Below are 115,343 nucleotides of genomic sequence, written 5' to 3'. Positions count from 1 at the left end.
TTCTTCATCCGTCTTAATTTCCCGCAAACTAGTCATATAGCGAGAAATAGAACTGTCGTCTAAATTCTGCTTTTTAGTAGTAACAGTACTTTTGAAACCAATTTGGTTTTTGAAAGAGTCTATCAACTTATATAAATCAGCTTTTTCTCTTCTTGAGGACTCTCCATTGTCGTCTTTAAATTCTTTAAATAAAACATGATCAAATTTGGTGAAATCAATGCCCGATTTTAAAAAGGCAGAACCATTATATGCTTTTGAAAACCCTAATTCCTTTTTAGCGCCTTCAGTACCTAATCGTACGCCCGTCCATTGCTCTTGACTTGCATTTTTTTCTTGTACGTATAGTATCTCCTTGTAGGTCTTGCCTTCACTATCTTGTTGCTCATTAGAAAAAAGCATTAAAACGCAATTAGGCTCCGTATATCCTGTTAGGTAATAAAAATCAGGATCTTGATGGTAGACATAATCTACATCATTGGCACGGTTTCGCACGGGATTTCCAAAAAAAACTGCAACACTATTCGCAGGCATTTTTGCTCGGAAAGCATCTCGGCGTTCTTTATGAAATTGTGCTGATAAATAATCTGTAGGATTTCCGCTTTGGCAAAAAGCCAAATTCACAAAAAAAGAAAACAGCACTATAAAAGAAAGTCTGGTTTTAAACATATTAAGAATGAATTATAAATTAATTTTATAGTAAATATACTATTTTTATAACTGCTTACCGTTTCTATTTTAGACTCCTAAAATTTAGTTGCTAATTGAATAACAGAAGTATCTTAGATTTAAAACGACCAACGAATAGAAAATTAGTTCATATCCTCATACATCTTGAATAATTGAGTCACAGTATTCCAATTTCGGATAGTTGCGGTGACGCTTAATTTTTTTTCAATGTATTTTTGATCTAATCTTGTTTTACCAGCACCAACGGCATATTTAATAAAAATTTTATTTGCATCGATTGTGGCTTCATCTGGTTTAAACTGACTTATTTTTAAATCATTGATGTTTTCAGGGCGAAGTTCTTTTGAAATAAAGGCTACATACAATTTCTTATGATCGACCTCTTTTTCTTTTAAAAATGGATTATTGTTGAAGCAATTTTCAAGGTCTTTTTTACCAATTACAATAGTTGGAACATCATAACCAAAAACTTTAAAAATTTCCTGCTTAATTTTAAATCCAACGGTAGCTGCATTTTCCTCCTCAGTTGTAACAAATACATTACCTGATTGGATGTAGGTGGTAACGTTGGTAAATTCCATATTTTCCAACATTTTTTGCAATGCATCCATTTTGATCATATTATGACCAGATACATTAATTCCTCTTAATAAAGCCAAGTGAGTTGTCATGAAATTGTGTTTTATACTTTAACACGACAAAGATATTGTCTTTATTAGCAGAATCATAATTAAAATCTCACTGTCTTGTCTCCAATGAATTAAGTCGGAAGAATAGTCAACGTTACTACAATAAAACTTTAACAACAATCTTTTTTACTTTGGTTTCATTACCTGATTGGATACAAGGACGATGTAAATCATCAGGGAAAAACAACGTAAACATTCCCGCTTCTAACTTAATATAGGATGTTTCGCCTTCATAAAAAGTATAGTCTTTATCCACATCAAATGATTGTATTTTTTGATCTCTTTTCGAAGCGATTCCAATTAATTCTTCACCTTGCAGCATATACTGAATATCAATATACTTCGTATGTCCCTCTAAAAAACAATCTTTTTCTTCTTTTGTATCATACTCTTGGACAATTGCAAAAATATTTCTTCCGTCAATTTCGTAGACACCTTCGGGAATAGTTGTTAAATCGGTTGACGTAATAAAGTTAAATCCTGCCGCTAGTCGATCTGTGATAGAGGCATACAGTCCATAATTTTTAATTGAATCCAATACCATTTGTAAAGTACCTTAAGTTAGGCCGCAAATATCAAAAATAAGATCCATAGTTTTAGGCCTACCTCCTACTTTATTCGAAATTCCTGTATTTTTGAATTTTCTAATTTCCTATTTTAAAACTATCTTCGTTTTTTTGTTTTTAGAACCGAAAAGCTATCCAAATTATTTAAAATGTCTAACAACTTGCTGCTTACTCCTATTGAATACTTGAAAGGTGTTGGACCTAACAGAGGAACCTTGCTCCGCAAAGAATTAGGGATTCATAAGTATGGTGATTTACTTAATTTGTACCCGAATAGATATATAGATCGAACACGCTACTATAAAATTAACGAAATACAAAACAATATTGCCGAGGTTCAAATTATTGGAAAAATAATCAACATAAAAACAGTTGAGTTTGGAAAAGGCAGAAAACGATTGGTAGCTACCTTTGTTGATGATACGGGCCAAATGGAGTTGGTTTGGTTTCAAGGTCATAAATGGGTCCGCGAATCATTAAAATTAAATGAAGTCCTTGTCATTTTTGGAAAATGCACATCGTTTAACGGAATGTACAATATGGCGCATCCTGAAATCGAATTGTGGAGCGAACATGAAAAAAGTTTGCGTTCAGCCATGCAAGCCGTTTATCCCTCTACTGAAACGCTAACCAATAGAGGTATTACAAATCGGGGTATTAACAAAATGATGCAACAGTTGTTTATTGAAACGCAAGCCTTATTTGTTGAAACCTTACCAGACTATCTACTGCAAGAATTAAAGCTCATCCCTAAAAATGCCGCTTTATTCAACATTCATTTTCCTAAAAGCGCTGAAGCTTTGGCGAAAGCCCAATTCCGACTGAAATTTGAAGAATTGTTTTTCATTCAGTTGCAATTGATCATGAAAAATAAAATTCAGAAACATAAAATAAAAGGACATCCATTTGCAAAAGTAGGAGAATATTTTACTGACTTTTATCAAAACCATTTACCCTTTGAACTTACAGGTGCTCAAAAAAGAGTAATAAAAGAGATAAGAACAGATATGGGCAGCAACGCTCAAATGAACCGCTTATTGCAAGGAGATGTAGGTTCAGGAAAAACAATAGTAGCCTTTATGAGTATTCTTTTGGCTATTGATAATGGCTTTCAAGCTTGCTTAATGGCTCCGACAGAAATCTTAGCCAATCAGCATTTTATTGGACTATCTGAACTAGCTAGCAAATCCAATATTACTATAAAAATACTAACCGGTTCTACGAAAACGGCCGCCAGAAAAATACTCCACGAAGAATTAGAAAACGGAAGCCTACAAATTTTAATAGGCACCCATGCTTTACTTGAAGACAAGGTTAAGTTTCAAAATCTAGGATTAGCCGTAATCGATGAGCAACATCGCTTTGGCGTAGAACAACGCTCTAAATTGTGGAAAAAGAATACTATTCCGCCTCACGTCCTCGTGATGACCGCTACCCCTATTCCGCGTACACTAGCCATGAGTTTGTATGGTGATTTAGACATATCAGTGATAGATGAATTACCTCCGGGAAGGAAACCAATCCAAACCGTCCACCGATTTGACAGCAACAGACTTAAGGTGTGGAAATTTATTCGTGATGAAATAGCCATTGGCAGACAAATATATATTGTTTACCCTTTGATTCAAGAATCAGAAAAAATGGATTTCAAGGACTTAATGGATGGTTATGAAAGTATTTCTCGTGATTTTCCATTACCGCAGTATGCCATATCTATTTTACACGGTAAGATGAAACCAGCCGAAAAAGATGCGGAGATGAAACGGTTCTCCGATGGTAAAACCAATATCATGGTGGCAACTACCGTTATCGAAGTTGGTGTGAACGTTCCCAATGCCTCTGTAATGATTATTGAAAGTGCTGAACGTTTTGGCTTATCGCAACTGCATCAGTTGCGTGGTCGTGTGGGTCGTGGCGCTGATCAAAGTTATTGTATCCTAATGACTAGCCATAAATTAAGTGCTGACAGTAAAACACGAATGGAAACTATGGTAAGCACCAATGATGGATTTGAAATTGCCGAAGTCGACCTTAAATTACGTGGCCCAGGCAATCTTATGGGTACGCAGCAAAGTGGTGTTTTGAACCTGCAAATTGCAGATATCGTTAAGGACCGAGATATTTTAGCACTTGCCAGGCATCATGCTCTTAAAATTTTACAAGTAGATACCGCCATGGAAAAGCCGGAACATGCTGCTATGCGCGCCGTTTACATCGAACTAACTAAGAAAAAGAATATCTGGAATTACATCAGTTAATTTTTTTTCTAATCCCATTAAACCTTTAACTATTTTTAACGTCTAACGGTCATCTTTGACTATTAACTAGTCGAAAACAGGTCGCTGTTGTATTTATTGAATTCTTAGTTTTATTTAAAAATAGACGTAAAAGTAGTTGTGAAACTATTTTTTTTTGAGAAAACACAATATTTGTATGTACAAGTGTTAAATAAAGACTAACGTTATCTACTTTACTAAATGGAAAACCTAAATTTGCTTTTAACATAAATTTATAATAAAATATTATCTCTCTTTAGACCTATATTATGAAATTAAAAAATATCATTTACGCTTTCTTACTCATTGGATTTGGTGCTTTTATTACCTACCGAATTGTTCAAAATAATAGCAAATCAGGTGATCAAAATGGAAAATCAGATAAAAAAAGTTCCTTAAACGTTAGCGGAATAGTTGTAAAAACAGAAACGTTTGATAATACCTTATCGTTATCGGGATCAATAGAAGCTAATGAGCAAGTTGAAATTCGATCAGAGGTATCGGGTATCGTGGAAAGCATTAATTTTAAAGAAGGTAGTAACGTGTCAGCAGGTCAACTACTTTTTAAAGTAAATGATATAGAATTAAGAGCACAATTAAGTCAAGCCAACACGAGAGAGAATTTGGCTGCTGAAAATGCACGACGAGCACAACTTTTGTTAAAAAAAGAAGCCATCAGTCAAGAAGAATATGATGTAGCTAAAGCAGAATATGCTTCGACCAAAGCACAAAGCCAAATCATTAAGGCTCAAATTGCTAAAACTTCCGTTCGTGCGCCCTTTTCAGGAAAAATTGGATTGCGATCTATCTCTAAAGGAGCATATGTGAATCCAACTATGCTAGTAGCGAACTTAGTCAATACAGCTAAACTTAAAATTACTTTTTCTATTCCTGAAAAATACGCTAATCAAGTAAAAACTAATACTGTACTTAAATTTACTGTTTCAGGTTCTACTGAAACTTACACAGCAACCGTATACGCTATCGAGCCAGCGGTGGAAGTTGCCACGCGTACACTTCAAGTTAGAGCCATTGCTGATAACCAACAAGGAAAATTATTACCGGGAACTTTTGCTAATGTAGTACTTCCCTTGGATGTGATTCAAGACGCGATCGTGGTTCCAACACAAGCGGTAATTCCGGTTCAAAACGGTAAAAAAATATTTATTTCTGATTTTGGCAAAGCCAAAGAAGTTATGGTAGAAACGGCAACAAGAACTGATGCTTCGCTTTTAATTTTGTCCGGACTTAAAGCAGGTGATACGGTTATAACAACTGGTGTCATGTCCTTAAAAAATGACACTCCCGTGAAAGTATCGGTTAAGAAATAACCTCTCCTACTAATTAATTATCTCATCATTAAACTACTAAAATGAGTTTATCCACATTAAGCATAAAAAGACCTGTAATGACTATCGTAATGAACCTTACGATAGTTTTATTTGGAATCATAGGATATACCTATCTTGGTGTTCGTGAATTCCCTTCGATCGATCCAGCGCAGGTTTCGATAAGAACCAATTATACTGGAGCCAACGCAGATATTATTGAATCGCAAATTACAGAGCCACTCGAAAAAGCGATCAACTCCATAGATGGAATTCGGAATATCACCTCCTCAAGTGCACAAGGAAGTAGCAGCATTACAGTCGAATTTAACTTAGATAAAGATTTAGAGGAGGCAGCAAATGATGTACGTGATAAAGTATCGCAAGCAATTCGTAGTTTACCTCAAGATATTGATGCACCTCCAGTTGTTTCAAAAGCCGATGCCAATAGTGATGCGATAATTTCCATGACGGTTCAAAGTGATACAAGAAGCCAATTGGAGCTAAGTGATTATGCCGAAAATGTAATCTCTCAGCGACTAGAAACTATTCCGGGTGTCAGCGGAGTACAAATATGGGGACAAAAAAGGTATGCCATGCGTTTATGGATTGACCCTGTAAAACTAGCTTCCTACGGATGCACAGTTGCAGAAGTTCGAGCAGCTTTAAACCAGCAAAATGTGGAACTACCTTCGGGTAAACTTACTGGAAACAATACGGAGCTTACCGTAAAAACAGTTGGTAATTTAGCAACAGCTGAAGAATTTAGTAACATCATTATCAGAACTGATGGAGCGAAAACCGTTCGTTTAAGCGACATTGGAAGAGCCGAACTAGGTCCTGAAAATATTGAAACCAAATTAAGCCAGTCTGGACTTCCTTTGATAGGTCTTGCCATTGTTCCTCGTCCGGGCGCCAATTATCTTGATATTTCAAAATCATTCTACGAGCAATACGAAGCGTTGAAAAAAGATTTACCTAAGGATATCAAACTAAATATCGCACTAGACAATACCATTTTTGTAAAAAAATCAGTTTTAGAAGTTGCTGAAACCCTAGGTATCTCGATCTTATTGGTAATTTTAATTATCTACCTATTCTTTAGAGACTGGGCTATCGCTTTTAGACCCTTAATCGATATACCGGTATCCCTAATTGCCACCTTCTTTATCATGTGGCTTTTTGGATTCTCCATAAATGTATTAACATTATTAGCCATCGTACTTGCAACAGGACTTGTCGTAGATGACGGTATTGTGGTTACCGAAAATATATTCAAAAAAGTAGAAGAAGGTATGACACCTATCGAAGCGGCAATAAAAGGATCCAACGAAATATTCTTTGCTGTCATATCGATATCGGTGACACTTGCAGCGGTATTTTTGCCCGTTATTTTCTTGGAAGGTTTCGTAGGAAGGCTATTTCGAGAATTTGGAGTCGTCATAGGTGCTGCTGTATTAATCTCTGCTTTTGTATCCTTAACCCTTACACCGATGCTTAATGCGTATTTAATGAAAGGTGGAGAACAAAAAAAATCAAAATTCTATATTGCTACAGAGCCCTATTTCCAAAAGTTAAATGCCAATTACGCCAGTTCTTTGGCTAATTTCATGAAACGAAAATGGTTAAGTTTCCCTATTCTGATTGCTTGTTTTGGCTTAATTTATGTGTTTTATAATCTAATTCAAAAAGAAACAGCTCCTTATGATGACCGTAGTTCATTGGTATTAAGAATGACAGCTCCTGAGGGCGCAAGTTATGAATACATGGATCGCTTCATGCAAGAAGTATCACAACTTGTTGATGATTCTATATCCGAAAAGAAGGTTGCTTTAACGATTACTTCTCCAGGATTTGGTTCGTCATCAGTAAATAGTGGGTTCATGAGACTTTCTTTAAAAGAGCCCGGTGAACGCAAATTATCACAACATGATATCGCTGATAAATTAACCAAATGGACAAAAGGCTATGTCGATGCTAAGACTTCGGTTACGGAGCAGCCAACCATTGCTGTTAACCGCCGTGGAGGATTACCAATACAGTACATTATTCAAACACAGAATTTCGCAAAGTTAGAGCAAAAGATTCCCGAGTTTATGGAGGAAGCTGCTAACAATCCTACTTTTGCTATGACTGATGTAAATCTAAAGTTCAATAAACCCGAAATAAACGTTTCAATTGACCGCGAAAAAGCAGAGAGTCTTGGCGTATCCGTGATAGATATTGCTCAAACATTACAACTTTCGTTAAGTGGACAGCGCTTTGGTTATTTCATGAAAAAAGGAAAACAGTACCAAGTCATTGGTCAATTTGATCAAAAAGACCGTTCGAAACCATTGGATTTAACCTCGATGTATGTTAAAAATAATAAAGGCGAATTGATTCAGATGGACAATATAGTGAGTACAGAAGAGCAAAGTAAACCACCTCAGTTATACCATAACAATAGATTCATGTCGGCAACCGTTTCTGCTGCTTTAGCTCCAGGCAAAAGTATTAGCGATGGAATTGAAGCCATGGAAGAAATTCGTGCTAAAGTTTTAGATGACACCTTCACAACAGATTTAGGAGGAGAATCAAGAGACTTTGTTGAAAGTAGTTCAAATACTTCTTTTGCATTTGGCTTAGCGTTGTTACTTATCTTTTTAATTTTAGCTGCTCAGTTTGAAAGCTTCATCGATCCTTTCATCATAATCTTAACGGTGCCAATGGCGGTAGCTGGAGCTCTATTCTCACTATGGTTATTCAATCAAACTTGGAATATTTTCAGCCAAATCGGAACCGTAATGCTAATTGGTTTGGTGACGAAGAACGGTATTTTAATCGTTGAATTTGCTAATCAATTACGAGAACAAGGAAAACCAAAACTAGAAGCTATTTTAGAAGCTTCAGAAGCGCGATTAAGACCCATTTTAATGACGAGTTTGGCTATTTCATTGGGCGCTTTGCCAATTGCAATGTCACTTGGCGCTGCCTCGACTAGTAGAATTGGAATGGGAGTTGTTATCGTTGGAGGTACAATATTTTCGTTGGTACTTACACTTTTTGTAATTCCAGCACTTTATTTCATGTGGTCACGAGCTAAAAAGCATTACCCTGAATTTGAACACATTGAAGAATATGAAAAAGAAGTAAAATAGGATGAAAATAGTAAATCATAAAATAAAATTTTTGTTAATGGGTCTGTTTCTTTGCCTGCAAGCTCAGGCACAAGAAATTTTAACAATTGAAGATGCTGTAAAAATAGCATTAGAAAATAATTACGATATCAAAATTGCCAAGAATGATCTTAAAATTGATGAAACAAATGTTTCGTCAGGTAATGCAGGAATGTTGCCTCGAGCGACAGCATCTATTACAGATAACAACAATGTTCAAAATTTGAATCAAACCCGTATCGATGGAACTGAAAACAGTTTAAATAACGCCAAAAACAATAGTTTAAGTTATGGTGTATTATTAGACTGGACCATTTTTGACGGTTTGAGAATGTTTGCTCGAAAAGAACAGTTGAAGGAATTACAGAAATTAGGGACTGCAGAATTACAATTTGCAATTCTTACTAAAATCAGTGATGTAAATGCCACTTATTTTAACTTGGTGCAACAACAGCAACAGCTAAAGGCATTAGACTCCACTCTGGTGATATCGAATCAAAGACTTGATTTAGCTAAAAATCGCTTTTCGATTGGTAAGGCGTCGAAACTAGAAGTATTAAACGCCCAAGTTGATTTGAATACAGACAAAGTAAATTTATTGCGTCAACAGGAGTTGTATACCAATACTAAAACGGCTTTAAATGAAATTTTGGCAAGAGATGCAACAACGCCTTTTACGGTTGCAAACGACCTTATTATTGATAATCAACTGAATTTATCGGACTTAATGAATTTAGCCGAGCAGCAAAATCCGTTGCTGCAAGCACAAATAATCAATAAGCGCGTAGCTGAATTACAACTAAAGCAAGTAAAAGCAGGTCGGTATCCAACAATTAGAGTAAGTACAGGGTACAACTTTGGCCAAAGCCAATCCAGCCTAGGCTTTATAACACAGTCGACTTCGAGGGGTTTGAACTACGGATTTAATGCTTCCTTAAACTTATTTGACGGTTTAGCACAAAATAGAAACGAAAAAATTGCTGCCATTCAAATTGAAACAGCAACAGCCCAAATTGAGCAGCAAAGCATGCAACTGAAAACGCAATTAACAACGGCATACCAAACCTATTTAACCAATTTGCAATTAATTGAATTAGAAGAGAAGAATGAGGCCATTGCGAAGCAAAATTTAGACATTACTTTGGATAAATTACGAATTGGAACCATCACTACTTTAGAATTTAGAACGGCTCAACTGAACTATGTAACTGCTACCGTAAGATTTACCAATGCGCAGTATCAAGCTAAACTATCAGAGATTGCACTAAGAGAAATTGCTGGTAACTTGACTTTCTAGGACTATTGTAGATTGTAACAATTAGTATAAACTCTCGTTTTAAATTACTGTATTTAATTTAAAACGAGAGTTTTTTTTATCAATACTGGCATAATAAATATAAATTTGCAGAAACCATCGTTACTATGATTTCATACAACCCTAAAGACTGGATTACTTTTATATTTAGGTTCCATAAAGCGGATACTTTACGTAAGTTACTACCATTAATGGTACTTATTGCAACCTATGCTGGTGTAGTGGCCTATCTCGAAATCGAATATTGGCACTTACCTGATACTAGTCATGTCAAAAACATTTCAATGATGCACGGTATGCTTGGCTTTGTAATATCCCTTTTATTAGTTTTCAGGACCAACACCGCCTATGACCGTTGGTGGGAAGGACGAAAATCATGGGGCGCTTTAGTCAATAATAGCCGAAATCTAGCTATTAAATTGCATGCCATTTTAAAAGATGAAAAAGATATAACTTATTTCAAAAAAATGATTCCTAGTTATGCGTCGATTTTAAACAAGCATTTGAAGGATGAAGAAACAGGCAAGCAGCTATCTGAAGAAATTGCTATTAATGAGGATCATCACACCCATCGTCCCAATCAAGTTGCAAAAATGATGTTCCTGAAAATAAATGATTTGTATGAAAATAAAAAAATCACAGGTGATCAATTAATCATTATCAACAGCGAACTACAGTCCTTTACGGATATTTGCGGAGCATGTGAACGTATTAAAAACACTCCTATACCCTACTCCTATAGCGTATTTTTGAAAAAATTTATCTTTTTTTATGTGATGACCTTACCCTTTGGTTATGTTTTTAATCTAGGATATTATGTAATTCCGGTTGTTGTTTTTATATTTTATGTCTTAGCTAGTTTGGAGTTAATCGCTGAAGAGATTGAAGAGCCTTTTGGTAATGACGATAACGATCTTCCAACAAGAAAAATAGCTGAAAATATTAAAAAACATGTCGAAGAAATACTTTAGAATTATAACAGTTTTTTAATACGTAACAACATTAAATTTCATTAAATTTAATCTTTACCAAAAAAGACTTAATTTATGAATACGAATCGTGCTTTAATAAAACCACCTAACTTATCTAACGAACGATCTTTAAAAACATTGGTAGAAAACAGGACCGTTTATAATTTAAATCATTGTGAATTAAATTTATTCGAAACGTACGAGGCTTCAGCTTTAGTTCCTCTAAAATTTAACGATTTAGTTGTTACCAGTATGTTACGTGGCAAAAAGATAATGCACCTTTTTGATGATCCTAGTTTTGAATACCTGCCTGGTGAAACAGTGATGATTCCCTCGAATGTTGAAATGAAAATTGATTTTCCTGAAGCTTCAAAAAAAAATCCAACACAATGCTTGGCTTTGGCTATTGATCAGCATAAGATCAATGCCACTTTGGATTTTTTAAATGAACGCTACCCCAAAGAAGGCAAAAAACAATTTTGGCATTTAAATTTTCAGAACTACTATTTTTATAATAATGTTGAATTAGCCACTACAATCAATAAACTAATCAAAGAATGCATGAGTACATCTATTACTAAAGATGTCTTGGCAGATCTCACTTTGCAAGAGTTACTAATTCGAATTATTCAAACACAAACCGCAAAATCTATCGAAGATGGTTTACATACTGATCCGCACTCTCCAATAACACAAGTATTGGATTACATTCGATTAAATATCAGAGAAAATATTAGTCTTAAAAACCTTAGTGATAAAGCATGTATGAGTACAACATCATTTTACCGCTATTTCAAAAAAGAATTAGGGATGAGTCCCATAGAATTTGTAATTCAAGAAAAAATAAGACATGCTAAGCAATTACTAAAAAACCCGACGATCCAAATTAACGAAGTGTGTTATATGGCCGGATTTGATAACAGTAATTACTTTATTCGATTGTTTAAAAAACATGAAGGCATAACGCCTAAACAATACCAGCTGCTTTACATTAATTAAAATTATTCGATAATTGTTACGGGATCTAGTTCCAATTCTTCTGCAGCTGTAAAAATCCGATATTCAATTTGAAACGTTTTTTTGAAAGGCGTTTCTAAGGAAAATCCACCAGCTCCAAAAGCATCAATTACTTTTAACGTAAAATGTGCGTGTTTCCAATATTCAAACAAATCTTTATCAACCCAAAACTCGACTTCTTCGATTGTGCCTATACAAACGTCTCCCATTCGCTGGTAAAAACCTCCTTTTTCAAAACATTGAGGCTGCGTGCCCTCGCAACAGCCACCTGCTTGATAAAACATTAATTCACCGTGCTTTTCTTTTAAAATCGCTATTAATTCTATTGCCTCCTTTGTAGCATCGATCCTTTTCATTTTATATTATTTAGTAATTACTTTTTTCCTTTTAATAAAAAAGGTAAGTTAAAAACTTACCTTTTTAGATTAACAACTATATATTAAAAGAAACCTAATTTATTTTTGTCGTACGAAATAAGCATGTTCTTTGTTTGACGATAATGTCCTAACATCATTTTGTGATTTTCACGTCCAATACCTGATTGCTTATAGCCTCCAAATGGAGCTCCTGCAGGATAGGAATGATACTGATTGACCCATACCCTTCCTGCTTGAACGGCTCTTGGTACTTGATAAATTTCATGAGCATCACGCGTCCAAACACCCGCGCCTAAACCATAGATCGTATCATTTGCAATAGCAATTGCTTCTTCAGTCGTTTTAAAAGTAGTTACCGCCAAAACCGGTCCGAATATTTCCTCTTGAAAAATTCGCATCTTGTTGTGTCCCTTAAAAATCGTTGGTTTGATGTAATATCCTCCAGCGTGATCTCCTTCAAAAACATTTTCGTCACCACCAGTTAATACTTCTGCGCCTTCTTCTTTCCCTAGTTTTATATAGGACATAATTTTTTCTTTTTGAACTAAAGAGGCTTGAGCTCCAATCATCGTTGCCATGTCCAATGGATTTCCAGCAACAATAGCCTCCGTTCTCTCGATAACTTTAGACATGAATTTATCGTAAATATCTTCATGAACTAATAATCTGGATGGACAAGTACAAATTTCACCTTGGTTCAAAGCAAACATAACAGCACCTTCGATTGCTTTGTCAAAAAAATCATCATCATGATCAGCAACTGATTTCATGAAAATATTTGGAGATTTCCCGCCCAATTCTAAGGTAACGGGGATAATATTTTCGGTAGCATATTGCATTACTAATCGACCAGTTGTAGTCGAACCTGTAAACGCAGCTTTGGCTACTTTTTTATTAGTCACCAAGGAGCGACCCAGCTCTGCACCAAAACCGTTAACAATATTTACTACTCCTGGAGGCAAAATATTACCAATCAGTTCCATCATAACCATAATAGAAATTGGAGTGCTTTCGGCTGGTTTTAAAACTACAGTATTTCCTGCTGCTAATGCTGGAGCTAATTTCCAAACAGCCATTAGTATTGGGAAATTCCATGGAATAATTTGAGCAATAACTCCTAATGGTTCACTTAAAGCAATAGAAACTGTATTGGAATCAAGTTCAGCGATAGAACTCTCTTCAGCACGAATAACACCAGCAAAATATCTGAAATGGTCTATTGCCAATGGCATATCTGCATAAGTTGTTTCGCGTATCGGTTTTCCGTTATCAATTGCCTCAACAGCCGCTAAATAACTCAAATTATCTTCTAAAACTTGCGCTATTTTATTCAATAAGATACTTCGTTCTGTTGGCGATGTTTTTCCCCATGTTTGAAAAGCTTCGTGTGCATGATCTACAGCTAATTCTAAATCTTCTTTTGTAGAATGTGCGGCTTGTGTAAAAACCTTTCCATCGATAGGTGAAAACACATCAAAATAAGCCCCTTTTACAGGAGCTACAAATTTTCCACCAATATAATTATCATATTTTGCCTTAAATTCAGGTCTTTCTGCTAGGTTGCTCATACTGTTTTGATTTTAATTTATTCAAACTTACTTTTAAATTCTCACTATAAACAGCACAATGTGTTCAAATTGTAGCACAAAATTTCCATATGTGTTTTTTTAACACAAAAAAATTAAGCTATTAACAATATTTTAGCAAATAATTAGTGAATTCAAAAAATCAAGCAACAAACAACAGCACAATTACCACGCTAAAAAACAAAAAAAATAGTTTCTTACTACAATCTGCAATCCTTATATTTGCAACCTTATAAAATTGACAAATGAAAATATCATATAACTGGTTAAAACAGTTCATCAAAATCGATTGGAATTCCGAAGAAACGTCGGCATTATTAACAGATCTAGGTCTTGAAGTTGAAATGGTTGAAAAATACCAATCGGTAAAAGGTGGGCTTGAAGGAATAGTTGTTGGTCACGTTCTTACTTGTGAACAACACCCCGATGCAGATCGATTAAAAGTGACTACAGTTGATTTAGGGACGGGTACTCCGGTACAAATTGTTTGTGGTGCTGCAAATGTGGCAGCAGGTCAAAAAGTACCTGTTGCAACCATAGGAACTGTATTATATGATAAAGAAGGTGTTGCTTTTACCATTAAAAAAGGAAAAATACGAGGTCAAGAAAGCCACGGAATGATTTGCGCTGAAGATGAATTAGGTCTAGGAGAAAGTCATGATGGGATCATGGTTTTAGACGAGGCTCTTGTTCCTGGAACTTCAGCAGCACAAGTGTTTAAAATCGAAAATGATGAGGTATTCGAAATTGGTTTAACTCCCAATCGTGCCGATGCTATGAGTCACCTAGGCACTGCACGTGACCTACGTGCTGGAATGATACAAAGTGGTGTTAATGTAGAACTAATAACGCCCTCCGTTAGTAATTTTAGAGTAGACATGCGTACTTTAAAAATTGATGTTGCTGTAGAGGATACTACTCTTGCGCCACGATATTGTGGCGTAACCATATCGGGAATTACTGTAAAACCTTCTCCTAATTGGCTACAAAATAGATTAAAAGCTATTGGATTAAATCCAAAAAACAATATCGTTGATGTCACTAATTATGTTTTACATGAACTAGGACAACCATTACATGCTTTTGACACTGCTAAAATTAATGGTAAAATAATCGTTAAAACGGCTGCAGCCGGAACTAAATTCACTACGCTTGACGATGTAGAACGTACTTTACACGAAGAAGATTTGATGATTTGTGATGAAAAAGGTCCGTTGTGTATCGCAGGAGTTTTTGGAGGTAAAAACTCAGGTGTTAGTGAAAACACGAATTCTATTTTCTTAGAAAGTGCTTATTTCAATCCAGTTAGTGTTCGTAAAACTGCGAAAAGACACCAACTAAATACCGACGCCTCTTTCCGATTTGAAAGAGGAATAGATCCAAGTATTACTGCTTACGCCTTAAAACGCGCAGCTTTGTTAATCCAAGAGGTAGCAGGTGGAGAAATCACTTCTGAAATCGTTGATATTTACAACAAGAAGATCGAAGACTTCTCAGTATTTTTAAACTTTGCTAATGTGGCAAAAATAATAGGACAAGAAATACCAAAAGATACAATCAAGCAAATATTGGTTTCACTAGATATTAAAGTAAATAGTGTATCTGAGGCTGGTCTTGGATTAACGATACCATCTTATCGTGTAGATGTACAACGAGAAATTGATGTAATTGAAGAAATCCTTAGAGTATATGGATATAACAATATTAGTTTTTCTAAAAAATTAAATGCTACCGTAACGAACTCACCACGAAATGAAGATTATAAACTTCAAAACATCATAGCTACACAATTAAACTCACAAGGTTTTAATGAAATGATGGCTAACTCGCTAACAACTGCTTCTTATGTTCAGCTTTCATCTACTTTAAAAGAAGAGCATAATGTGACAATGTTAAATCCTTTAAGTAATGATTTAGCAACTTTACGCCAGTCGTTATTGTTTTCAGGTTTAGAAGCACTATCCTATAATATAAATCGTAAGAATGCTGATTTAAAGTTTTTCGAATTCGGTAAATCATACCATAAATTACTTTCTGGTTTTGAAGAACGAAAACATCTAACACTTTTTTTAACTGGAAACAGAAATAGTGAAACTTGGACTACCACTCAAAGGCCATCTGATTTTTTCTTATTTAAAGGTTATGTAGATGCCGTTTTAGCACGATTTGGAATCCAAAAAACACAAAATAGCCCAGCAACATCGGATGTGTTCTCAGAAGGAGTAGCTATCGGAATGGGACATAATGCACTGGTGGAATTTGGAGTTGTAAAAAAATCAATCCTTAAACATTTTGGAATCAAGCAAGAAGTATTTTATGCTGATTTTAATTGGGATGCTATTATCAAGTCTATTTCATTAAAAATTAAATTTACTGACATACCCAAATATCCGGAAGTACGACGCGATTTAGCTTTACTAGTTGATCAAAGTGTAAGCTACGATGCAATTTACGCAGTAGCAAGACAAACAGAAAAGTCATTACTAAAAGAAATTAATTTGTTTGATGTTTACGAAGGTAGCAACTTAGGCGAAGGAAAAAAATCCTATGCTATTAGCTTTATAATTCAAGACATTACAAAAACCTTGACTGATGCGCAAATTGATAAATTAATGGGGAAACTGCAAAAGAATTTTGAAACTGAGCTAGGAGCGAGTTTACGCTAAGTTTAAAAATCGAATAAGTAATGCCAATTCATCTTTTGAATTGGCATTTTTTTAATAAAAAAAATCCCGTCTAGTAAATAGACGGGACTTTCAAACAAAACCAATTGTAAAAAAAACCTAACTTTTTGGTAACAATACAGCGTCAACTACATGGATTACACCATTTGATTGATTAACATCTGCGATTGTAACCTGCGACATACCACCTTTTTCATCAGTAATATATAATTTTTTTCCTTTCATCCAAGCTGTCAATGTTCCACCGCTAACAGTTTTCATCGTTGCTTTTCCTTTTCCTTTTTTAATTGCCATAGCAATATCTGAAGCATTCATTTTTCCAGCTACTACATGGTAAGTTAAAATAGTTTGTAACATTTTTTTATTCTCTGGTTTCAATAAAGTGGCAACAGTACCTGCTGGTAATTTATCAAAAGCCGCATTTGTTGGGGCAAAAACGGTGAATGGTCCTTTACTTTGTAAAGTAGCTACCAAGTCAGCAGCAGTTACAGCAGCAACTAATGTTGTGTGGTCTTTAGAATTTACCGCATTTTCAACAATGTTTTTAGTAGGATACATTGCTGCTCCACCAACCATAACTGTTTTTTGTGCAAATGAAGTGGCTCCAAATACTAAAGCGAAAAACGCTACTGATAAAAATTTTCTAGTTTTCATAATTTATTTTTTGTTGTTATACATAGTCATTTACGCAGCAACTATGGATATGGATTTAAAAAATAGAATTTAATTTTAAATAAATCATAAAGCACTATATATCAGACACTTTTACAACTTATTATACTCTATCATTTGTTTTAAAATATCAAAACTAATCTCGAAAACAGCAAAAAAAGCGTAAAGAAAATATAACTAAGGCAGAAAAATGGTTAAGTCACAGCCTACTGTATCATTTTTTTAGCTACTTTTAAGATTGAAGCTACAAATAAATTAAGATAGATGATAAATACAACCTCCAAAATTCGATCTAAAAAATTAAATAATAGAGTTGATTTAACCGCTATGGTTAGCGTCTCTTTTTTGTTGATGATCTTTTTTATGGTAGCAGCTGAAATGCGAAAGGCAAATAGTATGCACCTATCATTACCCTACTATGATGAATCTGTTGAAGGATGGGTTTGTAACATGCCTGATGAGAATCGTTCCTACACCATATTAATTGGAGAAAATGATAACGTAGTTTGTTATCAAGGATTAATATACTTTCCAATAGATATTCCAAAGGCATTTAATTTAAAAGAAAATAAACTAACAACAGAAATAGGAATTAAAAATAAAGAAGTACTTACATATTCAGCTAGTAAAGGTAGGCCAGATCGAGGAATGAATATAATCATTAAACCAAGTGAAAAATCAAATTACGGCAATCTCGTGGCTGTTTTAGATCAAATGCAAATTAATAACATCCAGTCTTACGCTGTAATCAATACTTTTACTCATGAGGAGCAGTTGCTTTTGAAAAAAAGTAAAAGCTAGAAGTTATCATAAAATATAAAAGTGCTTTTATACTGCCTTAATTAAAGCAGTATATAAAGCACTTTTTAAATTATTTTTAATTAAATAAAGCTATTGCACCTGCTAGTATAGAAAATAAAATTATCAGTACATATAGCACAACAAACACAAGTGATACAATACCTATAAATTTGTAATGTGATTTTAAGTGTTCAAAAGATGAATTGATTAAATCATTATCATTTACTTTGAAAGCCTTTTTCATTTTAGAAGAAAACTGGAATAAATAATAAATTGGAAAAAAATAAACCAAAGCAATTACTAAGTACATTCCTGAAATAATACCGGTTTCAAGAATCCCCATAGAATTTACATTTCGACTCATACTACCAATCGCTGAAAAAATCGTACCAATAAACAAAGCAAGTACAACCATAAATCCAATTCCAATAAATCCTAAGATAGACATGAAGTATGCCCATTTGGCTGTTTCTTTAAGAAAACCTTGTGCCTCTTGGCTTAAATACATTTTTTCATTCTCCTGAAAAGTAGTTTCTTCCATTTTAATTATTTTTAAATATTAGTTCCAAATATATAAAATTTATCAGAAATTACAACATAAAAAAAAGCCTCACATTGCTGTGAGGCTTTTGATATTTAGATTATCTGAGAATTATTTTTTCTCTGATTTTTCCATTTTAGCTTTCAATGCAGCCAATACATCGTTACTATCTCCAAGAGTAGCAGCTGGTGCATTAGTGTTTGAAGCTGAAGAAGTATTTTCAGTAGCAGCTTTCACATTTTTCTCTTCTTCTTCACGGAAGATAGCAGTGTGAGAGGCAACAACTCTTTTGAATTCTTTGTTAAATTCGATTACTTTGAAATCAGCAGAATCTCCTTTTTTCAATTTCTTACCATCTTCTTTTTCAAGGTGACGAGTAGGAATGAAAGCAACGATATCTTCTCCAAATTCTACAGTAGCTCCTTTATCAACGATTTCAGAGATTTCTCCGTTGTGGATAGTTCCAACAGCGAATGAATCTTCGTACTGATCCCATGGATTAGCAGTAGTTTGTTTGTGACCTAAAGATAATTTACGTCCATCAACATCTAATTCTAATACAACAACGTCAAGTTTTTCACCAACGTTTACGAATTCAGATGGGTGTTTGATTTTCTTAGTCCAAGATAAGTCAGAGATGTAAATTAATCCATCAATTCCTTCTTCAAGTTCTACGAAGATACCAAAGTTTGTAAAGTTTCTAACGATACCTGAATGCTTAGAACCTACAGGGTATTTAGAAGTAATATCAGTCCAAGGGTCTTGAGACAATTGTTTGATACCTAATGACATTTTACGATCGTCTCTATCTAATGTTAAGATTTGAGCTTCAACAATATCACCAACTTTTACGAAATCTTGAGCTGAACGCAAGTGCGTAGACCAAGACATTTCAGAAACGTGGATTAAACCTTCAACACCTTCAGCAACTTCGATGAAAGCTCCGTAATCAGCAATAACAACTACTTTTCCTTTAACTTTATCTCCAATAGCCAAGTTAGCATCTAATGCATCCCATGGGTGAGCGTTTAATTGTTTCAATCCTAATTGAATTCTTGTTTTCTCATCATCGAAATCAAGGATTACAACATTTAATTTTTGATCTAATTCAAGAACTTCAGATGGGTGGTTGATTCTTGACCAAGAAAGGTCAGTAATGTGGATTAATCCGTCAACTCCACCTAAGTCAATAAACACACCATAAGAAGTAATGTTTTTAACAACACCTTCTAATACTTGTCCTTTTTGTAATTGACCAATGATTTCTTTTTTCTGTACTTCAATATCCGCTTCAATAAGCGCTTTATGAGATACAACAACGTTTTTAAATTCGTGGTTGATTTTCACAACTTTGAATTCCATTGTTTTGTTTACGTAAACATCGTAATCTCTAATTGGCTTAACATCAATTTGAGATCCTGGTAAGAACGCTTCGATTCCGAAAACATCAACGATCATACCACCTTTAGTTCTGCATTTTACAAAACCATTAACGATTTCACCTGTTTCGTTTGCAGCAATAACTCTATCCCATGATTTGATAGTACGTGCTTTTCTGTGAGATAAAACTAGTTGTCCAGTTTTGTCTTCACGAATATCGATTAATACTTCAACAGTATCACCTACTTTTAATGCTGGGTTGTAACGGAATTCGTTTAATGAAATAACACCTTCCGATTTTGCGTTGATATCAACGATAACGTCTCTATCTGTAATTCTAACAACAGTACCATCTACTACTTCTTCTTGGTCAGTAGCGATAAAAGTTTTTGATACTAATTCTTCGAATTCTAATAAGTTTTTTTCATCAACTACATCAATTCCTTCTTCGAAATTGTGCCAGTTAAAATTTGCTAAAAACTCTTCTTGTGATTGGATTTGTTCAGACATGCTGATTAAAAATTTGTATTCTGCATTTCCTCGAGTTTCTTAAAGTAGTAGAAAACAACAGAAGTTGTTTATGTAATTTGTTGATACCTAATGGAAACTCTTATCCACCAAAAGGTGCGCAAAATTAATACTTTTTTATGTAACTGCAAAATAATTACCTCATAGATACTAAATTAGATAGAAAAACCATGCCTTATGTATCTAATACCATACTAATCAGTCTTTTTTCGGGAGCAGGCACATTGTACATCTCAACAACATCCCTCCTGCTATCGCCTTTATCTCTCCATTTCATTACGAGGATATCGGCTCTATCAGGGCTATACTTGACGATTCAATTTCATAACAATAAAAAACCCGATGCTATTAACATCGGGCTAGTATAAAAAATATCTAAAGTACTTAGTGATTCAAACTATCAGCAATCTTTGGATCGTGCTTGTATTTGAATAAAAAAGCAAAGGCAATCATAATAACAAAGGCATACCCTGCAAACGAAAACCAAACACTTGGCCATTCGACCTTGCTCTCTACCGTAAAGTAACTAACCGTTCTTCCCGCTAGTTCTCCTCCTACAATTGCTCCAATACCATTGGTCATCAACATAAATAAACCTTGAGCACTAGATCTAATTTTACTATCTGTCTCTTTTTCTACAAACAGAGATCCTGAAATATTAAAGAAATCAAACGCCATACCGTAAACAATCATCGATAAGATCAAGAATATCACACCCGAACCTGGATTCCCTATGCCGAATAATGCAAATCGCAATACCCAAGCAATCATACTAAATATCATCACCTGTTTGATACCAAATTTCCTTAAAAAAAACGGAATGGTTAAGATAAACAACGTTTCTGAAATTTGCGAAAGCGAAATAATTAATACCGAATGCTCTACTCCAAAAGTCCCTTGGTACTCTGGATTGGATCCAAAATCTCTTATAAAAGTATCTCCAAACATGTTTGTTATTTGCAAAGCAGCACCAAGTAGCATTGCAAATACAAAAAAGATAGCCATTTTTTTCTGCTTGAAAAGCACGAAACTATCTAAACCAAACTTACTTGTTAATGTTTGATTACTATTCTTGTTCTCCGCTGGAACATTAGGCAACGTAAAGCAAAACAATCCCGTAATGATCATTGCGATAGATGCAAATACAAACTGATTGGTATTCGATTTCCAATCAGTTAAATCCGTTGTCCACATAGCGAATATAAATCCTACCGTTCCCCACACACGAATAGGTGTAAATGTTTTTTGAACATCAAAATCATATTTATTCAATACCGCGTAACTTACTGAATTGTTCAATGCAATAGTTGGCATATAGAAACAACTAGTTGCGAATATTACCCAATACATCTCAGTAGAATTAGTGGCTTGAGTTGCAAAAAAAATAGCAATACCAGCTACAATATGAGCAAATCCCAAAACTTTTTGAGCACTAAAATATTTATCGGCTATAATACCCAATAAAGCAGGCATGAATAAACTCGCCCAACCCATAGATCCATACGTTCTACCAATCGACAAACCAATGCTTCCTCCTTCGATAGGACCAAAAGTTTGTCCCATATAACCTCCCAATGAAATTAACCAAATCCCCCAAACAAAAAATTGGAAGAAATTCATAATCGTAAGTCTTAATTTTATATTCATATCGCTGCTGCTGTGGTTAAATTTATTCAGGCCGTAAATCTAATATTAAAAATGAGATCTACAAAAAATTATACTTTTTTTACTACTTCATTTACCAATGCGACCACCATGTCAAATTGTTCCGCTCTGTTTAAATTAGAATTATCAATCTCTACAGCACCTTCAGCTTGAACTAATGGAGAGTTAGCACGATGACTATCAATATAATCCCGTTCTACTACATTTTTTAAAACGTCATCGTAAGTTACCTGATCGCCTTTGGCAATTAATTCATCAAAACGTCTTTGTGCTCTCGTAGCAGCACTAGCTGACATGAATATTTTTAGCTCAGCATCCGGAAAAACCACGGTTCCAATATCGCGTCCATCCATTACGATGCCTTTGTTTTTTCCCATTTCCTGCTGTTGCTCAACAAGTTTAGTGCGTACTTGATCAATCTCGGCTACTTTACTAACAAATCCCGAAACTTCGATTGTTCGAATCTCCTTTTCGACATTGGTATCATTTAAATACATTTCGGCAAAACCAGCTGCTGCATTAAATTTAAATTCTAGCGTAATAAAAGGTAGGCATTGAATTAGTGTTTCCTTATCAAAATAATCAGCAGTAATGTAGCCATTTTGCATAGCAAAAAAAGTAATTGCTCGGTACATCGCCCCAGTATCTACATAAACATAGGATAAATGGTTCGCTAGTTGTTTAGCAAGCGTACTTTTTCCTGTTGAAGAAAAGCCATCAATGGCAATGGTAATTTTTTTATCCAAAATAATATTATTGAAAGTTAATAGTTAATCCAAACAGACTTGTATTACCCGCTAAGGTATATCTTGAGTAGGAATAATTGAATTTTAATTTGTTTAATTTGAGTCCAAAACCAGCTGAAATACCAGAAAAATTGCGTTGATCCACAATACGTAATTCTTCGGCTCTTCTAAAATTATATCCCACTCTAAAATTAATTGCTTTTTTTGGAAATAATTCTACACCCACAATTAAATGACGTAAAGCATTATTTATAGCAGATATTTTTTCTTGGTCGCTACTTCCATTTAAATTAGTTTGTGCTCTATTGGGATTAGAAAAAGCAAGATTCCACTGCTGTAAATTCTCTAAGGTCAGATGCCACCTAATGGGAACATTTTCTAATTCTTGTGAAACGCCAAACATAATTTCTAAGGGCAACTTTTCACTATTACCAGAATAAGTCGTGAATTGCGTTCCTATATTCCGAATCACTAAGGCCCAATTTACATCATTTTTTTCATCAATGTAAATTGCTCCTAAATCAATCGCACCACCAAGAGAATTATAGGTTTCTAAGCTAGAGCTAATCAGTTTTGCATTCGCACCAATATGTAAATCAGTGTACGGAATATTATAAGAGTACCCAAAGGAAAGTGCTACTTCACTTCCTGAAAAACTAGCTGTAGACTGCCCGTTTTCATCATAGCCTTCAAAGCTACCATAATTAACGTAGTTTACTCCTGCTTGAAACGTTTGCAAATGCCTATCGTAGGTATAAGCATAAGATGCTGTTCCATAAGTCACTGCACCAAAATAACTACCGTAATTCAGAGCTAAATGGTTGTCCATCTCTGCATTGATGGTTGCTGGATTAAAATTAGCTTGATTGACATCGTCATCATAAATAGTGATGGTTTTCCCGCCCAAAGCTGCCTGTCGTGGCGAAGTAACTAAATTTAAAAATTGGTATACATATTTACCTCCAATTTGACTGTAGGATACAGAACAAAATGATAGCAATAAATAATATACAACTCTTTTGAACATGTGGAAAGCTCTTTTAGGAGAATAAAACGCAAATGCGAAGATAAAATTATAAAAATAGTAATACTCCTTTTCCTGCTGCTATTTACTAACAAATAAAATTCCAAAACCAACTCTTACAAAAATAAGTTTTGGTTTTGGAATTAGTTTTTAAACGACAAATAGCGCTAGTTAAAGTGTCTTCGCGTTTTTTACATTTTGATCGGTGATAGCAATTTTAAGTACCTCACTCATTTCTTTAACATAATGAAAAGTAAGACCTTGTACATACTCGGGCTTGATTTCATCAATATCGCTTTTATTATCCTGACATAAAATAATTTCCTTAATATTAGCGCGTTTGGCTGCTAATATTTTCTCTTTTATTCCTCCTACAGGCAGTACTTTTCCTCTAAGTGTAATTTCACCCGTCATGGCTATATTTTTCTTGATTCTCTTTTGCGTAAGCAACGAAACTAGAGAAGTAAGCATGGCTATTCCTGCACTTGGACCATCTTTAGGAGTAGCTCCCTCAGGTACATGCAAGTGAATGTTGTGTTTTGTTAATGCCTCTGGATTAATACCAACAAGCTGGGCATTCGCTTTTATATATTCTAAAGCAATCGTCGCCGACTCCTTCATGACGTTTCCTAAATTACCCGTGATGGTCATTGTCCCTTTTCCAGGGGAAAGTAGCGACTCTATAAATAAAATATCACCTCCAACACTTGTCCAAGCTAAGCCTGTAACCACTCCCGCCACGTCGTTAGATTCGTATTTATCTCTTTCTAATCTTGGTACACCAAGCACTTTCAGCACATCTTCTTCGGTCACTTTCTTATTGTATTCCTCCTCCATCGCTACTGATTTTGCAGCATTACGAATGACTTGAGCAATTTTAGCTTCTAGACCACGAACACCTGATTCTCTTGTGTAGCCTTCAACAATTTTTTCCAATTGTTTTTTACCAATAGTTAGGTCTTTTGGCCCTAATCCGTGCTCTTTTAATTGTCTAGGGAATAAATGCTGCTTTGCGATTTCTACTTTCTCTTCGATTGTATAACCAGACATTTTGATAATTTCCATACGATCCCTCAAGGCAGGCTGAATCGCAGCCATATTGTTAGACGTAGCAATGAACATTACTTTAGATAAGTCATAACCCAACTCAACAAAATTATCGTAGAAAGCACTATTTTGCTCTGGATCTAATACCTCCAACAATGCTGAAGACGGATCTCCTTGATTGCTACTAGATAATTTATCAATTTCATCTAAAACAAAAACAGGATTAGAGGTCCCCGCTTTTTTCAAGCTTTGAATAATTCTACCCGGCATTGCGCCAATGTACGTTTTTCTGTGCCCACGAATCTCCGCTTCATCACGCAAACCACCCAAAGAAATACGAACATACTCACGCCCCAACGCTTCCGCTACTGAACGACCAATCGAGGTTTTCCCAACTCCTGGAGGTCCTGTCAAACAAATAATTGGAGACTTCATGTCGTTTCTTAGCTTTAATACAGCTAGGTGTTCGATCATTCTCTTTTTTACTTCTTCTAACCCAAAATGGTCACGATCTAGTATTTTTTGTGCTCTTTTTAAATCAAAATTATCTTTAGAATATTCATTCCAAGGCAATTCTAATAAAAGTTCTAGGTAGTTTCTTTGAATTCCAAAATCGGGAGCCTGCGGATTCATGCGACGCATTTTCGAAAGTTCTTTCTCGAAATTTTTCTGCGTTTTTTCATCCCACTTTTTGGTTCTTGATTTGACAAGCATTTCTTCTAACTCTTCCTCTTGTGAAACGCCACCCAATTCTTCTTGAATGGTTTTCATTTGCTGATGCAAGAAATATTCGCGTTGCTGTTGGTCTAAGTCAAAACGAACTTTAGACTGAATATCATTTTTTAATTCTAATTTTTGCAACTCAATATTCATGAAACGCAAAGTTTCTAATGCTCTATCTTTCAAATTATTAATTCGCAATAAATCTTGCTTTTCTTTAACAGAAAGGTTCATATTTGAAGTAACAAAATTGATCAAAAACGATTGGCTTTCAATGTTTTTAATTGCAAATGTAGCTTCACTAGGAATGTTTGGGCTTTCCTTGATAATTTGTATGGCTAGTTCCTTTACAGAATCTAAAATAGCAAGAAACTCCGTATCCTTACTATCAGGTCTATCTTCTACAAAATTTTTAATCGTAGCAGTGATATAAGGTTCTTCAGAAGTGACAGTGTCAATTTCAAATCGTTTCTTTCCTTGTAATATAACGGTTGTAGTTCCATCAGGCATTTTTAAAACGCGCAAAATACGAGCTACAGTTCCTACCGAGTGAATATCATCCTTGGTTGGGTCTTCATCTTCTTCGTTTATTTGTGCTACAACACCAATAATTTTTCCTGCAGCATTAGCATCATCAATTAATTTTATTGATTTATCTCTTCCTGCCGTAATTGGAATCACTACTCCAGGAAACAAAACCATGTTACGCAAGGGTAAAATAGCCAAAGATTCCGGTAATTCCTCGTTTATCATTTCCTCCTCGTCTTCGGGAGTTAATAATGGTATTAATTCAGCATCTGAATCAAATTCTTGAAGTGACAGATTGTCAATAGTGCGTATTTTATGATTTGACATAGTATATATAAGTCTTTTTGTCAGTGAAAAATTTCGTTACGTAAACAAATGAGCCTGTAAATTAAACCTTTTTTACAAGAAATATAGGAATTGACTCTTTATTTAATGAGCCTATAAAAGAGACAATCATTATGCCAAAAGAAAGGGATCAATTTAATTAGTAATGGTATTTGCCTCACATTTAAGTACTATTTTTAGTATCAACCTATTATAATGAGCTAAAAAAGGATTAAAATTCTTTATTACTGTAACATTTTAAAAGTAACGCAGTCTATAGTATAAACCAGTACTCTTACACTTGACCGGAACCAACCAAAATACTGAAGAGCTCATTTTACTTTGTAAACAGAAAAATGAAAAAGCACAGTTTGAAATTTATAATCGATACAGCAAAGCGATGTACAACGTGGCGTATCGAATCGTAAAAGACGAGCACTATGCTGAAGATGTTATGCAAGAAGGTTTTTTAAAAGCATTTACCAAAATCGATGCCTACCAAAACGAAGTCGCTTTTGGAGCTTGGCTAAAAAAAATAATTATCAATTGCAGTATTGATTTCTACAAAAAGAAAGTCAAATTCACAGTTAGTGATTTTAGCGATAATCTATATAAAATTGAGGATCTCGAAAAATCGCATATGGATGCACTAGACTTAACCACTTTAAAAGTACAGCAAGTCTTGGAAGTAATGAACACTTTAAAGGATAGCTACAGAATGATTTTGACGCTATTTTATATTGAAGGTTACGATCAAGAAGAAATCAGTGAAATATTGAAGATAAGTTATACCAACTGCCGCACCACACTAAGCAGAGCTAAAGATTGTTTGAGAATTAAATTAATGAAATTATGAAAAATGAAAATGAAGAGTTAGATCAAATGTTTATCAATTTGACTAATCAATGGGATATTCAGGAACCAAAAGAAAAACATGAACTTAGATTTTTAAAAAAACAAAAGCAAACACCTTTTAAGCTTAAACTATTTTTACCCCTTGCAATAGCAGCGTCAATAATGCTATTCTTGTTTTTAAATAGTAACGCTGATCCTATAGAAAGTCCCAAAGATTTCAAGTTTGCCTCCAAAGAAACCAAACAAACAGACTCTATTTTTACCGTACTGATCGAGAGAGAGCTAGAAAAAATAAAAGATAAAAAGTCACCTGAAAACGAAAAAATAATTTCAGATGCTTTAAAACAAATGAAGATTTTAGACAAGGATTACGCTAAAATATTAAAGGAACTAGAGTTAAATGGAGAAAGTAAGCCAATAATAAATGCTTTAATAAGTAATCTTCAAATTAGGATTTCATTCCTTCAAGAAGTATTACAGCATATTGAAAATACTGAAAAATTAAAAAATATTCCCCATGAAAATACTATATAGCACCCTCCTGCTCTTATTCTTGCTTCCGATATTGTCCTTAGCAAATGAATTTGACGCGGCCTATGTGAAAACTAAAATCATAAAAAAAGCGTATTACGTTAATCCTGATGCGGGCTTAAATATTGATAATTCATACGGTAATATAACTGTTACTACTTGGGATGAAGACAAAATTGATCTCGACATTATTATTAAAGTAAGTGGCAGCAATGAAGGTTGGGTTAATCAGCGTTTGAACGAAATCGACATTGATATTAATGCGTTAAAGCACTTAATTTCGGCCAAAACAATTTTAGGAAATACCAATTATAAAACCAAAGGGAATAACAATAGCTTTGAAATCAATTATGTAATAAAAATTCCAAAAAAAGGAAGCATTCAGTTACGCAATAAATATGGAAATATTACTGTGGCCGACCTTTGGGCACCATCTGACATAAATTGTAAATACGGCAATGTAACTACCGGCAAACTGTATAGCGGTAAAAACGCGATCCAAATAGAATATTGTCCAAATTCCTCAATAGAATATTTAAATAATGGAACCATCACCGCCCGCTATTCTGGATTAAAAATAAATTCACTATCAAAAATTGACTTATTATCTGACTATACCGAAACAACAATCCAAGAAGCAGAAGCTGTTCAATATACTAGTAAATATGGGACATTAAATGTTGAGAAAGTAAAATCAATTGCAGGAACTGCAAATTATATGGAGCTCCAATTTGGAGAAATAAACGGCGATTTTAACTTAACCGCCAAATATTGTCAAATAGCCATTGATTACCTTAGCGCTAAAGCAAAAGATTGCATCATTACTGCTGGTTATTCAAATATGAAAATTGGGTATAGCAGCAGTTATGATTTTGATTTCACAATCAATGTTCGCTATGCCAACTTAAAATCTGATACTGACTTACTATTTTCCAATAAAGAAGAAACCAATTCGAGCAAATCATATCGCGGATATTTTAGTAAAAAAGGAATAAATAATCTAAATATAAAATCAGATTACGGAAACATACTATTATCAAAAAAATAACAAACTTAAAATCAGACTTCCAATGAAAAACACAATTAAATCGCTAGTTTTTTGCGCGCTATTAAGCGCAATGAGTGCCAATGCACAATGGTCAAACAGCTCTAAAGTTAAAGGAAATGGCAAAGTCGTTAGCGAGAAACGAACTACTGCTTCCTATGATGAAATTAAAATAGGTGGGGCATTTGATGTTGAACTAATTGCAGGAAAAGAAGGTGAAATTAGTTTAAAAGGAGAAGAAAACTTACTCCCTTTAATAATTGTCGAAGTCGAAGGAAATGTTCTAAAAATTTATCCAAAGAAGAATATTAATATAAGTTCCACTTCTGGAAAAGCTATCGTTGTAACAGTACCTTTTGAGAGTATTTCAGATGTTTCTTTAGGTGGATCAGGTAGTATAATTGGAAAAAGCATCATTAAAGCTGATCGTTTTAATGCTAAATTATCTGGATCGGGAGACATCGTGTTACTAATAGATGCTCAAGATACTATGGCAGCTATTAGTGGCTCAGGAGATATTACCTTAAAAGGAAAGGCATCTAATTATGAATGTAAATTATCTGGATCAGGAGACATTAATTCCTATGAATTAGAGACAGTTAATTGTAATGCAGCCATGTCAGGATCAGGAAATATTAGAGTTAACTGTACTGATACTTTAACGGCAAGAATCTCAGGTTCTGGGGATATTGAATATAAAGGCAATCCAAAAACGAAAGACACTAAAGTAAGTGGTTCAGGCCGAATTTCTAAGAAATAAAGCTGTTGCGTTATCAAATAAAAAAGCTGTTTTTAAGAATTCTTAAAAACAGCTTTTTTAGTATTCTTCTATTTCTTTTTTTCTTTAATCATACTAAGTACTATAAATCCTAGTAAGAAAAAAACCGCCAAAATAAAGAAAGAATTTCGCATGGAATTGGTAATCGCTCCAACAAAACCAAAAATAAAGGTTCCAAATACGATAGCTACCTTTTCAGTGACATCAAAAAAACTAAAGTAGGTAGCATGATCCTCAGTCTCCGGTAATAATTTAGAATAAGTGGAACGGGACAAGGATTGAATAGCGCCAAGGACCATTCCAATCGATCCGCCTAAAGCATAAAACTGAAGATCAATATATTCACTTTTAGCATCTAAAAGATAAGCAGCAACGCAAATTCCGCCCCAAATAATTATCGTAATTTTCAATGTCTTGATATTTCCAATTTTTTCAGACAACCTAGAGAACGCAAAAGCACCAAAAATAGCCACTAAATTAATTAATAAAATAATTGTAATTAATTTACTAGTGTCTATCCCTAACTCCTTTTTACCATACAAACCCGCTAACAAAATAACGGTTTGAACACCAATGCTGTACAGAAAAAAAGCCGTTAAGAATTGCTTTAAAACTTTTAACTCTGTCAAACTTTTAAAAACAATTACAAGTTCTTTAAACCCTTTAAAAATATAATCTTTTTCAGGTTTTTTATGAAAAACATTGTTTGGCAAATAATAAAAAGTAATTTGAGCGAAACCTATCCACCAAATTCCTACCGCTAAAAAGGATATTCTTGCCGGTAAGGAGCTATCAGTGATCCCAAATAAATCGGGTTTCATTACCATAGCTAGACTGAAAACTAACAAAATTAAAGATCCAAAATAACCGTACATAAATCCTTTGGCACTTACTCGATCGTGCTGCTCAGGAGGAGCTACTTCAGGCAAATAAGAATTATAAAATACAATACTTCCCCAAAAACCAATACTAGCCATAATAGTTCCTACAATCCCTATCCATAATGTTTCTTGACCCGTAAAAAAGAATAAAGCCATTACAGACAAAGAACCTAGATAGCAAAAAAACTGCAGAAACTTTTTCTTATTTCCAGTATAATCGGCTATTCCAGAGAGAATAGGAGATAATATTGCTACAATTAAAAAGGAGAAAGACAAAGAATAGGATAATAAAGTAGAATTATTAAAATCGACTCCTAAAAACCGTACTATACCGTTGTTGTCACTAGTGACAGCATCATAATATATTGGAAAAACTGCTGTGGCGATCACTAGACTATAGACAGAGTTTGCCCAATCGTAAAAAGCCCAAGCATTTATTAATTTTGAATCACCTTTTTGTAAAGCTTTCATAAAATATTTTTTAACGAATTTATCTCTTTTATTTTAGGAAAGTACGTTTTTTGAAAAAATTAAATTTTGGACATAAAAAAAGCCATTTCTACTTTAGAAATGGCTTGATACTACTTTACTACATATTATTTAAATACAACACCGAATTTAGCAGCTGTTGCTTTTGCTTCAGGAATCATAGCTTTTATATTTGCAATTCTGGTTGCATCTGAAGGGTGCGTACTCATAAATTCTGGTTGCGCAGCTCCCCCTGAATTAGCCGACATTCTTGTCCAAAATGAAATCGCTTCCTCAGGATTATAACCCGCAATAGCCATTAAAGTTAAACCTATTTTATCAGCCTCACTCTCATTGCTTCTGCTAAAAGGTAACATAACTCCATATTGAGAAGTTAAACCATAAGCAGTACTAAATGCTTGTTGTGTACTTTGACTTTTCCCCGCTGTAGCAGCAGAAACCCCTAATCCAATGTATTCTTGAAGTTGAGCATAACTCATACGTTGCGCACCATGATTGGCTAGAGCATGAGAAACTTCATGTCCCATTACTGTTGCTAATCCTGCATCATCTTTTGTGATGGGTAATATACCTGAGTAAACAACAATTTTACCACCTGGCATACACCAAGCATTAACGTCGGGACTTTGTACTAACTTATATTCCCATTGGTATCCTTTCAAATATTCTGTTTGTCCTATAGAAGCTAAATAGCGTTCAGCAGCAGCTTTAATTTTAATACCTACAGACTCTACTCTTTTCGCATCAGTAGTACCTGAAATAACTTTGTTTTCCTGTAAAAAAGTACCGTACTGTTGAAATGAAGTTGGGAAAAGTTCATCGTTTGATACTAGATTTAAAGCTTTCTTTCCTGTTAGTGGATTCACCGCGCAAGAGGCTAAAAGTCCTAAGGCACATACTCCTGCTAGAATTGTATAATTTTTCATGATATTTATTTTATATTTTAACAAAAATACGATTATTATTATTTTGAGAATTATAAAATTAGGAGTATTTGTTATGACATTTGGGGAAGCTGTAGTTCAAGCACTTAAAAAGCGAAATGACAAATAACAAAATAATTTGCAATTTCAGCAAAAAACCCTTCATTTATTAACTCAAAACCTCATTTGAACTAACCTAATTTTCGGTTTTCTTGGATCTATTTACTGTATTTGAGTACTATAACTGCCAAAGGAGGAAGTTCTAATGCTATCGAAAAATCGCGACCATCATAAGGTGAGGCTTCTGCTTTCAATTTTTTTCCGTTTTCCACATTACTACCTTCATATGACTTACCATCACTATTAAATATTTCTTGTAGTTTTCCTTTGCGAGGCAAGCCAATTTTGTAATTTGAACGAACCACTTGTGTAAAATTGCAAATAACTATTAAGTCATTTTCTGTTTTTACTCCTTTTCGTATGTATGCAAGGACTGCATTTTGATGGTCAGAGTAGTTGATCCACTCAAATCCTTCAGAACTAAATTGGTTTTCATATAATGCGGGTTGTTTTTTATAGAGTGCATTCAAATCTGTTATAACTTTCTTTACGCCCTGATGATATGGGTTTTCTAATAAATGCCAATCTAAACTTTCCTGAAAATTCCATTCCTTTATTTGACCAAATTCACTACCCATAAAAAGCAACTTTGTTCCCGGATGTGTAAACATATAAGAGTACAAAAGTCTGAGATTAGCAAATTTTTGCCATTCATCTCCTGGCATTTTATCAGCAAGCGATTTTTTACCGTAAACTACCTCGTCATGAGAAAGCGGTAACATGAAATTTTCTGCATAAGTATAAGTCATCGAAAAAGTCAAATCATTTTGATGGTACTTTCTATATACAGTCTCTTTTTGAAAATATTGCAAAGTATCGTGCATCCATCCCATCATCCATTTCATTCCAAAACCCAAACCTCCTATTGAAGTCGGTCGGGAAACCATTGGAAATGAAGTACTTTCTTCTGCAATAGTTTGAACGCCCTCATAATTGGAATAGACAGCTTCATTAAATTCTTTTAAGAAACTAATGGTGTCTAAATTTTCTTTACCTCCATAAATATTAGGTTCCCATTCTCCATCATTTCTAGAATAGTCTAAATATAACATCGAAGCTACTGCATCCACTCTTAAACCGTCTGCATGATAATGGTGCAACCAAAACAATGCATTACTAATTAAAAAAGAACGTACCTCGTTTCGACCGTAATTAAACACCAAACTTTTCCAATCAGGATGGTACCCTTTTCTTCGATCCGGATGTTCATATAAACTAGATCCATCAAAATAACCCAATCCATGCGCATCATCAGGAAAATGAGAAGGCACCCAATCTAAAATTACGCCAATTCCCGCTTGATGCAGTTTATCGACTAAAAACATAAAATCTTGCGGAGTTCCAAATCGGGATGTAGGGGCAAAATAACCAACTAATTGGTAACCCCATGAAGGATCATAAGGATACTCCATGATAGGCATAAACTCTACATGGGTAAAACCGGTTTCTACAACATAGTTAACCAAATCATCAGCAAATTCTTTGTAAGACAAAAAACTATTGTCACTACTGTGTCTCTTCCACGAACCTATATGTACTTCATAAACAGAGTATGGTTTATCAAGTCCATTGAAGTCTTTACGTGATTTCATCCATTTCGCATCTTTCCACTTGTGGTCTAAGTCCCAAACAACAGAAGCTGTATTGGGCGGTTGTTCGCAATAAAAGGCAAAAGGATCGGCCTTTTCAGTACTTACACCCGCAATTGTTGATTGAATTTTATATTTGTACACCGTTCCTTTTTCTAAATTCGGAATAAAACCTTCCCAAATTCCTGAAGAATCCCAACGTACTTCAAGCTGATGTTCTCCTTGGTTCCAAAAATTAAAATCACCAATAACAGAAACCGAATGAGCAGTAGGTGCCCATACAGCAAAGTATACACCATGCACTCCATTCACTTCAATCAAATGTGCCCCTAGCTTTTCATACAGTCTAAAATGTTTTCCTGCTTTGAATAAATCGATATCAAAATCAGTAAAAAGGGAATGCGAAATAACTTTGGTCATAATATAATTGTGTAATTCTAAAGCTGAGTTTAGAACATTAGTTGATCGTTCACAGGAAATGGTTTTATCCTATTTGATAATTATTTGGTACAATTGCTCCTTTTTTAATCACTACAATACCATCTTTGATAGAATAGAGATCAGTGGAAGCGTCCTCAAGATGCTTGCCTCCATTTATATGAACATCATTACCTATACGGCAGTTTTTATCTACTAGTGCATTGCTAATAAAACATCTTTCGCCAATTCCTACTAGTATTTGCCCACTCTTGCAGTCGGTTTCCATATCATCTAAACTTTGATAATAATCATTACCCATGACATAGGAGTTCTGAATTACAGTACCCTCGCCTATTCTTGCTCGAATACCAATTACAGATCCTTTAATTTCTTTAGCGTTTATGATACAACCTTCAGACAGTATGGACTTATCTACAATTGTTTTATTAAATTTAGAAGGAGGAAGTAACCTTGGTCTTGTAAAAATTTTATTATCGTTATCAAACAAATTAAATTTTGGGACGTCATCTGTTAAACCAATATTTGCTTCGAAAAAAGAGTCAATATTTCCTATATCTGTCCAATAGCCTTCATACTGATAACTTAGAATTTTTTTGTTTCCAACTGCTTGTGGAATAATTTCTTTCCCAAAATCTTTTGTCTTTGGATTAGACATTAAGTCAACCAAAAGCTTTCTGTTGAAAATATAAATTCCCATCGAGGCTAGGTAATGTTTACCCTCTGCTTTCATTTGGTCACTTACATCTGATTCCCATTCCGGTAATAATTCTTTGGCTGGTTTCTCAATGAATGACTCGATATAATTTTCACTATTTGTTTTTAAAATTCCAAATTCAGGAGCATCCTTCGCATTAACAGGCAAAGTTGCAATTGAAATATCAGCATTGCTTTTGATGTGTTCTTCAAGCATGTGGTTAAAATCCATTTGATACAACTGATCGCCTGATAAAATCAATGCGTATTCAAAATCATGATTTAAAAAATGAGGCATACACTGTCTAACAGCATCAGCGGTTCCTTGAAACCAAGTAGGATTATCAGGAGTTTGCTCAGCAGCTAAAATATCAACAAAAGCTTGACTAAAAGCATTAAAAGTATAAGTGTTCTTTATGTGTGCATTTAGAGAAGCAGAGTTAAATTGCGTCAATACAAATATTCTTTTGATATCAGAATTCATGCAATTAGAAATAGGAATATCTACCAATCTATATTTTCCTGCTATGGGAACGGCCGGTTTTGATCGAGTAGCTGTTAATGGATACAAACGGGAACCTTGACCCCCACCTAGAATAATTGAAATTATGTTGTTCTTATTTGATTTCATATTTTACTTATTATTAAATTGTACATCTCTAAATATTCTTGGCAAACGCGCTCCCAGGAATGATCTATATTCATCCCAAATTTTCTAATTTTATTTAAATTCGTTTTATCATTGTATAGACTGACTGCGCGACCAATGGAATAACAAATATCGCCAACAGATGATTGATCATGACAAATTCCGTTTCCATTATCTCCAAAATCTATAACCGTATCCTGAAGTCCTCCGGTTCGCCTAACGATAGGAACAGTGCCATATCGAAGTGAATACATTTGATTTAATCCACAAGGTTCAACCCGTGAAGGCATTAGTAAAAAATCAGCACCAGCATAAATTAAATGAGCCAGCTCTTCGTTGTAACCTATAAAAGTATTGTAGTTTCCTTTGTAGTCTCCTAATAAGCTATTTAACTGATTTTCGATTAAGGTATTTCCTGAACCCAAAATTAATATGTTGATTTGCTTATAATTTTCTGACAATGCCAGTGCTGCTGCATGAGGTAGCAAGTCACCACCTTTTTCATCAAGTAGCCTTCCTATAAAACTAAATAAAGGCTTAGAAGGGTCTAAATTAAATAATGAACAAAGTACTTCCTTGTTTAGTTGCTTGCCTTTTTCAAAATTTTTAATTGAGTAGTTTTTCTCTAGCATTTTATCAGTAGCAGGATCCCAAACTTCAGTATCAATGCCATTCAGAATACCTCTTGATTTATAACGAACAAGATTAAAAAGGGATTCCAAGCCATTTGCCGAAAAGTTAATTTCGTTTAGATAATTGGGTGACACAGTGGTAACGGCCCAGGCACACTTTACAGCTACAGCTAAAGAATTGATACAATTATCCCATTCTAGAACATTAACATGAGCTAAATCAAATTCTGGAATATACTGCAATTTATCAAAACCAAATTGCCCCTGATATAGACCATTATGAATGGTAATCATTGACGGAACATTCTTCAACTTACCATACTTGTAACAATAAAGCATCATAAAAGGAATAAGTCCTGTATGGTGATCATGACAATTAATAACTGAAGGCATTTCTTCGCGACCAATAATCCAATCTAATGCTGCGATCTGAAAAGCTAAAAAACGTTCAATATCATCTTTGTAACCGTAAACATTGGGTCGATCAAATAATTCTTTAATTTCAATTAGATAAAGTTCAAAACCGAGCTTGTCTGTTTTTTCCTTTAAAACGTTAAAGGGAAAATTAAATTTACCCAATTTGACAAATCCCCAATGAACACATTCAAATTCATTTTCATTCCTGAATTTAGATTCATAACACGGAATAACAACTCTAGCAAGTTCGCCAGCTTTAGTTTGGTATTTAGGCAAGGCCCCAACTACATCGGCAAGGCCACCTACTTTAGCTACAGGGTAACACTCTGCGCTGATGTGAAATATTTCCATTTATATTTTTATCTTTTCACTACTAATTAATAAGCTAAATTCGCATCTCGTAAAACAATAGAGAAGTGAGAAACAATTACTATCAAAAACCTATTAAATATCGTACTTTTATGTTTTTCTAAATTTAGTAAAAAATTCAGAGATAATAAGCCTAAATACAAATTTATTAAAATGACAAAAAAAGCAACGGATAGCAAACAAATAACAGAAATACCAAAGTTTATCATCATGACTGGTAAATTTTTCGCATTTATATCCCCAAAACTAGCCACTTTATATATTGCTAAATTATTTACAACACCCATTAAACATAAAATTCCGAAGCGCGAACAAAATATGGACAATACAAGTGTCCAAAAAGTAGTTAGTGTTCCCGATATTAATAAAGAAATTGTTGTGTATACCTATGGGACAAGCCCAAAGAAAATGCTGCTTGTACATGGCTGGTCTGGACGAGGTACACAACTATTTAAAATAGCGGATGAACTGGTGAAAAACGGATTCTCTACCGTAAGCTTTGATGCGCCAGGCCACGGTAAATCCCCTGGAAACAATAGCATTATGGTTGACTTTATAGCCTCAATCCATGAAATAAACAGATTATACGGTCCGTTTGAAAGTGCAATTGGACATTCATTAGGCGGAATGTCAGTCCTTAATGCAATTAAACAAGGACTAAAAGTAAAAAATGCAACGATTATAGGAAGCGGAGATATTGTACAAGACATTATAGATGATTTTACAGCCAAACTCCAACTACCTCCTAAATATGCCACTAAATTGAGAGCTCATTTTGAAAAGAAGTACAAAGAGAATATGGGCGACTTTTCAGCATTTAAAGCAGCACAAACCACTGATATTCCTGTTTTAGTAATACACGATAATCAAGATTTCGAAGTACCTGTTACAGCAGGAATACATATTTACGAAAATTTAAAAGCAGGAGAACTAATGCTTACTGAATCTTTAGGACACAGAAAAATATTAGGCAATGAGAAAGTAATAGAAAAAGTGATTAACTTTACTTTGAAAAATAATTAAAATACAAGAACTAATGGAATTCCCTTTACATAAAACCGAAGAACAATGGAAAGAAGAACTAGGAGAGGATCGTTACCATATATTAAGAAAAAAAGGAACGGAATACCCTCATACTGGCGCATATAACCTACATTATGAGAAAGGTACCTACTGTTGTGGTGGATGTGCTGAACCATTATTCGAAAGCAATTCTAAATTTGATGCTCATTGTGGATGGCCATCATTTGATGATGCGATTCCTGGAAAAGTAAAAAATGTTTTAGATAAAACGCATGGTATGATTCGAACTGAAATAGTGTGTGCGAATTGTGGAGGTCATTTAGGACATGTTTTTAATGATGGACCTACCAAAACAGGAGAACGCTACTGTGTAAATAGTTTATCTATTGATTTTAAAGAAGGTTAAAAGTCATTATTTACAAAAACAGAAATATTTTATTAAGCATTTTAACCACATATATTACGCTCTATTTAAAAACCCTTTGTTCAAATACTTATGATTTGAATAAAGGGTTTTTATTGTAAATAAAACAATTCTTATTAGTTAATTATTAGAATCCTAACCTAAAAAAGCCTTTTTAAAACTAGGTTTAACTCTACTATTGGAAGCTTGCTCAAAGGCATATGCAAAACCTATTAATTCCGGCTCAGTAAATGGTTTACCAAAGAATGAAAATCCAACTGGCAAATCATACACGGTACCACAAGGAACAGTGATATGCGGAAAACCACTAATAGCAGCTGGTGAGGTTAAAAACACATCACCCCATCGATCTCCATATATCATATCGATACTACAAGCGGGCCCCATTGTTAATCCGCTAATAGCATCTAACTTGTTTTCATCAATAACTTTATTTAAAATCTCAATAGCTTTAAAATGACTGTTTTTAAGTGCCTCTTTGTATTTTGCATCTGCTAAGTCTCCTTTTTCATTTGAACTTACCAATGTTTCTTGTTTAAAATAAGGCATGGCTTTATCCTCGTTTTTCAAATTAAAATCAATTACGTCTTTTAAAGACTTAACTTTAATATCCGATTTTTTTAAATAACTATTGACACCTTCTTTAAACTCAAACTGCATCACTTCAAATTCTGCCGCTCCCAATTCATTAATAGCATCTAAATAATCAATTTCTACAACTGTACCACCTAAACTTCTAATCAAGTCAATAGATTTTTTTTGCAAAGCGTGCATAAACTGATTAGCACCTTGTTGCTTCTTCTCTACACCTATCCTTTTTCCTGACAAAAAGTTCTTATCTAAATATTTAACATACTCATTCTCTTGCCTTTGCTTACTTCCTATTGTACTTTTATCGTTATTGTCAATACCCGCCAAAACTCCTAATAAAATAGCTGCATCTTGCACAGTTCGGGCCATAGGTCCTGCAGTATCCTGAGTCGACGAAATAGGTATAATCCCACTTCTACTCACCAAACCTATTGTTGGTTTAATCCCCACTACACCACTTACAGATGATGGGCAAACAACAGAACCATCTGTTTCAGTACCCACTGAAACTGTACATAAATTAGCTGAAACAGCAACACCTGAACCTGCACTTGAACCACACGGATTGTGGTCTAAGATATAAGGGTTTTTCGTTTGTCCACCTCTACTACTCCAACCTGAACAAGAACTAGTAGACCTAAAATTTGCCCATTCGCTCAAGTTTGTTTTACCTAAAATAATAGCTCCAGCAGCTCTTAATTTCTTTACTATGTAAGCATCATCTTTAGCAATATTCCCTTCTAAGGCTAATGCGCCAGCGGTAGTTTGCATTTGATCAGCAGTATCAATATTATCTTTAATAAGAACAGGAATCCCATGAAGCAACCCTCTTGATTTACCATCTTTCAATTCCATATCAAGTTTTTTGGCTAAGTTCAAAGCATCAGGATTAACCTCAATTAAAGCGTTTAATGCAGGTCCTTTTTTATCTATTTCTTCAATTCGCTTTAAGTACAATTCCACCAACTTCTCAGACGTATATTCACCCGACTTTAATTTGGCACTCAAGCTAGATATCGTTTCTTCATCTAAAACAAAATCGTCTATACCTTCCTCTTTTAAACCGTCTTCCCCTGTTTTTTCCTTATTAGAACAACTTGACACTAAAAAAGTTCCTATTCCAGCTGTTGCCAAAGTAGCAGTCGTTAAAAATGACCGTCTTTCCATAAAAATTGATTTAAAAATTAATTTCTTAAATTTATATAAATACTTTGAACTACAAAAGTAAAACAGAAGATTATCCTTAGCTTCATTCAAATAATAAAACTCCAATTAAAACCATTAAATACAATAAGTACCGAATAATTAATAGTCAACAACACATTTTGTAACTGAAAATACAACAAGAATTCACCACCGTATATTTAAAGAATGATAGTAACTTTTTAGTAATATACTTTATTTTTAAAAATGAAAGTCGAAAAATAGCTAAGACTACAGGAATTAAGAGGGAAAATCGATAGAAAATTAGAAGTAAACAGATTTAAATACAAGAAATTATGGCCTGCCGCTACTTCCACTACGTTCCAGTACCGTCGGGCTATTCGTTACAATCTTTTTTGCGGCTAAAAAAGCCTCAAAAAAGGATTTTGGATCAGGAACAAAACCTGGGGAGGGATTTAATAAAAATATAGATATTTACAGAGTAAAACAATAACAAATGGATTCTGTCGAACTTTTAAAATTTGTTCTTCCCGATTTTCTAGTAGATAACTTTGAAATAGTTTCTGCTCTCAATTCTGAGGAAAACCTACATCTCTATTTTGAAGAAAAATCAAAACCTCCCAAAGAGTTTGATTCTTTAGAATTAGTATCCAAAGGGTTTTTGGATGAAATCACAATTCAGGATTTCCCGCTAAGGGGTAAATTTGTTTTCTTACACATTAAACGTCGTCGTTGGACAAATAAAACCAATGGCGAGATTGTTAAAAGAGATTGGCAGTTAGTTGCCAAGGGAACACGTATGACGCAAGAGTTTGCGACTTTTTTAAAAGAAATTAATAGATAATACCGCTATTAATTGTAACACTATTGGAGGGTTCTTTGGTGTTGATGGTAAAAAACTTCAAAGACAGTATAAAAATCACTTAAGTTCTTTTAATACTTGGGAACCTAGAAAACATGCCCATAACTGGATTATCTACCCCGAAAACATAGGTATTCACCTCGCTATAGACGAAGTTGCCTTATCCCAAGGAGAACTTTATACTATTGTCACCAATAAAAAAGCCAAAGGCAAAAAAGGATCATTAGTGGCTATTGTTGCTGGCACTAAAACAGAACAGGTAATTGAACAAGTCAGTAAAATCGACTTAAAAAAAAGACAAGAAGTTGTAGAAATCACTCTTGATATGGCAAATTCCATGAAGTTGATAGCTAAAAAATGTTTTCCAAAAGCCATACAAGTAACGGATCGCTTTCATGTACAGAAATTAGCCTTAGAGGCTTTACAAGAAATCAGAATCAAGTACCGTTGGGAAGCAATGGATAGAGAGAATCAGGCGATACTAAATGCTAAATCCCAAAACAAAACATACACTCCACAACTCTTAAACAATGGTGAAACCGTAAAACAGTTATTAGCCAGAAGTCGCTATTTACTATATAAATCAAGAGAAAAGTGGACTAACAGCCAAGTAGAAAGAGCACAGCTTCTTTTTGAAATCTATCCTGATTTAAAAACAGCATATATTTTGTCTCAGCAACTAAGAGCCATATACAACAGTAACAACGATCAAAATATTGCTATGCTAAAATTAGCGCATTGGTATAGAAAAGTAGAAGAATCGGGATTTAAAAACTTCAATATTGTACTTAATACGATAACAATTAACTATCAATCAATTTTAAATTACTTTGACAATCGTAGTACAAATGCTTCAGCAGAATCCTTCAATGCAAAAATAAAGGCATTTAGATCTCAATTTAGAGGAGTTAGAAAAATTGATTTCTTCTTATTTAGATTATCTAATCTTTTTGCTTAATCCCCAACTTTTGATCTTGATCCGAACCAAGCCGCTGTTTCAGTACGAAACAACTATAAAACAAAAAACCCTGATTCGATAGAATCAGGGTTTTTAAAAAGAAAGGCGACGACATACTCTCCCACATAACTGCAGTACCATCTGCGCAGGCGGGCTTAACTACTCTGTTCGGGATGGGAAGAGGTGAGCCCCGCCGCAATAACCACCTTAAGATTATTGTTTAAGGAGTTTAAGGTTTTTATAGTTTCAAGTTATACAACTTGTAACATTAAACTTCAAACTTTAAACGCAGCTTTGCTGCAATATCTTAACATACTGAGATAAAGAAAAAAGTATTAATCTTGACTTGCCCTGAGCGAAGTCGAAGGGAGAAAGTTTCTTCTCAGCCCTTTGTTCCCTCTTTGGGGGTTAGGGGGCTGAGAGGAGGTGTACATAAGCTTACGGATTATTAGTACTACTCGACTATGACATTACTGCCTTTACATCTATAGCCTATCAACGTGGTCATCTCCCACGATCCTTAAAAGAAATCTCATCTTATGGTGGGTTTCGCGCTTATATGCTTTCAGCGCTTATCCCTTCCCAACGTAGCTACTCTGCGGTGCCACTGGCGTGACAACAGATACACTAGAGGTTAGTCCAATTCGGTCCTCTCGTACTAGAATCAGATCCATTCAAATTTCTTGCGCCCACAGTAGATAGAGACCGAACTGTCTCACGACGTTCTGAACCCAGCTCGCGTGCCACTTTAATGGGCGAACAGCCCAACCCTTGGGACCTTCTCCAGCCCCAGGATGTGACGAGCCGACATCGAGGTGCCAAACCCCCCCGTCGATATGAGCTCTTGGGGGAGATCAGCCTGTTATCCCCGGCGTACCTTTTATCCTTTGAGCGATGGCCCTTCCATGCGGAACCACCGGATCACTATGCTCTACTTTCGTACCTGATCGACCTGTATGTCTCTCAGTCAAGCTCCCTTATGCCATTGCACTCTACGCACGGTTACCAAGCGTACTGAGGGAACCTTTAGAAGCCTCCGTTACTCTTTTGGAGGCGACCACCCCAGTCAAACTACCCACCAAGCAATGTCCCCCGCAATCGCGGGGTTAGGCCTCAGATAAACAAAGGGTTGTATTTCAACAATGACTCCACAACGCCTAGCGACGCCACTTCACAGTCTCCAACCTATCCTACACATCATTTATCCAAGGTCAATACTAAGCTATAGTAAAGGTGCACAGGGTCTTTTCGTCCCACTGCGGGTAAACGGCATCTTCACCGTTACTACAATTTCACCGAGCTCATGGCTGAGACAGTGTCCAGATCGTTACACCATTCGTGCAGGTCGGAACTTACCCGACAAGGAATTTCGCTACCTTAGGACCGTTATAGTTACGGCCGCCGTTTACTGGGGCTTCAATTCAATGCTTCTCCGAAGATAACATCTCCTCTTAACCTTCCAGCACCGGGCAGGTGTCAGGCCCTATACTTCATCTTACGATTTTGCAGAGCCCTGTGTTTTTGATAAACAGTCGCCTGGACCTCTTCACTGCGGCCAGCATTGCTGCTGGCGACCCTTCTCCCGAAGTTACGGGTCTATTTTGCCTAATTCCTTAGCCATGAATCTCTCGAGCACCTTAGAATTCTCATCTCGACTACCTGTGTCGGTTTGCGGTACGGGTACTATTAACCTGAAGTTTAGAGGTTTTTCTTGGAAGCCCTTAGGTGCACTATCTCTTTGTCCGAAGACGCCGAGTACTATCGTATTTCCCCAAAGCCCGTGGATTTGCCTGCGGGCCTTATAGGTAGGTACTTCAACGAACTATTCCGTCAGTTCGCGGCACTTTCATCACTCCGTCACCCCATCACAGTTAACAGTAGTACGGGAATATTAACCCGTTGTCCATCGACTGTCCCTTTCGGGTTCGCCTTAGGTCCCGACTAACCCACAGCTGATTAGCATAGCTGTGGAAACCTTAGTCTTTCGGTGTGCGGGTTTCTCGCCCGCATTATCGTTACTTATGCCTACATTTTCTTTTCTATCCAGTCCAGCATGCTTTACAACACACCTTCTACCCTGATAGAATGCTCCCCTACCACTTACAATAAATTGTAAATCCATAGCTTCGGTAATATACTTATGCCCGATTATTATCCATGCTCGTCCGCTCGACTAGTGAGCTGTTACGCACTCTTTAAATGAATGGCTGCTTCCAAGCCAACATCCTAGCTGTCTATGCAGACAAACCGCGTTCTTTCAACTTAGTATATATTTGGGGACCTTAGCTGATGGTCTGGGTTCTTTCCCTCTCGGACTTGGACCTTAGCACCCAAGCCCTCACTGTTAGTGAACATTATATAGCATTCGGAGTTTGTCAGGAATTGGTAGGCGGTGAAGCCCCCGCATCCAATCAGTAGCTCTACCTCTATATAACTTTATAACTAACGCTGCACCTAAATGCATTTCGGGGAGTACGAGCTATTTCCGAGTTTGATTGGCCTTTCACCCCTACCCACAGGTCATCCGAAGACTTTTCAACGTCAACCGGTTCGGACCTCCACACTGTGTTACCAGCGCTTCATCCTGCCCATGGGTAGATCACACGGTTTCGCGTCTAACACTACTGACTAAAGCGCCCTATTCAGACTCGCTTTCGCTACGGATCCGTGGCTTAACCACTTATCCTTGCCAGCAACGTTAACTCGTAGGCTCATTATGCAAAAGGCACGCCGTCACCCCACGAAAGGGCTCCGACCGCTTGTAAGCGTATGGTTTCAGGATCTATTTCACTCCGTTATTCACGGTTCTTTTCACCTTTCCCTCACGGTACTGGTTCACTATCGGTCTCTCAGGAGTATTTAGCCTTAGCGGATGGTCCCGCCAAATTCAGACAGGATTTCTCGTGTCCCGCCCTACTCAGGATACCACTATCCTTTACATTCATTACTTATACAGGGCTATCACCTTCTATGGCTCTACTTTCCAGTAGATTCTAATTCTTCATGCAAGAAATGTCGTGGTCCTACAACCCCAACATTGCCGTAACAACATTGGTTTGGGCTAATCCGCGTTCGCTCGCCACTACTTACGGAATCACTTTTGTTTTCTTCTCCTCCGCCTACTTAGATGTTTCAGTTCAGCGGGTTTGCCCACCCGTAGGTGTACTAGATCTTCAATCTAGTGGGTTGCCCCATTCAGGTATTTACGGATCATATTGTGTGTGCCAATCCCCGTAACTTTTCGCAGCTTATCACGCCTTTCATCGCCTCTGAGAGCCAAGGCATCCCCCATACGCCCTTATTTTGCTTATTGTACCAACATTCAGTTAAGAATGCCGTTCTTTCTACTTGCCTAATGATAAACAAGTAAAATGCTTTCTACTTTTTAATATTTTTCTTATCTCAATATGTCAATGAACTTTATTTAGTCTAAAATCGTAAAGTCAAATGTCTTAAAGTCTAGGACTTTGGACTATCGACTTTGGACTTTATGACCAAATTCGTGGAGAATAACGGAGTCGAACCGTTGACCTCCTGCGTGCAAGGCAGGCGCTCTAGCCAGCTGAGCTAATCCCCCATTTCATGAGTGACTAGTGAACAGTAATTAGTGACTAGCACTAATTTTTGTTGCTTTTCAACTCTAGAATTTCCTTATTTAAGGTAAATAGTTGTCTCGGACAGACTCGAACTGTCGACCCCTACATTATCAGTGTAGTACTCTAACCAGCTGAGCTACGAGACACTCTTATTCTTAAATTCTTTTATTCAATTTTTTATAAATTAACAGCAAGAGTAATAAAATCTTAAAACTAAAAAACCTTTAGCTCTTTTCGTCTTTTTCCCTAACGTGCTTTTCTTAAGTAGTAATTCATAAGTATTAAGTAATAAATACTTAATCCCTAATCCTTACAACTTCATACTTAGCTAACAATTAAGGCTCTAGAAAGGAGGTGTTCCAGCCGCACCTTCCGGTACGGCTACCTTGTTACGACTTAGCCCTAGTTACCAGTTTTACCCTAGGCAGCTCCTTGCGGTCACCGACTTCAGGCACCCCCAGCTTCCATGGCTTGACGGGCGGTGTGTACAAGGCCCGGGAACGTATTCACCGGATCATGGCTGATATCCGATTACTAGCGATTCCAGCTTCACGGAGTCGAGTTGCAGACTCCGATCCGAACTGAGAACGGTTTTGTAGATTCGCTCCTGGTTGCCCAGTGGCTGCTCTCTGTACCGTCCATTGTAGCACGTGTGTAGCCCAAGGCGTAAGGGCCGTGATGATTTGACGTCATCCCCACCTTCCTCACAGTTTACACTGGCAGTCTTGTTAGAGTTCCCGACTTGACTCGCTGGCAACTAACAACAGGGGTTGCGCTCGTTATAGGACTTAACCTGACACCTCACGGCACGAGCTGACGACAACCATGCAGCACCTTGTAAATTGTCTTGCGAAAAGTCTGTTTCCAAACCGGTCAATCTACATTTAAGCCTTGGTAAGGTTCCTCGCGTATCATCGAATTAAACCACATGCTCCACCGCTTGTGCGGGCCCCCGTCAATTCCTTTGAGTTTCAAACTTGCGTTCGTACTCCCCAGGTGGGATACTTATCACTTTCGCTTAGCCACTGAACTTGCGCCCAACAGCTAGTATCCATCGTTTACGGCGTGGACTACCAGGGTATCTAATCCTGTTCGCTACCCACGCTTTCGTCCATCAGCGTCAATATATTAGTAGTAACCTGCCTTCGCAATTGGTATTCCATGTAATCTCTAAGCATTTCACCGCTACACTACATATTCTAGTTACTTCCTAATAATTCAAGTCTAGCAGTATCAATGGCCGTTCCACCGTTGAGCGATGGGCTTTCACCACTGACTTACTAAACCGCCTACGGACCCTTTAAACCCAATGATTCCGGATAACGCTTGGATCCTCCGTATTACCGCGGCTGCTGGCACGGAGTTAGCCGATCCTTATTCTTACAGTACCGTCAAGACTCTACACGTAGAGTGGTTTCTTCCTGTATAAAAGCAGTTTACAATCCATAGGACCGTCATCCTGCACGCGGCATGGCTGGATCAGGCTTGCGCCCATTGTCCAATATTCCTCACTGCTGCCTCCCGTAGGAGTCTGGTCCGTGTCTCAGTACCAGTGTGGGGGATCTCCCTCTCAGGACCCCTACCCATCGTAGCCTTGGTAAGCCGTTACCTTACCAACTAGCTAATGGGACGCATGCTCATCTTTCACCGATAAATCTTTAATTATAAAGTGATGCCACTCTATAATACTATGAGGTATTAATCCAAATTTCTCTGGGCTATCCCTCTGTGAAAGGTAGATTGCATACGCGTTACGCACCCGTGCGCCGGTCTCTAGTTCCGAAGAACTATACCCCTCGACTTGCATGTGTTAAGCCTGCCGCTAGCGTTCATCCTGAGCCAGGATCAAACTCTTCATCGTATATTATTTGCTTATTACTAAGCTATTTATTTTTGACTGAAGATCTATCGGTTCATTTTTTAATCTCTCGATCTCATTACTCTTATTCTTTTGTTTCAAGATTTCTCTTAAAACGGCTGTCAATTCAATATGTCTACGAACGTGTGTATCTTTTTTTCCTCTCCTTGACTCACTGTGTGTGTCGCTGGAAGCGGGTGCAAAAGTAATAAACTCTTTTACTTCTCACAAGCTTTTTTGAAAATAATTTGAAAATAAATTTTCAACTCCCTTTTCGTTTGCTTGTCATTATGTTAAGAACTTTGTCGCTGTTGCGGGTGCAAAAGTAGTGAGTCTTTACCGTTAAACAATACTTTGCAACACACTTTTTTTAATCTTTTTTCTTCGCAAGTTTTAACGCATTGAAAAACAACATTGTTACAACTAGTGGAATTTTGGTGATTTTTGTATTTGTAGGAAAAAAGTAGATGGATAGGCGGGTTTTTTCTAGTGTTGGTGGTGTTTGGGTGCTGTTCGAACACGCATTTTATGTATGAGGTGATTTGTGTTTGGAACTATTGGCAGGGTGATTTAGCGGGTTTGCTGTTTTTGGTGTGTAATTTAGGTAACTGAGCTACTATATATGTAGGTTGTGATTGTGTTTAGAATTATTGGAACGCGGATGACGCGGATATAGCGGATTTATTGTTTTTGAAGTGTTTTGAATATGATTGCGTACATATATGTATGTATGCTGTGATTGTGTTTGGATACATTAGCACGCAGATTTCGCAGATTCTAGCAGATTTTATGACCATAGAAGGTTTCGTATATAATTACTTTACATATATGTACAGGTATATGTATAACGCAATTGTGTTTGGAAACATTGGCACTCGACATTGGAGGTTTGACTATTGAGGCGTGTTGTTAGGTTTTAATGGTGCTTTTTTCCTCCTATATATAAGGTAGAAAAGAAAACAAGGTAGGGAGAATAAATCAGCGTTGTTTAAATGGTAAATAGATCTTCTTGAAAACTAACACTACCCTAGCCCTGATAGAAGTGGAAATCCTATTATGGGGATTTTTATCCCCGCAAAAGATTGAAACGGATAGCAGGACACGAGCGAAGCGAACTGACGAAGTAAATAGCTCCTGAAAAAAAAACCGAAACAACTTAATTAAGAGTTTCGGCTTTGTTGTTTTATTTGGTTAACGTTTGAAGCGTATTGTTTTTCTTATTGCTTTCCCAAAAATCATTTAACTTATCCATATCGACAGGATTGGCAGGTGCTTGATTTTGTAAGCGACCAGACTCAAAAGCTCTCGTTAGGATAGTCTCGATCAAAAAGTCCTCATTAGAAACAAAGGGTGCGTACTCAGACTTCAGGTTGATATCAAACATACTCGCTGCTGTGTTAGACCAAAATGCCTTCCACCCACTTTTGAGTGTTTTGACCAAATTAAATGTAGTAACTCCTGTTTGACGATGGATTAGTTTGACTAAAATTCGGCCTTGACTACGAGATAACTTTTTTAGCTTGGCTTCGAATTCATCATTGAGGTATTTCTCGACTATTTTGAAATACTTCTTTTTTTCTCTGTCTGTTGACAACCGTTCCATTCCCTTATTTAAAGCTGTAAGTCGTTCAGAAGCTAATTTCGCATAGGGATAAGTATGATAAACTCGATTTTGAAGAATTAAAAACTGCTTTTTAGCCTCAGGGTCTAGCTTCTCCTTGGATACCACTATTTCTTCGAGTTGTATGGTATCATTAAGAACATCATCAGTCTCTTTTAGCTCATAACCCATTTGTTTAGGATTAGCCGGAATTTCCTGCGCACTACTTGCGAATGATGCGAAACAAAAGAGTGTAAGATAAAATATGCGCTTCATAAGACTTAATTTATTTGTAAAATTATACATTATATATACAACTGTAATACCAAAGTTATATTTTAGCAAAAAATTATTTTTATGAGCACACAATCGATACTAAAAAAGTCTTCACTTGATTTTTTAGAACAATACTTAAACAATGCTTCACCAACTGGATTCGAAGCAGAGGGACAAAAAATATGGATGGATTATTTGAAACCATATGTTGATACTTTTATCACGGATACTTATGGTACTGCCGTGGGGGTTATTAATCCAGATGCTCCTTACAAGGTAGTAATTGAAGGACACGCAGATGAAATTTCATGGTATGTAAATTACATTACTGACGATGGATTAATTTATGTTATCAGAAATGGTGGTTCAGATCATCAAATTGCACCTTCGAAAAGAGTAAATATCCATACCAAAAAAGGAATCGTAAAGGGCGTTTTTGGGTGGCCAGCAATTCACACCAGAATGCGTGATAAAGAAGAAGTACCAAAGCTAACCAACATATTTATAGATTGTGGTTGCGACACTAAAGCAGAAGTTGAAGCATTGGGCGTTCACGTAGGCTGTGTGATTACCTATCCTGATACTTTTACAATATTGAATGATAACAAATTCGTTTGTAGAGCTATTGATAATCGCATGGGTGGTTTTATGATTGCCGAAGTGGCTCGTTTATTACACGAGAATAAAATCAAACTTCCGTTTGGATTGTACATCACCAACTCGGTTCAAGAAGAGGTAGGTCTGCGCGGCGCCGAAATGATTACTAAAACAATCAGACCCAATGTGGCTATAGTAACTGACGTATGTCATGATTCTACTACGCCAATGATTGATAAGAAAATTGAAGGCGAAACAAAAATAGGTAAAGGTCCTGTTGTGACGTATGCGCCTGCGGTACAAAACAACTTAAGAGAATTAATTCTTGATATTGCCGAAGCTAACAAAATCCCTTTTCAAAGATTAGCCTCGTCAAGAGTTACGGGTACAGATACGGATGCCTTTGCTTATAGTAACGGTGGTGTTGCATCAGCATTAATATCTTTGCCATTGCGATATATGCATACTACTGTGGAAATGGTACATCGTGATGACGTAGAAAATGTAATTAAACTTATTTATGAGACTTTATTGAAATTGGAGAACAATGATAATTTTTCTTATTTCAAATCATCAATTAGAATTTAATTTTTAAGTATCATATTTAGGTATAAACTAAAGTACCGCATTATTATCTTGTGAACTTTAAAAAGGCAAATAAAAGGCATCATGAATACATGATGCCTTTTGCATTTTTGTATTTAAACTAAAGTCTACATCAAAAGTTTATTTCGTACTTTGGAGGCATCAGAAAAACAATACCTTCATGAAAAGAATTATCCGAAAATTACTTTTAGGAAATGTATCTAGAATAGGCAAACCTACATTTAATCCTATTCAAAAAAGGATACAAAATATAAAAGCAATTTGGAACAATGACCATCAGGACGATAACGGAATTGAAAAAATAGTTCGTCTCTTTCTTTCAAGCTCTCAGCTTTTTTTTCCTGCGGTTTACCTTAAATATATTGTTTCAAAGAAAGGAACCGAATATGCCGACTTGGCAATCGATTTTTATGTTTTACTAAAAGTCCTTTTCCCTTTACTAATTATAATTAATGAATGGCAGGAAAATAGCATTATTATAGGTTTAATGGTTTACTTAATGTTGGAAACCATTTTATATATACCGACCTTAATTTTTGCCTCCGATTTATTTTCACAACCGCGCTCTTACAAAAGATCAATGTTACTGCTTTTTTTAAACTACTTAGAAATGGTTTTCTCCTTTGCAGTGTTGTACTCCTTTAACACCTATTTCAACAAACCATTTACACATTGGTTCGATCCTATCTACTTTAGTACGATTAGCGCATCCACAATTGGATATGGCGATTTTTATCCGGTTGCACCAATGGGTAAATTTTTAGTTAGTGTACAATCCATGCTTGTTTTAATGTATGTAGTTTTATTCCTGAATTTTTTCTCGACTAAAATCAAGGCAAAAGGCTATTTTGATTCTAGTAGCAAAGAGGAGTTATAGCATTAGTCTTGCTCGCTCTAAATCTTCAGGGGTGTCGATGCCGATTCCAATATGAGTGGTTTCTATCATTTTAATGCGCTTGCCAAATTCTAGGTAGCGCAATTGCTCTAATTTCTCAGAGGCTTCTAATGATTTCATTGGCAAACTATAAAAATCAAGTAGCGCTTGTTTTCTAAAAGCATAAATACCGATGTGCTGCATATAGCGAACACCCGCGTTTTCCTCTCTTGGATATGGAATTACCGATCGTGAAAAGTACAAAGCAAAGCTACTTTGATCCACAACTACCTTTACGTTGTTAGGATTATTGATTTCATCCTTATTCGTTATCTCTCTCATTAAAGAAGCCAAGTCTACTTTTTTGTCAGTGTCTTGTTTAAAAACTTCAATTACTTCTTTTAGCGGTTCAGCATTAATGAAAGGTTCATCGCCTTGAACGTTGATGACAATATCGACATCTAGGTTTACAATTGCCTCTGCTATCCGGTCGCTTCCTGATTCATGTTCATTAATGCTCATGATTGCTTTTCCGCCATGAGATACAATTTCGTTGAATATCAAATCAGAATCGGTTACTACAAAAACATCCTGAAACAAATTAGTGTTTACCGCAGCTTCGTACGTTTTTAAAATCACTGTTTTTCCTCCAAGGTCTTGCATAAGCTTTGCTGGAAATCGAGTGGAAGCATAACGTGCGGGAATGACTGCTATAATTTTCATATACTGCTTTTGAGTTTAAGACAAAAATACTACTATTTTAAAATTATCACGTAATACTTTCTATCTTTAAACTTTAAACATATTAATTTAAATCGCTCATGAAATACTTTGGCTTTCTATTTTCTCTCTTATTAGTTTCGTGTACAACAATCAAAATAAAAGACATTAGTCCTGATTACACTCAAGAAGTAGTAGGGAAAATTAAAATGATGGACATTAAAAAGTACGAGTATAAATTTAACAAAAAGGACACTGTTAATCTAGTTAAGACTATCATCGTACATTTTGATAAGGACCAAAAATTAATAAGTGAAAAAATATTTACCGAAGAAGGAAGTAAAGAATCAAATTTCAAATATAGCAACGATTTAATTATAGAAAAAGAGGTGATTTCAGCAAATGATACTGCCGTTATAACTTTCAAATACGACAACCAAGATAATATCATTGAGGAAATAGCAGCTGATCGCAATGGCATATTTAATATTACAAATCAGACTTTCGATAAATACCATAATCCAATCGAAATAAAAAAGAACTTCTACAACAAAATCAGACATTCGACTTCTAACGACTACAATTACAAAAAGAAATTTATAATTAGTAAGAGCATTATGGATACCGTAGTGAAAAAGGAAGTGATAACTAAAAGGTATTTTGACAAAAATGGCTTTATCTTAAAAACTGAAAACCTTAATTCAAATTCAAAATACTATACTCACATAATCGATAAGAAAGGAAATCTACTTTCAAAAACATTTCATGATGGCAACGGAACGATTATAGAAACTGTGACTTTTAAAAACACCTATGACACTGCAGGAAATATAAAAACAAGGGAACGTTTTTTAAACAACAAATTAATTGACAAAACTATTTATGTCAATACCTATTATTGATCCGTTCATTTTTTTGATCTCTCATAAAAAACCACTTGCAAATAAACTAAGAAGAATAACGAAAAAATAAGTAGGCTGAGAAAAAACTAAATTAATCTCATAGTAGTATTAGTTAAAATCAATCTACGAAACTTTCATCTTTAAAACCTATTAGGTACAATTTATTTTTTGCCCGAGTCATAGCAGTGTACAACCATCTTATGTAATCTCTATCTATTCCGTTAGGTAAATACGGCTGTTCTATAAAAACAGTATTCCATTGTCCACCCTGAGATTTGTGACAAGTGATAGCATAAGAGAATTTCACTTGCAAGCCATTGAAATATTCGTTCGCTTTTACCTTTTGGAATTGTTTGAATTTTGTTTCACCTTCGTAATCCTTCAAGACCTCTTGGTACAATCTATTAGACTCTTCAAATGTTAGTGATGGTGATTCGCTTTTTATAGTATCTAAAAGCAAAACCGTTTCAAAAGGTTTTTGATCTGGGTAATCGACCATCCTAATTTTTACATTGGCAAACTTAAACCCATACAATTCTTTAATGTTGAAAATCTCTAAAACTTCGATTATATCACCATTAGCTATAAAACCGGCATGGTCGGATTCTTTCAACCAAAAGTAATTGTTTTTGACCACCATCAAGAAATCACCTGTTGACAATTCGCTTTCCTTATCTAAAATTTTAGTTCGGATTTGCTCATTGTATTGATTGGCTCTTTTATTAGAGCGAACGATAAAAGCGGTGTCTTCGATACTATAATTACTATAAGCGCTATTGATAGCATCTTGAATATCGTAACCATCAACAAGACGAACAATATCTTTGAATTTTTTTACATCAAACTGAAAATCGGTTATAAAGGAGTCTTTCAATAATTCTCGAAGTTCAGTTGCGTTGTATAAAATCCCCGAACTTTCTTCCTGACGCATCACTTCGTCTAACTCAATATAATCGACTTCCTTATTATAGTTCATACTTAATGTCTGGATATCTAGAGCTGGACTAATGTCTAAATTTACGGGTGGCAACTGAGCAGTGTCCCCAAGTAAAATCATTTTACAATTTACACCTGAATAGACATAAGATATTAAATCATCGAGTAAAGAACCATTCGCATACATTTTAGAATCAGAGTCGACATCAGAAATCATAGAAGCTTCATCGACAATAAAAATAGTGTTTTTATGTTTGTTCTGCTGTAGCGTAAACGACAATCCGCCACCAGCATTCTTTTTAGGAAAGTATATTTTTTTATGAATTGTAAAAGCGGGCTTATCGGAATAATTGGCAATCACTTTAGCGGCTCTACCCGTTGGAGCTAGCAGCACATATTTTTTATTAATTTCTAAAAGGTTATTTACTATGGTCGAAATTACTGTAGTCTTTCCCGTTCCTGCATATCCCTTTAGGACAAAAATAGTATCGTTTTGATTTTCGGTTAAAAAAATAGCAATCTTCTGAAAAAATATATCTTGATTATAGGTCGGACTAAAAGGAAATTTATTTTTTAAAAGACTGTAAAAGGTAGCAGAAATCATAGGTGGTAATCCTTTTTAAAATGAACCTCAAAGATAAGCTTTACATTTTATAATGATCCTTAAACAGTAAACCGTTTTTTAAATCAAATGGTTTTAGTACTCTATTCAATTCCCTAAGATGAAATTGATGCTGACTTGCACGCTATACTTTTTAGAAAGAAAGTAAAGCTTGGCTTGCTATATTAAAGTAAGAAAGAAAAAAAATCGTAAGTTTGCTGCTGGAATTTAAAAGACCGAAACTGCTGCAAAGCGCATCATATGACTTCACAAAACATCAATATCACTGAAAAATTATATAAGAAACTTTCTATTCAAGTCTCTTTGAATGGTTTATCGTTCTGTTGTTTTGATACTTTAAATGGAACCATTACTTCCTTCAATGAGTTGCGATTTGATCGTTTTCACAAAGACATCAAAATTGAAGAATTGTTTGCCAACGCTTTTGAGGAATATCAGGAGTTGAAAGCTAATTATGATGATGTTTTAATCATTCATAATAACAATTTATCCACTTTAGTTCCGGCGCCTTTATTTGATGATAATTATTTAGGAAGCTATTTACAATACAACACTAAAGTTTTTGAAACCGACTTTTTTGCTTTCGACACTTTATCCAATTACGATATCAATACGGTTTATATTCCGTATGTGAATATGAATAACTTTTTTATCGACAAGTTTGGGACTTTCGATTACAAACATGCCAATAGTATTTTAGTTACTAAATTATTGGATGCCTCCAAAAACAAAGAAGATAAAAAAATGACCGTTCATTTTAATGAAGGGCATTTTGAAATTATAGTAATTCAAAATCAAAAGTTGCTCTTATTTAATAGTTTTGAATATGTAACACCGGAGGACTTCATTTACTATATCTTATTTACTGCCGAACAACTTAATTTAAATCCTGAAAATTTCATACTAGAATTAATAGGTGCAATTGACCAGGATAGTGCTTATTACAAAATCGCATACAAATACATTCGTACCGTATCGTTAATAGATGTGGAAGATTTACGATGGAACAATTATTTTTCTGAGGCCGAAAACAGAAATCATTTTATACTTTTCAACTCATGAGAATCATTTCAGGAAAATACAAAGGGAGACGCATCAATCCGCCAAAAGGACTACCCGTTCGACCTACAACCGACATGTCTAAAGAGGCACTGTTTAATGTTTTAAACAATCATTTCAGCTTTGAAGGACTAAAAGTTTTGGATCTTTTTGCTGGAACAGGAAACATAAGTTACGAATTTGCCTCGAGAGGAAGTTCACCTATAACATCAGTTGATGGCGATTTTGGTTGCGTGAAATTCATCAAGCAAACTGCCGCTGAGTATGACTTTCCAATCGCCGCAACTAAAAGTGATGTGTTTAAATTTTTAGAACGAAACAATGCCACATTCGATATTGTTTTTGCTGATCCACCTTACGGATTGGACCAAGCAACATTTGAGAAAATAGTTTTACTTATTTTTGAAAAAAACACCCTTAGCGAAGAAGGCATGATGGTTATTGAACATTCTAAATATACAAAGCTTGATCATATGCCTCATTTTTCATTTCAAAAAAGTTACGGAGGATCGATTTTTACTTTCTTCGAATTTGAATCTGATGAAGATAAGGAGCACGACGACGACTCAGAGGAAGACTTTGATGAAGATGGCGAAGAAGAATAAAACACAAAAAAATCCCTCATTGAGGGATTTCTGTTTTAGTAGCCAGTAGCTATTACTTTAAGAAGGTAAAGGCGCTTTTAACTTTGTAAAAACCTTGTCATAAGTAGGTGTTCCAATCTCATATTTTATCCCTTCATTGATTACAAACTCCGTTAAGGAAGCAAGTTCAAATTTGCCTCCCGCTAAAAGATCTCGGTGCATCGAAGAAGTAGCATCGTGCGGTGTTTTCTCTAATTTTAATATGGTTTGCATAATAATGTCGTTAGGTAAATTCAACCCTTTGACCGCCGCAATCATGGTGATTTCATTAAGTAGTTCTACATAAATTGCCCTACTTGCATCCGTTGCTATAATTTGTCCAATATTTTGATCCAAATACGAGGTCGCCGAGGCTAAGGCCGAGATGAAAATAAACTTTTCCCAAACTTTATCTTCAATATTATCAACAAGATAGCTTTCAATCCCTGCTTTACTAAAAATCGTTTGTAGTTCTTTCAACCGATTCATTGGTGCTGATGGAGAACCAAAGAACAGCTTTTCAAAAGGCCCTATTTTACGAATAACACCCGGACTTTCGATCATTGACACTATATAAACACACCCTTGTAAAACTTCATGATCAGGATACATCGTACTTATTCTTTCGGGAGCATCGACACCGTTATATAATGGTAAAACAATAGTATTTTTCTTGAAACATTTTTGGATTGAATTCAGGCTTTCTTCAATATCATAGGTTTTGGTAGCACAAATAATATAATCCAGTTTCCCTATTGCTTCTGGATCATTCGAAACTAAAAAGGGATGAGCAACGATTACCGCATCATCGGTTTTAATAGTAAGGCCATTGGCTTTAATTATTCGTTGCGTTTCTCCACGAGCAATAAAAATAATTTCTATTGTATCGGAATTGGAATACGTTTTGGCTAAAAGCCCACCAAAATAACCACCTACTCCTCCTAAACCTAAAATTCCAATTCTTGTTTTCATAATGTATGCTGGTATTAAAAAATAAACCATCAAACAGTTTTCTAATTAAGCCAAATGACTCAACAAAATACTTTCTTGATGGTTTACTATTCGATGATTCTAATTAGAAGAATGAATCTCAAAAATAAAAAAAAACAGACCTATAAGCCGGATTCTGTTAACACCGAAATAAATCGATGTCACCTTATCATTTATCTAGACTTATAATTACTCATAAGCTCAAGCTACCTACCCTTCAACAACGAACGAGACGCCCTTAAATGCTGATATACTTGGTATTTCACCGCGTAGAGTTTACCTGGTTTCACTACAGCATTACCTGTACATACTTTCTGTTGCACTTGTCCTATCCGCCTTGACGGATGACGGGTGTTACCCGCTACGCTTCTCTACGGTGTCCGGACTTTCCTCCCTCTTACTTCTAAAAGTAAAACGACGATAAGGCGGTCTGTGGTGCAAATTTACGTTTTTTAATTAATGATTTTAATTTAACTTTAATTAGTTTAACAACTAATTGTAATAACTTCACTATAAATTACTTAATTTTAAAAATAATTCCAAACAACAATAGTATGAGCCAAATATATAAATATGCAAGCGTATCAAAAGCACTAGACGAACTCCATGAAAAAGGCTTTACTTTTGACTTTAATTTACATGAAGATCAAATCGTAAAAAATCCAGAACGATATGAAATTAAACACATTTACAGGTACGAAGGTAATTCTAACCCCGATGATGAGTCTATAGTATATGGTATTCAATCTAAATCGGGTAAAAAAGGAGTTTTTGTAGCTGGCTTTTCGGCAAATAGCGCCACTGAAGCGACTCAAGTACTCGTAAACATTAGTATTAAAGAGCGTAATTCAGGAAGACGATAAACCGATTTCACTTGAAATATAAAGCAAACTGATTTGTTAAAATGTTTTAATATTTAAATTTTTCATTCTTTGAATTATAAACTATATTTGCTTTCGAATTCAAGTATATGGAACAATTTGTAGTATCAGCTCGTAAGTACCGTCCTCAAACATTTAACGATGTTGTGGGTCAAAAAGCGATTACAAATACTTTATTGAATGCCATAGAGAGTAATCATTTAGCTTCTGCTTTACTATTTACAGGACCTAGAGGAGTAGGAAAAACTACTTGTGCACGTATTCTTGCTCGAAAAATCAATCAACCAGGATATGATGATCCTAATGAAGATTTTGCATTTAATGTTTTTGAGTTAGATGCCGCTTCTAATAACTCCGTTGATGATATTAGAAATTTAATTGACCAAGTGCGCATCCCGCCACAAACAGGTAAATACAAAGTATATATAATTGACGAGGTACATATGCTGTCGTCTGCAGCTTTTAATGCTTTTCTAAAAACATTAGAAGAGCCACCAAAGCATGCTATTTTTATACTTGCAACTACTGAAAAGCATAAAATTATCCCTACCATATTGTCTCGTTGTCAAATATTTGATTTCAAACGAATTACTGTAAAAGATGCGAAAGAACATTTAGCTGAAGTTGCTTTAAACCAAGGAATCGAATTTGAAGATGATGCTCTGCACATTATAGCTCAAAAAGCTGATGGAGCCATGCGAGATGCTTTGTCAATTTTTGACAGGGTCGTATCGTATTGTGGTAAAAACTTAACGCGTCAAGCAGTTACGGAAAACCTAAATGTGTTGGATTACGAGACGTATATTAACGTAACCGACCTTATTTTAGAAAATAAAATACCTGATTTACTGTTGTCTTTTAATGACATATTAGCTAAAGGATTTGACGCACATCATTTTGTTTCAGGCTTAGCTACTCACTTTAGAGATCTTTTAGTTAGCAAAACACCCGCTACTTTAAGTTTATTAGAAGTTGGCGAACAAGCGCAAAAAATGTATGGCTTACAAGCGCAAAAGAGTGATCAAGACTTCCTTCTAAAAGGAATTGCGATCGCAAATGATTGTGATTTAAAGTACAAAGTTAGCCAAAATCAGCGTTTACTTGTTGAACTTTGCTTAATGCAACTTGCCTCTATCAATTTTGATGGAGAAAAAAAAAAGTTGAGTCCTTTATAATTCCACCTACACACTTTAGAAAAAAAGACTATTCAATTGTAAGTGAAGTTAAACCAGTAAATAAGCCACTTGCTGAAAAAATTGTTTCTCAAAATTCTTCCAGCTCTCAAGAGGAGAAAAAGATAATCGAGCCAAAAACCGTTCCTTCGATTCCAAAACCTGAAGATAATAGTCCTAAATATTCGGCTTTATCTCTTTCAAGTATTAGAGCCAAAAAAGCTTTAGAGGAAAGTAGCAAAACGATTGTAAAAGAAACGACACATTTACCAACAGAAGAATTTACCGAGACAGAAATGCTTTTGCAATGGACTAAATACGCTAAAAAACTAGGTGACAAAGGGTTTAAAATCATGGAATCCCTTTTACTGATTAACGATCCCGTTTTAAATGGAACATCTATTAGTATTGAATTGCCAAATGAAGGCTCAAAACTAGATTTTGAAAAAGAATTAAATGGTCTTTTAGGACATTTAAGAGGTCATTTGCATAATCACAACATTACTATTGAAGTAATTGTAAACGAAGCAGTCACTAATCGAAAAAGTTTTAACGATCAAGATAGATACAATCGTTTACATGAAATAAATCCAAATATTGAGCTCTTACGCACAACATTTGGATTGGATTTAAACGCTTAAAAAAGCGTTTTTTTTATTCTATGGATTTTAAAATAATCCGAAAATTTATATTTTACCGTAATACATCGCTTTCACAATACCATCAGAAAGACCAATTTTAGGTACATATATTTGTCTAGCTCCGCTCCATTTCATTGCATTTAAATAAATGCGTACTGCAGGAATAATTACATCAGCACGATCTGGATTCAGTCCTAATTCAGAAATTCTTTGCTCGTAAGTCAACGAGTTTAAAAAAGCATATTGAGAGTTTACATAAATATAGGAAAGTGGTTTTTCCTGCAATTTCCCTGACATTTTAAACAACTTATTAATGTTTCCACCAGAACCGATAATAGATATTTCTTCATAATCTGCTGTATTTGACTTAATCCATTTTTCGATTTCTTCCCACACTACATCGCAAACCATATTGTTCAATAACCTTACGGTACCTGCTTTAAAAGATCTAGAGTTTATTAATTTTCCGGCCGAGAACAATGTGAATTCTGTGCTTCCACCACCTACATCCACAAAAAGGTAGGTTTCATCAGATTTTAATAGATGATTTAAATCAGTTGATGCAATAATCGCTGCTTCTTTTTTACCATCAATAATTTCGATTTTAATATTAGCCTGCTCTTGAATCAACTCAACGACTTCCTTACCATTATATGCTTCTCGCATAGCCGACGTAGCATAAGCTCTATAATCTTGTACTTTGTGTACCTTCATCAAAAGGTGAAATGCCTTCATTGCATCACACATTCTATCAATGTTTTCTGCAGAAATTTCTCCCACTGTAAAGGCATCTTGACCTAAACGAATAGGCACTCGAACAAGTGAACTTTTATTAAATTGCGTTTCTTTACCTTCTTGTTCTACAATATTAACCACCAAAAGTCGCATGGCATTAGAGCCAATATCAATTGCAGCGTATTTTTTAATTTTAATCATAACGTATTAGTGTGAATTGGGACGTTAAAAAACGTTATTTCTTATTTAGGCAGGATCCTCATTTACCATATTTACCTTCGCTTGATAATATTTATATGTCTCAAGTTGCGCTCTAAAAACAGGCTCCCCATTATTACCTCTGTATTTATTATCTAAATTTTCGGAGTGGTACCTCGCTTTGACGTTACCTTTCCAACCTAAATCAAAATTTTCAATCAGTTCATTTTTAATTTCTTGATCATATATCGGGCAAGTCACTTCCACACGTCCGTCTAAATTTCTTGTCATAAAATCTGCCGAGGAGATGTAAACCTCTGTTTGTCCCGCATTTCCGAAAATATATATTCTAGAATGTTCCAAATAATTATCAACGATACTAATTGCTTCAATATTGGCACTCATTCCTTTTACGCCAGGAATTAAAGAACAAATACCTCTAACCTCCAATTGAATCTTTACACCTGCATTACTAGCCTCATATAATTTATCAATCATACCAAAATCAGAAAGACTGTTCATTTTTAACTTGATATAGGTTTTTCTTCCTGCTAGAGCATGTAAAATTTCTCTATCTATTAACTTATAAAATCGGCTACGGGTGTAGTGAGGAGATACAATTAAGTGCTTATAACGATGAATACGATAGTTGATATTAAAAAATTCAAATATTTTAGTTATGTCTTTTAAAATTTGTTGATGACTCGTAAATAAGGTCACATCAGTGTAAATTTTTGCAGTGGCTTCATTAAAATTACCTGTTGAAATAAAACCATACCTTTTCGTCTTGCCTTCTTCATTTCTCTCAATAACACAAATTTTGCTGTGTACTTTCAATCCTTTAATTCCAAAAATTAAATTAATTCCTTCCGTTTGCATCTGCTCCGCATACGATATATTTGAAGCTTCATCAAAACGTGCTTGCAGCTCAATTTGTACGGTAACCTTTTTACCATTTTTAGCTGCATTGATCAAGGAACTTACAATTTGAGAATTTTTTGCCAGTCGGTAAAGCGTAATACTGATAGAAGTTACCTTTGGATCTAAAGCTGCTTCGCGTAAAAACTTAGTCAGATAAGAGAAAGATTGGTATGGAGCGTTTAACAGATAATCTTTCTTGCTGATTTTTTCCAAAATACTTCCTTCAAGATCTAAGCCTGGAACCGGTAATGAAACATTTTTTTTGTACAATAAATCATATCTACCTAGGCTAGGAAAATCCATATAATCGCGTCGGTTATGATACCTACCACCAGGAATTATACTATCTGTAGATACAATTTTCATCTTTTCAAGAAAAAAAGAAAGTGTATCTGCTTCGATCAATTGATCATAAATAAAACGTACTGGTTCTCCTACTCGCCTTTCCTTAACACTGGTTGAAATTTTCTCCAGCATACTTTTACTCAAGTCACTATCAATATCTAATTGGGCATCTCTACTAATTTTAATCATGTGAGCTGAGACACTTTCGTAATCAAAAATATTAAAAATACCTTCGAGGTTGTGTCTAATCACATCATCAATTAAAATCACATATTGATTATGATCAGATGAAGGTAGAACAACAAATCGATTCATTGTCTTAGGTATTTCTATGATGGCATAACGCACTTCAGCATCCTTTTTCATCACCAATTTAACAGCTAAATAACCAATATTATCTCTCAATAAAGGAAATTCGGCTAAATCATTTAAGATAATAGTTACTAATTCTGGACTCAATTTTTGAATAAAAAAGTCTTTCAAAAATATTTCTTGCTCTTCAGAAATTTCATTTTCATTAATAATAAAAATGTTTTCAGTCTCTAATTTAGTCTCTATTTCTTTCAAAATAAGCAAACTTTCAGTCTGATGTTCAATCACAATTTCGGTAATATCTTTAACTAATTGCTGAGCCGAAATACCGCCAAGGATTTTTTCTCCAGTCTTCCCTGACAAACTTAATCTGCGAATAGCCGCAAAACGAACTCTAAAAAATTCATCTAAATTATTTGAAAAAATTCCTAAAAAGCGCAATCGATCTAGTAGTGGGACTGAATCATCAGCTGCTTCTTGAAGTACTCTTGCATTAAATGCTAACCAACTTTTCTCTCTGTCAATATATTTTTTTTGTAACACTAGGGTAATTATTTTAAGTCTTTTGGGTTTACTATTTTATTGGTCTTTCCTTTACTAATCTTTGTCCAACAATTGGTATCAAAAGAAATTGATACAAATCCTGCTGTGGGTACATTAGCTATTAAAACATCCCCAAATTTATTAACAAAATCTGTAATAGCTGCATTATGACCAAAAAGAATAACATTATCGGCTACTTTATCAAAAGATTTAATGATTTTTTCTAATTGCTTCCCATCAAACGTGTACAATTGCTTGTTAAATACAATATTTTCAACAGGAAAATGAACATTTTGTGCAAAAATTATTGCAGTCGAGGCAGCTCTTTTTGCTGTACTACTACAAATAGTAAAAGTCTTCGGCAAAAACTCATGAACATTAGAGGAAACCAAATGAGCATCATCAATACCTCGCTTTTCAAGTAAACGATCAATGTCATTTACTGGACTATCCCAGCTAGATTTTGCGTGTCGAATCAAGATTAAGTTTTTCATAATTTGAACTTTTAATATAGCTATTATCAGATTACAATTTATGGAGATAATTTTAAATAATAGGCAAAATATTTGATCGCTTACGAAAATCTTAGTTATCAAAGTATTCTTTGCCTTAGCCTAAAAATATAATTTTGTAGTACAATACTACATTTTTTACACTTAATCGGTATAAAACAACACTTTATCGATTATTTTTTTGGATTATATCTTATGACTATCTACATTTGATGTAATTAAAAGGCGATAAAGAATAAAAAGTTGATTAACAACTTAAAAAGAAAGCTAACACTAATGGTCAAATTTTACCACTTAAACGACTATTTAGGTTAGTTAAAGATTAAAATTGAAAAAAAAAAAGCATTTTTATAATTTTGTTAACTAAAATTAAGTTGTAGTAAAAAACCCAAGGCACGAATGATAAAAAATCTACTTTTTCAAATCGCATCAACTAAATGCTATTTAAATCCTTCTCGTTATTTTTTACTTTCGTTTGAGGAAACTACCAAGTTTCTAAAAATAAATAAGTTTAAACACAACAATTTAGCACAAGAAAATCAGAATAAAACTGACAAAACAATCAGCTTTGCTAGTAAAAAATCAGTACAAACTACACCCTTTTTAAATATTTCTTATAAATCAGCCTGAAAAAACAACCTTTTCAGTCTAGATCTCGTATACTATATTACACCAAGCCAAATATCATAAAAATGAATAAAACTACTCAAACGAATCTCAAATTAGGAAAACTATTGTTCTTGTTTTTGAGTCTGCTAGTTTCCATTAATACCTACGCTCAAGTTCCTGTTTTTGACACTCCTGTTTTACAAGCAGGAACTGACAAAGCCATTGGCGCTAAGTATATTTATACGAACGTTACTACCGTTGATGGTACAAATGTTGATGCGATAGTTACAATAGCCAATATTGTAAATGCAAGGATAATTGATGTTGACAATGCTAATAACGGTGGAGGTAGCTTACGTAGCCGTTTTCAGCCTGTTATATCTAGTACAGCAACTGGAGGATATGTTGAGTTTACATTTGACTTTTATGTAGCAGGTACTTATGGAACAGCCCAACAATTGCAGGTTAATTTGACTAGTTTTGTAATGGAAGTACTCGATCTTGACGGAGGTGAGTTCTTTGACGTAGTGATTCCTGCAGGTGGGAGCTACGCTTTAGAAACACCAACAGCTATAGCCGTTACCTCTAGACAAGCACCGTTATTTACAAGATTTCAAGGGCCAACGATATCAGTAGATCCAATAAGTATAACGAACACAGCCTATATAGCATCTGTTAGTTTCGGAAGCTTACAATCTGTCTCTTTTAGATTAGGTAGCAATGGTTCTCTTGCTTCTAGACAAAGTTCAATTAGTTTTGGTGAGGTAAGATTTACCGTTCCAAAACCTCCTGTTGCTAACAATGATTCCAAATTATGTGCTACATATGGACCTGTAAGCATTGATGTTACCACAAACGATACGGATCCTAACCAAAATATTAATAAAGCTACAGTCGATCTTAATCCTTCGGTTTTAGGAAGACAAACTTCTTTTACAACTAATGGTCAAGGAATATGGACTGTTGACGATAATGGTATCGTGACATTCACTCCTTTATCGACCTATAAAGGAAATCCAACAGCTATAAGTTATGTGATTTCTGACGGTACACTTTTGACGTCAAATACAGCTACTATCACAATTACATATACACCTGATGCACCAACCGCTAGCGCAACCTTGCAACCAACATGCGCTGTAGGAACAGGAACTATAACTGTTACAGCTCCAACTGGAACGGGAGTGACTTATAGCATCAATGGTTCAACTTATCAAAATACTACTGGAATTTTTACAAGTGTATCACCAGGAAGTTATTCAGTAACAGCCAAGTCAGCTACTGGTTGTGTTTCATCTAGCACAACGGTAGTTATTAACGCTAAACCCGCTTCAACTTTAGCCCTAGGAAATTCATCTAAAACTGATGCTTCTTGTTTCGGAACTAGTACAGGTTCGGTAACTGCAGGAACGGTATCGGGGTCTTTCGGCACAGTTACCTACTCTTGGAAAAATGCTACGGGTACAGTTGTTGGTACAACTGCAACTGTTTCTAACCTTCCAACTGGAACTTATACTCTTACAGTAACAGATGATTGTTCTACTAAAACGAATGCAGTAACTGTGGGACAACCTGCTGCTCCAGATGCACCAACAGCAGCTGATCAAACAGTTTGTTATAATGGTAATACTACTCAAACATTAACAGCTACTGCTACTGGAGGAACTATTACATGGTACACTGCAGCAACAGGAGGTACAGTTGTAACTACACCTACACAAGTTGGAGTTGGAACTAAAACATATTATGCTGAATCTTCAAACGGAACTTGTTCTAGTTTGACAAGAACAGCAGTTAAATTAACTATTAATGCGGCTCCAAATGCTCCAACAGCAGCTGATCAAACAGTTTGTACTGATGGTAGTACTAGCCAAACATTAACAGCTACTGCTACTGGAGGAACTATTACATGGTACACTGCAGCAACAGGAGGTACAGCATTAACTACTGCCCCTACGCAAGTTGGAGTTGGAACAAAAACATATTATGCTGAATCTTCAAATGGAACATGTTCTAGTTTGACAAGAACAGCGGTTAAATTAACTATTAATGCAGCTCCAAATGCTCCAACAGCAGCTGATCAAACAGTTTGTTATAATGGTAATACTAGCCAAACATTAACAGCTACTGCGACTGGAGGAACTATTACTTGGTACACTGCAGCAACAGGAGGTACAGCATTAACTACTGCCCCTACGCAAGTTGGAGTTGGAACAAAAACATACTATGCTGAATCTTCAAACGGAACTTGTTCTAGTTTGACAAGAACAGCAGTTAAATTAACTATTAATGCGGCTCCAAATGCTCCAACAGCAGCTGATCAAACAGTTTGTACTGATGGTAGTACTAGCCAAACATTAACAGCTACTGCTACTGGAGGAACTATTACTTGGTACACTGCAGCAACAGGAGGTACAGCATTAACTACTGCCCCTACACAAGTTGGAGTTGGAACTAAAACATATTATGCTGAATCTTCAAACGGAACATGTTCTAGTTTGACAAGAACAGCAGTTAAATTAACTATTAATGCGGCTCCAAATGCTCCAACAGCAGCTGATCAAACAGTTTGTACTGATGGTAGTACTAGCCAAACATTAACAGCTACTGCAACTGGAGGAACTATTACATGGTACACTGCAGCAACAGGAGGTACAGCATTAACTACTACACCTACGCAAGTTGGAGTTGGAACAAAAACATATTATGCTGAATCTTCAAACGGAACTTGTTCTAGTTTGACAAGAACAGCGGTTAAATTAACTATTAATGCAGCTCCAAATGCTCCAACAGCAGCTGATCAAACAGTTTGTTATAATGGTAATACTAGCCAAACATTAACAGCTACTGCTACTGGAGGAACTATTACTTGGTACACTGCAGCAACAGGAGGTACAGCATTAACTACTGCCCCTACGCAAGTTGGAGTTGGAACAAAAACATACTATGCTGAATCTTCAAACGGAACTTGTTCTAGTTTGACAAGAACAGCAGTTAAATTAACTATTAATGCGGCTCCAAATGCTCCAACAGCAGCTGATCAAACAGTTTGTACTGATGGTAGTACTAGCCAAACATTAACAGCTACTGCTACTGGAGGAACTATTACTTGGTACACTGCAGCAACAGGAGGTACAGCATTAACTACTGCCCCTACACAAGTTGGAGTTGGAACTAAAACATATTATGCTGAATCTTCAAACGGAACTTGTTCTAGTTTGACAAGAACAGCAGTTAAATTAACTATTAATGCGGCTCCAAATGCTCCAACAGCAGCTGATCAAACAGTTTGTACTGATGGTAGTACTAGCCAAACATTAACAGCTACTGCTACTGGAGGAACTATTACTTGGTACACTGCAGCAACAGGAGGTACAGCATTAACTACTACACCTACGCAAGTTGGAGTTGGAACAAAAACATATTATGCTGAATCTTCAAACGGAACTTGTTCTAGTTTGACAAGAACAGCAGTTAAATTAACTATTAATGCGGCTCCAAATGCTCCAACAGCAGCTGATCAAACAGTTTGTACTGATGGTAGTACTAGCCAAACATTAACAGCTACTGCTACTGGAGGAACTATTACTTGGTACACTGCAGCAACAGGAGGTACAGCATTAACTACTGCCCCTACGCAAGTTGGCGTTGGAACAAAAACATATTATGCTGAATCTTCAAACGGAACATGTTCTAGTTTGACAAGAACAGCGGTTAAATTAACTATTAATGCGGCTCCAAATGCTCCAACAGCAGCTGATCAAACAGTTTGTTATAATGGTAATACTAGCCAAACATTAACAGCTACTGCTACTGGAGGAACTATTACTTGGTACACTGCAGCAACAGGAGGTACAGCATTAACTACTGCCCCTACGCAAGTTGGAGTTGGAACAAAAACATATTATGCTGAATCTTCAAACGGAACTTGTTCTAGTTTGACAAGAACAGCGGTTAAATTAACTATTAATGCGGCTCCAAATGCTCCAACAGCAGCTGATCAAACAGTTTGTTATAATGGTAATACTAGCCAAACATTAACAGCTACTGCTACTGGAGGAACTATTACTTGGTACACTGCAGCAACAGGAGGTACAGCATTAACTACTGCCCCTACGCAAGTTGGAGTTGGAACAAAAACATACTATGCTGAATCTTCAAACGGAACATGTTCTAGTTTGACAAGAACAGCAGTTAAATTAACTATTAATGCGGCTCCAGATGCACCAACAGCAGCTGATCAAACAGTTTGTTATAATGGTAATACTACTCAAACATTAACAGCTACTGCTACTGGAGGAACTATTACATGGTACACTGCAGCAACAGGAGGTACAGTTGTAACTACACCTACACAAGTTGGAGTTGGAACTAAAACATATTATGCTGAATCTTCAAACGGAACTTGTTCTAGTTTGACAAGAACAGCAGTTAAATTAACTATTAATGCGGCTCCAAATGCTCCAACAGCAGCTGATCAAACAGTTTGTTCTAATGGTAATGCTAGCCAAACATTAACAGCTACAGCTACTGGAGGAACTATTACATGGTACACTGCAGCAACAGGAGGTACAGCATTAACTACTGCCCCTACGCAAGTTGGAGTTGGAACTAAAACATATTATGCTGAATCTTCAAACGGAACTTGTTCTAGTTTGACAAGAACAGCAGTTAAATTAACTATTAATGCGGCTCCAAATGCTCCAACAGCAGCTGATCAAACAGTTTGTACTGATGGTAATGCTAGCCAAACATTAACAGCTACTGCTACTGGAGGAACTATTACATGGTACACTGCAGCAACAGGAGGTACAGCATTAACTACTGCCCCTACGCAAGTTGGAGTTGGAACTAAAACATATTATGCTGAATCTTCAAACGGAACTTGTTCTAGTTTGACAAGAACAGCAGTTAAATTAACTATTAATGCGGCTCCAGATGCACCAACAGCAGCTGATCAAACAGTTTGCTATAATGGTAATGCTAGCCAAACATTAACAGCTACAGCTACTGGAGGAACTATTACATGGTACACTGCAGCAACAGGAGGTACAGCATTAACTACTGCCCCTACGCAAGTTGGAGTTGGAACTAAAACATATTATGCTGAATCTTCAAACGGAACTTGTTCTAGTTTGACAAGAACAGCAGTTAAATTAACTATTAATGCGGCTCCAAATGCTCCAACAGCAGCTGATCAAACAGTTTGTACTGATGGTAGTACTAGCCAAACATTAACAGCTACTGCTACTGGAGGAACTATTACATGGTACACTGCAGCAACAGGAGGTACAGTTGTAACTGCACCTACGCAAGTTGGAGTTGGAACTAAAACATATTATGCTGAATCTTCAAACGGAACTTGTTCTAGTTTGACAAGAACAGCAGTTAAATTAACTATTAATGCGGCTCCAAATGCTCCAACAGCAGCTGATCAAACAGTTTGTACTGATGGTAGTACTAGCCAAACATTAACAGCTACTGCTACTGGAGGAACTATTACATGGTACACTGCAGCAACAGGAGGTACAGTTGTAACTGCACCTACACAAGTTGGAGTTGGAACTAAAACATATTATGCTGAATCTTCAAACGGAACTTGTTCTAGTTTGACAAGAACAGCAGTTAAATTAACTATTAATGCGGCTCCAAATGCTCCAACAGCAGCTGATCAAACAGTTTGCTATAATGGTAATACTACTCAAACATTAACTGCTACTGCTACTGGAGGAACTATTACATGGTACACTGCAGCAACAGGAGGTACAGTTGTAACTGCACCTACACAAGTTGGAGTTGGAACAAAAACATATTATGCTGAATCTTCAAACGGAACATGTTCTAGTTTGACAAGAACAGCGGTTAAATTAACTATTAATGCGGCTCCAAATGCTCCAACAGCAGCTGATCAAACAGTTTGTACTGATGGTAGTACTAGCCAAACATTAACAGCTACTGCTACTGGAGGAACTATTACATGGTACACTGCAGCAACAGGAGGTACAGTTGTAACTGCACCTACGCAAGTTGGAGTTGGAACTAAAACATATTATGCTGAATCTTCAAACGGAACTTGTTCTAGTTTGACAAGAACAGCAGTTAAATTAACTATTAATGCGGCTCCAAATGCTCCAACAGCAGCTGATCAAACAGTTTGTACTGATGGTAGTACTAGCCAAACATTAACAGCTACTGCTACTGGAGGAACTATTACATGGTACACTGCAGCAACAGGAGGTACAGTTGTAACTGCACCTACACAAGTTGGAGTTGGAACTAAAACATATTATGCTGAATCTTCAAACGGAACTTGTTCTAGTTTGACAAGAACAGCAGTTAAATTAACTATTAATGCGGCTCCAAATGCTCCAACAGCAGCTGATCAAACAGTTTGCTATAATGGTAATACTACTCAAACATTAACTGCTACTGCTACTGGAGGAACTATTACATGGTACACTGCAGCAACAGGAGGTACAGTTGTAACTGCACCTACACAAGTTGGAGTTGGAACAAAAACATACTATGCTGAATCTTCAAACGGAACATGTTCTAGTTTGACAAGAACAGCGGTTAAATTAACTATTAATGCGGCTCCAAATGCTCCAACAGCAGCTGATCAAACAGTTTGTACTGATGGTAGTACTAGCCAAACATTAACAGCTACTGCTACTGGAGGAACTATTACATGGTACACTGCAGCAACAGGAGGTACAGCATTAACTACTGCCCCTACACAAGTTGGAGTTGGAACTAAAACATATTATGCTGAATCTTCAAACGGAACATGTTCTAGTTTGACAAGAACAGCAGTTAAATTAACTATTAATGCGGCTCCAAATGCTCCAACAGCAGCTGATCAAATAGTTTGTACTGATGGTAGTACTAGCCAAACATTAACAGCTACTGCAACTGGAGGAACTATTACATGGTACACTGCAGCAACAGGAGGTACAGCATTAACTACTACACCTACGCAAGTTGGAGTTGGAACAAAAACATATTATGCTGAATCTTCAAACGGAACATGTTCTAGTTTGACAAGAACAGCAGTTAAATTAACTATTAATGCGGCTCCAAATGCTCCAACAGCAGCTGATCAAACAGTTTGTACTGATGGTAGTACTAGCCAAACATTAACAGCTACTGCTACTGGAGGAACTATTACTTGGTACACTGCAGCAACAGGAGGTACAGTTGTAACTGCACCTACGCAAGTTGGAGTTGGAACTAAAACATATTATGCTGAATCTTCAAACGGAACTTGTTCTAGTTTGACAAGAACAGCAGTTAAATTAACTATTAATGCGGCTCCAAATGCTCCAACAGCAGCTGATCAAACAGTTTGTACTGATGGTAGTACTAGCCAAACATTAACAGCTACTGCTACTGGAGGAACTATTACATGGTACACTGCAGCAACAGGAGGTACAGTTGTAACTGCACCTACGCAAGTTGGAGTTGGAACTAAAACATATTATGCTGAATCTTCAAACGGAACTTGTTCTAGTTTGACAAGAACAGCAGTTAAATTAACTATTAATGCGGCTCCAAATGCTCCAACAGCAGCTGATCAAACAGTTTGTACTGATGGTAGTACTAGCCAAACATTAACAGCTACTGCTACTGGAGGAACTATTACATGGTACACTGCAGCAACAGGAGGTACAGTTGTAACTGCACCTACACAAGTTGGAGTTGGAACTAAAACATATTATGCTGAATCTTCAAACGGAACTTGTTCTAGTTTGACAAGAACAGCAGTTAAATTAACTATTAATGCGGCTCCAAATGCTCCAACAGCAGCTGATCAAACAGTTTGCTATAATGGTAATACTACTCAAACATTAACTGCTACTGCTACTGGAGGAACTATTACATGGTACACTGCAGCAACAGGAGGTACAGTTGTAACTGCACCTACACAAGTTGGAGTTGGAACAAAAACATACTATGCTGAATCTTCAAACGGAACATGTTCTAGTTTGACAAGAACAGCGGTTAAATTAACTATTAATGCGGCTCCAAATGCTCCAACAGCAGCTGATCAAACAGTTTGTACTGATGGTAGTACTAGCCAAACATTAACAGCTACTGCTACTGGAGGAACTATTACATGGTACACTGCAGCAACAGGAGGTACAGCATTAACTACTGCCCCTACACAAGTTGGAGTTGGAACTAAAACATATTATGCTGAATCTTCAAACGGAACATGTTCTAGTTTGACAAGAACAGCAGTTAAATTAACTATTAATGCGGCTCCAAATGCTCCAACAGCAGCTGATCAAATAGTTTGTACTGATGGTAGTACTAGCCAAACATTAACAGCTACTGCAACTGGAGGAACTATTACATGGTACACTGCAGCAACAGGAGGTACAGCATTAACTACTACACCTACGCAAGTTGGAGTTGGAACAAAAACATATTATGCTGAATCTTCAAACGGAACATGTTCTAGTTTGACAAGAACAGCAGTTAAATTAACTATTAATGCGGCTCCAAATGCTCCAACAGCAGCTGATCAAACAGTTTGTACTGATGGTAGTACTAGCCAAACATTAACAGCTACTGCTACTGGAGGAACTATTACTTGGTACACTGCAGCAACAGGAGGTACAGTTGTAACTGCACCTACGCAAGTTGGAGTTGGAACTAAAACATATTATGCTGAATCTTCAAACGGAACTTGTTCTAGTTTGACAAGAACAGCAGTTAAATTAACTATTAATGCGGCTCCAAATGCTCCAACAGCAGCTGATCAAACAGTTTGTACTGATGGTAGTACTAGCCAAACATTAACAGCTACTGCTACTGGAGGAACTATTACATGGTACACTGCAGCAACAGGAGGTACAGTTGTAACTGCACCTACACAAGTTGGAGTTGGAACTAAAACATATTATGCTGAATCTTCAAACGGAACTTGTTCTAGTTTGACAAGAACAGCAGTTAAATTAACTATTAATGCGGCTCCAAATGCTCCAACAGCAGCTGATCAAACAGTTTGCTATAATGGTAATACTACTCAAACATTAACAGCTACTGCTACTGGAGGAACTATTACTTGGTACACTGCAGCAACAGGAGGTACAGCATTAACTACTGCCCCTACACAAGTTGGAGTTGGAACTAAAACATATTATGCTGAATCTTCAAACGGAACATGTTCTAGTTTGACAAGAACAGCAGTTAAATTAACTATTAATGCGGCTCCAAATGCTCCAACAGCAGCTGATCAAACAGTTTGTACTGATGGTAGTACTAGCCAAACATTAACAGCTACTGCTACTGGAGGAACTATTACATGGTACACTGCAGCAACAGGAGGTACAGCATTAACTACTGCCCCTACACAAGTTGGAGTTGGAACTAAAACATATTATGCTGAATCTTCAAACGGAACATGTTCTAGTTTGACAAGAACAGCAGTTAAATTAACTATTAATGCGGCTCCAAATGCTCCAACAGCAGCTGATCAAATAGTTTGTACTGATGGTAGTACTAGCCAAACATTAACAGCTACTGCAACTGGAGGAACTATTACATGGTACACTGCAGCAACAGGAGGTACAGCATTAACTACTACACCTACGCAAGTTGGAGTTGGAACAAAAACATATTATGCTGAATCTTCAAACGGAACATGTTCTAGTTTGACAAGAACAGCAGTTAAATTAACTATTAATGCGGCTCCAAATGCTCCAACAGCAGCTGATCAAACAGTTTGTACTGATGGTAGTACTAGCCAAACATTAACAGCTACTGCTACTGGAGGAACTATTACTTGGTACACTGCAGCAACAGGAGGTACAGCATTAACTACTGCCCCTACACAAGTTGGAGTTGGAACTAAAACATATTATGCTGAATCTTCAAACGGAACTTGTTCTAGTTTGACAAGAACAGCAGTTAAATTAACTATTAATGCGGCTCCAAATGCTCCAACAGCAGCTGATCAAACAGTTTGTACTGATGGTAGTACTACTCAAACATTAACAGCTACTGCTACTGGAGGAACTATCACTTGGTACACTGCAGCAACAGGAGGTACAGTTGTAACTACACCTACACAAGTTGGAGTTGGAACAAAAACATACTATGCTGAATCTTCAAACGGAACTTGTTCTAGTTTGACAAGAACAGCAGTTAAATTAACTATTAATGCGGCTCCAAATGCTCCAACAAGTAGTACTCTAATTCAACCAACATGTTCTTTAGCTACAGGAAGCGTTAAATTGAGTGGTTTACCTTCTGGCAACTGGACAATAACTCCAGGGAATTATACTGGAAACACTCCTGATTATACAGTTACAGGTTTAACTGCTGGTAAATATGACTTCAAGGTTGAAAATTCTTTAGGATGTATTTCTAATGAATCAGTAGAGGTTATTATTAATGCACAACCAACAGCACCAGCAGCACCTATTGCTACAATAAGTGTTCAGCCTAAATGTGGTACTACTACAGGAACGGTTTTAATTACATCAGCTGGTACAGGTTTTGAATATAATGTTGATGGTGGTAACTATCAAGTGGAAACTACTTTTACAAATTTAACACCAGGAAATCACAAATTTACAGTTCGTAATACAAAAGACAATACATGTATTTCTAAGGAAACTACGGTTGTTCTGAATAACTATATATGTGCTGTCGATGATATCGGAACGACTCCTATCAACGGAAAAGACGGTGCTGCAACGGTTCCAAACGTGAACGTATTGGCTAATGATAAATTAAACGGTGTAATCTTAACTCCTGCCGATGTAGTGATTACTTCTACTAAAACAGGTCCTCTTACAGTGAACACTAACGGAACGGTAACGGTAGATGCTAAAACTCCTGCTGGAACCTATACGGTTCAATACACTATTTGTGAAGTATTGAATAAAAACAACTGTGATACTGCAACGGTAACGGTAACGGTAGTTGCTGCTCCTATCGATGCTATCGATGATATCGTAACAGCTCCTATCAACGGAAAAGACGGTGCTGCAACGGTTCCAAACGTGAACGTATTGGCTAATGATAAATTAAACGGTGTAATCTTAACTCCTGCCGATGTAGTGATTACTTCTACTAAAACAGGTCCTCTTACAGTGAACACTAACGGAACGGTAACGGTAGATGCTAAAACTCCTGCTGGAACCTATACGGTTCAATACACTATTTGTGAAGTATTGAATAAAAACAACTGTGATACAGCAACGGTAACGGTAACTGTAGTTGCTGCTCCTATCGATGCTATCGATGATATCGTAACAGCTCCTATCAACGGAAAAGACGGTGCTGCAACGGTTCCAAACGTAAACGTATTGGCTAATGATAAATTAAACGGTGTAATCTTAACTCCTGCCGATGTAGTGATTACTTCTACTAAAACAGGTCCTCTTACAGTGAACACTAACGGAACGGTAACGGTAGATGCTAAAACTCCTGCTGGAACCTATACGGTTCAATACACTATTTGTGAAGTATTGAATCCTAATAATTGTGATACAGCAACGGTAACAGTTAATGTTTACGTTGATGAACCGTCAATAAGCTTGTTAAAAGATGGTACTTATTTCGATAATGACAATAATGGAAAAACAAACCCTGGTGATACTGTTACCTATACATTTGTTGTATCCAATACAGGTAACGTTGATCTTACTAACATAACTGTTGTAGATAACAATGCAGTAGTTACTGGTGGACCTATTGCACTTTTAAAAACAGGCCAAACAGACTCGAAAACTTTTACTGCAGTTCATATACTAACTCAAGCAGATATTGACACGGGTTATGTTTACAACACAGCACTTGCAACTGGAACACCACCTAGAAGTCCTGAGGTAACTGGAACATCATCTGATCCAACCCCATGTACCACTTGTCCGATACTGCCTAGATGTATAACATGCACTATTACTCCATTAACTCAAAACCCAAGTATTGCTCTTGTGAAAACAGCTGCTGTGGGTGGTACTGGTAAAGTTGGTGATGTAATCACCTATACTTTCGCAGTAACTAATACTGGAAACACTACTCTTACTAATATAATTGTAACGGATCCAATGGTAGGATTAACGATCACTGGAAACCCTATTGTAACACTTGCTGTAGGTACTTCTAGCTCTGCTATCAAAGGAACATACACAATAACGCAAGCCGATATCGATGCTGGTAAAGTGGTTAACACCGCTTTAGCAACAGCTCAAGATCCTAAAGGAAATGATGTGACGGATATCTCAGGTACTACGGTAACTAATGATACCCCAACAACTACTGTATTACCTCAAAACCCAAGTATTGCACTTGTGAAAACAGCTGCTGTGGGTGGAACTGGTAAAGTTGGTGATGTAATCACCTATACTTTCGCAGTAACTAATACTGGAAACACTACTCTTACTAATATAATTGTAACGGATCCAATGGTAGGATTAACGATCACTGGAAACCCTATTGTAACACTTGCTGTAGGTACTTCTAGCTCTGCTATCAAAGGAACATACACAATAACGCAAGCCGATATCGATGCTGGTAAAGTGGTTAACACCGCTTTAGCAACAGCTCAAGATCCTAAAGGAAATGATGTGACGGATATCTCAGGTACTACGGTAACTAATGATACCCCAACAACTACTGTATTACCTCAAAACCCAAGTATTGCACTTGTGAAAACAGCTGCTGTGGGTGGAACTGCTAAAGTAGGAGATGTAATTACCTATACTTTCGCAGTAACTAATACTGGTAATGTCACCCTTACGGATGTTATCGTAACGGATCCAATGGTAGGATTAACAATCACTGGAAACCCAATTGCAACGCTTGCTGTAGGTGCTTCTAGCTCAGCTATCAAAGGAACATACACAATAACTCAAGCGGATGTTGATGCTGGTAAAGTGGTGAACACTGCTTTAGCTACAGCGAAAGATCCTCAAGGAAATAAAGTAACGGATATCTCAGGTACTACGGTAACTAATGATACGCCAACCATTGTTGTATTACCTCAAAACCCTAGTATTGCACTTGTGAAAACAGCTGTAGTAGGTGGAACGGGTAAAGTAGGAGATGTAATTACCTATACTTTCGCAGTAACTAATACTGGTAATTTGGCACTATCTAACATAGTAGTAACGGACCCTATGATAGGATTAACAATCACAGGTAACCCAATTGCAACACTTGCAATAGGTGCTACTAACGCTACTATTAAAGGAACCTACACGATAACTCAAGCAGATATCGATGCTGGTAAAGTAGTGAACACCGCATTGGCAACAGCAAAAGATCCTAAAGGAAATACGGTTACGGATATTTCAGGTAGCACTGTTACTAATGACACGCCAACCACTACTCCATTACCACAAAATCCAAGTTTGTTGATTGTTAAAACAGCAACTACCGAAAATTATACAAATGTTGGTGATGTTTTAAATTACACAATTAAAGTTACTAATAATGGAAACGTAACTCTTACTAAAGTATTAGTGACTGACCCATTGACTGGTTTATCTACAACAATAGATAAATTAGAACCAGGAGCTTTTAGAGAATATGTTCAAAGTTACAGTGTAACGCAGAATGATATTACAAACTCAACGGTGACTAATATAGCTTATGTAAAAGCAAATACGCCAAACGACCAAGAAGTGTCAGCTTCTGATGATGCAGTTGTAGAAGTAGCAATCGTATTACCTTGTGGAAATGTAGTGGTTCATAATGCCTTCTCTCCTAATGGAGATGGAATAAATGAAGTGTTTACAATTGACAGTATTACAGATACTACTTGTTACCCAAGTAACACAGTTGAAATATACAACCGATGGGGTGTTCTTGTTTATGAAGTTAAGGATTACGATAACGAAAATAGGGCTTTCAAAGGATTTTCAGAAGGTAGAGTTACAGTAAACCAATCAGTTGGTCTACCAGTTGGAACTTATTTCTATATCTTAAATTATACATCAGTAGATGGCAATGGCCAATTGGTGACTAACAAAAAAGATGGATACCTTTACCTAACTAGATAATAATAAACAACCTGGGTCAACAGCACCCAGGTTTATAAATTAATTCAAATGAAAAATAAATTCCTACTTGTTACGATATTGTTTACGGGATTAATGAGCTTTGCACAACAAGATGCTCAGTTTACGCAGTATATGTATAACACCATCAATATAAATCCAGCTTATGCCGGATCGAGAGGTGTCATGAGTATTTTTGCTTTACATAGAACACAGTGGGTAGGTCTAGATGGAGCACCTGTAACAAATACTGCTTCCATAAATACACCTTTAAATACTAAAAATCTAGGTCTTGGAGTTTCTATAATAAATGATAAAATTGGTCCAACCGACGAAAATACAGTTTCAGCTGACTTATCGTATACTGTGCCTACATCTGAAAAATTTAAATTATCATTTGGTTTAAAAGCAACTGCAAATTTATTTAGCCTAGACGCTTCTAAACTTAATCCTGTTCAGAGTGACCCAAGCATCCGCGATTACAATAACAAATTTACTCCGAATATAGGAGCAGGAATTTATTATCATTCAGATAAAGCGTATGTAGGATTATCAATACCTAATTTCATTGAAACTAATAGATATGATGATAATGAGGTAGCAATCTTTAAGGAGAAAATCAATTACTATTTAATTGCCGGATATGTATTTGATTTAGATTATAACCTAAAGTTTAAACCGGCCCTATTAACCAAAATGGTAAATGGAGCGCCATTACAAGTCGATTTGTCAGGTAACTTTTTAATTAATGATAAGTTTACTGTTGGAGTTGCATACAGATGGAGTGCTGCAGTAAGTGCTATGGTAGGATTTCAAATTACAGATGGAATGTATATAGGATATGGGTATGACCTTGAAACAACAAGGTTAGCTAATTATAATGCTGGATCACATGAAGTATTCTTACGATATGATATCTTTAAAAACAATAAAAAAATTACAACCCCAAGATTCTTTTAAAACAATTACTATGAAAAAATTTATATATACATCCCTACTAATAGTAAGTGTTTTTTCATCTAACTGTTTCGCCCAAAAAGTTGAAAGAGCGGATAAAAACTATGATAAGTATGCATTTATCGACGCTATAAAAACGTATGAACGAATCGCTGAAAAAGGTTATAAATCAGAGGAACTTTTTAAAAACCTTGGAAATGCTTATTATTTTAATGGGCAATTAGAAAATGCTTCTAAATGGTACACCGAACTGTTTAACATGTCGACAAACTTTGGAACGGAATACTATTATCGTTACGCACAGTCTTTACGATCTATAGGTAATAACGATAAAGCAAATGCTGTTCTTGAAAATTTAAGTAAATTATCACCTGATGATAGTAGAGTTGAATTATTCTTAAAGAATAAAAATTATCTTGATGAGATTAAAGCAAATTCTGGAAGATACACGATAGAAGATGCCGGAATAAATTCAATCTACTCTGATTATGGTACTGCATTATACAATAACAAGATAATTTTCACATCTGCTAGAGATACGGGTATTGTGGGACAAAGAAAACATACTTGGACAAATCAACATTTTACAAATTTGTATTCAGCTGATTTAGGAACGGATATGAATCCTGTGAACCCAATTAAATTCGATCAAAATATTAATTCCAAGTTCAATGAATCGACTCCTATTTTTACTAAAAACGGCGAAACTATTTATTTTACTAGAAATAATTATTTAGAAGGAAAACGAGGACGTAATACTGCTGGAATCACTTTAGTTAAAATATATAAAGCTAAATTGACTAACAATACATGGACCAATATTGAAGAGCTTCCTTTCAATAGCGACAATTATAGTACTGCTCACCCCGCACTAAGCACAGATGAAAAAACGCTATACTTTGCATCGGACATGCCAGGAACTCTTGGACAATCTGATTTATTTAAAGTATCAATTAATGATGATGGCACATATGGTACTCCTGTAAACTTAGGATCACAAATAAATACTGAAGGTAGAGAAACATTTCCATTCTTGACTGACGAAAACGAATTGTATTTTGCATCAGATGGTCATCCTGGATTGGGTGGTTTGGATGTATTTGTTTCTAAAATAAGTCCAAACAATTCTTTTAGCGAAGTGCAAAATCTTGGTGCAGATATTAATTCGCCTAAAGATGATTTTGCTTATTTAATAGATACAAAATCTAGAGTAGGATTCTTTAGCTCCAATAAAGATGGTGGATTAGGATACGACGACATCTATAAATTTGTGGAAACTAAAAAACTAATTTGTGAGCAAATACTTGATGGAAATGTAACTGATGAAGCAACAGGTGAAGCTTTACCTAATACCACAGTAATGTTACTTGATTCGCAATTAAATACTATAGAGCAAGTAATATCCGATGATAAAGGATTTTATTCGTTTACTGTGGAGTGCGGAAAAACATATAGTATCAGAACTCAAAAACCAGAATACAGTGCAAAAGAAGAAAAAATAATCATTCCAAAAGTGTCTGGAAAAACCTACGCTCCTACTGCTTTAGAAAAAGCAGGTTGTAACGTTGTTATAGGAGATGATTTAGGTAAATGTTTCGGAATTACAATGATTTACTTTGATCTCGATAAATCTAACATAAGACCTGAAGCAGCAATCGATTTAGAAAAAATATTGGATGTTTTAAAAGAGAATCCAAATATGGAAATAGATGTTCGATCACACACAGATAGTAGACAAACATTTAAATACAATGAATCTTTATCTGATCGTAGAGCTAAATCTACAATTAGTTGGTTAATTAAAAACGGTATCGAAGCTAGAAGATTAACTGGTAAAGGTTATGGTGAATCACAACTAATTAATAAATGCGTAGATGGTGTCATATGTTCTGAAGAAGAGCACCAACAAAATAGAAGAAGTGAATTTATAATAACAAAATTATAAATTTAGAATAAATTAAAATTTTATAAAGCCTTAGAAGTAATTCTAAGGCTTTTTTTTATGTCTAAAAGTATACAAACTAAATAAAAGACAACTAACTCATATCCAATCAGGTAGTATGCATCTACTCTTTACACCTTAAAAGTTCAACAACTTTTACCATAAATAGTACAAAAAATACAAAATTTTAACATTTTATCGACTATTTAGGTTAGTTAAAGATAAATTGAATGTTTAATTCTTTAATATGGTAAATTTATATATCACAATTTTTTATAGAACAATAAAAAGTCATTCAAGCCCCGTAGAATGACAAACAAAAACAATTATTGTTTAACGTATGACAATCATACGTTTGATAAATTATATTTCAATTACATATCGCGAACTAATCCACTTTTGATTAAAGAGCAACAATCATAATTAAATATTTAGTTGTATGAAAGCAAAACTAACAACACTAAACCATTTTTTTCTACTTTTAATAACGTCATTAATTGTACAAACAAATAGTTTTTCACAAAACACATTTGACGGTAAATATTGTCCTGGTCCAGGAGAAATCGGCGATGAATATGCTACTGGAATATTTTTCAGCCAAATAGTATCAGCTTCACCCTCCTCTACTTGCCAAGTGGGAACAATTCATGCTAAAGTAGATACGCAAAATCAAGTACTTCGATTAGGTATGAATATAGGTAACGGTGGAGCCGCACTTTTCAGACTTTATCTAGATACGGATAATAATCCTTTAACTGGTTTAACTTCGGATGATTTTGGGGGCCCACTTACCGTTGCTGGTGCTGAATACATAATTGAAGTAAACTCGAATACATCAACGTTTAAGTTATACTCAGGTAGTGGCAGTATTAAAACTGCGCTAGCTGTCAATAATGGACTTGCTGCACAAAACGGAAGCTCCACTGGATGTACTAGCAGTGGTGGTTCATTTTTAGAATTTAATATTCCATTTGGAAGTATTGGATATAATCTTTGCCTGCTTAATAATCCAGGGGTTTTAACTGTAACTAAATTAGCATCTGTAAGCGGTAATTCAGCAAACTCTAGCAGATGTATCGATACTCCATTAACTTTTGGAATTCCACTAAAAGGTTCGGTAACTTCTGATAAAACTGTTTGTTCAGGAACTAATAGTACAACTTTAACAGCCAATGGACTTACTGTTGGTTCTACCATTATTAAATGGCAATCCGCTATTAGTCCTTATTCAACTTGGACAGATATAGCAAACACAACAAATACATACACAGCAACAAACTTAAATGTAACAACTAAATTTAGAGCAGTTTTTTCAATTTCAGGTCTATGTAGTGGTAATAACATAAATACGACTGAAGCAACAATCACTGTATCACAAGCACCAACATTGACATTTACTCAAACTAATATTGCTTGCAAGGGCGCTTCAACTGGATCAATAAACATTACACCAACAGGCGGACTTGCTCCATACACTTATGCTTGGACCGGCACTGGTGTTTCTACCACATCTCAAAATCAAGTAACTTTAAAAGCGGGTACTTTCTCTGTTACTGTAACAGATTCGAAAGGATGTACGGTTTCTCAGTCGTTCACTCTTACTGAACCAGCTAACGCACTATCTGCCACAATTAGTTCTCAGACGAATATAAATTGCTTTGGCGGTAATACCGGAACTGCAACTGTTGCTGCGCAAGACGGAACTTCTCCGTACACCTATTCTTGGAACACTAGTCCAATTCAAACAACCGCTACTGCATCTGGTTTAACTGCAGGATCGTATACTGTAACTATAACTGACAATAAAGGCTGTACAACAACCACCGTAGCAACCATAACACAACCGACTCCTATTGCAGTGTCTACGATTTCTCAATCTACAATTGCCTGTAATGGTGGAAATGCTACAGTTACCATAGCTGCTTCTGGTGGAACGGGTGCTTTAGCCTATACTTTTGATGGGGTGACGAATGCGACAGGGATATTCACGCATGCTGCTGGGACCAACTTGGCTTACAGCGTGACGGATGCCAATAACTGTACGCCGATGACCGGTACGTTTACTATCGTTCAACCGACTCCTATTGCAGTGTCTACGATTTCTCAATCTACAATTGCCTGTAATGGTGGAAATGCTACGGTAACCATAGCTGCTTCTGGTGGAACGGGTACTTTAGCCTATACTTTTGATGGGGTGACGAATGCGACAGGGATATTCACGCATGCTGCTGGGACCAACTTGGCTTACAGCGTGACGGATGCCAATAACTGTACGCCGATAACCGGTACCTTTACTATCGTTCAACCGACTCCTATTGCAGTGTCTACGATTTCTCAATCTACAATTGCCTGTAATGGTGGAAATGCTACGGTAACCATAGCTGCTTCTGGTGGAACGGGTGCTTTAGCCTATACTTTTGATGGGGTAACGAATGCGACAGGGATATTCACACATGCTGCTGGGACCAACTTGGCCTACAGCGTGACGGATGCCAATAACTGTACGCCGATGACCGGTACGTTTACTATCGTTCAACCCACTGCTATTGCAGTGTCTACGATTTCTCAATCTACAATTGCCTGTAATGGTGGAAATGCTACTGTAACCATAGCTGCTTCTGGTGGAACGGGTGCTTTAGCCTATACTTTTGATGGGGTGACGAATGCGACAGGGATATTCACGCATGCTGCTGGGACCAACTTGGCCTACAGCGTGACGGATGCCAATAACTGTACGCCGATAACCGGTACCTTTACTATCGTTCAACCCACTCCTATTGCAGTGTCTACGATTTCTCAATCTACAATTGCCTGTAATGGTGGAAATGCTACGGTAACCATAGCTGCCTCTGGTGGAACGGGTGCTTTAGCCTATACTTTTGATGGGGTAACGAATGCGACAGGGATATTCACGCATGCTGCTGGGACCAACTTGGCTTACAGCGTGACGGATGCCAATAACTGTACGCCGATGACCGGTACGTTTACTATCGTTCAACCGACTCCTATTGCAGTGTCTACGATTTCTCAATCTACAATTGCCTGTAATGGTGGAAATGCTACGGTAACCATAGCTGCTTCTGGTGGAACGGGTGCTTTAGCCTATACTTTTGATGGGGTGACGAATGCGACAGGGATATTCACGCATGCTGCTGGGACCAACTTGGCTTACAGCGTGACGGATGCCAATAACTGTACGCCGATGACCGGTACGTTTACTATCGTTCAACCGACTCCTATTGCAGTGTCTACGATTTCTCAATCTACAATTGCCTGTAATGGTGGAAATGCTACAGTAACCATAGCTGCTTCTGGTGGAACGGGTGCTTTAGCCTATACTTTTGATGGGGTGACGAATGCGACAGGGATATTCACGCATGCTGCTGGGACCAACTTGGCCTACAGCGTGACGGATGCCAATAACTGTACGCCGATGACCGGTACGTTTACTATCGTTCAACCGACTCCTATTGCAGTGTCTACGATTTCTCAATCTACAATTGCCTGTAATGGTGGAAATGCTACGGTAACCATAGCTGCTTCTGGTGGAACGGGTGCTTTAGCCTATACTTTTGATGGGGTGACGAATGCGACAGGGATATTCACGCATGCTGCTGGGACCAACTTGGCTTACAGCGTGACGGATGCCAATAACTGTACGCCGATGACCGGTACGTTTACTATCGTTCAACCGACTCCTATTGCAGTGTCTACGATTTCTCAATCTACAATTGCCTGTAATGGTGGAAATGCTACAGTAACCATAGCTGCTTCTGGTGGAACGGGTGCTTTAGCCTATACTTTTGATGGGGTGACGAATGCGACAGGGATATTCACGCATGCTGCTGGGACCAACTTGGCCTACAGCGTGACGGATGCCAATAACTGTACGCCGATGACCGGTACGTTTACTATCGTTCAACCGACTCCTATTGCAGTGTCTACGATTTCTCAATCTACAATTGCCTGTAATGGTGGAAATGCTACAGTTACTATTTCTGCTTCTGGTGGAACGGGTGCTTTAGCCTATACTTTTGATGGGGTAACGAATGCGACAGGGATATTCACGCATGCTGCTGGGACCGACTTGGCTTACAGCGTGACGGATGCCAATAACTGTACGCCGATAACCGGTACGTTTACTATCGTTCAACCGACTGCTATTGCAGTGTCTACGATTTCTCAATCTACAATTGCCTGTAATGGTGGAAATGCTACAGTAACCATAGCTGCCTCTGGTGGAACGGGTGCTTTAGCCTATACTTTTGATGGGGTAACGAATGCGACAGGGATATTCACGCATGCTGCTGGGACCAACTTGGCCTACAGCGTGACGGATGCCAATAACTGTACGCCGATAACCGGTACCTTTACTATCGTTCAACCGACTCCTATTGCAGTGTCTACGATTTCTCAATCTACCATTGCCTGTAATGGTGGAAATGCTACGGTAACCATAGCTGCTTCTGGTGGAACGGGTGCTTTAGCCTATACTTTTGATGGAGTAACGAATGCGACAGGGATATTCACGCATGCTGCTGGGACCAACTTGGCTTACAGCGTGACGGATGCCAATAACTGTACGCCGATGACCGGTACGTTTACTATCGTTCAACCGACTCCTATTGCAGTGTCTACGATTTCTCAATCTACAATTGCCTGTAATGGTGGAAATGCTACGGTAACCATAGCTGCCTCTGGTGGAACGGGTGCTTTAGCCTATACTTTTGATGGGGTGACGAATGCGACAGGGATATTCACGCATGCTGCTGGGACCAACTTGGCTTACAGCGTAACGGATGCCAATAACTGTACGCCGATAACCGGTACCTTTACTATCGTTCAACCGACTCCTATTGCAGTGTCTACGATTTCTCAATCTACCATTGCCTGTAATGGTGGAAATGCTACGGTAACCATAGCTGCTTCTGGTGGAACGGGTGCTTTAGCCTATACTTTTGATGGAGTAACGAATGCGACAGGGATATTCACTCATGCTGCTGGGACCAACTTGGCTTACAGCGTGACGGATGCCAATAACTGTACGCCGATGACCGGTACGTTTACTATCGTTCAACCGACTCCTATTGCAGTGTCTACGATTTCTCAATCTACAATTGCCTGTAATGGTGGAAATGCTACGGTAACCATAGCTGCTTCTGGTGGAACGGGTGCTTTAGCCTATACTTTTGATGGGGTGACGAATGCGACAGGGATATTCACGCATGCTGCTGGGACCAACTTGGCTTACAGCGTGACGGATGCCAATAACTGTACGCCGATAACCGGTACCTTTACTATCGTTCAACCGACTCCTATTGCAGTGTCTACGATTTCTCAATCTACCATTGCCTGTAATGGTGGAAATGCTACAGTTACCATAGCTGCTTCTGGTGGAACGGGTGCTTTAGCCTATACTTTTGATGGGGTAACGAATGCGACAGGGATATTCACGCATGCTGCTGGGACCAACTTGGCCTACAGCGTGACGGATGCCAATAACTGTACGCCGATAACCGGTACCTTTACTATCGTTCAACCCACTCCTATTGCAGTGTCTACGATTTCTCAATCTACAATTGCCTGTAATGGTGGAAATGCTACGGTAACCATAGCTGCTTCTGGTGGAACGGGTGCTTTAGCCTATACTTTTGATGGAGTAACGAATGCGACAGGGATATTCACGCATGCTGCTGGGACCAACTTGGCTTACAGCGTGACGGATGCCAATAACTGTACGCCGATGACCGGTACGTTTACTATCGTTCAACCGACTCCTATTGCAGTGTCTACGATTTCTCAATCTACAATTGCCTGTAATGGTGGAAATGCTACGGTAACCATAGCTGCCTCTGGTGGAACGGGTGCTTTAGCCTATACTTTTGATGGGGTGACGAATGCGACAGGGATATTCACGCATGCTGCTGGGACCAACTTGGCTTACAGCGTAACGGATGCCAATAACTGTACGCCGATAACCGGTACCTTTACTATCGTTCAACCGACTCCTATTGCAGTGTCTACGATTTCTCAATCTACCATTGCCTGTAATGGTGGAAATGCTACGGTAACCATAGCTGCCTCTGGTGGAACGGGTGCTTTAGCCTATACTTTTGATGGAGTAACGAATGCGACAGGGATATTCACTCATGCTGCTGGGACCAACTTGGCTTACAGCGTGACGGATGCCAATAACTGTACGCCGATGACCGGTACGTTTACTATCGTTCAACCGACTCCTATTGCAGTGTCTACGATTTCTCAATCTACAATTGCCTGTAATGGTGGAAATGCTACGGTAACCATAGCTGCTTCTGGTGGAACGGGTGCTTTAGCCTATACTTTTGATGGGGTGACGAATGCGACAGGGATATTCACGCATGCTGCTGGGACCAACTTGGCTTACAGCGTGACGGATGCCAATAACTGTACGCCGATAACCGGTACCTTTACTATCGTTCAACCGACTCCTATTGCAGTGTCTACGATTTCTCAATCTACCATTGCCTGTAATGGTGGAAATGCTACAGTTACCATAGCTGCTTCTGGTGGAACGGGTGCTTTAGCCTATACTTTTGATGGGGTAACGAATGCGACAGGGATATTCACGCATGCTGCTGGGACCAACTTGGCCTACAGCGTGACGGATGCCAATAACTGTACGCCGATAACCGGTACCTTTACTATCGTTCAACCCACTCCTATTGCAGTGTCTACGATTTCTCAATCTACAATTGCCTGTAATGGTGGAAATGCTACGGTAACCATAGCTGCTTCTGGTGGAACGGGTGCTTTAGCCTATACTTTTGATGGAGTAACGAATGCGACAGGGATATTCACGCATGCTGCTGGGACCAACTTGGCTTACAGCGTGACGGATGCCAATAACTGTACGCCGATGACCGGTACGTTTACTATCGTTCAACCGACTCCTATTGCAGTGTCTACGATTTCTCAATCTACAATTGCCTGTAATGGTGGAAATGCTACGGTAACCATAGCTGCCTCTGGTGGAACGGGTGCTTTAGCCTATACTTTTGATGGGGTGACGAATGCGACAGGGATATTCACGCATGCTGCTGGGACCAACTTGGCTTACAGCGTAACGGATGCCAATAACTGTACGCCGATAACCGGTACCTTTACTATCGTTCAACCGACTCCTATTGCAGTGTCTACGATTTCTCAATCTACCATTGCCTGTAATGGTGGAAATGCTACGGTAACCATAGCTGCCTCTGGTGGAACGGGTGCTTTAGCCTATACTTTTGATGGAGTAACGAATGCGACAGGGATATTCACGCATGCTGCTGGGACCAACTTGGCTTACAGCGTGACGGATGCCAATAACTGTACGCCGATGACCGGTACGTTTACTATCGTTCAACCGACTCCTATTGCAGTGTCTACGATTTCTCAATCTACAATTGCCTGTAATGGTGGAAATGCTACTGTAACCATAGCTGCTTCTGGTGGAACGGGTGCTTTAGCCTATACTTTTGATGGGGTGACGAATGCGACAGGGATATTCACGCATGCTGCTGGGACCAACTTGGCTTACAGCGTGACGGATGCCAATAACTGTAAGCCGATGACCGGTACGTTTACTATCGTGCAACCGACTCCTATTGCAGCTAGTATTAATACATTTTCTAATGTTTCTTGTTTTGCAGGTAACAATGGACAAGCAACTGCTACTGCAAGTGGAGGAACTGGAAGTTATACTTACAGTTGGAATACAAACCCTATCCAAACTACAGCTGTAGCGACAAATTTAGCAGCAGGAACCTATATTGTTAAAATTACTGATGCAAGCGGATGCAGTGATACAAAATCAATTATTATTATTGATGGAGATAAAACGCCGCCTATTATTAATCCGCTACCAGCAGAAACTACAATAAATTGTCCTGCCATTCCTAGCTTCACTCAGGCAACAGCAACTGATAATATAGATCAATCAGTAATCTTAACATTTGTGGATCAAAGAATAAACGGTACTTGTGCAGGTAACTATTCTATCATTAGAACATGGACTGCAAAAGATAATTGCGGTAATATGGCAACAGCAACACAAAAAATTAATGTTCAGGACGTAGCTGCACCAATACCTACAACTAATTTCCCTGCGGTAATTAACGTTACTTGCGATGTAGTTCCAAGCGCACCAATTCTAGTATTTATTGATCAATGTTCTGATATAAAACCTATAGTTGTCTATACCGAACGTACTATAACTAATTCAGCAAATTCTTATTCAATCATTCGAACATGGAATGTTAAAGATAATTGTGGAAATGCAGCAGATTATATACAGACTGTAAATGTTACCATAAACACCAATACAATAACTATCACTGTACCTGATTTTATCAATAGCATTAATTCGATTCCAGTTGATCTAACAATATACCTACCTCAAGATGCTCCGAAAAACGGAACTTGGCAAGATATATCTAATACGGGTGCCCTTAGCGGAAGTTTTTTAGATCCTAATAACTTAGCTTCAGGTGATTATAGTTTTGAATATAACGCAACAACTGATACTTGCCCTATAAAGTACATAATTAATTTAAAGATTGACCAAAGTTTTGTTTTGGGTTGTGGGTCTATTTTTGTTCATAATGCTTTTTCTCCTGACGGAGACGGTATCAATGACCGATTTAAAATAGATAATATTGAAGATGTAATCTGTTATCCTGAAAATACAGTAGAAATATACAATCGTTGGGGCGTATTAGTTTACGAAACAAAAGGATACGATAATGTGACCAAAGTATTTAGAGGCTATTCAGAAGGAAGAGTTACCGTCGATAGGTCAGCCGGTTTACCAACAGGAACTTATTTCTATGTTTTAAATTACAAATCAGTTGGTTTGCAAAATGAAATCATAACGAATAGCAAACAAGGATACTTATACCTTACTAGATAAACAAACACAAACTAATACTAGAGGTAATGCTTATGCCTCTAGATTAAAAACCAAATCAAATGAAAAAACAACTATTATTATTCAGTTTGATGTTTACAGCCATGGTAAGCTTTGCGCAACAAGATGCACAATTTACCCAATACATGTACAACACTATAAATATAAATCCTGCTTATGCTGGCTCAAGAGGGGCTATGAGTATTTTCTCTCTTCATCGTACACAATGGGTAGGTTTAGATGGTGCCCCAACAACAAATGCAATTTCGATAAATACTCCATTTAACGAAAGTAGATTGGGACTTGGGATATCAATAATAAGTGATAAAATTGGCCCTACAAAGGAAAACACAATCTCAACAGACTTATCTTACACTATACCAACATCTGATAATGTTAAACTTTCTTTTGGTATCAAAGCTACTGCCAATATCTTTGATTTAGATGTGTCACAGCTTTCCCCTGAATTTGGAGGTGATCCTAAATTACGTGGATTTACCAACAAGTTTACACCTAATATCGGAGCGGGAATTTACTTGCATTCCGATAAAGCATACCTAGGAATATCAATACCCAATTTCATAGAGACTAATCGATATGATGATAATGAAGTTGCTTTATTTAAGGAAAAGATCAATTATTATTTAATTGCAGGATATGTGATGGAACTGTCTTCTACAGTAAAATTCAAACCAGCTATATTGACAAAACTTGTTCAAGGAGCACCATTACAACTAGATATGTCAGGGAATTTTATGTTTAATGATAAATTAACCTTTGGACTTGCTTACCGATTAAGTGCTGCTGCTAGTGCAATGGTAGGTTTCCAGGTTTCTGAATCGATGTACCTGGGCTATGGCTATGACTTAGAAACAACTAAATTGAATAATTATAATTCAGGCTCCCATGAGTTTTTTATAAGGTATGAAATTTTCAAAACTAATAATAAAGTTAATGCTCCTCGTTTCTTCTAAAAAATTGTATCATGAAAAAAAATATACTCCTCTATCTTGTACTGGTAAATGTTTTTACTATTAACATCTATTCTCAAAAAACAACCTTATCAGCTGCTGATAAAAAATACGAAAACTTTGCTTACATAGATGCCATTACTATCTATGAAAAAATAGCGGAAAAAGGATATAAATCTGCTCCAATGTTTGAAAAACTTGGAAACGCCTACTACTTCAACGGACAACTAGATAAGGCTGTTTATTGGTATAAAGAACTCTTTGAAATTCCTGATGCAAAGATTCTTCCTACCTATTACTATAGATATGCACAATCGTTGAGATCGGTTGGTGAGAATGATAAAGCAGACCAAATTCTAGCTCAGTTTGATAAAATTACAGACAACGATAGTCGAGCTAAATTATTTGTGAGTAACACAAACTATTTAGATGCTATAAAAGCTAATTCAGGTCGATATAAGATAGAGAAAACTGCAATAAATTCTAAATATTCTGATTACGGCTCTGCTATTTATAACAACAAAATTATTTTTACATCTGCAAGGGATACCGGCAGTATAGGACAACGTAAACACTCTTGGACCAATCAACATTTTACCAACTTATATAGTGCAGACCTAGACAATGAGATGACCCCAAGTAACCCCATAAAATATGATAGAAATATCAATTCTAAGTTCAATGAATCTAGTCCTGTTTTTACTAAAGACGGGAAAACCGTTTACTTCTCAAGAAACAACTACTTGGATGGTAAAAGAGGAAAAAACAGTAAAGGTGTCACTTTAATAAAATTATACAAAGCTACATTGGAGGGAGATAATTGGTCCAATATAAATGAATTACCGTTTGATAGTGATAATTACAACACTGCCCACCCTGCACTAAGTCCTGATGAAAAAACTTTGTATTTTGCATCTGATATGCCAGGTACAATTGGCCTTTCAGATATTTTTAAAGTAGAAATTAAAGATGATGGTTCGTTTGGGACTCCTTTAAATTTGGGACCAACAATTAATACAGAAGGAAGAGAAACCTTTCCATTTATAAGTGCCGATAATGACTTATATTTTGCATCTGATGGACATCCTGGCCTAGGAGGTCTAGATATTTTTATGTCAAAAATAAATAATGATTCTTCACTTAACGAAGTCCAAAATATAGGAAGTGATATCAATTCTCCAAAAGATGATTTTGCTTACTTAATCGATGCTAAATCTAAAAAGGGATTTTTTAGTTCAAATAAAGATGGAGGAGAAGGATACGATGACATTTATAAATTTATAGAAACTAAACCTCTTAAATGTGAGCAAATTATACAAGGTAAAATTACTGATGTAGATTCTGCCAATTTAATCATACAATCGAAAGTTACATTGTTTGACCGTAATATGACCATTGTTTCAAATACCGTTTCGGATAAAAATGGGGATTATTTATTTACAGTAAACTGTGGATTACTTTATACGGTAAGAGCAGAAAAACAAGACTATAAATCCAATGAAAAGCAAATAACAATTCCAAATAGTAATGGTAAAACTTTATTAGATATAGCACTAGAAAAAGACCAATGTAAGGTAACTATTGGCGATGATCTAGGAAAATGTTTTGGTATAAAGATGATTTACTTTGATTTCGATAAATGGAATATCCGAGAAGAAGCGGCAGTTGATTTAGAAAAAATATTAAACGTGTTAAACCAGTATCCTAAAATGACTTTAGATATTAGATCACATACTGATAGCAGAGGAACTGCTTCATACAACGAAGATCTATCGGAAAAAAGAGCGAAGTCAACAGTTGAATGGTTAATCAAAAATGGTGTTTCGTCTGAAAGATTGATTGGCAAAGGTTATGGAGAAAGTAAACTAGTCAATAAATGTTCTGATGGGGTTAATTGTAGCGAAGAAGAACATCAACAAAATAGACGAAGTGAGTTTATTATAACATCCCTATAAAAAAAGAGAGATTCTAAATTAGAATCTCTCTTTTTTTATTAAACACAAACTATAAGATTTTGGGAAAATTTAATTTGTGATAACTTATTATTTTAAATTAAATCCTTACAAAAATATTTGTGTAATATTTTTTTCCAGTTGTAGCATTTTCTCTTATGGCTATTCCAAAGTGAGTAAAGTTACCTTCAATGTTTTCTTTATGACTTGCGCTCTTTAACCAAGCGTTTACAGCTCCTTCTGGTGTATTATAATTATATGCTATGTTTTCACCAACGTTCTTTGCTCCTACTACTTTCACAATATCTTCTGATCTACTTACAAAACCATCGTGGCTCACTACATTTTTATCAATCATGTAATGATCGTGCTCTTCTGACTTTACCGAAACATAATTGATAGGCTGTAGCGGTGTTAACCCCATACTAACTCTATAATCATTAATCAACTTCATAGCAGACAATTCTGAAGCTGAATACTCAAACTTAACAGTTGCTTGTGCCTTTGCTGTTACAGAATTATCTTCTGAAGAATCTGATGAACAAGAATTCATGCTAAATAAAATTCCAGTTAAAAAAAGGATAGAAAGTAATTTTGTTTTCATAAAGTAGTAGTTTAAGTTTAAAGTAGATTGTGGGGCAAACTTCTTTAATATTTTTGAATGCTTGTTTTTTATTACATGTCAAACATACTACAAACAACAGCTGAAAAGCAAATAAAATCGATGAAATACATCATTTTTATTATTTACATATAATTTACTTACATTAATTACAATCTTTGGTACAAACAAAAGTAAACTGAAGTACTAAAATTGAAGTAAATTTAAAGTATACTAAAAGTAAAATTAAAAGCTATACAAGAGTCTCTAATTTAAAAGACCTTGAGGAACTACAACGTAGATAACTATTTAAGTAAATTTGTACCTTAAAACTACTACTACATAGTTAACTCCCTATTAAAAAAGAAATAGTACGAACGTTAAATCTTGATCATTCACGCATATAAATTCTTTTAGCGGTGCCAGCTGTTTTTAAATTTGGCACAAAAAAAAAGAGATTCAAAAGTAGAATCTCTTTTATAAACTAAAAACAAAAGCTGTAAGATTTGGGGAATTATAGCATCTGTTTTTAATGGGTAATCTATATCTTAACAAATATGTTTGTGTAATATTTTTTGCCAGTACTTGCATTTTCTCTGATTGCAATTCCAAAATGAGTAAAATTGCCTTCTATATTTTCTTTATGACTTGCACTATTTAACCAAGCGTTTACCGCTGCTTCAGGAGTATTGTAGTTATACGCTATATTTTCACCTACATTTTTAGCACCTACTACCTTTACAATATCTTCTGATCTTGAAACAAACCCGTCATGGCTTACTACATTTTTAGTAATCATGTATTGATCATGCTCTTCTGATTTCAAAGATACATAGCTCACTTGCTCGAGAGCATTTAAACCCTTACTCACTCTGTAATCATTGATCAACTTCATGGTTGATAACTCAGCAGCTGAGTATTCAAATTTAACGGCAGCTTGTGCTTTAGCAGTAGTTGTGGATTCTTCTGACGAATCTGAAGAACAAGAATTCATTGTGAATATTACTAACAATAATATTTGCACTCGGAGTAAAATTGTTCTCATAAGATAGTAGTTTAAGTTTAAAGTAGATTGTGGGGCAAACTTCTTTAGATTATAAATCGTTGTTTTTTATTTCTTTTCAAATGTATCAAAATATACAGATAAAAAGCAAATAAAATCGATAAACTACATCTTTTTACTTAAAAGAAAATATTTTTCTTACATTAAGGCGCTAATCTTTCTGTTTTCCAATTTATCTCATTTTGGGTTGTAAACCGAATTCTGTCGTGTAACCTATTCGCTCTACCCTGCCAAAATTCTATTTCTACAGGCTTGACTATATATCCACCCCAATGATCAGGTCTTGGTATAAGTAATCCGTCATACTCCCTCTCTAGCCTATGCAACTTATCTTCTAAAAAATCACGAGATGGCACAACCTCACTTTGATTTGAAACAACGGCACCCAACTGACTCCCAACAGGACGTGATTTAAAATAAGTATCCGAATCAGTTGCAGTAACTTTTTCAGCTATCCCCTTTATGATTACTTGACGTTCCATTGAATGCCAAAAAAAAGAAATACATACGTTTGGATTATTTTCAATTGCTTTTCCTTTATCAGAACTATAATTGGTATAGAAGACAAAGCCTTCCTTAGTGTATTTCTTTAGCAATACTACTCGAGATCGAGGAAAGCCATCTTGTCCGATAGTAGAGACCGTCATTGCATTTACTTCTTCCGTTCCTCCACATTGTTCTACTTCTTGGAACCATTGTTTAAAGAGCTGTATCGGATCAGCAGGAATTGCGCTCTCTAGCAATTCACTTTTGTCATATGATTTTCTATAATTACTTAAATCTTCCATATTCCTATTTTTTATTAGTACTATTTTCTATTTTACTGGTCAACAAAATCAAAAGTTTTTGCATCATCTGCTAGGAGAACATTTGGAAAAACAGTCTCCGCCTCTTCTTTAAAAAGTGTAATATTCTCATATCTTGTTGAATAATGTCCTAAAATTAACTGACTCACTTTTGCTTTAAGCGCTATAGTTGCTGCCTCAATAGCTGTTGAATGTTTGGTCTTTTTTGCCAAAAGCGTTTCTGATTCTAAAAAGGTCGCTTCATGATAAAGCACATCACACTGACTAATAAGTGGTATAATTTCTTCGCTGTAGGCAGTATCAGAGCAAAAAGCGTAGCTCTTAGGTGCAATAGGATCAAAAGTTAGTTGGCTATTTTGGATTATTCTACCGTCATCAAGTGTTATATCTTTTCCGTTTTTGATATTTTGGAAGTAGCACGACTCAATTTCAAAATCGGTAACTGCAGATATATTTAATTTACGTTTGTCGATTTTTTCGCGAAACAAAAATCCATTTGTATAAATTCGATGCTTTAACGGAATTGTACTCACACTAACCTTATCATCCTCATAAATTAGTTCACTACTTTTGCTTGACAATTCGGTAAAATGTAACGTGTAGTTGAGCCATGAATCAGTTATTCGTAGTTGTAGTGTAATTATTTCTTTTATTCCAACTGGACCATAAATATGTAAGTCTGTAGTACGTCCTAATAAAGTAAAAGTCGAAATTAATCCAATAAGTCCGAAAAAATGATCTCCGTGTAAATGAGAAATAAAGACATGGTTAATCTTAGAGAATTTTATTTTATTTTTCCTTAATTGCACCTGAGTGCCTTCGCCACAGTCAATTAAAAACAATCTGTTTTTGATTTCTAAAACCTGTGAAGTAGGATTTGTAAATGTGCGAGGAGTGGCTGCATAACAGCCAAGTATAGTTATCTTCAATTGATTTTTTTAGTTAATTATTATAACAAAAACAGAATTCGGATTCTACAATACGTGGTAATGAGAATTACCTTTTCACTAACTACACTTCCTTTTTAAATGTTTTAATTTGTAAAATCATAGCGATGATGACCAATATTTTTGAGGTGATTCCCATAAAATGACTCATATCATTTACTAATCAATTATATTTCCAATCAACAAAAGTGAAGAAGCTAGAACTACAGCCCAACAAAAAATAGTCTTTTTTCTAGTGCTAGTGTAAAAATTCATGTCAGGCCTACTTTTCTAAAATCCTAGATCTCGTTCGATCTCTTCCATTTCAATAATATCATGTGCCTCGAGCAACGACGGCACAACTGTTAATTGCTCCGGTACTGCGTTAAAATCCAAGTTTAAAACGACTACTACAAAAGATTTCTTTGCCTTTTTATGTTGTTTGGACAAAAGGGAGAATTGTTTGATATCTGCAATAGTCAAATTATCGTATTTTGATAAATCAATAATAATGTTTAGCGATTCATACGTCTTATATTGGTTCGTTAACTTGATCAAAAATGAACTAAAGTCACCTTGAGTATCTTTTATTATTACCGAATGTCCTTTCTCACTCACTTTCATACTTGAATACTATACTATTTAAATAATTTCGATTTAGTCTATTGACTTTGTTTATTGAATTTTTGATGCTAATAAGTAAATTACAGCCATCCTGATCGCAACACCATTTTCAACCTGATTCAATATTACTGATTGGTTAGAGTCTGCCACTTCCGATGTTATTTCGACTCCTCTATTTATGGGACCAGGGTGCATGATTACTATTTCTTTATTTAAGGAATCTAATAATGTCTTATCTAGACCGTATTGCTGCGCATATTCTCTAGTCGAAGGAAAATAGTTTACATCCATCCGTTCGTTTTGAACACGAAGCATGTTAGCCACATCACACCATTCTAAAGCTTTTCGCAAATTAGGCTCCACTTGTACCCCTAATGATTCAATGTATTTAGGAAGTAACGTTTTAGGTCCACAAACTTTAACCTCGGCACCCTGCATTTGCAAAGCGTAAATATTTGACAAAGCAACGCGAGAATGTAAAATATCTCCAACAATTACGACCTTCTTTCCTCCTACCTCACCCAATTTTTCTCGAATAGAGTAACTGTCTAATAAAGCTTGCGTTGGGTGTTCGTGAGCACCGTCGCCCGCATTTATAATACTTGCTTTTACATTTTTAGACAAAAAATAAGCCGCTCCAGGATTTGCATGACGCATTACTACCATGTCAACTTTCATAGAAAGTATATTATTCACGGTATCTATGAGTGTTTCTCCTTTTTTTACTGATGACTGTGCTGCTGAAAAGCTAATGACATCAGCCGAAAGTCTTTTTTGAGCAAGCTCAAAGGATAACTTAGTTCGCGTACTATTTTCAAAAAAAATGTTTGCGATAGTAATATCTCGTAATGACGGGACTTTTTTAATAGGTCTATTTATAACCTCTTTAAAATGGTCAGCAGTTTCAAAAATTAAGTCGATATCATTCTTGTTGATGTATTTGATACCTAATAAATGATCCACGCTTAATTCTTTCATTTTATCTTAAGATTATTATTTTTAAAACTGTTTTGATAAAGATTAAAGTTAATTAGTAATCAAGTATACTTTATCTTCACCTTCATTTTCTATCCAACTTACCTTAACTTTCTCACCATTAATAGCATCTACCTGTCGGCCTCTATAATCAGGCTGAATTGGTAAATTACGACTAAACCTTCTGTCTATTAATACCAGTAATTCAATCTCTGAAGGTCGTCCGAAGGATTGTATCGCCGTTAAAGCGGAACGAATACTTCTTCCCGTAAATAATACATCATCTATAAAAATGACTTTCTTATCTTCAACTATAAAGTTAATTTTGGTTTTATTAGCCTCTAAAGGTTTATCCGTTCTTCGAAAATCATCTCTAAAAAAAGTAATATCTAGGTATCCTAATTTAATCTCGGGAGTGTCGTACTCCGTCTCTAAAATAGTTTTAAGCCTTTCAGCGAGAAAAGTACCTCGCGGCTGAATTCCCACTAAAATAGTATCGGAGAAATCCAAATGCTTTTCGATCAATTGGCATGCTAAACGATGTAAAATAACATTTACTTCTTTTGAATTAAGCAATACTCTTTCGGTCATGATAATGAATTGTGTTGGTTTGACAAATATACGAATTCCAAATTATCATTTATCATTTTATTTTATACTAACCATCTTATAATATCACAATTGTTTAACGAAATTCTGTAATAAATAATCAAGACATCAAAAGTAATTTTACATCAAGCGTTATTAACATTAAAACTAGCTATCATGAAAAATCAAATTACAAGAATTTTAATGCTGTTTGTAGTATTAATTTCATTTACCAGTTGTGAACTTATTGGAGGAATTTTTAAAGCAGGAATGGGCGTTGGTATATTTATAGTAGTTGCTGTGCTAGCGATTATTTTATTTATTGCCAGCAAACTTTTTGGAAAAAAATAATAAAAAAAACTCCTAAAGATTACTTTAGGAGTTTTTCACATTTTAAACTAAATTACTATTATTTAGCATACATCTTAACACGTAGCTCTTGTATCTTTTCATCATCAAGATATTCATCAAAAGTCATGTAGCTATCAATAACTCCTTTTGGTGTTAACTCTACTACTCTATTTCCAACGGTTTGAGCAAATTCATGATCATGTGTTGTAAAAATAACTGATCCTTTAAAATTCTTTAAAGAGTTATTAAAAGCCGTAATCGACTCCAAGTCCAAGTGATTGGTTGGTTCATCGATCATCAATACATTTCCTCTCTCCATCATCATTCGCGAAAGCATACAACGTACTTTTTCTCCTCCTGACAATACACGACATGTTTTTAAGGCTTCCTCTCCTGAGAAAATCATTTTACCAAGAAAACTACGAATGTTCACCTCGTCGCGTTCCTCTTCTGTCTTTACCCATTGGCGTAACCAGTCTACTAATGATAAATCACTTTCGAAAAAAGAATGATTTTCAACAGGCAAATACGCCTGATTGGTAGTAACTCCCCACTCAAAACTTCCAGCATCTGCAGTTTGGTTACCATTTAAAATCTCATAAAAAGCAGTGGTTGCTCTAGAGTCTTTTGAGAAAAGAACAATCTTATCTCCTTTGGCCATATTTAAATCAACACCTTTAAATAAAACCTCTCCTTCAATAGAAGCGCTAAGTCCTTGCACATTCAAAATTTGATCTCCTGCTTCGCGCTCCTGGTCAAAAATAATTGCTGGATAACGACGACTTGATGGTTTGATCTCTGAAATATTTAATTTTGAGATCATTTTTTTACGTGAAGTAGCTTGTTTAGACTTCGCCACATTCGCAGAGAAACGACGAATAAATTCCTCTAATTCCTGCTTTTTCTCTTCTGCCTTTTTGTTTTGTTGTGCACGTTGTTTAGCTGCTAATTGACTAGACTCATACCAAAAAGTGTAATTTCCTGAGTAGTGATTTATTTTACTAAAATCGATATCAGATATATGTGTACAAACAGAATCTAAAAAGTGACGGTCATGCGAAACAACAATTACCGTATTTTCATAGTTTGCTAAAAAGTTTTCTAACCAGGCAATAGTTTCAAAATCCAAGTCATTGGTCGGCTCATCCATGATCAGTAAATCTGGGTTTCCAAATAAAGCTTGCGCCAAAAGGACACGAACTTTTATTTTTCCTTCTAGATCTGCCATTAAGGTGTAATGGTGTTCCTCAGTAATTCCAAGATTGGATAGCATTGAAGCAGCATCTGAGTCAGCATTCCAACCATTCATCTCTTCAAATTGCACTTGCAATTCCCCTATTCTATCTGCGTTTTTGTCATTGTAATCAAGATAAAGTTCGTCCATCTCCTTTTTAACTGAGTACAATACTTTATTACCCATTATAACGGTTTCTAACACCGTATGCTCATCAAACATATTGTGGTTTTGGTTTAAAACCGACATACGTTTACCAGGCTCTAAATGAATGTGACCTGAAGTAGGATCCATTTCACCCGAAATAATTTTGAGGAAAGTAGATTTTCCAGCACCATTAGCACCAATAACTCCATAAATATTACCGTGTGTAAAGGTTGTATTTACTTCGTCAAACAAAATTCTTTTGCCAAACTGAACTGATAAATTATTAACTGTTAACATGAATATCTTTTAAAAAATTTGTGCAAAAGTACAAAAAAAATACGGATTAACAGAAACACAAAATCATCCAAACGATACATTTCTACAAAAAAATAAATGATAATTCTTTTGAAATTCATCTACTAAAACAAGTGAAACAGAACAATAAATGAACATTTAATAATTTTAACTGCTTTTTTTAAAATATATTTTTTTTTAATTCGCTTTAAATATACATTTACCGTTGAACTATTACTAAACCGAGATTTCAAACTAAAAAATTTAAAAAGCATGGAAACAGAAAATGTGCAAACTAAATGGGGTCAATTCATCTCCTTAATCATTGTATTCTTCTTTTGGGGATTCGTGGGATCCGCCAATGATATTCTTATACCCGTATTTAAAAAAGTATTTACACTTTCACAAGTACAATCCCAATTAGTAGCTTGGGCATTTTATGTTGCTTACTTCGTAGGATCAATCATCTTCTTCTTGATTTCGCTAAAGGTCGATGTTTTACAAAAATTTGGATATAAAAAAACACTGTCTGCTGGATTAGTGTTGTCAGCTATTGGTTCGTTTTTATTTGTTCCCGCAGCATCAATGGAAAGTTTTCCTTTTTTCTTAACCGCACTTTTTACTGTAGGTCTAGGTTTTTCTATCCAACAAATTGTTGCCAATCCCCTTGCTATTAAAATGGGAAGTCCTGCAACAGGTGCACACCGTTTGACACTAGCTGGTGGTATCAATTCCTTTGGAACAACAATTGGAGCCATACTACTTGGAATTGCTTTATTTGGAATGGGAAATGATAAAAAAACAACTCTTTCGCTTGAAGACATAAAATTACCTTTTATCATATTGGGTATTGCATTTATTGTTGTTGCCGTTTTTATGAATTTTTCTAAAATCGAAAACCCTGCAAAAATCGAAAAATCTGTAGTAACAGATGGTAGTGATAAATTCAGAATTTTAGATTACCCTCAGTTATACCTTGGTATGTTGGCAATTTTTATTTATGTAGGAACTGAAGTTACGATAATTAGTAATCTACCCGCTTTATTAAAAACAGCCGAATTTGGAAGTATATTAGAAGATGCGATTTCACCTTTTATAGCCTTGTATTGGGGAAGTTTAATGATTGGTCGTTGGAACGGTGGAGTAAATGTTTTTAATACAACTACTTTAGTCAATACCGCTTTAAAATTTATTGTTCCTGCTTTAGCCTTTGGAGTTATTATTGGAGCAAATGTTTTTGCTGGTCATGAGGTTTCTTCATTTTATATTTACCCAATTTGGATTTTATTGTTTATTGGAGTGAGTTTCATAGGTGGTAAAAATGCAGGTAAAACATTAATGCTTTTTGGTATATCCGGACTAGTAATGATGGTAGCTGGACTTGTGTGTACTGATACTGAAATAGCTAAATTCTTCTTTATATCAGGAGGTTTATTTTTATCAATCATGTGGCCTTCTATTTTCGATTTAGCTATCGCTGGTTTAGGAAAAAACACTGGAAAAGCCTCTTCATTCTTAATCATGATGATACTTGGTGGTGGTGTGATTCCGTTACTACAAGGTAAAATTTGCGATTATGATTTAACTCATGCTGACGGTATTTTAGGGATTACTTGGACGCATTTCTCTTATGTTGTGCCACTTTTAGGATTTGCATATTTAGGATTTTACGGTTTTTATTGTCCTAAAATATTAAGAAAACAAGGAGTTCTAGAAGTAGAATCAGAAGGCGGCGGACACTAGTTCGATCCAATAAAAAAATCAAACCATCAAAATTATTTGATGGTTTTTTTATGGCATCAATTTTGAATTCCTCATATATATAAAATACATTTGTTTAAATCTTAGGCTATGAAAAAATCTTTACTCTTATTCGTTGTTGTCTTATTCATCCACTCTTGTGGTATCAAAAACACTCAAAATTTAGTAAACGAAGGCGACTATGATGCTGCAATTAGCCGCGCTGTAGATGGCCTACGTTCTAATAAAAATGCGAAAGGCAAACAAGATTATGTATACCTTTTGGAAGAGGCTTTCGCCAAAGCAAAAGAAAGAGATACCAACTCCATTCGTTTTTGGGAGCAAGAAGCGAATCCTCAAAACTTAGAGAAAATTTACACAACTTACGTTGCATTGGCAAATCGTCAAGATCAAATCGCACCTTTGCTTCCACTACAATTATTGAAGGAAAACAAAAATGCTAAATTCATATTTAGCAATTACAATTCTGAAATTATTACCTCTAAACAAAAACTTTCAATTTATTTGTATGAAAACAGCAAAGCCTTACTCTTAAATAACAGTAAAAGTAATGCGCGTAGAGCTTATGATGATTTAGACTATCTCAACCGTATTAACCCTAATTACAAAGATACGGCTAAGCTAATGATTGAGGCACAAAACAAAGGAACTGACTACGTCAAAGTAGTACTTCAAAATGATACCAACCAACTTATACCATTGCAATTACAACGAGAATTAATGGATTTCAATACTTATGGTTTAGACCAAAAGTGGATGGTTTTTGATAGCAATATTCAAAAAGGCGTACTTTATGACTACAGTTTAGTTCTTAATTTTAAACAAATTGATATTTCGCCAGAGCAAATAAAGGAAAAAGAATTTGTAAAAGAAAAACAAATAAAAGACGGTTTGAAAGCACTTGTTGATAGCCGAGGAAAAACGGTTAAGGATAGTCTTGGTAAACCAGTAATGGTTGATAACCTAAAAACGATTCAAATCAGAATCTATGAATTTCACCAATTCAAAGCGTGTCATATTGCTGCTGACGTTAATTTTATTGACCTAAAAAGCAATCAATTACTCAACAGTTTCCCTTTAGCAACTGAATCTGTTTTTGAAAACACCTATGCTACATATAAAGGAGACCGTAGAGCAACCGAAAGTGAGTACTACGCTACTTTTGAACGTAGAGCGTTACCTTTCCCTAATAATGAGCAAATGGTATACAACACTGCCGCAGACTTAAAAGGAAAATTTAAAGCAATTATAAGTCGAAATACTTTTACTAGGAATTAGTAGAATTCCATAAACGATTTACAGAAAAAAAATAACACTGCATTAAAATTTTGTTAGAATTTTAAATTTCAACGCAGTGTAAAGTTATTATGTGTACTTTTGCACTATGAATAAAAAGAGTTTACATACAACCTCTACCTCACGGACAAATAAAATCGCTACCTCTCCCGTAGTGCGGATGCTGTAATTACAGTACCCAAGATCTATTTTATTTTATTCATTTTACCCTTTACTATTTTGAAATTACATTCGTTCGTCATTGGACTAGTGCATACTAGCGACATTGAAACTACCACAACTAAATTAACCACAATTAGCTGTAAGTCAACTACTTGTTTTCTTATTCTCTATTGTATTGAAATAAAAGATCTTTTTTTCAAAACAAATTCATCCTATTTTTTAATCAACAAATTCATCTTTTAAAATGAATATTTCTATTGTTATAGCTCAGGAAGAACATTTTAAGTACGCACAAGAAATTTGCGATACTATAGAACTATCTGCCTTATTAAGAGGAACTGGAATTGCAAAAAGAACTCCAGAATACATCCAAAAAAAGATGGCAACCAAGGATGCTGTTATTGCTTTAGACAACGGTAAATTAGCCGGTTTTTGTTATATCGAAAGTTGGCAAGACAGTAACTATGTCGCTCATTCTGGGTTGATTGTACATCCTGATTATAGAAATCTAGGACTTGCCAAAAAAATTAAAGCAAAGGTTTTTGATTATTCTTTAAAAAAGTATCCTAATGCTAAGGTTTTCGGGATCACAACAGGTTTAGCGGTGATGAAAATTAACTCAGAGCTAGGATACAAACCCGTTCCATTCTCTGAACTTACAACTGATCCTAGTTTTTGGAAAGGATGCCAAACCTGTACTAATTACGAAATTTTAAAAAGCAAAGACAATAAAATGTGTTTGTGTACAGGAATGCTTTTTGACCCAAAAGAAAAAACAAAGCATCCGCCGAAACATCCGTTTAATGTCCGGATATGGAATCGTTTGAAAAAAATTAAACAAGCCCTTTTCTTAGAAGATTAATTTACAATATTAATGTTTTTGGCTTAAAGCCAAAGACTCCTAAAAGCATAAAAGATGAAAAAAGTTGTATTAGCATATAGTGGAGGTTTAGACACCTCATACTGCCTTAAATATTTAAAGAACGAACAAGGATACGAGGTTCATACGGTATTAATCAATACAGGAGGATTCGATGACGAAGAGTTAGCTGCTATTGAAGATAGAGCCTACGATTTAGGAAGTGCAAAACACGCTAACCTAACCATAGTAGACAAATACTATGATAAAGCCATTAAATATTTAATTTATGGTAATGTTCTTAAAAACAACACCTACCCTTTATCTGTCAGTGCTGAGCGTGTGTTTCAGGCCATCGAAGCAATAAAATATGCAAAATCAGTGGGTGCAACTGCCATTGCGCACGGAAGTACAGGCGCTGGAAATGACCAAATTCGTTTTGACTTAATTTTTCAAACCATTGCTCCCGAAATTGAAATCATCACTCCTATACGTGACCTAAAATTGTCAAGACAAGAAGAGGTGGATTATTTATCTAAAAATGGCGTGCATTATTCATGGGAAAAAGCACAATATTCAATCAATAAAGGACTTTGGGGAACCAGTGTTGGTGGGAAAGAAACACTAACTTCCAGTCAACCATTGCCTAGCGCAGCCTATCCATCACAATTAATTAAGGACGGAGAAGAAAAAGTTACCCTAGAATTCAAACAAGGAGAATTAGTTGCTGTAAATGGTAAAAAAGACAAACCTTCTAATAACATCGTTGCTTTAGAAAAGTTGGCTAACGCCTATGCCATTGGTCGAGATACGCACGTGGGTGATACCATTATTGGAATTAAAGGAAGAGTTGGTTTTGAGGCTGCTGCACCACTAATTATTATCAAAGCACACCATTTATTAGAGAAACATACTTTAGGAAAATGGCAGCAATACTGGAAAGAACAATTAGGAAATTGGTACGGAATGCTATTTCACGAAGGACAATTTTTAGATCCAGTAATGCGTAATATCGAGGCTTTCCTTGAAGACACTCAAAAAACGGTAAACGGAGTCGTCACTGTTTCGTTGAAACCCTATCATTTTTCGTTAGACGGAATCGAATCAGAAAATGATTTAATGAATACTGGTTTTGGTCAATACGGAGAAATGAACAATGCTTGGACTTCTGACGATGCCAAAGGATTCATTAAGATTCTAGGTAATGCTCAAAACATATTTTCATCAGTAAACAACGAAACGTACGATTAATTTAGTCTAAAAGTCAGCCGTCATAAAGTCGAAAGAACTGCAAGTACAACGCATTTAAATTTATGACTTTGGACTTGAGACTTGAGACTTTAGACTTTTTAAATAAACAATTATGATTAATATTGGAATAATAGGAGGTTCAGGATATACGGCAGGGGAATTAATCAGAATATTGATGTTTCACCCGCATGCAAATCTTGATTTTGTGTACAGCACTACAAATGCTGGAAAACCGCTGTCAGTTGCGCATCACGATCTAATGGGCGATATCGAAATGAATTTCACCGATACTATAAACCCGAATGTAAACGTGGTTTTCTTGTGTCTAGGTCATGGTAAATCAATATCCTTTTTAAAAGAAAATCAGTTTGCCAGCCATACTAAAATTATCGATCTAGGAAATGATTTCCGTTTGCTAAAAGATAAAGAATTCGAAGGAAAATCCTTTGTTTATGGTTTGCCTGAGCTCAATAAAACTAGTATTAAAAATGCAAATTATATAGCAAATCCAGGTTGTTTTGCAACAGCAATTCAATTGGCATTATTGCCTTTAGCAGTGCACAATTTGCTTTCCAGCGACGTACACATTAATGCAACCACTGGAAGTACTGGTGCGGGAGTTAGCCCTTCAGAAACAACCCATTTCAGCTGGAGATCAAACAATATGTCACATTATAAAGCTTTTGATCATCAACATTTAGGTGAGATTAATCAAAGTATAAATCAGTTGCAAGCGTCATATGATAAAGAACTAATCTTTGTTCCGAATAGAGGTGATTTTGCAAGAGGAATTTTTGCTACCTTATACACCACCGTTGAAGCTGATTGCGAAAAGGTTGTATCACTATATGAAGCGTTTTACAAAGACCAACCTTTTGTTACGGTTACAACAACAAACATCAATATGAAACAGGTAGTACAAACGAATAAATGTATTATCAGCATCATGAAAAAAGGAAATCGAGTATTAATCACTTCGATTATAGATAATTTAGTAAAAGGTGCTTCAGGACAAGCCATTCAAAACATGAACTTACTATTTGGCCTTGATGAAACAACTGGATTGCATTTAAAGCCATCAGGATTCTAAAAATTTGTTTCAAGTCTAAGGTTACTAAAATAACTTGAAACTTTAAACCATTTAAACAAAAACACAATGAACTTATTCGACGTTTACCCATTATATCCTATCACGCCTGTAAGTGCATTAGATTGCATTATTACGGATGACAAAGGAATTGAATATTTAGATCTTTACTCTGGTCACGGTGTAATTTCTATTGGACACACGCAGCCTCATTATGTTGCGAAAGTAAAAGACCAATTAGATAAATTAAGCTTTTACTCCAATGCTATCCAGAATCCACTTCAGGTAGAACTAGCGGACAAACTAGGGAAACTCTCAGGATACAATGACTACAGCTTATTTTTGTGCTCGTCAGGAGCTGAGGCAAATGAAAATGCCTTGAAAATGGCCTCTTTTCACACCAATAAAGCAAGAGTAATCTCGTTTCACAATGCTTTTCACGGACGTACATCGGCTGCTGTCGCTACAACGGATAATCCTAAAATCATAGCTCCTATTAACGCACAACAAGTGGTAACATTTTTACCGTTGAACGATTTAAATTTGGTAGAAGCTGAACTAAAAAAAGGAGATGTCGCTTGTGTGATTATCGAGCCTATCCAAGGTGTTGGAGGTTTAGATCAAGGAACCACTCCCTTTTTTCAAGGATTAGAAAAAATTTGCAAGCAATATGAGGTTGTATTAATTCTAGACGAGGTACAATCCGGTTTTGGAAGAAGTGGGAAGTTTTTTGCACATCAGTTTCATGATATCAAACCCGATATCATCTGTATGGCTAAAGGAATGGGGAATGGTTTCCCGATAGGAGGAATTCTAATTGCGCCTCATTTTGAAGCGAGCTTTGGTTTACTTGGAACCACTTTTGGAGGTAGTCATTTGGCTTGTGCTGCGAGTATTGCAGTGCTCGATGTGATAGAGGAGCAACATTTGATGGCAAATGCTAGCAAAGTAGAAGCTTATTTTATGGAAGCCATAAAAGTGATTCCTGAAATTATCAAAGTAAAAGGAAGAGGATTAATGCTAGGAGTCGAATTCGATTTTGATGTAAATGCATTACGAAAGAAGATGATTATCGAAAAACATATTTTCACGGGTGGATCTAGTAATAAAAATTTACTTAGAATTCTTCCTCCCTTAACAATCACAACAGCGGCGATCGATACCTTTATCGTAGCATTGCAAGAATCCTTAGCAGAATTAAAAAACAGCAACTAGTAGGAAGCTTACGTTGAAAAAAAATAAAAACAATGAATTACATATCCGTTCAAAACATAGATTCTTTATCCCACTGGGTCAAGCAAGCTTTGAAAATAAAGAAGAAACCGCTCAAAAGTAAAAAGCTAGGTAAAAACAAAACCTTAGGAATGCTTTTTTTTAATCCTAGTTTAAGAACTCGTTTAAGCACCCAAAAAGCAGCCTTAAACTTAGGAATGAATGTCATGGTAATGAATTTTACTAATGAAGGTTGGACACTAGAGTTTGAAGATGGTGCCATCATGAACCAAGGCGCTTCGGAACACATTAAAGAAGCCGCTGAAGTCGTTTCTCAATATTGTGATATAATCGCTGTACGTGCCTTTGCTGGATTAGTTGACAAAGAGAAAGACAATGCCGAGACTGTGTTGGCGGGATTTTTAAAATATGCTACCGTGCCCATTGTAAATATGGAAGGATGCACCGGTCATCCTTTGCAAGCACTAGCAGATGCTATTACCATGGAAGAATACAAAACACCACATAAACCAAAAGTAGTTTTGTCTTGGGCACCGCATCCCAAAGCTTTGCCGCAGGCGGTAGCCAATTCTTTTGTTGAAATGATGCGATTGCAAGATGCCGATTTTGTAATCACACATCCCGAAGGGTATGAATTAAATCCTGAGATTACTAAAGATTCGGTTATTGAATATGATCAAAATAAAGCCTTTGAAAATGCCGATTTTATCTATGCCAAAAACTGGAGTAGCTATACTGACTATGGTCAAATTACCAATACCGACCCAAATTGGACAGTAACCTCCCAAAAAATGGCTTTAACTAATAACGCTAAATTCATGCATTGCTTGCCCGTACGACGCAATGTAATTGTAAGCGATGAAGTACTAGACAGCGATAATGCTATTGTAATCGAGCAAGCTAACAATAGAACCTACGCAGCACAACTAGTTTTACAAAAAATACTAGAAAATGAACAATAAAGTACCATTAACGATAGTGAAGATTGGTGGAAACATAATTGATGATGCCGCTGAATTACAACAGTTTCTAGCCGATTTTTCAAAAATTAAAGGTCTAAAAATTTTGGTACATGGTGGCGGAAAGTCAGCTACTAAAATGGCACAGAGCATCGGTTTGGTTCCTCAAATGGTCGACGGACGACGCATCACGGATGAACCTATGTTAAACATAGCTGTCATGATCTATGCCGGACAAATTAATAAAAATTGTGTTGCGCAATTGCAAGGAAATGGATGTAATGCTATGGGGTTTTCGGGAGCGGATGGGAATTTAATTCAGTCCGAAAAAAGAAACCACCCTACTATCGATTATGGATTTGTTGGCGACGTGCAAAAAGTGAATAATACGCTGTTGCAAACCCTACTTGAAACGGGTATTACACCTGTTTTTTGTGCCATCACTCATGATAAAAAAGGACAATTATTAAATACGAATGCGGATACAATCGCAAGTGAATTAGCAATCGCCATGTCTGAGATGTACGAAGTAACTTTAAATTATTGTTTTGAAAAACCCGGTGTTCTGTTCAATTCAGAGGATAACACCTCAGTAATTAAAATAATGAATAGCGATTTATATACCAAATTAAAGTCTGAAAAAGCCATTCATTCTGGTATGATACCTAAATTAGACAATTGTTTTAACAGCTTGTCTAAGGGTGTTCAAAAAATACGAATTGGTCACCATAGCATGTTACAAAATAACGAAGCTATTTGCACAACAATTGCTTTATAGAAATCACCATTAATCGATTAAGGCCTTTAAGCTTAAAGAACTAAATATCGTAATGGTTAGTTTAAAACTGAAAATTTCATTTTTAGAATTCGACATAAAAAAAATATGAAAAACATCGAAATCCTTACACAAGAAGCCATTTCACTTTTAAAAGCATTAATCGAAACCCCTTCGTTTTCGAGCGAGGAGGACAAAACGGCTATTTTAATTGAGAATTGGTTCGCTGTAAACGAAATACCATTTAAAAGAGAAAATAACAATATCTGGGCGCACAATAAAAACTTTGATAAAACTAAGCCCACACTCTTACTCAATTCCCATCACGACACGGTAAGGCCCAACCAAGCCTACACCAAAGATCCTTTCAAGGCGATTATAGAGAATGGTAAATTATATGGTTTGGGCAGTAACGACGCTGGAGGTTGTTTGGTTTCGCTATTGGCTACTTTTGTACATTTTTATGCTATTGAAAATTTACCCTATAATATAGTAATAGTAGCTTCCGCTGAGGAAGAAAGTAGCGGGAAAAATGGTTTGAATAGCGTATTGAAACATTTGCCTGAGCTGGAATGCGCCATTGTAGGCGAACCCACTTTGATGCAATTGGCCATAGCCGAGAAAGGCTTACTTGTGCTAGATGTCAAAATAAAAGGAACGCCAAGTCATGCTGCACATCAAAATGAGGATAACGCTTTGTATAAAACAATTCGCGTGATGGAATGGTTTAAAAACTATACATTCGATAAAGTTTCGGATCAACTGGGGCCGGTAAAAATGACTGTAACCCAAATCAATGCTGGAAAACAACACAATGTCGTTCCATCAGAATGTGATATTGTAGTAGATATTCGTGTCAACGATTGCTACACCAATCATGAAGTTTTGGCGGTAGTGCAAGAACATGTAAATGCCGAAGTAACGCCGCGTTCTATGAATTTAAGTTCGTCTTCCATACCTGAAAATCATGGTTTAGTACAAGCTGGAATCGCTTTAGGTCGCACAACTTACGGCTCTCCTACCCTTTCGGATCAATCGGTTTTGAGTTGTAAATCATTAAAACTAGGACCCGGAGACACCCTGCGGTCACACTCAGCAGATGAATTTATTTATCTTAACGAAATTGAAGAGGGAATCGAATTGTACATAAAAATACTAACCGATTTTTTTAAAGCAGTAAAACTATCCTAAGATTATTAAAATAAGGAGCTATTTCCTGCTATCCGCTCTATCTTTTCCTGCTTAAAGAAAGCAGTAAAAGGATGCCGCTGCTATCAGGGCTAAAATGGAGTAGTTCTATAGGAAATAGTAAAACTTCGCGACTCTCTGAGCAACCTCTGAGTAACTCCGTGAAACAACAACATAAAATAAAACTTCGCGATTCTCTCAGTAACCTCTGAGAACCTCTGCGAAACAACAAAATAAAATAATACTTCGCGACTCTCTGAGTAACTTCTGAGATCCTCTGCGAAACAACAACATAAAATAAAACTTCGCGACTCTCTGAGCAACATCTGAGAACCTCTGCGAAACAACAATATAAAATAATACTTCGCGATTCTCTGACTAATCTCTAAGAACCTCTGCGAAACCAAAACATAAAATAAAACTTCGCGACTCTCTGAGCAACCTCTGAGTAACTCCGTGAAATAAAAAACAATAGTTAAGCTTCAATCGAAAACTTGAAACTTGAAACTTTAAACCTGAAACAAAATAGATATGAAACTTTGGGAAAAAGGAATACCTACAGACAAAAAAATCGAACAATTCACCGTCGGTAACGATAGAGAATTAGATTTGGTTTTAGCCAAATATGATGCTTTAGGATCTATTGCTCACGCCAAAATGTTAGGAAGCATTGGTTTACTAACAACAATTGAAACTGATTCGCTTGTAGCGGCATTAAATGATATTATTACCGATATAGCTGCAGGAAACTTTACAATCGAAGATTCATTTGAAGATGTACACTCCAAAATCGAATATTTACTAACCGTTAAACTGGGCGATGCCGGAAAAAAAATTCATACCGCACGTTCTCGTAACGACCAAGTTTTAGTTGATGTCAACTTATATTTGAAAGAGGTCGTGATCGAAATGAAAGAGCAGGTAAAAGCATTGTTTGATTTGTTAATGGAATCGGCTGAGAAATACCAAAACGTTTTATTACCCGGATATACGCACCTGCAAATCGCTATGCCATCATCATTTGGGATGTGGTTTTCAGCTTATGCAGAGACTTTAATCGATGATATTACGATGTTAAATGCAGCTTTAAAAGTAGTGGATCAAAACCCACTAGGTTCCGCTGCAGGATATGGTAGTTCCTTCCCTATCAACAGAACATTCACTACAAAAGAGCTCGGTTTCGATACCTTAAAATACAATTCAGTTGCCGCTCAAATGAGCCGTGGAAAATCGGAGAAAACCTTGGCTTTCGCCATGAGTAGCGTAGCCGCAACACTAGCCAAATTTTCTATGGACGTATGTGTGTACATGAGTCAGAATTTTGATTTCATCGGCCTACCAGCGCATTTAACCACAGGTTCCAGCATTATGCCGCACAAGAAAAATCCTGATGTATTCGAATTAATTCGTGGGAAATGCAATAAAATTCAGGCTTTGCCTTATGAAATCACATTAATCACCAATAATTTACCAAGTGGTTACCACAGAGATTTGCAACTTTTAAAAGAAGGCTTGTTTCCGGCAATTCAAAATTTACAGGCGTGTTTAGATATCGCAATTTTTTCGATCAAGGACATTAAAGTGAAAGACAATATTCTAGCAGATAAAAAATACAACTATTTATTTACCGTAGACACTTTAAATGAAATGGTAGTGGCAGGAATGCCTTTTAGAGACGCCTATAAAGCTGTCGCTGAACAACTAGAAAACGGAACTTATGAAAGCCCGAAAGAAACTAAACACACACACGAAGGAAGTATTAACAACCTTTGTTTAGCGGAGATTAAAGAAAAAATGAACCAGGCCTATTAAAATGTTTTTACTTCAACAATAAATAAAAAAAAGCCCCGAATTCACAAACAGCATAGGTGAATTTGGGGCTTCAGTTTTAATGTTTTTGATAAAAACTAAACTTTAGTTTTCAATGCTCCAGCATCAATATCACTGTGCGAAGCATCATAAATCGCTTTTCCATCTTTTATCAAAATCAATTGAGGCGATTGATGTTGCACTCCAAAACGGCTCGCAATATCATTTGAAACGTCTCGAAAAGTAATCAAGTCTAAGAAGTAAGGCGTTACCTTTTCTGGAAAATCAAATTCATTTTCAAATTGTTTCAAAGCCATACGGCTAATACTACAGCGTGTACTGTGTTTAAAAATAGCCACTGGCTTTTCATTTGAAGCTGCTACAATCTCATCTAACTGAGAAATATGATTCAATGGTTCCCAATCCATTTTAATATTGGATTCGTTTGGGTTCTCTGAACTCCCAAAAATATTTTTTAAAAAACTCATAATTTGTCGGTATTTCAGTCATTTTGACTGTGTTATATGATAAAAATCATTTATTTTAAGCCATTTTGTCTGTAATTTCGCTATGGAATATAAATTGATGATTCGTAAACAAAGATAAAACAAATTACTAATACATGTAGCTTCTGATTATTTTGAAATTAAAAAACAAGTAGCTTACATAAAAAATATACAATTATGAACATAAATAAATTTACCATTAAATCGCAGGAAGCCATTCAGCGCTCCCAGCAAATGGCTCAAGAATACGGGCAGCAACAAATAGAAAACGAACATCTATTCAAATCGATTTTTGAAGTTGACGAAAACGTAGCGCCTTTTATTTTGAAAAAATTAAATATCAACGTGCCCTTGTTTATCCAAATTTTGAATAGCGAAATACAGAGTTTTCCAAAAGTATCCGGAGGTGAAATTCTGCTTTCGAGAACAGCTAACAGCACACTGAACGATGCAGAAACTATCGCTAAAAAGAGGAACGATGAATTTGTTTCGATCGAGCATTTAATCTTAGCTATCTTCGCATCAAAGAGTAAGGTTTCTCAAATCTTAAAAGACCAAGGCGTAACCGAAAAAGGTTTAAAAGCAGCCATCGACGAACTGCGAAAAGGCGAACGAGTAACCTCAGCATCAGCCGAAGAAACGTATAATTCATTAAACAAGTACGCTAAAAACCTCAACGAATTAGCCAAAGCAGGAAAATTAGATCCTGTGATTGGCCGTGACGAAGAAATTCGTCGTGTCTTGCAAATCCTGACTCGTCGAACTAAAAACAACCCGATGCTTGTGGGTGAACCTGGTGTGGGTAAAACAGCCATTGCCGAAGGTTTAGCACACCGTATTGTAGATGGCGATGTACCTGATAATTTGAAAGACAAAATTGTTTTCTCATTAGACATGGGAGCGCTTATCGCAGGAGCTAAATACAAAGGAGAATTTGAAGAACGACTAAAAGCAGTAGTGAAAGAAGTAACCGCTGCCGAAGGCGATATCGTACTTTTTATTGACGAAATCCACACCCTTGTAGGTGTTGGTGGTGGTGAAGGCGCTATGGATGCGGCTAATATTTTAAAACCCGCTTTAGCTCGTGGTGAACTTCGTGCTATTGGAGCAACGACTTTGGATGAATACCAAAAATATTTTGAAAAAGACAAAGCCTTGGAGCGTCGTTTTCAGAAAATTATTATCGATGAACCAGATACCGAAAGTGCGATTTCTATTCTCCGTGGGATTAAAGAAAAATACGAGACACATCATAAAGTCCAAATAAAAGACGAAGCAATTATCGCAGCTGTCGAATTATCTGAGCGTTATATTACCAACCGCTTTCTTCCAGACAAAGCGATCGATTTAATGGACGAAGCGGCTTCTAAAATCCGAATGGAAATTAACTCTAAACCCGAAGAATTAGATGTTTTAGACCGAAAAGTGATGCAACTCGAAATCGAAATTGAAGCTATCAAACGCGAAAAAGACGAGAGTAAGCTCAAAGTCTTGGGTATGGAGTTGGCTAATCTAAAAGAAGAGCGCAATATTATTTATACCAAATGGAAATCAGAGAAAGATGTGGTCGATAATGTGCAAGCTATTAAAACCGAAATCGATGACTATAAATACGAAGCAGAGCGTGCAGAGCGTGATGGCGATTATGGAAAAGTAGCCGAAATTCGTTACGGAAAAATCAAAGAAGCCCAAGAGCGCTTGGACGTTTTACATAAAGAACTGTTAGAAAATCAATCTAGCGGAAGCTCACTGATTAAAGAAGAAGTAACACGCGAGGACATTGCCGAAGTAGTAGCGAAATGGACCGGAATTCCAGTAATGAAAATGCTACAAGGCGAGCGCGAAAAATTACTTCATCTAGAGGAAGAATTACACCGTCGAGTAGTT

General features: G+C 36.0%; 77 protein-coding genes, 2 tRNA genes, 3 rRNA genes and 1 other RNA gene (2 of these 83 only partly in view). 42 read left to right on the top strand and 41 right to left on the bottom strand.

The genetic code is table 11. The features are described 5' to 3' along the window. From ACZ2G0_RS10575 to ACZ2G0_RS10565, 3 genes are all read right to left on the bottom strand, one after another. On the bottom strand, nucleotides 1–666 hold the 5' portion of the coding sequence (locus ACZ2G0_RS10575; RefSeq protein ID WP_470307614.1) for an aminopeptidase P N-terminal domain-containing protein. 777 nt of this gene lie to the left of the window's left edge; only the first 666 of its 1,443 coding nucleotides appear in the window; it begins with the start codon at nucleotides 664–666; the stop codon falls past the left edge of the window. Nucleotides 667–809: 143 nt separating this feature from the next. Further along, a complete protein-coding gene (locus ACZ2G0_RS10570) occupies nucleotides 810–1,358 on the bottom strand; it encodes a DUF1697 domain-containing protein (RefSeq protein WP_470307613.1) in 549 nt (182 codons plus the stop codon). A gap of 115 nt (nucleotides 1,359–1,473) precedes the next feature. Continuing rightward, complete coding sequence (locus ACZ2G0_RS10565) at nucleotides 1,474–1,914, bottom strand: NanQ anomerase/TabA/YiaL family protein (RefSeq protein ID WP_470307612.1); 441 nt, start codon at nucleotides 1,912–1,914, stop codon at nucleotides 1,474–1,476. A 177-nt stretch (nucleotides 1,915–2,091) separates the two neighbouring features. Here ACZ2G0_RS10565 and recG point away from each other — a divergent pair, with 177 nt between their 5' ends. From recG to ACZ2G0_RS10535, 6 genes are all read left to right on the top strand, one after another. Continuing rightward, entirely contained in the window at nucleotides 2,092–4,200 is a 2,109-nt protein-coding gene (recG, locus tag ACZ2G0_RS10560; protein ID WP_470307611.1) for an ATP-dependent DNA helicase RecG, read from the top strand. Between the two features lie 287 nt (nucleotides 4,201–4,487). Further along, nucleotides 4,488–5,549, top strand: a complete 1,062-nt coding sequence (locus tag ACZ2G0_RS10555; RefSeq protein ID WP_470307610.1) for an efflux RND transporter periplasmic adaptor subunit — start codon at nucleotides 4,488–4,490, stop codon at nucleotides 5,547–5,549. A 41-nt stretch (nucleotides 5,550–5,590) separates the two neighbouring features. Further along, nucleotides 5,591–8,686, top strand: a complete 3,096-nt coding sequence (locus ACZ2G0_RS10550; protein WP_470307609.1) for an efflux RND transporter permease subunit — start codon at nucleotides 5,591–5,593, stop codon at nucleotides 8,684–8,686. A gap of 37 nt (nucleotides 8,687–8,723) precedes the next feature. Next, nucleotides 8,724–10,001 (top strand): TolC family protein, encoded by a 1,278-nt coding sequence (locus tag ACZ2G0_RS10545; RefSeq protein ID WP_470307608.1) that lies wholly within the window; start codon nucleotides 8,724–8,726, stop codon nucleotides 9,999–10,001. A 125-nt stretch (nucleotides 10,002–10,126) separates the two neighbouring features. After that, complete coding sequence (locus tag ACZ2G0_RS10540) at nucleotides 10,127–10,990, top strand: bestrophin family protein (RefSeq protein ID WP_470307607.1); 864 nt, start codon at nucleotides 10,127–10,129, stop codon at nucleotides 10,988–10,990. A gap of 75 nt (nucleotides 10,991–11,065) precedes the next feature. Further along, nucleotides 11,066–11,989: an AraC family transcriptional regulator gene (locus tag ACZ2G0_RS10535; protein ID WP_470307606.1), complete on the top strand. Its 924-nt coding sequence runs from the start codon at nucleotides 11,066–11,068 to the stop codon at nucleotides 11,987–11,989. A gap of 2 nt (nucleotides 11,990–11,991) precedes the next feature. Here ACZ2G0_RS10535 and ACZ2G0_RS10530 read toward each other — a convergent pair whose 3' ends face one another. Then, on the bottom strand, nucleotides 11,992–12,363 hold the full coding sequence (locus tag ACZ2G0_RS10530) for a DUF779 domain-containing protein (RefSeq protein WP_470307605.1): 372 nt from the start codon (nucleotides 12,361–12,363) through the stop codon (nucleotides 11,992–11,994). Between the two features lie 83 nt (nucleotides 12,364–12,446). Then, nucleotides 12,447–13,952 carry an aldehyde dehydrogenase family protein gene (locus tag ACZ2G0_RS10525; RefSeq protein WP_470307604.1) on the bottom strand — a complete coding sequence of 502 codons (1,506 nt, stop codon included), beginning with the start codon at nucleotides 13,950–13,952 and terminating at the stop codon, nucleotides 12,447–12,449. 263 nt (nucleotides 13,953–14,215) lie between these two features. Here ACZ2G0_RS10525 and pheT point away from each other — a divergent pair, with 263 nt between their 5' ends. Further along, nucleotides 14,216–16,636, top strand: a complete 2,421-nt coding sequence (gene pheT / locus ACZ2G0_RS10520) for a phenylalanine--tRNA ligase subunit beta (protein WP_470307603.1) — start codon at nucleotides 14,216–14,218, stop codon at nucleotides 16,634–16,636. Nucleotides 16,637–16,753: 117 nt separating this feature from the next. On the opposite strand, the gene ACZ2G0_RS10515 is transcribed toward pheT, so the two are convergent. Continuing rightward, nucleotides 16,754–17,308 carry a fasciclin domain-containing protein gene (locus ACZ2G0_RS10515; RefSeq protein ID WP_300288335.1) on the bottom strand — a complete coding sequence of 185 codons (555 nt, stop codon included), beginning with the start codon at nucleotides 17,306–17,308 and terminating at the stop codon, nucleotides 16,754–16,756. A 282-nt stretch (nucleotides 17,309–17,590) separates the two neighbouring features. Between ACZ2G0_RS10515 and ACZ2G0_RS10510 the strand changes: the two genes are divergently transcribed. Continuing rightward, nucleotides 17,591–18,127 carry an ExbD/TolR family protein gene (locus ACZ2G0_RS10510; protein ID WP_470307602.1) on the top strand — a complete coding sequence of 179 codons (537 nt, stop codon included), beginning with the start codon at nucleotides 17,591–17,593 and terminating at the stop codon, nucleotides 18,125–18,127. Between the two features lie 76 nt (nucleotides 18,128–18,203). Here the strand turns inward: ACZ2G0_RS10510 and ACZ2G0_RS10505 are convergent, their stop codons facing one another. The 6 genes from ACZ2G0_RS10505 to lon all read right to left on the bottom strand — a co-directional run bounded on the left by ACZ2G0_RS10505 (nucleotide 18,204) and on the right by lon (nucleotide 26,633). Continuing rightward, nucleotides 18,204–18,668, bottom strand: a complete 465-nt coding sequence (locus tag ACZ2G0_RS10505) for a hypothetical protein (RefSeq protein WP_470307601.1) — start codon at nucleotides 18,666–18,668, stop codon at nucleotides 18,204–18,206. Between the two features lie 111 nt (nucleotides 18,669–18,779). Further along, complete coding sequence (gene rpsA, locus ACZ2G0_RS10500) at nucleotides 18,780–20,558, bottom strand: 30S ribosomal protein S1 (protein WP_470307600.1); 1,779 nt, start codon at nucleotides 20,556–20,558, stop codon at nucleotides 18,780–18,782. 402 nt (nucleotides 20,559–20,960) lie between these two features. Continuing rightward, a complete protein-coding gene (locus tag ACZ2G0_RS10495; protein WP_470307599.1) occupies nucleotides 20,961–22,223 on the bottom strand; it encodes a nucleoside permease in 1,263 nt (420 codons plus the stop codon). A gap of 68 nt (nucleotides 22,224–22,291) precedes the next feature. Continuing rightward, the gene (gene cmk, locus ACZ2G0_RS10490) at nucleotides 22,292–22,987 is read right to left on the bottom strand and encodes a (d)CMP kinase (RefSeq protein ID WP_470307598.1); all 696 of its coding nucleotides are present in this window, start codon (nucleotides 22,985–22,987) and stop codon (nucleotides 22,292–22,294) included. A gap of 7 nt (nucleotides 22,988–22,994) precedes the next feature. Next, nucleotides 22,995–24,014 (bottom strand): type IX secretion system protein PorQ, encoded by a 1,020-nt coding sequence (porQ, locus tag ACZ2G0_RS10485; RefSeq protein ID WP_470307597.1) that lies wholly within the window; start codon nucleotides 24,012–24,014, stop codon nucleotides 22,995–22,997. A 168-nt stretch (nucleotides 24,015–24,182) separates the two neighbouring features. Continuing rightward, the gene (gene lon / locus ACZ2G0_RS10480) at nucleotides 24,183–26,633 is read right to left on the bottom strand and encodes an endopeptidase La (RefSeq protein WP_470307596.1); all 2,451 of its coding nucleotides are present in this window, start codon (nucleotides 26,631–26,633) and stop codon (nucleotides 24,183–24,185) included. A gap of 298 nt (nucleotides 26,634–26,931) precedes the next feature. On the opposite strand from lon, the gene ACZ2G0_RS10475 reads away from it, so the two are divergent. The 4 genes from ACZ2G0_RS10475 to ACZ2G0_RS10460 are packed head-to-tail and all read left to right on the top strand — an operon-like array spanning nucleotide 26,932 to nucleotide 29,821. Beyond that, nucleotides 26,932–27,486, top strand: a complete 555-nt coding sequence (locus tag ACZ2G0_RS10475) for an RNA polymerase sigma factor (protein ID WP_470307595.1) — start codon at nucleotides 26,932–26,934, stop codon at nucleotides 27,484–27,486. Beyond that, on the top strand, nucleotides 27,483–28,019 hold the full coding sequence (locus ACZ2G0_RS10470; RefSeq protein ID WP_470307594.1) for an anti-sigma factor: 537 nt from the start codon (nucleotides 27,483–27,485) through the stop codon (nucleotides 28,017–28,019). Before ACZ2G0_RS10475 ends, ACZ2G0_RS10470 begins: the two co-directional genes overlap by 4 nt. Continuing rightward, nucleotides 28,003–29,064: a hypothetical protein gene (locus ACZ2G0_RS10465; protein WP_470307593.1), complete on the top strand. Its 1,062-nt coding sequence runs from the start codon at nucleotides 28,003–28,005 to the stop codon at nucleotides 29,062–29,064. The genes ACZ2G0_RS10470 and ACZ2G0_RS10465 overlap by 17 nt, the downstream gene beginning before the upstream one ends. A gap of 22 nt (nucleotides 29,065–29,086) precedes the next feature. After that, nucleotides 29,087–29,821, top strand: coding sequence for a head GIN domain-containing protein (locus ACZ2G0_RS10460; RefSeq protein WP_470307592.1), 735 nt, complete (start codon nucleotides 29,087–29,089; stop codon nucleotides 29,819–29,821). 68 nt (nucleotides 29,822–29,889) lie between these two features. On the opposite strand, the gene ACZ2G0_RS10455 is transcribed toward ACZ2G0_RS10460, so the two are convergent. The 5 genes from ACZ2G0_RS10455 to ACZ2G0_RS10435 form a co-directional block, all read right to left on the bottom strand. Beyond that, nucleotides 29,890–31,191: an MFS transporter gene (locus ACZ2G0_RS10455; RefSeq protein ID WP_470307591.1), complete on the bottom strand. Its 1,302-nt coding sequence runs from the start codon at nucleotides 31,189–31,191 to the stop codon at nucleotides 29,890–29,892. A gap of 125 nt (nucleotides 31,192–31,316) precedes the next feature. After that, nucleotides 31,317–32,135 carry a M48 family metallopeptidase gene (locus ACZ2G0_RS10450; protein ID WP_470307590.1) on the bottom strand — a complete coding sequence of 273 codons (819 nt, stop codon included), beginning with the start codon at nucleotides 32,133–32,135 and terminating at the stop codon, nucleotides 31,317–31,319. A 215-nt stretch (nucleotides 32,136–32,350) separates the two neighbouring features. Next, nucleotides 32,351–34,261 (bottom strand): 1,4-alpha-glucan branching protein GlgB, encoded by a 1,911-nt coding sequence (gene glgB, locus ACZ2G0_RS10445; protein WP_470307589.1) that lies wholly within the window; start codon nucleotides 34,259–34,261, stop codon nucleotides 32,351–32,353. Between the two features lie 64 nt (nucleotides 34,262–34,325). Beyond that, complete coding sequence (locus ACZ2G0_RS10440) at nucleotides 34,326–35,606, bottom strand: glucose-1-phosphate adenylyltransferase (RefSeq protein ID WP_470307588.1); 1,281 nt, start codon at nucleotides 35,604–35,606, stop codon at nucleotides 34,326–34,328. After that, complete coding sequence (locus ACZ2G0_RS10435; RefSeq protein WP_470307587.1) at nucleotides 35,603–37,024, bottom strand: glycogen synthase; 1,422 nt, start codon at nucleotides 37,022–37,024, stop codon at nucleotides 35,603–35,605. Before ACZ2G0_RS10435 ends, ACZ2G0_RS10440 begins: the two co-directional genes overlap by 4 nt. A gap of 171 nt (nucleotides 37,025–37,195) precedes the next feature. Here ACZ2G0_RS10435 and ACZ2G0_RS10430 point away from each other — a divergent pair, with 171 nt between their 5' ends. Next, complete coding sequence (locus ACZ2G0_RS10430; protein ID WP_470307586.1) at nucleotides 37,196–38,065, top strand: alpha/beta hydrolase; 870 nt, start codon at nucleotides 37,196–37,198, stop codon at nucleotides 38,063–38,065. Between the two features lie 13 nt (nucleotides 38,066–38,078). Further along, nucleotides 38,079–38,471 carry a peptide-methionine (R)-S-oxide reductase MsrB gene (gene msrB, locus ACZ2G0_RS10425; RefSeq protein WP_470307585.1) on the top strand — a complete coding sequence of 131 codons (393 nt, stop codon included), beginning with the start codon at nucleotides 38,079–38,081 and terminating at the stop codon, nucleotides 38,469–38,471. Between the two features lie 153 nt (nucleotides 38,472–38,624). Here the strand turns inward: msrB and ACZ2G0_RS10420 are convergent, their stop codons facing one another. Further along, complete coding sequence (locus ACZ2G0_RS10420; protein ID WP_470307584.1) at nucleotides 38,625–40,247, bottom strand: amidase; 1,623 nt, start codon at nucleotides 40,245–40,247, stop codon at nucleotides 38,625–38,627. 493 nt (nucleotides 40,248–40,740) lie between these two features. Between ACZ2G0_RS10420 and ACZ2G0_RS10415 the strand changes: the two genes are divergently transcribed. Further along, nucleotides 40,741–41,088 carry an ISAon1 family transposase N-terminal region protein gene (locus ACZ2G0_RS10415; RefSeq protein WP_470307583.1) on the top strand — a complete coding sequence of 116 codons (348 nt, stop codon included), beginning with the start codon at nucleotides 40,741–40,743 and terminating at the stop codon, nucleotides 41,086–41,088. Further along, nucleotides 41,081–42,064: an ISAon1 family transposase gene (locus ACZ2G0_RS10410; protein WP_470309823.1), complete on the top strand. Its 984-nt coding sequence runs from the start codon at nucleotides 41,081–41,083 to the stop codon at nucleotides 42,062–42,064. Before ACZ2G0_RS10415 ends, ACZ2G0_RS10410 begins: the two co-directional genes overlap by 8 nt. Nucleotides 42,065–42,164: 100 nt before the next feature. Here the strand turns inward: ACZ2G0_RS10410 and rrf are convergent. The 6 genes from rrf to ACZ2G0_RS10380 form a co-directional block, all read right to left on the bottom strand. Further along, nucleotides 42,165–42,274 (bottom strand): 5S ribosomal RNA (gene rrf / locus ACZ2G0_RS10405). A gap of 218 nt (nucleotides 42,275–42,492) precedes the next feature. Next, nucleotides 42,493–45,377, bottom strand: a 23S ribosomal RNA gene (locus ACZ2G0_RS10400). 190 nt (nucleotides 45,378–45,567) lie between these two features. Further along, a tRNA-Ala gene (locus tag ACZ2G0_RS10395) sits at nucleotides 45,568–45,641 on the bottom strand. A gap of 91 nt (nucleotides 45,642–45,732) precedes the next feature. Continuing rightward, nucleotides 45,733–45,806: transfer RNA gene (locus tag ACZ2G0_RS10390), tRNA-Ile, on the bottom strand. 201 nt (nucleotides 45,807–46,007) lie between these two features. Further along, a 16S ribosomal RNA gene (locus ACZ2G0_RS10385) occupies nucleotides 46,008–47,521 on the bottom strand. Together the 16S, 23S and 5S rRNA genes with 2 tRNA genes alongside form the textbook arrangement of a ribosomal RNA operon. A 1,180-nt stretch (nucleotides 47,522–48,701) precedes the next feature. Further along, entirely contained in the window at nucleotides 48,702–49,394 is a 693-nt protein-coding gene (locus ACZ2G0_RS10380; RefSeq protein WP_470307582.1) for a DUF4294 domain-containing protein, read from the bottom strand. A gap of 81 nt (nucleotides 49,395–49,475) precedes the next feature. Here ACZ2G0_RS10380 and ACZ2G0_RS10375 point away from each other — a divergent pair, with 81 nt between their 5' ends. Together ACZ2G0_RS10375 and ACZ2G0_RS10370 are read left to right on the top strand one after the other, a co-directional pair. Beyond that, nucleotides 49,476–50,579 carry a M42 family metallopeptidase gene (locus tag ACZ2G0_RS10375; protein WP_470307581.1) on the top strand — a complete coding sequence of 368 codons (1,104 nt, stop codon included), beginning with the start codon at nucleotides 49,476–49,478 and terminating at the stop codon, nucleotides 50,577–50,579. Between the two features lie 178 nt (nucleotides 50,580–50,757). Beyond that, nucleotides 50,758–51,474 (top strand): potassium channel family protein, encoded by a 717-nt coding sequence (locus tag ACZ2G0_RS10370; protein ID WP_470307580.1) that lies wholly within the window; start codon nucleotides 50,758–50,760, stop codon nucleotides 51,472–51,474. Here the strand turns inward: ACZ2G0_RS10370 and kdsB are convergent. Continuing rightward, nucleotides 51,469–52,194, bottom strand: coding sequence for a 3-deoxy-manno-octulosonate cytidylyltransferase (gene kdsB / locus ACZ2G0_RS10365; RefSeq protein ID WP_470307579.1), 726 nt, complete (start codon nucleotides 52,192–52,194; stop codon nucleotides 51,469–51,471). The two genes, ACZ2G0_RS10370 and kdsB, sit on opposite strands and share 6 nt — an antisense overlap. Nucleotides 52,195–52,292: 98 nt before the next feature. On the opposite strand from kdsB, the gene ACZ2G0_RS10360 reads away from it, so the two are divergent. Next, nucleotides 52,293–53,093 (top strand): hypothetical protein, encoded by an 801-nt coding sequence (locus ACZ2G0_RS10360; protein ID WP_470307578.1) that lies wholly within the window; start codon nucleotides 52,293–52,295, stop codon nucleotides 53,091–53,093. Between the two features lie 118 nt (nucleotides 53,094–53,211). Here the strand turns inward: ACZ2G0_RS10360 and ACZ2G0_RS10355 are convergent, their stop codons facing one another. Next, nucleotides 53,212–54,633: an ATP-dependent DNA helicase gene (locus tag ACZ2G0_RS10355; RefSeq protein WP_470307577.1), complete on the bottom strand. Its 1,422-nt coding sequence runs from the start codon at nucleotides 54,631–54,633 to the stop codon at nucleotides 53,212–53,214. A 258-nt stretch (nucleotides 54,634–54,891) separates the two neighbouring features. On the opposite strand from ACZ2G0_RS10355, the gene ACZ2G0_RS10350 reads away from it, so the two are divergent. Both ACZ2G0_RS10350 and ACZ2G0_RS10345 read left to right on the top strand, forming a co-directional pair. Beyond that, entirely contained in the window at nucleotides 54,892–55,713 is an 822-nt protein-coding gene (locus tag ACZ2G0_RS10350) for a DUF3822 family protein (RefSeq protein ID WP_470307576.1), read from the top strand. Next, a complete protein-coding gene (locus ACZ2G0_RS10345) occupies nucleotides 55,710–56,315 on the top strand; it encodes an RsmD family RNA methyltransferase (RefSeq protein WP_470307575.1) in 606 nt (201 codons plus the stop codon). Before ACZ2G0_RS10350 ends, ACZ2G0_RS10345 begins: the two co-directional genes overlap by 4 nt. A gap of 57 nt (nucleotides 56,316–56,372) precedes the next feature. On the opposite strand, the gene ACZ2G0_RS10340 is transcribed toward ACZ2G0_RS10345, so the two are convergent. Further along, nucleotides 56,373–57,305 carry a ketopantoate reductase family protein gene (locus ACZ2G0_RS10340; RefSeq protein WP_470307574.1) on the bottom strand — a complete coding sequence of 311 codons (933 nt, stop codon included), beginning with the start codon at nucleotides 57,303–57,305 and terminating at the stop codon, nucleotides 56,373–56,375. A gap of 127 nt (nucleotides 57,306–57,432) precedes the next feature. Next, nucleotides 57,433–57,760: RNase P RNA component class A (rnpB, locus tag ACZ2G0_RS10335), an RNA gene on the bottom strand. 117 nt (nucleotides 57,761–57,877) lie between these two features. Between rnpB and ACZ2G0_RS10330 the strand changes: the two genes are divergently transcribed. Beyond that, entirely contained in the window at nucleotides 57,878–58,186 is a 309-nt protein-coding gene (locus ACZ2G0_RS10330) for a hypothetical protein (protein WP_470307573.1), read from the top strand. Nucleotides 58,187–58,293: 107 nt separating this feature from the next. Beyond that, complete coding sequence (dnaX, locus tag ACZ2G0_RS10325) at nucleotides 58,294–59,379, top strand: DNA polymerase III subunit gamma/tau (protein ID WP_470307572.1); 1,086 nt, start codon at nucleotides 58,294–58,296, stop codon at nucleotides 59,377–59,379. A gap of 106 nt (nucleotides 59,380–59,485) precedes the next feature. On the opposite strand, the gene ACZ2G0_RS10320 is transcribed toward dnaX, so the two are convergent. Next, on the bottom strand, nucleotides 59,486–59,731 hold the full coding sequence (locus tag ACZ2G0_RS10320) for a hypothetical protein (protein ID WP_470307571.1): 246 nt from the start codon (nucleotides 59,729–59,731) through the stop codon (nucleotides 59,486–59,488). Here ACZ2G0_RS10320 and ACZ2G0_RS10315 point away from each other — a divergent pair. Then, nucleotides 59,730–60,017, top strand: coding sequence for a DNA polymerase III (locus tag ACZ2G0_RS10315; RefSeq protein ID WP_470307570.1), 288 nt, complete (start codon nucleotides 59,730–59,732; stop codon nucleotides 60,015–60,017). The genes ACZ2G0_RS10320 and ACZ2G0_RS10315 overlap by 2 nt on opposite strands. Nucleotides 60,018–60,062: 45 nt before the next feature. Here ACZ2G0_RS10315 and ACZ2G0_RS10310 read toward each other — a convergent pair whose 3' ends face one another. The 3 genes from ACZ2G0_RS10310 to ACZ2G0_RS10300 are packed head-to-tail and all read right to left on the bottom strand — an operon-like array spanning nucleotide 60,063 to nucleotide 63,565. Continuing rightward, nucleotides 60,063–60,953: a Ppx/GppA phosphatase family protein gene (locus ACZ2G0_RS10310; protein WP_470307569.1), complete on the bottom strand. Its 891-nt coding sequence runs from the start codon at nucleotides 60,951–60,953 to the stop codon at nucleotides 60,063–60,065. Between the two features lie 45 nt (nucleotides 60,954–60,998). After that, nucleotides 60,999–63,071: a polyphosphate kinase 1 gene (gene ppk1, locus ACZ2G0_RS10305; protein WP_470307568.1), complete on the bottom strand. Its 2,073-nt coding sequence runs from the start codon at nucleotides 63,069–63,071 to the stop codon at nucleotides 60,999–61,001. Nucleotides 63,072–63,079: 8 nt separating this feature from the next. Further along, entirely contained in the window at nucleotides 63,080–63,565 is a 486-nt protein-coding gene (locus ACZ2G0_RS10300; RefSeq protein WP_470307567.1) for a SixA phosphatase family protein, read from the bottom strand. A gap of 710 nt (nucleotides 63,566–64,275) precedes the next feature. Here ACZ2G0_RS10300 and ACZ2G0_RS10295 point away from each other — a divergent pair. The 6 genes from ACZ2G0_RS10295 to ACZ2G0_RS10270 all read left to right on the top strand — a co-directional run bounded on the left by ACZ2G0_RS10295 (nucleotide 64,276) and on the right by ACZ2G0_RS10270 (nucleotide 92,964). Then, the gene (locus ACZ2G0_RS10295; protein WP_470307566.1) at nucleotides 64,276–78,213 is read left to right on the top strand and encodes an Ig-like domain-containing protein; all 13,938 of its coding nucleotides are present in this window, start codon (nucleotides 64,276–64,278) and stop codon (nucleotides 78,211–78,213) included. Between the two features lie 48 nt (nucleotides 78,214–78,261). After that, nucleotides 78,262–79,170 carry a PorP/SprF family type IX secretion system membrane protein gene (locus ACZ2G0_RS10290; RefSeq protein ID WP_470307565.1) on the top strand — a complete coding sequence of 303 codons (909 nt, stop codon included), beginning with the start codon at nucleotides 78,262–78,264 and terminating at the stop codon, nucleotides 79,168–79,170. A 10-nt stretch (nucleotides 79,171–79,180) separates the two neighbouring features. After that, nucleotides 79,181–81,112, top strand: a complete 1,932-nt coding sequence (locus tag ACZ2G0_RS10285) for an OmpA family protein (RefSeq protein ID WP_470307564.1) — start codon at nucleotides 79,181–79,183, stop codon at nucleotides 81,110–81,112. Nucleotides 81,113–81,548: 436 nt separating this feature from the next. Beyond that, a complete protein-coding gene (locus ACZ2G0_RS10280; RefSeq protein WP_470307563.1) occupies nucleotides 81,549–90,041 on the top strand; it encodes a T9SS type B sorting domain-containing protein in 8,493 nt (2,830 codons plus the stop codon). A 59-nt stretch (nucleotides 90,042–90,100) separates the two neighbouring features. Next, nucleotides 90,101–91,012 carry a PorP/SprF family type IX secretion system membrane protein gene (locus ACZ2G0_RS10275; RefSeq protein WP_470307562.1) on the top strand — a complete coding sequence of 304 codons (912 nt, stop codon included), beginning with the start codon at nucleotides 90,101–90,103 and terminating at the stop codon, nucleotides 91,010–91,012. An 11-nt stretch (nucleotides 91,013–91,023) separates the two neighbouring features. Next, complete coding sequence (locus ACZ2G0_RS10270; RefSeq protein ID WP_470307561.1) at nucleotides 91,024–92,964, top strand: OmpA family protein; 1,941 nt, start codon at nucleotides 91,024–91,026, stop codon at nucleotides 92,962–92,964. A 97-nt stretch (nucleotides 92,965–93,061) separates the two neighbouring features. Here ACZ2G0_RS10270 and ACZ2G0_RS10265 read toward each other — a convergent pair whose 3' ends face one another. The 7 genes from ACZ2G0_RS10265 to pyrR all read right to left on the bottom strand — a co-directional run bounded on the left by ACZ2G0_RS10265 (nucleotide 93,062) and on the right by pyrR (nucleotide 98,547). After that, nucleotides 93,062–93,565: a CAP domain-containing protein gene (locus ACZ2G0_RS10265; protein WP_470307560.1), complete on the bottom strand. Its 504-nt coding sequence runs from the start codon at nucleotides 93,563–93,565 to the stop codon at nucleotides 93,062–93,064. A 538-nt stretch (nucleotides 93,566–94,103) separates the two neighbouring features. After that, complete coding sequence (locus ACZ2G0_RS10260) at nucleotides 94,104–94,607, bottom strand: CAP domain-containing protein (RefSeq protein ID WP_470307559.1); 504 nt, start codon at nucleotides 94,605–94,607, stop codon at nucleotides 94,104–94,106. Between the two features lie 161 nt (nucleotides 94,608–94,768). Continuing rightward, nucleotides 94,769–95,413, bottom strand: a complete 645-nt coding sequence (pdxH, locus tag ACZ2G0_RS10255) for a pyridoxamine 5'-phosphate oxidase (protein WP_470307558.1) — start codon at nucleotides 95,411–95,413, stop codon at nucleotides 94,769–94,771. Between the two features lie 32 nt (nucleotides 95,414–95,445). Then, entirely contained in the window at nucleotides 95,446–96,360 is a 915-nt protein-coding gene (locus tag ACZ2G0_RS10250; RefSeq protein ID WP_470307557.1) for a ribonuclease Z, read from the bottom strand. A gap of 288 nt (nucleotides 96,361–96,648) precedes the next feature. Next, complete coding sequence (locus ACZ2G0_RS10245) at nucleotides 96,649–96,981, bottom strand: ribonuclease Z (protein ID WP_470307556.1); 333 nt, start codon at nucleotides 96,979–96,981, stop codon at nucleotides 96,649–96,651. A 51-nt stretch (nucleotides 96,982–97,032) separates the two neighbouring features. Further along, nucleotides 97,033–97,959, bottom strand: a complete 927-nt coding sequence (locus ACZ2G0_RS10240) for an aspartate carbamoyltransferase catalytic subunit (protein WP_470307555.1) — start codon at nucleotides 97,957–97,959, stop codon at nucleotides 97,033–97,035. Between the two features lie 48 nt (nucleotides 97,960–98,007). Further along, on the bottom strand, nucleotides 98,008–98,547 hold the full coding sequence (gene pyrR, locus ACZ2G0_RS10235) for a bifunctional pyr operon transcriptional regulator/uracil phosphoribosyltransferase PyrR (protein WP_470307554.1): 540 nt from the start codon (nucleotides 98,545–98,547) through the stop codon (nucleotides 98,008–98,010). Nucleotides 98,548–98,721: 174 nt separating this feature from the next. Here pyrR and ACZ2G0_RS10230 point away from each other — a divergent pair, with 174 nt between their 5' ends. Beyond that, entirely contained in the window at nucleotides 98,722–98,895 is a 174-nt protein-coding gene (locus ACZ2G0_RS10230; RefSeq protein WP_470307553.1) for a hypothetical protein, read from the top strand. A gap of 58 nt (nucleotides 98,896–98,953) precedes the next feature. Here ACZ2G0_RS10230 and ACZ2G0_RS10225 read toward each other — a convergent pair whose 3' ends face one another. Continuing rightward, nucleotides 98,954–100,573 carry an ABC-F family ATP-binding cassette domain-containing protein gene (locus ACZ2G0_RS10225; RefSeq protein ID WP_470307552.1) on the bottom strand — a complete coding sequence of 540 codons (1,620 nt, stop codon included), beginning with the start codon at nucleotides 100,571–100,573 and terminating at the stop codon, nucleotides 98,954–98,956. Nucleotides 100,574–100,843: 270 nt separating this feature from the next. Between ACZ2G0_RS10225 and ACZ2G0_RS10220 the strand changes: the two genes are divergently transcribed. The 10 genes from ACZ2G0_RS10220 (at nucleotide 100,844) to argH (ending at nucleotide 112,953) form a co-directional block, all read left to right on the top strand. After that, entirely contained in the window at nucleotides 100,844–102,313 is a 1,470-nt protein-coding gene (locus tag ACZ2G0_RS10220; protein ID WP_470307551.1) for an MFS transporter, read from the top strand. A 108-nt stretch (nucleotides 102,314–102,421) separates the two neighbouring features. Then, a complete protein-coding gene (locus ACZ2G0_RS10215; RefSeq protein WP_470307550.1) occupies nucleotides 102,422–103,609 on the top strand; it encodes a hypothetical protein in 1,188 nt (395 codons plus the stop codon). 424 nt (nucleotides 103,610–104,033) lie between these two features. Further along, entirely contained in the window at nucleotides 104,034–104,651 is a 618-nt protein-coding gene (locus ACZ2G0_RS10210; protein ID WP_470307549.1) for a GNAT family N-acetyltransferase, read from the top strand. 54 nt (nucleotides 104,652–104,705) lie between these two features. Then, on the top strand, nucleotides 104,706–105,899 hold the full coding sequence (locus ACZ2G0_RS10205; protein ID WP_470307548.1) for an argininosuccinate synthase: 1,194 nt from the start codon (nucleotides 104,706–104,708) through the stop codon (nucleotides 105,897–105,899). A 112-nt stretch (nucleotides 105,900–106,011) separates the two neighbouring features. Continuing rightward, entirely contained in the window at nucleotides 106,012–106,989 is a 978-nt protein-coding gene (gene argC, locus ACZ2G0_RS10200; RefSeq protein WP_470307547.1) for an N-acetyl-gamma-glutamyl-phosphate reductase, read from the top strand. Between the two features lie 66 nt (nucleotides 106,990–107,055). Then, complete coding sequence (locus ACZ2G0_RS10195; RefSeq protein WP_470307546.1) at nucleotides 107,056–108,201, top strand: aspartate aminotransferase family protein; 1,146 nt, start codon at nucleotides 107,056–107,058, stop codon at nucleotides 108,199–108,201. Between the two features lie 32 nt (nucleotides 108,202–108,233). Beyond that, the gene (locus ACZ2G0_RS10190) at nucleotides 108,234–109,181 is read left to right on the top strand and encodes an N-acetylornithine carbamoyltransferase (protein WP_470307545.1); all 948 of its coding nucleotides are present in this window, start codon (nucleotides 108,234–108,236) and stop codon (nucleotides 109,179–109,181) included. Further along, complete coding sequence (argB, locus tag ACZ2G0_RS10185) at nucleotides 109,171–109,956, top strand: acetylglutamate kinase (protein ID WP_470307544.1); 786 nt, start codon at nucleotides 109,171–109,173, stop codon at nucleotides 109,954–109,956. Before ACZ2G0_RS10190 ends, argB begins: the two co-directional genes overlap by 11 nt. A 105-nt stretch (nucleotides 109,957–110,061) precedes the next feature. Next, entirely contained in the window at nucleotides 110,062–111,144 is a 1,083-nt protein-coding gene (locus ACZ2G0_RS10180) for a M20 family metallo-hydrolase (RefSeq protein ID WP_470307543.1), read from the top strand. 528 nt (nucleotides 111,145–111,672) lie between these two features. Further along, nucleotides 111,673–112,953 (top strand): argininosuccinate lyase, encoded by a 1,281-nt coding sequence (gene argH, locus ACZ2G0_RS10175; RefSeq protein WP_470307542.1) that lies wholly within the window; start codon nucleotides 111,673–111,675, stop codon nucleotides 112,951–112,953. 95 nt (nucleotides 112,954–113,048) lie between these two features. Here the strand turns inward: argH and ytxJ are convergent, their stop codons facing one another. After that, nucleotides 113,049–113,438, bottom strand: coding sequence for a bacillithiol system redox-active protein YtxJ (gene ytxJ / locus ACZ2G0_RS10170; protein WP_470307541.1), 390 nt, complete (start codon nucleotides 113,436–113,438; stop codon nucleotides 113,049–113,051). Between the two features lie 195 nt (nucleotides 113,439–113,633). Here ytxJ and clpB point away from each other — a divergent pair, with 195 nt between their 5' ends. After that, nucleotides 113,634–115,343 carry the 5' portion of an ATP-dependent chaperone ClpB gene (gene clpB, locus ACZ2G0_RS10165; RefSeq protein WP_470307540.1) on the top strand. Its footprint extends 900 nt past the window's final position, so 1,710 of the gene's 2,610 nt are visible here — the first part of the coding sequence; the start codon lies at nucleotides 113,634–113,636; its stop codon lies off the right edge, out of view.

The sequence above is a fragment of the Flavobacterium sp. KKT103 genome, assembly GCF_055640565.1.
Note: the sequence above shows the minus strand (reverse complement) of the source record. Positions and strands in the feature narration are given on the sequence as shown.

What these genes read in the sequence shown, in the direction of transcription:
- ACZ2G0_RS10245 (WP_470307556.1), bottom strand. Translation starts at nt 96,981, where the DNA reads ATGAAAGTGAGTGAGAAAGGACATTCGGTAATAATAAAAGATACTCAA.
- argC (WP_470307547.1), top strand. Translation starts at nt 106,012, where the DNA reads ATGATTAATATTGGAATAATAGGAGGTTCAGGATATACGGCAGGGGAA.
- ACZ2G0_RS10540 (WP_470307607.1), top strand. Translation starts at nt 10,127, where the DNA reads ATGATTTCATACAACCCTAAAGACTGGATTACTTTTATATTTAGGTTC.
- ACZ2G0_RS10415 (WP_470307583.1), top strand. Translation starts at nt 40,741, where the DNA reads ATGGATTCTGTCGAACTTTTAAAATTTGTTCTTCCCGATTTTCTAGTA.
- ACZ2G0_RS10215 (WP_470307550.1), top strand. Translation starts at nt 102,422, where the DNA reads ATGAAAAAATCTTTACTCTTATTCGTTGTTGTCTTATTCATCCACTCT.
- ACZ2G0_RS10195 (WP_470307546.1), top strand. Translation starts at nt 107,056, where the DNA reads ATGAACTTATTCGACGTTTACCCATTATATCCTATCACGCCTGTAAGT.
- ACZ2G0_RS10525 (WP_470307604.1), bottom strand. Translation starts at nt 13,952, where the DNA reads ATGAGCAACCTAGCAGAAAGACCTGAATTTAAGGCAAAATATGATAAT.
- ACZ2G0_RS10370 (WP_470307580.1), top strand. Translation starts at nt 50,758, where the DNA reads ATGAAAAGAATTATCCGAAAATTACTTTTAGGAAATGTATCTAGAATA.
- ACZ2G0_RS10180 (WP_470307543.1), top strand. Translation starts at nt 110,062, where the DNA reads ATGAAAAACATCGAAATCCTTACACAAGAAGCCATTTCACTTTTAAAA.
- ACZ2G0_RS10375 (WP_470307581.1), top strand. Translation starts at nt 49,476, where the DNA reads ATGAGCACACAATCGATACTAAAAAAGTCTTCACTTGATTTTTTAGAA.
- ACZ2G0_RS10350 (WP_470307576.1), top strand. Translation starts at nt 54,892, where the DNA reads ATGACTTCACAAAACATCAATATCACTGAAAAATTATATAAGAAACTT.
- argH (WP_470307542.1), top strand. Translation starts at nt 111,673, where the DNA reads ATGAAACTTTGGGAAAAAGGAATACCTACAGACAAAAAAATCGAACAA.
- pheT (WP_470307603.1), top strand. Translation starts at nt 14,216, where the DNA reads ATGAAAATATCATATAACTGGTTAAAACAGTTCATCAAAATCGATTGG.
- ACZ2G0_RS10220 (WP_470307551.1), top strand. Translation starts at nt 100,844, where the DNA reads ATGGAAACAGAAAATGTGCAAACTAAATGGGGTCAATTCATCTCCTTA.
- msrB (WP_470307585.1), top strand. Translation starts at nt 38,079, where the DNA reads ATGGAATTCCCTTTACATAAAACCGAAGAACAATGGAAAGAAGAACTA.
- ACZ2G0_RS10265 (WP_470307560.1), bottom strand. Translation starts at nt 93,565, where the DNA reads ATGAAAACAAAATTACTTTCTATCCTTTTTTTAACTGGAATTTTATTT.
- ACZ2G0_RS10530 (WP_470307605.1), bottom strand. Translation starts at nt 12,363, where the DNA reads ATGAAAAGGATCGATGCTACAAAGGAGGCAATAGAATTAATAGCGATT.
- kdsB (WP_470307579.1), bottom strand. Translation starts at nt 52,194, where the DNA reads ATGAAAATTATAGCAGTCATTCCCGCACGTTATGCTTCCACTCGATTT.
- ACZ2G0_RS10225 (WP_470307552.1), bottom strand. Translation starts at nt 100,573, where the DNA reads ATGTTAACAGTTAATAATTTATCAGTTCAGTTTGGCAAAAGAATTTTG.
- ACZ2G0_RS10545 (WP_470307608.1), top strand. Translation starts at nt 8,724, where the DNA reads ATGGGTCTGTTTCTTTGCCTGCAAGCTCAGGCACAAGAAATTTTAACA.
- ACZ2G0_RS10355 (WP_470307577.1), bottom strand. Translation starts at nt 54,633, where the DNA reads ATGATTTCTGCTACCTTTTACAGTCTTTTAAAAAATAAATTTCCTTTT.
- glgB (WP_470307589.1), bottom strand. Translation starts at nt 34,261, where the DNA reads ATGACCAAAGTTATTTCGCATTCCCTTTTTACTGATTTTGATATCGAT.
- ACZ2G0_RS10210 (WP_470307549.1), top strand. Translation starts at nt 104,034, where the DNA reads ATGAATATTTCTATTGTTATAGCTCAGGAAGAACATTTTAAGTACGCA.
- ACZ2G0_RS10240 (WP_470307555.1), bottom strand. Translation starts at nt 97,959, where the DNA reads ATGAAAGAATTAAGCGTGGATCATTTATTAGGTATCAAATACATCAAC.
- ACZ2G0_RS10455 (WP_470307591.1), bottom strand. Translation starts at nt 31,191, where the DNA reads ATGAAAGCTTTACAAAAAGGTGATTCAAAATTAATAAATGCTTGGGCT.
- ACZ2G0_RS10550 (WP_470307609.1), top strand. Translation starts at nt 5,591, where the DNA reads ATGAGTTTATCCACATTAAGCATAAAAAGACCTGTAATGACTATCGTA.
- lon (WP_470307596.1), bottom strand. Translation starts at nt 26,633, where the DNA reads ATGTCAAATCATAAAATACGCACTATTGACAATCTGTCACTTCAAGAA.
- ACZ2G0_RS10570 (WP_470307613.1), bottom strand. Translation starts at nt 1,358, where the DNA reads ATGACAACTCACTTGGCTTTATTAAGAGGAATTAATGTATCTGGTCAT.
- ACZ2G0_RS10295 (WP_470307566.1), top strand. Translation starts at nt 64,276, where the DNA reads ATGAATAAAACTACTCAAACGAATCTCAAATTAGGAAAACTATTGTTC.
- ACZ2G0_RS10300 (WP_470307567.1), bottom strand. Translation starts at nt 63,565, where the DNA reads ATGAAAAACTTAATCTTGATTCGACACGCAAAATCTAGCTGGGATAGT.
- ACZ2G0_RS10535 (WP_470307606.1), top strand. Translation starts at nt 11,066, where the DNA reads ATGAATACGAATCGTGCTTTAATAAAACCACCTAACTTATCTAACGAA.
- porQ (WP_470307597.1), bottom strand. Translation starts at nt 24,014, where the DNA reads ATGTTCAAAAGAGTTGTATATTATTTATTGCTATCATTTTGTTCTGTA.
- ACZ2G0_RS10190 (WP_470307545.1), top strand. Translation starts at nt 108,234, where the DNA reads ATGAATTACATATCCGTTCAAAACATAGATTCTTTATCCCACTGGGTC.
- ACZ2G0_RS10555 (WP_470307610.1), top strand. Translation starts at nt 4,488, where the DNA reads ATGAAATTAAAAAATATCATTTACGCTTTCTTACTCATTGGATTTGGT.
- ACZ2G0_RS10280 (WP_470307563.1), top strand. Translation starts at nt 81,549, where the DNA reads ATGAAAGCAAAACTAACAACACTAAACCATTTTTTTCTACTTTTAATA.
- ACZ2G0_RS10275 (WP_470307562.1), top strand. Translation starts at nt 90,101, where the DNA reads ATGAAAAAACAACTATTATTATTCAGTTTGATGTTTACAGCCATGGTA.
- ACZ2G0_RS10310 (WP_470307569.1), bottom strand. Translation starts at nt 60,953, where the DNA reads ATGATTAAAATTAAAAAATACGCTGCAATTGATATTGGCTCTAATGCC.
- ACZ2G0_RS10510 (WP_470307602.1), top strand. Translation starts at nt 17,591, where the DNA reads ATGATAAATACAACCTCCAAAATTCGATCTAAAAAATTAAATAATAGA.
- ACZ2G0_RS10270 (WP_470307561.1), top strand. Translation starts at nt 91,024, where the DNA reads ATGAAAAAAAATATACTCCTCTATCTTGTACTGGTAAATGTTTTTACT.
- ACZ2G0_RS10465 (WP_470307593.1), top strand. Translation starts at nt 28,003, where the DNA reads ATGAAAATACTATATAGCACCCTCCTGCTCTTATTCTTGCTTCCGATA.
- ACZ2G0_RS10320 (WP_470307571.1), bottom strand. Translation starts at nt 59,731, where the DNA reads ATGATTTTAAACCCTTTGTCACCTAGTTTTTTAGCGTATTTAGTCCAT.
- ACZ2G0_RS10435 (WP_470307587.1), bottom strand. Translation starts at nt 37,024, where the DNA reads ATGGAAATATTTCACATCAGCGCAGAGTGTTACCCTGTAGCTAAAGTA.
- pdxH (WP_470307558.1), bottom strand. Translation starts at nt 95,413, where the DNA reads ATGGAAGATTTAAGTAATTATAGAAAATCATATGACAAAAGTGAATTG.
- ACZ2G0_RS10260 (WP_470307559.1), bottom strand. Translation starts at nt 94,607, where the DNA reads ATGAGAACAATTTTACTCCGAGTGCAAATATTATTGTTAGTAATATTC.
- ACZ2G0_RS10470 (WP_470307594.1), top strand. Translation starts at nt 27,483, where the DNA reads ATGAAAAATGAAAATGAAGAGTTAGATCAAATGTTTATCAATTTGACT.
- ytxJ (WP_470307541.1), bottom strand. Translation starts at nt 113,438, where the DNA reads ATGAGTTTTTTAAAAAATATTTTTGGGAGTTCAGAGAACCCAAACGAA.
- pyrR (WP_470307554.1), bottom strand. Translation starts at nt 98,547, where the DNA reads ATGACCGAAAGAGTATTGCTTAATTCAAAAGAAGTAAATGTTATTTTA.
- ACZ2G0_RS10495 (WP_470307599.1), bottom strand. Translation starts at nt 22,223, where the DNA reads ATGAATATAAAATTAAGACTTACGATTATGAATTTCTTCCAATTTTTT.
- ACZ2G0_RS10315 (WP_470307570.1), top strand. Translation starts at nt 59,730, where the DNA reads ATGGAATCCCTTTTACTGATTAACGATCCCGTTTTAAATGGAACATCT.
- ACZ2G0_RS10205 (WP_470307548.1), top strand. Translation starts at nt 104,706, where the DNA reads ATGAAAAAAGTTGTATTAGCATATAGTGGAGGTTTAGACACCTCATAC.
- ACZ2G0_RS10430 (WP_470307586.1), top strand. Translation starts at nt 37,196, where the DNA reads ATGACAAAAAAAGCAACGGATAGCAAACAAATAACAGAAATACCAAAG.
- ACZ2G0_RS10285 (WP_470307564.1), top strand. Translation starts at nt 79,181, where the DNA reads ATGAAAAAATTTATATATACATCCCTACTAATAGTAAGTGTTTTTTCA.
- recG (WP_470307611.1), top strand. Translation starts at nt 2,092, where the DNA reads ATGTCTAACAACTTGCTGCTTACTCCTATTGAATACTTGAAAGGTGTT.
- dnaX (WP_470307572.1), top strand. Translation starts at nt 58,294, where the DNA reads ATGGAACAATTTGTAGTATCAGCTCGTAAGTACCGTCCTCAAACATTT.
- ACZ2G0_RS10420 (WP_470307584.1), bottom strand. Translation starts at nt 40,247, where the DNA reads ATGGAAAGACGGTCATTTTTAACGACTGCTACTTTGGCAACAGCTGGA.
- ACZ2G0_RS10330 (WP_470307573.1), top strand. Translation starts at nt 57,878, where the DNA reads ATGAGCCAAATATATAAATATGCAAGCGTATCAAAAGCACTAGACGAA.
- ACZ2G0_RS10340 (WP_470307574.1), bottom strand. Translation starts at nt 57,305, where the DNA reads ATGAAAACAAGAATTGGAATTTTAGGTTTAGGAGGAGTAGGTGGTTAT.
- ACZ2G0_RS10290 (WP_470307565.1), top strand. Translation starts at nt 78,262, where the DNA reads ATGAAAAATAAATTCCTACTTGTTACGATATTGTTTACGGGATTAATG.
- ACZ2G0_RS10360 (WP_470307578.1), top strand. Translation starts at nt 52,293, where the DNA reads ATGAAATACTTTGGCTTTCTATTTTCTCTCTTATTAGTTTCGTGTACA.
- ACZ2G0_RS10460 (WP_470307592.1), top strand. Translation starts at nt 29,087, where the DNA reads ATGAAAAACACAATTAAATCGCTAGTTTTTTGCGCGCTATTAAGCGCA.
- argB (WP_470307544.1), top strand. Translation starts at nt 109,171, where the DNA reads ATGAACAATAAAGTACCATTAACGATAGTGAAGATTGGTGGAAACATA.
- ACZ2G0_RS10380 (WP_470307582.1), bottom strand. Translation starts at nt 49,394, where the DNA reads ATGAAGCGCATATTTTATCTTACACTCTTTTGTTTCGCATCATTCGCA.
- ACZ2G0_RS10505 (WP_470307601.1), bottom strand. Translation starts at nt 18,668, where the DNA reads ATGGAAGAAACTACTTTTCAGGAGAATGAAAAAATGTATTTAAGCCAA.
- ACZ2G0_RS10345 (WP_470307575.1), top strand. Translation starts at nt 55,710, where the DNA reads ATGAGAATCATTTCAGGAAAATACAAAGGGAGACGCATCAATCCGCCA.
- rpsA (WP_470307600.1), bottom strand. Translation starts at nt 20,558, where the DNA reads ATGTCTGAACAAATCCAATCACAAGAAGAGTTTTTAGCAAATTTTAAC.
- ACZ2G0_RS10450 (WP_470307590.1), bottom strand. Translation starts at nt 32,135, where the DNA reads ATGAAAAATTATACAATTCTAGCAGGAGTATGTGCCTTAGGACTTTTA.
- ACZ2G0_RS10230 (WP_470307553.1), top strand. Translation starts at nt 98,722, where the DNA reads ATGAAAAATCAAATTACAAGAATTTTAATGCTGTTTGTAGTATTAATT.
- ACZ2G0_RS10440 (WP_470307588.1), bottom strand. Translation starts at nt 35,606, where the DNA reads ATGAAATCAAATAAGAACAACATAATTTCAATTATTCTAGGTGGGGGT.
- ACZ2G0_RS10515 (WP_300288335.1), bottom strand. Translation starts at nt 17,308, where the DNA reads ATGAAAACTAGAAAATTTTTATCAGTAGCGTTTTTCGCTTTAGTATTT.